A 105,445-nucleotide genomic window follows, 5' to 3' on the forward strand; every position below is an offset into this window, starting at 1 on the left:
CAAATTTGCTTGGTGACAATAGCGTTTTGGACCCACCTGATCCCATGCCGAACTCAGTAGTGAAACGAAACAGCGCCGATGATAGTGTAGCATTTGCTATGTGAAAGTAGGACATTACCAGGCTTTAAATTCAGTCGAAGGACTTTAACCTTAATAATTAAAATAAGAAAATTGAAAAGAATTTTCTTGGTGACAATAGCGTTTTGGACCCACCTGATCCCATGCCGAACTCAGTAGTGAAACGAAACAGCGCCGATGATAGTGTAGCATTTGCTATGTGAAAGTAGGACATTACCAGGATTTAATTAAGAGAAACCCGTTACATTAATGTGACGGGTTTTTTGCTTTCTGAAATTTTGTAAATAGTCCATGCCGAACTCAGTGGCGAAATAAAATAGTTCTAAGGCGAGCCCCGCAGAAGGACGCCCAGACACAAAGATAGTGTAGCATTTGCTATGTGCCTCTCCACCGCTGTGGCACTACGACATTCCCAGGATTTAATTAAGAGAAACCCGTTACAGCAATGTGACGGTTTTTTTGCTTTTTGGAATTTTGTAAATAGTCCATGCCGAACTCAGTGGCGAAATAAAATAGTTCTAAGGCGAGCCCCGCAGAAGGACGCTCCGACACAAAGATAGTGTAGCATTTGCTATGTGGCTCTCCACCGCTGTGGCACTACGACATTACCAGGATTTAATTAAGAAAAACCCGTTACAGTAATGTGACGGGTTTTTTGCTTTTTTAAATTAAGAAAAACATCCCCCTTTAAATTCAACAACAAAACTAGTTGCGTCTATTCGCGCGTGCTAAAATCCAATTTTTATGAATGATGATATAGAGGTCTAGTTTGCCTACAGCTGATTACCAAAAGGTGCTTGATGAAATAGCACATGAAGTACGCCCTTTATTATCACAAGGAAAAGTAGCTGATTATATACCGGCCCTTGCAGAGGTCGATCCTGAGCAATTTTCTATCGCTATTTATACAACTGATGGTAAAACTGTATGTGCGGGGGATTGCTCTCAACGTTTTACCATTCAGTCTGTTTCAAAAGTTATGACACTTACTATGGCACTGCAACGTTATGGTGATGAACTTTGGCATCGAGTTGGAAAGGAGCCTTCAGGTACTGCCTTTAATTCGCTTACACAGCTTGAGTTTGAAAAAGGGATTCCTCGTAACCCTTTCATAAATGCAGGCGCAATTGTAACGTGTGATGCGTTATACAGCCGCTTATCTGCACCAATGCACTCTATGCTCGAGACCTTTAGGTTGTTAGCTGGTAATAGAGGAATAGTGATTGATAAAAAAGTCGCTAATTCTGAGTATGAATTTAGGCATCGTAATGCGGCTATGGCACATTTAATGAAGTCGTTTGGTAATTTCGAAAATGAAGTCGATGATGTTTTATGGTCTTACTTTAACTTTTGTTCTATTGAGCTCAACTGTATTGAATTAGCCAAAGCTTATAATTTTTTAGCAAATAAAGGTGTTGATAATCGATCGTGCGATCGTGTTTTAAGTAGCCGTCAAAATAAGCAGCTTAATTCGCTATTATTTACCAGTGGCTTATACGATGCTGCGGGGGATTTTGGTTACAGAGTGGGTATGCCAGGTAAGTCGGGAGTATCAGGGACTATTTTAGCCGTGTTACCAAATAAGTTTACGGTAGCTGTTTATTCTCCGGGACTTAATTCGTTTGGTAATTCGGTTGCAGGAATTGCGGCGCTGGAACTGCTATCTAAAAAGCTCGATATTTCTATTTTTTAGGAAGCTGATAGGGAGCAATGATTGCTCCCACCGTTATTATTGTTCCCAATAAACCTGTTCTAAGCAGTCTTCGCGTTCTGGTAAACCGCGAGATAAACGAGGAGAGTGCTGAACTAATACTTCATAACTAGCTCGGTTAGCATATTTACTAATTTGCGATAGTGACGAGTAAGTAATAGCTTGTTGCTGATGCTTAGCTGAGTTTGCCACGTTAAGTTTATGATAAACATTCGCTGATAAGTCATGTAGCACAGCCGCTAAAGCACAATCGCCTGCACCATTGGTGTTTTTGATTGAGTCAGGTCCACCCATAAATGGGGCTGTATGACTATATGCTCTGATAGGCTCATCACACTCGGTTTTACGCATAGCACGTGAAAATTCGTATCGATTAAAATCAGGTATTGCTCCTGGTAATAACGGATACTCGGTTTCACGCTTTAAGCTTTCGTCTACGTAGCCGGCCATAAATAAGCCTTTTTCGCCAGCGGTGCAAATTACCAAATCTACCCAATCAAGTGCTTTATCAGCAGCTAGAAGAGGGTCTTCAAAACCTGTAATAGCTAACCCTTCTTCTTCGTTCATAGCAAGAATATCAACATGCTTTTCAACAAAGTTTGCCCACCAGGTCGGGTCTTGTTCAATTAAGAATTTAGTTCCGAGTGTAAGAACAACTGGCACACCTGCATCATTAGCGTATTTTACCGCTTGCATAGTCGCTTCAGTCATCGTTTCACTACCTTGCGTACGCATGAGGTAGGCACTGATCACTAATGCTGATGAATTTTCAATAAGGTTTTTATCGATAGATTCAGGGCGTAGGTGATTCATTAGGCCCGCACTTATTGCAAAAGTACGCTCACCGGTTTCATCAATTAATGTAAAACAACGACCAATAGGCCCATCTACTGGCTGAAGATAGTTTAAATCTACACGGCTTGAGGTATTACATAAAAAGCGGTAAGCATAGCTACCTATTTTTATATTTTCGCTCATTACGCCTAATAAAACTGAGCGATCATCTGCAAGTACAGAGTAGTTGTGCATAGTGTTACCAATGGTCCCACCGGCAAACTCAAAATCAACCATATCGTTTAATTTTAAACGATCGTATAAGGCGTTCGTTATGTCGCTATCAATAACTTGTGACATACCTCTACGTAGTTGAAATTCGTCAAGGAAAGCTTGATCAACTTTTGCCTCTATATCAACAACGATCTGATCGATACCCGTAATATAACTACGTTGTAATCGCTCTGTTGCGTTAAGTTGATTGGTAAGTGGATCTTTGGCTTCCACTGGAAAATAATGTTTATGCCTGCGGCGTCCAGGAAATTTCATTTGCTACCCGTGTTGTGAGCTAAATAAAAAAAGCGTGAGATTATAGCGTAAATCCACACTAGTGAGCCATTACAAACAGGTAAATATCGTTTTATTTTTGCAATAAAGTAATGAATGACGCACTTTAGAGTGCTAACTAGGTATAATTACAGCATAAAAAGTTATTTAAGTAGAAAGAATGAACGAGCCATTTAATGATTCCTACTGGATGGAGCAAGCGCTTTTGTATGCAAAGCAAGCAGAGTTGCTTGATGAAATTCCGGTTGGAGCAATTGTAGTAAAAGATAACCAGCTAATTTCAGTGGGGTACAACCGCTCAATAACGGATAACGACCCATCAGCCCATGCGGAAATGATTGCAGTGCGAGAAGCTGGAAAAGTACTTAATAATTACCGCTTAATTGATTGCACACTATATGTAACGTTAGAGCCTTGCTCTATGTGTGCAGGACTGTTGGTGCATAGCAGAATAAAGCGTTTAGTATTTGGTGCCCTCGATGCTAAAACAGGGTCTGCAGGTTCAATTATGAACTTATTACAAGAGCCGAGGTTAAATCATCAAGTAGAGGTATGCGGTGGTGTTTTAGCACAACAGTGTGGTGATACTATTTCGAATTTTTTTAAGCGTAGAAGAGCGCAAATTAAAGCAGCTAAGAAAGCTGCTCGTGATGAACAAATAAATAAACCTAGCTAAAGTTAACTAGCGATTGGCTCTATTTCTGTTTCAGCCATTTGCTGCATAGCAAACATTCGGCGGCGCCAGATGATTTTTTTGTGCAGTTTTCTTAGCATAACACGACGACGTGTGGCTGTTGAATAAATCACATTGCGTTTTAATTTTTGTGTGCGTCTACGTTTTAGCATGTTTTCTCCTAATGCAAGAGTGAGAAAGGCGCAGGGTATATCTTATAAAATAATAATATACAAGTAATACACATTAGTGATCATTTGATGACAAGTAAACAGATATTTAATTTACTTAAATTTTGCTTACTTGCTTGCTCAAAAAACTGATACCTATACAAATCTTAGTTATTGTTTTCACTCGGTTGTTCGGGCTCAATTATAGGCTGTTGTTTTCCTGTTTGCGCTTCATCTTTGTTACTTTTTTCGTCACTTTCTTCATTTAGCTTTGGCTCGGTATCAGTGCTCTGCTCTGTGATTGGTTCTGATTCTGGTTCAGGTTCTACAGCAATAGCATTATTCTCATCTAGCCAAACAAGTGCATCGTAATAGCGACGAATATTATCAACATATTTAACCGCTACATCGCCACGCGCATAACCATAGCGAGTTTTACGGTAATAGCGCTTTTTAATTAACAGCGGTAAGCGTTTTTTTACATCAGCCCATTTATCAGGGCTTGCGCCTTGCTGCTCGGTAATTATACGCGCGTCGTTAACGTGCCCCCAACCTACATTGTAAGCCGCTAGTGCAAGCCATGTTCTATCAGGTTGAGGAATTCTATCAGGAATACGCTTAATCAGTTTACTTAAATACTTACCACCACCGCGAATATTTTGCTCTGGCTCTAAGCGGTTGGTAACACCTACTTGTTTTGCTGTACTGCGGGTTAGCATCATAATACCGCGAACGCCTGTTGGCGATTTAGCGCGAGGATTCCACATAGATTCTTGATAGCTAAGTGCCGCTAATAAACGCCAATCAAGGCTACCAGCATATTGTTCAAACCATGGTTGGTATGTTGGTAAGGTTTCTTTGATAGCTTCGATATAAGCAAGGGTATTTACATAGTTAAATTGGCGCACGTGGCCAAAGTATTTTTCTTCAAGTACGTAGAGCTGATTACTCTGTTTTATATCGCCAAAAAATGGCACTAATAAGGAGTATAAAGAATCATCTTTTGATTTATTAAGTATCCATGCAATCGGGTCGTTATGACTAACAGAAAAACCGATACTTAAATTTGGATGATAACGTCGAAACAGCGATAGGGTATGTGTATCAGCGAGTGTGTAATCTATTTCGCCATCAATAACTGCTTGAAGTAGCTCTTCTTCATCAAACTCTTCGCTTTCTATCCAAGTAAGATCTGGATTGTTTTTTTTCATTTTTTGCAGAGTAAGCGAATGACTACTTTTAGCGATAACAGTAAAGTTGCCATCTAAGTCGGCAAACTCTCGAGGGCGAACACGTCCTTGCTTATAAACTAACTTTTGGCTGATTGTTCTGTAAGTTGGTCCATAACGGTATTGCTCTGCACGGGTTTTATTATAGGTAAGTCCTGAGGCAATTAAATCTAAATCGCCGCTTTCCAGGCGTTCAAACATATCGGATAAGTTAAAAAATGGCACTATTTCAAGCTCTACACCTAGATATTCAGCAAATGCTTGAGATAGCTCATATTCAAAGCCTTGTTCACCTTGAACGGCTTGATAATAATTACTAGCACTTGCAAGTGTACCCACACGTATTTTGTTTTGTTCTTTTATTTGGGCAAGTTGGGTTGGCTGCTCTTGCATATCACATGCACATAACAGCATAACTAAAGTAATGATTATTATTAGTTTTTCTTTGAACATTGAGTGCCCCTTAAGCTCGCCAGCCACCGTTATAGCAAAACTAAGCCATCGCGTCACTTTACCTTTTATTTTATTAACCAAAAGAGGCTATAAATAAAGCTAAAAAGTTAATTTTATGAAAAGCGTAATTTTGAGTTAAATCTGAATGCTAATTGGACTATAATGCGTGCCTAAAATATCGTTCAATCCCTAACCCCGGATGAAATTACCTATGTTGATCCTTCGTGGTGCACCAGCACTTTCAGAGTTCAGAGTTAATAAAATTTTAGCGCGTTGCCAACAATCGCAACTTCCAGTCACTAACGTATACGCCGAGTATGCTCACTTTGCCGATTTAACATCGCCGTTGAGTAGCTCTGAGCAAACCAAGCTTGAAAAGCTATTAACTTACGGTCCAACTATTGCTGAGCATACCCCAGCTGGCAAACTTGTACTTGTTACACCTCGACCAGGTACCATTTCACCTTGGGCATCTAAAGCTACCGACATCGCCCACAACTGTGGTTTAAAGCAGGTTCACCGTGTTGAACGCGGTATTGCTTATTATGTTGAAGGTGATTTAAACGCAGAACAACTTGCACAAGTAACTGCGTTATTGCACGACCGCATGACTGAAGCCACACACAATGAACTTGAAGATGCGGCTCAGCTGTTTCGCAGTGATGCCCCACGCCAAATGTCGTCTGTCGATATTTTAGGTGGTGGACGCGAAGCACTAGCAACAGCCAATGTTGAGCAAGGCTTTGCGCTTGCTGATGACGAAATAGACTACTTAGTAGAAAATTTTACAAAGTTAGGACGTAACCCTAACGACATCGAATTGTTTATGTTTGCACAAGCGAACTCAGAGCATTGTCGCCATAAAATATTTAATGCTGACTGGACAATCGATGGTAAAGAGCAGCCAAAATCGCTGTTTAAAATGATTAAAAATACGTTTGAGCTAAATCCTGAAAATGTATTGTCGGCGTATAAAGATAACGCGGCAGTAATGAAAGGCTCAAAAGCGGGTCGCTTCTTCCCAAATGCGCAAGGTGAATATGCGTATCATCAAGAAGACATTGAAATACTAATGAAAGTTGAAACTCATAACCACCCAACAGCTATTGCGCCATTCTCAGGTGCTGCTACAGGTTCTGGTGGTGAGATTCGCGATGAAGGCGCAACTGGTCGTGGCTCTAAGCCAAAAGCAGGCTTAGTTGGCTTTACTGTATCAAATTTACGTATTCCAGGTTACGAGCAACCGTGGGAAAGCGATTTTGGTAAGCCGGGTCGTATTGTAAACGCACTTGATATAATGACAGAAGGTCCACTAGGTGGCGCTGCATTTAATAATGAGTTTGGTCGTCCTAACTTGTTAGGCTATTTCCGTACTTACGAAGAAAAAGTAACAAGCCATAATGGTGAAGAAGTGCGTGGTTACCATAAACCAATTATGCTTGCCGGTGGTTTAGGCAATATTCGCTCTGATCATGTTCAAAAAGGCGATATTCCTGTTGGCGCTAAGTTAATTGCGCTAGGCGGACCTGCAATGAACATTGGTTTAGGCGGTGGTGCTGCATCAAGTATGGCCTCTGGTCAGTCAAACGAAGATTTAGACTTTGCTTCAGTACAGCGCGAAAACCCAGAAATGGAACGTCGTTGCCAAGAAGTTATCGATAAATGTTGGCAGCTTGGTGACGAAAACCCAATTGCATTCATCCATGATGTAGGTGCCGGTGGTTTATCTAACGCGTTTCCTGAGCTTGTTAATGATGGCGGACGTGGTGGTAAGTTTCAATTACGTAGCATCCCTAACGATGAGCCAGGCATGGCACCACACGAAATTTGGTGTAATGAATCACAAGAGCGTTATGTACTCGCTGTTGGCGTAGAGGACTTTGACCGCTTTGAAGCAATTTGTAAGCGCGAACGTGCCCAGTACGCTGTTATTGGTGAAGCAACCGCTGAACCTCACTTAACAGTGTCAGACAGCCACTTTGAAAATAACCCTGTTGATTTGCCGCTGGACGTATTATTAGGTAAAGCACCTAAAATGCACCGCGATGTAACGTCAAAGCAAGTTGTTGGCAAAGCGCTTGATATCACATCAATAAATGCAGCAGATGCAGCGCAGCGCTTAATGCGTTTACCAACCATTGCAGAAAAAACATTCTTAATAACAATCGGCGATCGCTCAGTTACGGGTTTAGTAGCGCGCGACCAAATGGTTGGTCCTTGGCAAGTACCTGTTGCTAACTGTGCTGTAACTGCGGCAACGTATGATACTTACCACGGTGAAGCTATGTCACTCGGTGAGCGTACTCCGGCTGCATTACTTAATTACGGTGCATCTGCTCGTTTAGCTGTGGCAGAGTCGTTAACTAATATTGCCTGTGCAAATATTGGTAGCCTTGAAAACATTAAGTTATCGGCAAACTGGATGGCAGCAGCGGGTCACCCAGGTGAAGATGCTGGTTTATATGAAGCTGTTAAAGCCGTAGGCGAAGAGCTTTGCCCTGCGCTTGGTTTAACGATTCCAGTGGGTAAAGATTCTATGTCGATGAAAACGACATGGAAAGATGAAGGTGACTCACAAGAGAAGTCAGTAACATCGCCGCTTTCACTGGTTATAACTGCGTTTGGTCGTGTTGACGACGTACGTAAAACAGTAACTCCACAACTGCGCACAGATAAAGGCGATACATCGCTTATATTAGTTGATTTAGGTGCGGGTAAAAACCGCATGGGCGCATCAAGCCTTGCACAAGTTTATAAGCAATTAGGTGATGTAACCCCTGATGTTGATAGCCCTGAGTTATTAAAAGGCTTCTATAACGCAATGCAAGCACTTGTGGCTGATAGTAAGTTACTTGCTTATCATGACCGCTCAGACGGTGGTTTATTTACCACAGTAGCTGAAATGGCGTTTACGGGTCATACCGGTGTAACTGTTGATTTAGCAGCTTTAACAGGTTCTGACATTGAAGCGCTTTATAACGAAGAGCTAGGTGCGGTAATTCAAGTTGCAAATGCTGATTTAGATGCAGTAAATGCGGTGTTTGAACAACATGGTATAGCAGCCATTAGTCACAATATTGGCACGCTTAACAGTGACGATACGATTATATTTAACCGTGGCGAAAATACGGTACTTAATCATACGCGTACTGAGCTTCGTACTATTTGGGCTGAAACAACGTATCAAATGCAAGCACGCCGTGATAACCCTGAGTGTGCTAAGCAAGAGTTTGATGCTAAATTTGATGCAAAAGATCCAGGCTTAAACGTAAAACTTAACTTTGATTTAAACGAAGATATAGCTGCACCATACATTGCAACTGGTGCTAAACCGCAAATGGCTATTTTACGTGAGCAGGGTGTTAACTCTCATTTAGAAATGGCGGCAGCGTTTAATCGCGCAGGTTTTGCAGCCGTTGATGTACACATGAGCGACATTTTAGAAGGTCGTTTAACACTAGAGCAATTTAAAGGTTTAGTGGCCTGTGGTGGTTTCTCATACGGTGACGTACTTGGTGCAGGTGAAGGTTGGGCTAAGTCTATTTTGTTTAACGACATGGCACGCGATCAGTTCCAAAACTTTTTCCACCGTGAAGATACTTTCAGCTTAGGTGTATGTAACGGTTGCCAAATGTTATCAACGTTAAAAGAGTTGATCCCTGGTACTGAACATTGGCCGCGCTTTGTAACTAATAAATCAGAGCGTTTTGAAGCACGCTTTAGTTTAGTAGAGATACAAGAGAATCCGTCTGTATTCTTTAATGGAATGGCTGGATCGCGTATGCCTATAGCGGTTTCTCATGGTGAAGGTCATGCTGAGTTTGCAAACGATGCAGCCACTAAAGCGGCGCTTAATAGCGGCACTGTAGCGGTTAAGTTTGTAGATAACTACGGTAACCCTACAACGCAGTACCCAGCTAACCCTAATGGTTCTCCAGAAGGTATTACCGGTATTACGTCAACTGATGGTCGTGCCACTGTAATGATGCCGCATCCAGAACGTGTATTCAGAAGCGTTGCCAACTCTTGGCACCCAGATGAGTGGCTCGAGGATAGCCCGTGGATGCGTATGTTCCGTAACGCACGTAAAAACGTAGGTTAATTATATTTACGTTTATACAAGTTAGATTCATAATCTTACTGTAAAATTAAAAAGGCTGCATTGTGCAGCCTTTTTTGATTAGTATAGTTTTAGCTAAAAGCTAAAAGCTAAAAGCTAAAAGCACAAAGCATTTAAGGATAGTATGTTTAAGCGAATTGGTTTAATTGTTGGCGTTTTATTGCTAAGTACCTTGCTGCTTAGTTATGTATTTCGTTTACCTTTATTACAGTGGGTTATAGCGCCTGAGCTCGAAAAAGCGGGTGTCACATTAAACTGCCTTGATTTTTCAATTACGTCTAGCTTAAATATTCATGCTGACAGAGTGTGTTTAAATTATCAAAATCAACAATTACAACTTACTGGTATTACTGCAAATACAAAGCGTGTAGATATTGAAAATGCAGTGCTAACAGTTAATCCACTCCCTAAAAGTGATAATGCTAATCAGCTTGCTAAAAATCTCGATTTAGCACTTCCCTTAAATCGCCCATTAATCAATATTAAACAGCTTGTAGTAAAAAGTGATGAGCTCAATAAGCCACTTAAAATAAGCATATTAGAACCCGAACTAAATAAATTTAATGTCTCAGGTGATATAAACGCAAGTGCAATTTTGACTGCTAATAAAGTAAGGGGTCAGTTTGAAATTAATGACACTTTTTTAAAGCACGTTATAAACACTAAAAATACATTAATAGCAGATTTTAACTTTAATACTCAGCAAGCATTTAGCTTTGATGGTATAGAACTTGAGTTAAATGGCGATATTAGCTCCCAGTTTGCTAACACGTATGAGCAGTGCAAAGTTAACGTATTAACTACGGGGAAGTTGGCGACGCGTTTTAATTTAAATAGCCAAGCGTTAATATTTAATACCGATTTGCTTAATAACAAAATTAATTTAACACCAAGCTGTACTGAGTTAATTCCACCAAGTGAATATGCAGGCTTTATTAGCAAACAAGTGCCTTTAAATTGGCAACTAAAACTCCCTCAATCAATTAGCTTAGAGGCTAGTGAGTTGAGTGTACCTGTAATTAATTTGGTAAGCGTGGGCGATAAGCAATTTGATATTTTAATAACAGATACAACACTAAATATTAAATCTCCATTTGAAGACTTACAGACAACTTTATCAGCTCAAATAAATACACCTGATATAAATAATATTAACGTTAATGCTCAGTTATCTGATGCTGCAATTAAAGGCGATTACGCCGTTATGCTTGAAAATTTACCTGAGTTTGCACCTGCAACAGCGAATGGGCTTAGCCTTAGTGGTCACTTTGATATAAGTGAGTTTATAGACTTAAAACCAGTTGGGCTTATAAATGCTAAATTAACGCTTAATAGTGTAGATGCGTTTGATATAAGAGCAGTGCAATACCAAGGTGATTTAACAGCAAAAATGGATAAACAGTTAAACGCAGAGGTCGCGTTAACTCAGCAGTTAAAAAGCGCAGAATATAAAGAATTTAAAGTCACAGATATAAGTAACACATTAACAGCAAATGCTAATTTAGGCGTAGGTGAGTTATTTGCTGATCTAACAGCAAAAACCAATATAAAGGTTGTTAATAGCCCCGACATAAAACTTAATAATATAAAAGTAGAGTCTACGGGCTTGCAAAGCCGTGCACTAAAAGCCACGCATCACGCATTTATAAACAATGTTGAGTTAGTGATAAATCATCATATGTCGTCGCAAGCTCATCCATTTGAAGTGGTTATTCCTGAACAAAGTGTGCTGCCGTTAAATGCGTTTATTAGTCAATTTGAGCCACTTGCACAGTTAACAGAGGGCGAACTTAATGGCTATATTAGTGGCGATGTAAACTTACAACGTGCATCGTTCAATATGGGGATTAGTCATACAAGTGCACTGTATAACGATTACCTTGCGAGTGATTTAAGCAGCATATTTAGCGGGGAATATAATTCAGGTAAGCTTAATGTAAAACCAACTACCTTTAATTTAAATGAATTTAGAGCCGGTGCCGTAGTTAAAACTCTTAAAGGTCAATGGCAAGTTAATAACAATACCGCGCTTATAAATGATGTAAAAGGAAGTGTGTTTGGTGGCGAGTTTTCATTAGATAGCTACACAGTAGGGAAGCCAAACCAAGTTGCTAATGTTAAGTTTGAAAATATTGATGCAAGCAAACTTGTTACACTCGACGATAAGTCGGGCATTGTATTAACGGGACGCTTGGCGGGGTCTTTACCGGTTCACTTTGATAGTGGAAAAATTGAGATAATTGACGGAAGCTTATTTAGCCAAGGAACAGGTAATTTAAAAATTACCAATAATGCCGCTTTTGATTCAGTAATGCAGCAACAGCAAGAGTTACAACCTGTGTTAGGGTTATTAACTAATTTAGATATTCAAAAACTTAATAGCAGTGTGGCACTAAAAAATGATGGTTGGTTAAAACTAGGGGTTAATTTGCAAGGCTATAATAAAGCAGAGCAGCAGCAGGTTAACTTTAATTATAACCACGAAGAAAACGTATTTACACTTTTACGCGCACTACGTTTAAGTGACGAAATTACACAAAAAGTTGAGCAACAATACTCACAAAAAGGAAACTAATAATGAGACAGCCGTTATTGATAAAAGTACTGCTCGCACTGAGTGCTATTAGTGCACTCAGTGCTTGCACGCATCGTGTTGAGGTGTCTGCTAAAGAGCCCATTACTATTAATTTAAATGTGAAGGTCGATCACGAAATTCGCGTAAAAGTAGATAAAGAACTCGACAATTTATTTAGTGACGACAGTGAGTTATTTTAAGGAGCTAGAACATGAATACGAAGAAAAAATTAAACATTATTACGTTAGTTAGTGCAGTATGTATGTCGTTCTCTGCGTGGGCTATTAGCCTTGATGACGCTAAAAACCAAGGTCTAGTAGGTGAAGATAGCTCTGGTTATTTAGGGCTTGTTGTACAAAACGCAGAAGCAAAAGCCGTTGTTGATGACATAAATGCAAAGCGTAAAGCGCAGTACTTAAAGCTCGCTAAAAAGAATAACTTGTCGCTTTCACAAGTAGAAGCACTTGCTGCCGCTAAAACAATTGAAAAAACCCAAAGTGGTCATTACGTTGAAGTAAATGGTAACTGGGTTAAAAAATAAGCTTAAGTTGTTGCCTTGTTTTGTAAAAAGTTTTGCACAAAGTTTTTTACAAACCAAAATAAAACCGAGCATTTAAGCGCTCGGTTTTTTACAGCCTGCAAGTAACTGCTGCCAAAAATCAATCCCCTTACGTCTTGCTAGGTTTATATTATGCTCAGGAATAGATTCAGGCTCGTTATAACTATCAAGTGCTTCGCTCATGCTTGCTTCGCGGATTAAATGCAAAGTAGGAAAGGGCGCTCTATTTGTGTAGTTTGCGGCATCGGTTTCATCACTGTCGGCAAATACGTAGTCAGGATGAAAATTAGCGATTTGATACTTACCTTCAAAGCCTTGCGCGACTAAAAGTGCATTAGCTAAATCGACCAAGTCTAAAAAGTCTTCAAAGTCACTAAAGCCATTGTCAAACATGATAAGGGTTGTTTCGCGCTTTGGTTCACGGTCAAGCTCAACACATTGCTCAAGCATATCCATTACAGCATCATCCATACTTGCTGCTGGGCTTACTATGTAATGAATACAGTTATTTTCTACTTCTTTTCGAGCAAATGGGCAAAAGTTATATTTAACAATAACAGATGACACCCATTCACGGGTTTGGCTTATAGCTATGTTGGTCACGGTTTTGGCTCTAAATATTGATTAATAATGTTAAGTGTTTTTTGTATAGCACCTTGGTTTTTAGCTACGCATTGCGCAGCTTTAATACCTAAGGTTTGGCACGCTTTTGTGTTTTGGCTAAGCGTTATAAGCTGCTTTGCGAGTTCGTCGTTACTATCAACCACTAGAGCACCTTTGAGCTTTATTAGCTCGGGATAAACATAATCAAAATTATATGTGTGTGGGCCTGTTATTACACCTACCGAAAACGCAGCGGATTCTAGTGGGTTATGCCCACCTCTGCGAATTAAGCTGCCGCCAATAAAGCTCACATTTGCAGCACCATATAAACACTGTAACTCACCAAGCGTATCAGCAAGGAGTACTTGCTCATTATTATAGTTATTTTGGCTACGGCGGCTAAAGCTAAGTGGGCTTTGCGTTAAAAGCTCTGCTACTTTATCAAATTGCTCTGGATGGCGCGGGGCAATTATAAGTAATGCATTAGGTTGCTTTTTTAGTAACTCTTGGTGAGCTGCCAATACTAATTCATGTTCTACAGGATGTGTTGAGCCTGCCACCCATACAAAGCGTTCGTCATTGATGTGTTCAGTACTGCTATTTTTATTAATACTGTAAAGCTGTTTAAGGTTGAGTACTTTGGCTAATTGCTCGTCACTTGGTGTTATATCAAATTTTATAGAGCCTGTTACATGGCTTTTTGAAGTTTCGAGACCAAGCTCTATAAAACGCTCTGCATCTGCCTTGTTATGACTCGCAAGTACTGTAATTGAGCGCATAATAATATGCGTTAACTTAGCGACCTTTTGATAGCCTTGCTGCGACTTTTCAGAGAGTCTTGCATTGATGACAAGTACCGGTATATTTTTTTTGTGACTTATCGCCATTAAATTTGGCCATAGCTCGGTTTCTAAAATACATAATGCTTGTGGCTTTATACGCTTTAAAAATCGAGCCGTTGCAAACGGGAAATCGATTGGTAAATAGCTACACGCTACAGTATTTTTAAACTGGCTAAGTATTTGCTCTCTGCCTGTTGGAGTATTACAGGTTATAAGTATATTTAAATTTGGATGCACTTTTTGCAAAGCTTTAATAAGTGGCGTTGCGGCAAGTACCTCACCAACAGAAGCACAATGAAAAACTAAAGGTTTAGTTTTAACCGTAAATAAAGACTTACTGACAAACCCAAAGCGCTCTTTAAAGTGTGCACGATAGCCTTGGTTTTTTTTACCTCGTAAAATATAGAGATAAAATACAATCAGTGGGCTAATAATAATTAATGCGAATGAGTAAAAAATGCGTGCCATACTGATCTTTCTTAAAGGGAAGTGGCGTTAGTTTACCGTGAAATAGCCGTTTTCTAAACAGACTCGTTATAAAATATGGTCTGGGTTCAGTTATAACCCGATAAAATACACACAATTAAATAAAATTATGGAATAATGAATTTAATTTTTCCTGCCATTTCAGTTCCAAGAGGAATTTTTTCATGTCAATTATCGATTCAGTGGCAACTAGCTACGTTGAAACATTAAACCGTCATCAGGCATTATTTGAAACGATGGAGGCTTATCATCAAGAATCTATGCAATTGTTAGAAGCATGCCATAGTGCATTACAAGCTGGTGGCAAGATTGTTTGGTTTGGTAACGGTGGTAGTGCAGCAGATGCACAGCATTTAGCAGCAGAATTTGTAGTGCGTTATAAATTAGAACGTGGTCCGCTTGCTTCAATGGCATTGACCACCGACACCTCAATTTTAACAGCGCACAGCAACGACTATCACTTTGATACGGTGTTTGAGCGCCAAGTTCAAGCGTTATGTAAGCCAGAAGATTTAGTAATTGGTTTAACTACATCAGGTACTAGTAACAATATTAATTTAGCATTAGAGGCTGCAAATAAACTAGGCGCTTTTACAGTGGCATTAACTGGGCGTGATGGCGGTAAAGTAAAAGATATTGCTAAGTTACCTATTATTATAAAAAATGACGAAACAGCACGTATTCAAGAAGCTCACATGTTTATAGGTCACTGGTTATGTGAAGCCATGGATATGGTTGTTGCGGAGCAGCAGTAATGGATTTATCGTTATTAAAAAACTTATCAGCGGCACGAATATTAGTTGTTGGCGATGTAATGCTAGACCGCTATTGGTATGGTGATACAGGTCGCATTTCGCCAGAAGCACCAGTACCGGTTGTTAAAGTGAGTAAATTTGAAGACAAAGCGGGCGGCGCAGCTAACGTTGCAAAAAATATAGCGCGGTTAGATGCAAAAGTTGGCTTATTGGGTTTAATTGGTGAGGACGAAAGCGGGCAGATTTTAGAGACCATCCTAAAAGGTGAAAAAATAAGCTCACAATTAGTGAGTGTATGTGATTTACCGACTATTTCAAAAATGCGTGTTATTAGCCGCCACCAACAATTGGTTCGACTTGATTTAGAAGAAATGTTTACTGAGCAACATAGCCAGCTTTTATTAAACCGCTTAGAGCTTGTACTTGATGAATACGACTTTATTGTGTTCTCTGATTACAGCAAAGGATCTTTAAGCTTAATTAAAGAGATGATAAGCCTTGCTAAGGGCGCCGGAAAAACGGTTTTAATTGACCCTAAATCGCCAGACTTACACTTATACGAAGGTGCTGATTACATTACACCTAACTTACATGAGTTTAAGTTAGCGGGTGGTCAAACCGATTCAGAAGAGGCTTTAGCTGCAAGTGCGCGTGATTTAATTAGCAAAAATGGCATTAAAGCTATGTTGCTTACGCGTTCTGAGCAAGGTATGTCGCTTATTAGTGCAGATGAAAAATTTGATTTTGCAGCGCAAGAGCTTGAAGTAAGCGATGTAACCGGGGCCGGTGATACGGTTATAGCTACACTCGCGGTTATGCTTGGCGCGGGCATGGAACCTAAAGATGCTGTCGAAATTGCTAATTTAGCCGCAGGTATCGTTGTGAGTAAGTTTGGGGCTGCAACTGTCTCGCCAGAAGAGCTAAGCCGCAAGCTTGGTCAGTATTTACATACTACGGGTGAGCATTACCAAACACCATTTGATGATGTACTTCAGCATATTGAATTTGCAAAACAAAACGGCGAAACCATTGTATTCACTAATGGCTGTTTTGATATTTTGCATGCTGGGCATGTACGTTATTTAGCGCAAGCTAAAGCACGAGGCGATAGACTCGTTGTTGGATTAAATAATGATGAATCTATTACGCGTTTAAAAGGAGCAGAACGCCCTATTAACCCGCTAGATGAGCGTGCGATGGTACTTAGCGCACTTTCATCAGTTGATTGGGTTATTCCGTTTGGTAGCTTAGATGAAAACGACACTCCCGCTAAATTAATTGAGCAAATAAGTCCTGATATTTTAGTTAAAGGTGGCGACTACACCGTAGAGCAAATAGCGGGTGCTGAGCACGTACTTCGTCATGGCGGAAAAGTTGAAGTGCTTGAATTTTTAGATGGGTGCTCAACATCAAAAGTAATTAGTAAAATTAAACAGTAATACCAATTTTTTTTAAAACATGATCATTCTAGCGTATTAAATAACTCACTAACTACGTTAAAAACTATTTATATAGAACAACTATGTATCATAATTTTAGCCTTGTTATTGAGCTGTTTTCTTATCGCTATAATAGAACACTAATTTAATGCAATTGGTATAATTACTGATTTAAGTTACTAAAAATACAAAAAAGGGATGAAAACAGTGTTTTCATCCCTTTTTATTTTTAATAAAGTAACTTACTAAAAATTTAATTCATACTTAGCAAATGCTGATGTATCGTTTTCAGCACCGTCGTTGTTAGATGCAAAAGCACCTAAAGTGACTCGCCCTCCCATAGAAAGCATTCTGTAACGCATTTCTAGTTGCTTAGAGTTAAACCCTGTTTTAGTAATTGTATTTCCTAAGTCAGGATTATTAGGATAAAGGTCACGGTTATCGCTGTTGTAATCAACACTGCGTAATTTTACCTGCCAATCGTCTCCATTAGATAACTGACCTAACAGGGTTAAAACAACTGACTGTGCATCGTTATCATAAGTAGAGCCAATAGTGCGACCGTGGTAACGGTAACCCGATTTATAGGTACTATGTTCGTAATAGCAGTTTTCAGAAATTGAGTCAGCTTGACATGAAACACCTGTATCTATGTACTCTACATTTATTAATAAGTTTTGATCATATACACGTTGTGTTGTCTGTACGCCATACAAATAGGCTCTATCGGCTGGCTTAAACTGTGAACTGGCATCTTCTCCAATCGTACTGGCATATACTGCATAAGGTTGGTTGAAAAGTGTATCTGACCAGCGAATATCTATGCCAGCTAATTGATTACCTATTTTTGACTCTAATTGGCTATCACAACTAACATTGCCATCAATACATGCTGTTTGCCCAGTTATGACATCAATAAAATCACCTGCAGAGCCTGGTTGGCCGTCTCCTGCCCATTGTGCAGACCAGCTAACAGCAATTTCTAATTGTTGTATTGGGCGTATATTTAATCTACTGCTCCAAAGTAAAGCATCAGGAATTACACGTGTAGACTCAAGTTTAGCCATTTGTGCGGTAAAGCCCCATTGACCAATCCAGCTTAACCATGGTGTTTCAAAAGCAGTACTTTTTTCTCTGGTTACACTTAGTGCAGGTAAAGGTTTCGCATTACCAGACATAATTAAGCTGTTATCAACACCAGGTCCCCAAAATTGCTCAACAGCACCCGCTCTAAAAATCCAGTTACCTAAACGGTAAGCTAAGTAACTATCGTCAAGCGAGGTATCGTTACAATCGGTTAAAGCTTGCTCATCGGTAACTATATCGTCAGTCGTTTTTCCATCAACTAAACATTTTTTACCGTCTTTTCTGTAATTTATAGCTACTTTAGCTGCAAAGTTATCGCCTAAATAAGCGTAAGCTGCTGAAAGCTCTGTTTCTTGTGTATTTGTTGCACCAAAGCTTGTTGCTATGATCGGATCTGTGGCTGCAAAAGCAGATAATTGAAGACTATGCGAGCTGCTATTTTCTGATTTATATCGATGCTTAACGCGAAGTAAAGCATCTTGCAAGCTTGGAGATAATTGCTCAAGCGGCATGCTTTGCACATCACTTATAAAACTTTTCCACATAAGCGGATAGGTAGTTACAGGAGCTAAAATAACACCGGCATCAGCTAATTGTTGAATATCAGCTCTAAGACCGTAATCATCGGGTTTTACCCATGGTTCAGCATTAACTGACGCGCTCATAGCGCAAAAAAGAGTAGAAAGTAGAAAAATTCTGTTTCGCAAAGTTCAGATCCTTGTGATTTAGATTGCGGCTAAGTTTATCAACCTAAGCTTGTTATTGCAGTAAATAATCAAATTTATAGAGCTAATTTAATATATTAAAATGTAACCTAGCTATCGTAATAAGTATCTGATTGGTATACTGGAGTTCAAATAGGAAATTGAGAATGTAATGAGCAACAAACGACTTTTATTTATTCCCGTATCATCACCAGAAGGCATTGGTGAATATATGCGCTCGTTGTTGTTGGCTCAAAGTTTAAAGGCAGAACTTACTGATTCTCTCGATATTCACTTCATACTAAACAAGCATACAAGCTACGCAAAAAAGTGTCCTTTTGAAGCCACATTGCTTGAACACTCAGCGACTAAAGAGCTTGATTCTGTTTGCGACTTTATAGAGCAATTTAAACCTGACGTCGTTGTTTTTGATTGTGCAGGACGTGCAGGGCATATGAAAGCGGCTAAAAAAGTAGGCGCTAAAGTTATATTTATTTCTCAGCATGCAAAAAAACGCGCTAAGGGATTGAAGCTAAACAGGATTAATTTAATTGATACACATTGGGTTGTACAGCCTGATTATTGTATTGAGCCACTTACATGGGCTGAAAGTGCGAAGTTAGACATGTTTCCCTTGGCACCCCCTCGTAATGTAGGCCCTTTTGTTGCATTTGCTTCTTGTGAGCAAAAACGTGATGTTTTAAATCGCTACAACTTAGTATCTGATGGCTATTTTATTGTTAATGCGGGTTCTGGCGGGCATATATTAAATAATCTTAATTGTGCTGAGGTTTACTTTAAAGCCGCGCTTAAAATTACTAAGCATACTGGGTTAAAAGCAGTTGTTGTGTTTGGTGCAAATTATAATAAAGCAATTCCTAAAAGTGATGAGGTTACTTGTTTATCAAGCCTGCAAGGAACCGAATTTTTGGCATTAATGAGCCAAGCTAAAGTCGCATTACTTAGTGGTGGAGATACTTTATTGCAAGCAATTGCAGTTCAAACCCCTGTTGTGGCATGTGCTATCTCAAAAGATCAAAATACACGTTTGGATCATTGCGTTAATGCAGGTGTTGTAATAAAAGCAAATCTTGATATTGATGAAATTACAACGAAAATAGCTCAAGTTATTACCGAGCCTTTTTATAGTGAATTTATTGGTAAATATAAGCAACTCGATAGCACACATAGCTTCGACGTGATCACTACTGGCATAAAAAATATGCTTGTAGGAGATCGCTTATGAATATAGTGATTGTAATTGATTCACTAGTAGGTGGTGGTGCTGAAAAAGTAATGCTTACTTTGGCTGAAAAAATGGCGAAACTACAGCACAATGTCACTATATTATCTCTTGCGAGCAACGCTGAGTATGACATTCCTGATATAGTTAAAGTTGATAGCCTTTTTCCTGATAGAGCATCTAAAGTAGATAGATTCTGGCAGCGAAAAAATAGTATTTTGCGATTAGAAGCGTGGTTTGAAAAAAAACAAAGCGAGATTGGCAATATTGACCTAGTGCTTTCTAACCTTGATAGAAGTAATAACTTGCTCGCGCTTAGTAATATCAAAAATGTTCACTTTGTTATTCATAACTCCGTCAATGCAGAACTTGCCCGTCAAAAAAAGTTAGGTCCATTTTCATATTTATACCTTAAAAAAAGTAAGCAAAACTTAAATGGTAAATCACTTATTTGCGTATCAAAGGGTGTTGAAAAAGAAATAACACAAGGGGATTTAATTAACCCAAGTGCAATCGCGACTATTTATAACCCGTTCGATTTTGAAAAAATAAGACAGCAAGCAAATGAGAAAAATAACGACATCCCAAATGAGCCTTACTTAATTCATGTAGGAAGGCTCGCCAAACAAAAACGCCACGATATATTATTTGCAGCATTTGCAAAACTTGATAAAAAATACAAGTTAGTCCTTTTATGTAATAAACCTGCAAAAGCGTTAAAGCTTGCACAGCAATATGGCATAGATAAACAGTTAGTAGTGCCTGGATTTCAACAAAACCCGTACAACTGGATTCAGCATGCCAAAGCTTTAGTTTTGAGCTCTGATTTTGAAGGGCTGCCAACGGTATTAATTGAGGCTTTAGCGGTGGGTACTCCGGTAGTTAGCACTAATTGTACATTTGGACCAAGCGAGATATTAACAGGCGAGCTGAGTAAATATTTAGTACCCGCTGGACAAAGTGAGGCATTAGCCAATTCTGTTAAGTTGGTATTAACTGACAAACCTAATCTAGAAAATGCTGAAATTCTAAAACAAGTACAGGCAGAGCAGGTCGCTCTTCAGTATTTAGCCTTGGCTAACTAAGTTAATTTATATTAGGTTAACTGATATTAGCGAGCGCTTTGAGGTAGTTGCTATGCAGAGTTTGAAAGTCACTCACTTGCCAATTAAATGCATCATTTCGACCTTGTTCTTTTAAAAATGAGCGCTCAAGGCGTGCCATATTACTTTGTTGCCACTGTGGGTTAGGCGCTCTTATTTCACCTCTGTCAAAGTCGATAATATACACATCACCAATATCATTAAATAAAATGTTATTAATGTTTAAATCAGCGTGGTAAACGCCTTTTGAATGAAATAGCGCGATTGTTTTAGCAATGCGCTCTAACTCATCTTCAGTCAATGGGCGTGCAATTAATATATCGAGTACACTTTTAGCGCCTTTAACAGCCTCGGTAATAATATCACCACGATAAATTAACCCGCTGCGGGTTACTTTAGCTGCAATAGGGGTGGGTACGTTTAAACCAAGCTCTATAAGCTTACTCATTAAGCTAAACTCTTTATACACACGGGTTTTTTCAAGCCCTGGGTATAAATATTGATCGCTTAGCAATTTACCCACTAAACCACCGCGCCAATAATGCCTAAGTACGGCTGTTAATTTGTCTTGTTTAAAAAACCATGCTGTTGCTCTGCCTTTTTTAGCACCCACAATTTTATTTTGTTGTTGCCAATAATTTGCATCAAACCAATCGAGGGTAATTTGGCTTGTGTATTTAGGGTGGCTTAATAGCGTGTGATTGCCTTGCACGTGTTGTTTAAACATAGCTCTGTGTAATTGCTAAATAATGTGTCTATATTAGCGCGTTTTAAAGCTGAGGATAAGTGCTTGCAATAGCGTGATTATAATTTAAGATCGGCTTTTGTATTTAATACCTAAGGGAATGTGTGACTCAAGCTCCTAATTATTCATCTATTTGTATATTAAGACTCTCAGCCATTGGTGACGTATGTCATGGTGTGAGTGCAGTACAAGCTATTCAAAAGGCACACCCGAATGCAAAAATCACCTGGGTAATTGGCAAAATAGAAGCCATGTTACTTGCTGACTTACCGGGTGTTGAGCTGGTGGTATTTGATAAAAAGCAAGGCAAAGCAGCGCTTAAAAGCTTAAAGCAACGCTTCAACAACCAAAAGTTTGATGTGCTTCTTAATATGCAAGTTGCATTAAGGGCTGGGTTTGTAGCGCGTTGTATTCCTGCAAAAGTAAAAATAGGGTTCGATTGGGCTCGTTCAAAAGAATTACATAGCTTATTTATTAATAAACGAATAGACCCACAAGCTCAGGCGCACGTTCTTGAAGGCTTTAAAGGTTTTGCAAAAGCCATTGGTGTTTCTGATTATAAACCGAGTTGGAACATGCCATATACCGAGCAAGACCAAGCGGTTGCAGATGAGTTATTAACATCAGAATACCTAACTAATAAACTATTAGTAATATCGCCCGCAGCTAGTAAAGCGCAGCGTAATTGGCTCGCTGATCGTTATGCCACATTGGCTGATTATGCAAGCGAGCAAGGCTTTAAGGTGGTATTGACGGGTGGCCCAACAGAGCTTGAAATTAACCTAGCAAATAGCATTATTGAGCACAGCAACACGCCTATTTTAAATTTAGTAGGTAAAACAAAACTCAAAGAGTTGTTGTGCGTGTTAAAGCGTGGCAGCTTAGTGCTTGCGCCCGACACGGGTCCTGCGCATATGGCAGTAACAGTTGGTACGCCGGTTATTGGTTTATATGCACATTCAAACCCAGCACGCACAGGTCCTTACTTATACCAAGACTACGTGGTAGAGGTTTATCATCAAAACTTGTTTAAGCAAACAGGTAAAACGGCTGAGCAAGTCTCGTGGGGGACACGCGTAAAAGGCGATGATCTAATGAGCCAAATTACAGTTGATGATGTAAAAGCGATGTTTGACCATGTTGTACAAAAAGAGTCTTTGTAATGAATAAGCAACAAAAAAATAAAGCGCTTTTTTTAGACCGAGATGGCGTGGTAAATGTTGATCATGGTTATGTGTATCAAAGCGATAAATTTGAATTTATTGACGGTGTTTTTAGCACTTGTAAAACATTTTATGATGCAGGCTATAAAATCATAATCGTCACTAATCAATCTGGAATCGGACGAGGTTATTACACCGAAGCTGATTTTTTAGCACTGACCGAGTGGATGAAAGACCAGTACAGTGCCCACAGCATTGCAGTTACCGATGTGTATTTTTGCCCGCATCACCCTAAAAAAGCGCGCCCTGAATATTTGAAAGAGTGCAGTTGCAGAAAGCCTGCGCCAGGTATGTTATTACAAGGCATACAAGAGCATAATATCGACCCTGCTTGCAGTATTATGGTGGGCGATAAACTCAGTGATATGCAGGCTGCGAAAAAAGCGGGCATCACTACACGCGTTTTAGTGCGTTCAGGGCAAAGCTTTGACGAAAGCGCTAAGCAAGAAGCTGATTTAATTATCGATTCTATAAGTAGTTTACCTGCACTTTTAAACACATAAATAAACAGCCTGTAAACTGGCAGGAATTCCTTCCAACTTAGGGTGTTTGCGACGAACTGCAAACCGTGCATTTTACCCATTAAACTTTTACAATACCCCGCATAATAAACAGCCGTGAAAGTGCGGTTGTTTACCCGTTCAAATAGATGGAGAACCTAGATGAGAGCATCTGCTTTTTTTAGCCAGTTACAACAGCAAATTGAAGACGTAAAAACCGAAGGTTTGTATAAAAACGAACGTATTATTAAGTCCCAGCAGCAAGCTCAAATCGAAGTTGCATCAGGTAAAGTAATCAACTTTTGTGCTAATAACTACTTAGGTTTAGCTAATAGCCCAGAGTTAATTGAAGCGGCGCAAAATGGTTTAAATAATCATGGTTTTGGTGTGGCTTCAGTACGTTTTATTTGTGGCACGCAAGATATCCATAAAACACTAGAGCAAAAAATCAGTGCGTTTTTAGAAACAGAAGATACTATTTTATATTCTTCATGTTTTGACGCAAATACAGGTTTGTTCGAAACTATTTTAGGCGCAGAAGACGCTATTATTTCTGATTCATTAAATCATGCATCAATTATTGACGGTGTACGTTTATGTAAAGCTAAACGTTTTCGTTATGCAAATAACGACATGGCTGATCTTGAGAAGCAACTTATTGCAGCAGACGAAGCCGGTGCTAAAACTAAACTAATTGCTACCGATGGCGTGTTTTCTATGGACGGCGTTATTTGTAATTTAGAAGCTGTGTGCGACTTAGCCGATAAATATGATGCGCTTGTAATGGTAGATGACTCTCACGCAGTTGGCTTTGTTGGCGAAAACGGTAAGGGTACACCTGAGTACTGTAATGTATTAGACCGTGTAGATATTATCACCGGTACATTAGGTAAGGCGCTGGGCGGTGCTTCAGGTGGTTATACATCAGGTAAAAAAGAAATTGTTGAATGGTTACGTCAGCGTTCACGCCCATACTTGTTCTCAAACTCATTAGCGCCTTCAATTGTTACTGCATCAATTAAAGTACTTGAAATGCTTGAAAATGGCGGCGAGCTTCGCGCTAAACTTTGGTCAAATGCTAAATATTTCCGTGAGCAAATGGAAGCTGCTGGTTTTACGTGTGCAGGTAAAGATCATGCAATTATCCCCGTAATGCTAGGAGATGCCAAAGTAGCCTCGTTAATGGCTGATAAATTACTTGCTGAAGGCATTTACGTAACCGGTTTTTCATTCCCTGTAGTACCAAAAGGGCAAGCGCGTATTCGTACACAAATTTCAGCGGCACATAGTATTGAGCAACTCGATACAGCTATCGATGCATTTACCCGTATTGGTAAAGAAATGGGCGTTATTTAATTTTATTTTAAACCGAAGCCTCGCTTCGGTTTTTTAATTGAGTGTGGATTATGAAAGCATTATCAAAATTAAAAGCAGAACCGGGCATTTGGATGACAGATGCACCAAAGCCAGAAGTAGGTCATAACGACTTACTGATTAAAATTCGCAAAACAGCTATTTGTGGTACCGACGTACATATTTACAAGTGGGACGAATGGGCAAGTAAAACCATTCCAACGCCTATGGTTGTTGGCCATGAATATGTTGGTGAAGTCGTTGATATGGGCCAAGAAGTTCGTGGCTTTCAGGTTGGCGACCGCGTATCTGGCGAAGGGCATATTACGTGTGGGCATTGTCGAAATTGTCGTGCAGGGCGTGTACATTTATGCCGTAATACAACGGGTGTAGGTGTAAACCGTGAAGGTGCGTTTGCCGAATATTTAGTTATTCCTGCATTTAACGCATTTAAAATTCCAGATAATATTTCTGACGAACTCGCTTCTATTTTCGACCCATTTGGTAACGCAGTTCATACCGCACTATCGTTTGACTTAGTTGGCGAAGATGTACTTATCACCGGTGCAGGCCCAATTGGTATTATGGCAGCAGCTGTTGCAAAACATGTTGGTGCTCGCCACGTTGTAATTACCGACGTAAACGAATACCGCCTAGATTTAGCACGTAAAATGGGGGCTTCACGCGCTGTAAACGTTGCCAATGAAAAGCTTGAAGATGTAATGAAAGAGCTAGGTATGACAGAGGGTTTTGATATTGGCCTTGAAATGTCAGGTGTGCCAAGCGCGTTTAATTCAATGCTTAATAATATGAACCACGGCGGTAAAATTGCCATGCTGGGTATTCCACCATCTGATATGGCAGTTGACTGGAACCAAGTTATTTTTAAAGGTTTAGTGATTAAAGGTATTTACGGTCGCGAAATGTTCGAAACGTGGTACAAAATGGCAAGTTTGATTCAATCTGGCCTAGATTTAAACCCAATCATTACACATCAATATTCTGTGGATGACTTCCAAGCTGGCTTTGATATGATGATTTCAGGTCAGTCAGGTAAAGTAATTTTAAACTGGGATTAGTTCCTCACTAAATTACAAGAAGGGCGGCTTTAGCCGCCTTTTTTATACTATTAATTAAAGAGATTTCAATGGCATTTAAACATATTTCTATAGCGCAAACGTTAGAGCTTTTAGATAAAGAAGACGTGGTAATTGCAGATATTCGCGATCCTAATTCGTATCAAGCCGGTCGCATTCCAGGCTCAGAAGCACTTTCTAACGGTAATATCGCACAATTTATGATGGAAAAAGAATTCGATCAGCCAATTATTATTGTCTGCTACCACGGTATGAGCTCACAAGGCGCAGCTAGCTACTTAGTTGAGCAAGGTTTTGAAGACGTTTACAGTATGGATGGCGGCTTTACAGCTTGGGAAGCTGCTTACAGCGAGAAAGTAGAGCGATGATAGAGCTTGGCAGTTTAAATAACCCGCGCGCCGCACAGGGCTTTATAGATTATTTAAAAAGCCAAGGTTTACAAGGACAATTAAGCTCCTCAGATGGTAGCAATGTCATTATTAGTGTTGCGCCTGAGCATTTTCATCAAATACAACCTTTATGGGCCGAATTTACACAAAACCCTAACCATGAACGCTATCAACAAGCTTCATGGGATGTAGGTAGCACACAATCGCCGCTTAAATACCAAGGGCAATCACTTAATCTAATGACGCGATTTAAAGCGCTTAGCTGGTTAAATCAAAGCGTAAGTATTGTAAGCGTTATAATTTATTTTGCTTTTTTACTAGGTGGTTTTGAGACCATTTACACCATGATGCAGTTTAAACCTACGCAGCCTTTAAGTTGGTTAACGCCCGCCCTCGTACATTTTAGCGCAATGCATATAGTGTTTAATTTAATTTGGTGGATGTCGCTTGGTGACAATATCGAAAAACAATGCGGGAAACTAAGCTTAATAGGCTTGTTTTTAGTGACTGCACTTATTAGTAATTGGGCACAATACCTAATGGTTGGTCCTAACTTTGGCGGTTTGAGTGGCGTAGTATATGGATTACTTGGTTTTTGTTGGATTCATAGCTTTTTAAATCCGAACAAACCTGCGCTTGTAAGTACGGCTATTGTTGGCTTTATGTTGATTTGGTTAGTGCTTGGATTTGCTGATGTATTGTTTGTAGGTATGGCTAATTGGGCGCACTTAGGTGGGTTAGTTAGCGGTATGGCTTTTGCCTATACCGCCAAAGTATTTAACGCAAAACGTTAAATACTAATGATATAAATATTTAGTGAACAAGACTTCACGGATGATCTCTTGTCCTGTTTCTTCTTTTAGCAGGCTTTTTAGTTTTTCGGCGCACTTTGCACGTATTTCTTCACGGCCAGTAAGTGATTTTATTTTCTCTTCTGGCTCTTTAGATAAAATCTCTACTAGGGCATCACGAAGTAATGGCGTGTGGTGTTCAACCACTGCAATATCAGAAGTATCAGTAAGCATTAAATCAATAGTTACACGCACATAGCCCATTTTTTTACTTGATGCGCCAATGTAGTTGGTGATTATATCTGGCTCAAAACCAAAATAACCAACTGTGGATTCAGCACGAGCTGTAAAGCTTATAACGCTTACAAAGAACGTAAAAAGACCTGCGTATACTATTTTTTTCATATTTAAAGCGTTTCTTAAAACTTGTTACAAATAGTTTATACTTAATAGTAGGTAATAAACAGCGCCAAGCAATTATTTATGGTTATAAAACATCACTTTTTCAAAAGCTTTGGCAATGGTATCATCTCGTTGTTTTTTATTTTGTAGAGCTATTGTGATTACTTATCCTCTGTCTATATCTGCTAATTGGCAGTCCACTTCTTATATAAGTGACTTATCTCCTCTAGAGCAAGAGTGGCTTTTTGAACAAAATTCATTAACGGCTAAATTAAAAAGCAACTCAAAAACGTTTAATGTAAAGGTATTAAGTGAGCAGTTATTTACTTTAAGCCCAGAGCAAAACTTACTACTAAACAGCACAGCTAAAACAGCTATTAATCGAGAAGTTCTCTTATTATGCGATAACAAACCTGTGGTGTACGCACAAAGCTGGCTTCCTAAAAATGATTCTATTAATCCTTTGCACAATATGGGCGAGCGCCCTTTAGGTGATGTGATTTTTCAAGACCCAGCATTAAAACGAACGGATATAGAAATTGCTTATTTTGATGACACGCACCCTATTCAGCAATTAGTTACAAAATTGAACTTACCCGAGAAAAACTTACTAGGGCGTCGAAGTGTATTCTCACTCAAAGAGTATAAGTTTTTAGTGTGTGAAGTGTTTTTACCTGGAGCATATTTATACTCATGAAATTAGCCGCTTTAAAGCCAAAACATATCCCTTATTATATACAGTTAATGCGTATAGATAAGCCCATTGGTACCTTGTTATTACTTTGGCCAACATACTGGGCTTTATGGCTTGCTAATAGTGGGATGCCGAGCTTACTCAACTTTATTATATTTACGCTGGGCGTTGTTGTTATGCGTAGTGCAGGGTGTGTAATTAATGATTTTGCAGATAGAAAAATAGACGGCTCGGTAAAACGCACAGCTCAACGGCCGCTAGCTTCAGGGCAAGTGAGTAGTGGTGAAGCACTTAGTCTATTTTTACTACTCATAGTTATTGCGTTCATTTTAGTATTAATGCTTAGCGTTAATACTATTTTGCTTTCTTTTGGAGCTTTGGCTTTAGCCTTTTGTTACCCCTTTATGAAGCGCTATACACAATTACCCCAAGTTGTTTTAGGGGCTGCATTTGGTTGGGCAATTCCTATGGCATATATGGCTTCAATTAATGCACTACCACAGCAGGCATGGTTATTATTTATAGCGAATATTTGTTGGACAGTGGCTTACGATACCATGTATGCGATGGTTGATAGGGACGACGATTTAAAAATAGGGGTAAAATCAACCGCTATTTTATTTGGTAAATACGACCGCCATATTATCTTTTTACTTAATGCTGTATTTATAGCGTTGGTTGCTTTTATTGGTATAAGCAATCATTTAAGTGTCGCGTTTGGCGTTGGTTTAAGTATTGCTGCGGGCCTATTGGCATACCAACAAACGCTTATTCATAAACGTGAAAGAGATGCCTGTTTTAAAGCGTTTTTAAATAATCATTACGTGGGTTTGGCTATTTTTATAGGGTTATTACTTTCATACCCAATAGCATTTTAAAAGCCTCAATAAAGGCCGTTAAAATGCTCTATTTGGAGTTACCGGGGCGGATCAATAATGCCGCTAATAGAGGCGTTTTTTCTAAACCAGCCTGCAATAGAATAGCGATCGTCAACGGCGGGAAGTACTTCGTGGGCAAAGCGTTCGCTTTCAAACATTACTAATGTGCCAGCAGTTGGTTTAATTGTTATTTCTATCTCTTTACTTTTAGGTTTATAAATAACAAGTTCGCCACCTTGCTTAGGCGTATTTAAATAAAGTACCGTTGTAAATACTCGATTAGAGCGACCTTTAAATGCATCTAAGTGCTTTTTGTAAAAATCACCCTGTGTATATTTTGCATAATGGCATTCGTAATCAAATAACCCCATAAAAAAATTGCGATTTAACGTGGTCTTTATACTTTGCATTATTGCTTGATAGGTAAGCTGTGCTTGAGAGCTGCCGTCAAACCAATAGGTTTTATCAGTACGTACGGTTTTATCTATTTGTAAGTCATTTAATCGACCAATACCAGCAAGGCTAAAGTGAGGGTTTATACGGTGGCAGTCTGCAACTAAATCGTTAACTAAATCGGCAATAAGCGCGTTATGAATTACGGTATATCCTTGGCGTTCTATATCATCTAAATAGACATCAGGACCAAAAAGTGTGTTCATTCACATAAGCTGTTTAAAAAAGGTGCGACAGTGTAGCCGAAAAGCTGTTAAAAGCTACTGTTTATTGCGCCGCACTTTTGAAACATCAGATTAGCTAAATGTAGTACCCGCTTTTTTTATAAGTGATAGTAAATGCTCTACATGTTCGGTAATCGACGTTTGTTGACTTGTTTGTACAACGAGTTGTTCGTGGTTTAAATCTTTATTTGTTTTAAGTTGTACTAATTCAGAATTCTCTGCGATTGCATTAGCGTGTTCAATGCTTGCAATAGCAAAATGATCTGATTTAACTACACCTGCCATCACTTGCTCAATACTGCCCACTTTAATACTTGATGATTTATTTAAAGAATTAATCGCTTCATTAAGCATAGTTTGTACTTGTTTAGACTCAGAGAAACAGCCAAACATCGGGTAGCTATCAAGGTTTTGTTTACTTATATCGTTTTTATGGGCAAGAGGGTGGTTTTTTGAAACAAATAATACAAGCTGATCTGGTAAGTGAATGTCACTACCAATACTGTTAATAGCTTGAGAGTATACGCTTATGTCTATTTCACCCTGTTGGAGTTTGCGTGTTAGCTCTTGCTGATCTTGTAGCTGCATCTCAATTTTTATATGAGGGTATTGAGCCAAAAACTGCCCACAAGAAATAGGGACTATGCTGCTTGCCTTATTGGTATACCCAATTACGAGTTTTTCATTAGCATTACCGTTTACTGATTGGAAAATCCGCTTTTTTGTTAGCTCAAGTTCCGATAGGGTTGTTTTAGCATATTCTAGAAAAAGTTCGCCTTCTGGCGTTAATTTAACTGAGCGTGTTGAGCGTTTAACTAATTCATATCCCATTTCATCTTCAAGTGTTTGAATGCTGCGCGTTAGCGCTGAAGTACTAATTTGGGTTTGTTCAGCAGCTTGTCTAAAATGACGTAATACACCAAGTGCTACAAATTGCTCTAATTGTTCAAATCTCACTTTATAGTCCCTTTTTATAAGTAAGTCGCAGATACCAAGGGCATCAAATACATTAATTTTTTATTCTAAAGTTTAGTAAAATTCTATATTGAAATACGTTTGTAAGTTCATACGTGTTTCCAGCAGGATACCCCCCTTTTAGTATTAATTAAAGAGTAAAGCGACCAAATAGTATTACTTTTTAAATTCATAACTAGTTGTTTATTGTATTTCATCTATATTTTTGCAATGGGTTATCTAAGCAAAGTTATTTATTGTCAGTGAGTTAGTTACGATATTTGGATTTAATTGTTCTAATTAATAAAAAAGTACGCCCCAAAAAGGGGCATTCATACAACATGATTATGACAAATAATAGAGTGTTTTATTTACAACACTCTATTTTACAAAATTTCTATTTATTCGGCTGCTTAATGGTTTATTTTCAATGCTTTGCAGTTCTATCTCGATTGCATCACAGGAAATATGTATTTCAAATAAAGACGTTAATAACGATAAACTTAAGCAGGCTAAGCTAATACCAAATAAAATAATTCCTGTGGCATTAAACTCAATAAATAATGCAAACATTGATAGAGTACAAAGTAGAAACGAGGCTACCCCGTACACCTGCATTGTTCGAATTAGCTTAATACGTTTGCGTAAGTTAGTGATTTGAGCCACTACAACAGGCCTAATAGATTCACCCTCACGCGCATTTAGCTCCCTAATTAATTGCGCTAAAACTAAAAATCGGTTTGTATAGGCGAGTAATAGCAGCGATATGGCCGGAAAAAGTAAGCCCGGAGTTGTTAGTGTCATGTTGATTCCTTAAAAGTGCAGCATGTTAGTATGCTAATAATTTAGCGTAGGATATTGTTAACACAAAATAAATGAGGTGAGTATTGCAAAATATTAATAATAACAACACAACAGATAGCTCTTTTCAGTGGATCACAATTTATAAAGCCGAAAACACCCTTGAAGCTAATATTATTAAAGGTTTAATACAAACTGGTGGTATTGAATGTAAAATAAAAGGCGAGATGCTCCAAGGCGCATTAGGAGAAATTCCATTTGATCAGGCGCAAGTTAGTGTGCAGGTTTATGCGATAAAAGAGCGCCATGCGCGCCAAATATTGGTAAACTATCAACAAGTAAAACAATCCGCTCCAGATTGGGTGTGCCCTAACTGTAATGAGCATAATGGATCAACATTTGATTTTTGTTGGTCGTGTGAGACGTTAAAGAATGACTAAAGCAAATAATTTTCAGCGTATTAGAGAGCTTAACTATTTACAAAAGGCTGTTTTAGCAAGTGCTTTAATAGAGCGAATGCTGCCAAATTACGGTTTATTTAGCGAAGCAACAGGATTTGGTGACGAAACCTTATTACGTAGTTCGCTTAATGTTTGTTGGGAAAAAATATTACTGCCTAAAAGTAAAATAGATCTCGAAAAACAAGTTGAAAAAATAGAACCAAATGTTCCTGAACTTGCTGATTTTGATATGTTTGGTACTTACCCTGCTATTGATGCTGCAACGTCTTTACTTAGCTTAATGCACGGTTTAATGGCGCAAGATGAGCAAGAGTTTATTAGTGTCAGTAAAATATCTCAAGCAACAGTGGCTCGATTTATTGAATATCAAATGACGGTTGAAGGTGAGGTTGCAGATAACACAGCTGTTAGAGAACACCCACTAATGCAATACGAAATTGAAGTATTAGGTGAGCTAATTGATTTTGTAGAAAATATGGGGCGTATCACCTCTGATAGCGTAAAAGCACTTAAAAAGTTTGCCCTAGAAGATGGCCAAACAAATATTGGCCTCACGTTATAAAAGTAGCAAAGTAGAATTTTAAAGGCAGGAGAAGTACAGTGCGAATTTTAGGCATTGAGTCGTCATGTGATGAAACAGGTATTGCAATATACGATGAGGAAAAAGGCTTGTTAGCTCATCAATTATACAGCCAAGTAAAAGTACATGCTGATTACGGCGGTGTAGTGCCAGAACTTGCATCGCGCGATCATGTTCGTAAAACATTACCACTTATAGATGCAGCTTTTGCACAAGCAGGTTGTGGCCCTGAAGATTTAGACGGTATTGCTTATACTGCAGGCCCAGGTCTAGTTGGTGCATTATTGGTAGGTACGTCTATTGGTCGCTCATTAGCATACGGCTGGAATATACCTGCGGTAGCAGTACATCACATGGAAGGGCATTTACTTGCTCCAATGCTTGAAGAGAATATTCCTGAGTTTCCGTTTATTGCATTGCTTGTATCGGGCGGTCATACCATGATGGTTAAAGTAGCCGGTATTGGTCAATACGAAGTATTAGGTGAGTCAGTTGATGATGCCGCAGGCGAGGCCTTTGACAAAACAGCTAAGTTACTTGGTCTTGATTACCCCGGTGGTCCGCGCTTAGCTAAAATGGCCGAACAAGGGGTCGCTAAGCGTTTTGTATTTCCTCGCCCTATGACCGACAAGCCAGGTCTTGATTTTAGTTTTAGTGGTTTAAAAACAGCGGCATCAATCACGATTCGTGAAAATGACGACGACGATCAAACCAAAGCTGATATAGCGCATGCATTTCAAACGGCGGTTATTGATACGCTCGTTATTAAGTGTAAGCGTGCGCTTAAACAAACAGGTATTAAGCGCCTAGTAATCGCTGGCGGCGTAAGTGCAAATACGCAACTACGTTTACAGCTTGAACGTGTAATGAAAGGTATGAAAGGCGAAGTGTTTTATCCGCGTACTGAATTTTGTACCGACAATGGTGCAATGATTGCTTATGCCGGGATGCAACGTTTAAAAGCAGGGCAATTTGCCACGCTTGATATGAAAACAAAACCTCGCTGGCCAATAGATAGCCTTGAGCCGATTTAACAGCTCATCTTTTAGATATTTTTGTTTTCATCAGTGGGTGCTTTTTTTGCGCCCACTTTTGGTTCGTCTCCACTAAATAATCTAATAACATTGGTGCGGTGACGAAATATAATTAACAGTGTGATAAAAGCAACAGGCAGAGTATAAAGTGGCTTTATCAGCCATGTATATAGAGGTGCTAAGGAGACTGCTACAAGCGCTGCCAGCGATGAATAGCGTGTTATTGCCACAATAACTAACCAAGTACACACAAGTAAACCAGCCAATGATAAGCCAATAGGTAATAATGAGCCAAATGCCGTTGCTACGGCTTTACCGCCTTTGAAGCTAAAAAACAGTGGGTACATATGACCTAAACAAGCAGCTACTGCAACTAAACCAAGCTCTAAAGGTTCAACTTCTAAAAAATAAGCCCCCCATACAGGAATAGTGCCTTTTAAAATATCAAATACTAAAACCAGGCAAGCCGGGAATGCTCCGCCTAATCTATAAACATTTGTAGCTCCTGGGTTGTTAGAACCACTATTACGAGGGTCTGGAAGTTTGAACAACCGCGACACTAAAATAGCCGACGAAATCGACCCAAGTAAATAAGCTAAAACAAACATTATAGTGGCTAACACGCGCTTCCTTATTTTTTAATTGCTATACCAATTGATAGTGCTTTTAGGCTATTATTGGCAGCAAAATTTATCGTAAAAATTATTAACAGGCTATTTAATAGCTAGTTTAGTTATTTTGCTATTGTAGAAGTTATTTTTACATATTTAAACACTGGCTAAACCATATACAGTATTAATTTTATTGATGCTTAGTATCGTTGCTTAGTAGTTTGTTGTTATTTGGAGTATCAATGGATAAGGTTTTTATATCTCAATTGCACGTCGACACTATTATTGGAGTGTACGACTTTGAAAAAGAAAGTAAACAGAGCCTTTATTTTGATATTGAAATGCTAAGCGATATTAAGCCTGCAGCTGAAAATGATGATATTAATTTAGCACTCGATTATTCAAAAGTAAGTGAGCGAGTTATTGAGCACTGCACTTTAAAACCTGTAGAGTTGCTAGAAACTTTAGTTGAACAATTAGCGCATATTATTTTAAGCGAGTTTAATACTCCACAAGTTACTATAAGAGTAAGTAAACCAGCGGCAGTAGCACAAGCGCAAACTGTAGGTGTTGAAATTACACGTGTTAAGGCAACAGGCTAAATGGCTCAAATTTATATCAGCCTAGGGTCAAATATAAATAAAGCGCATTATATACAATGTGCATTAATTGCACTTAAGCAGCACTTTGAGCATATTGTGCACTCGTCTGTTTTTGAAAGTGAAGCAGTAGGGTTTGCTGGCAATAATTTTTATAATTCAGTCGTTGGCGCTACAACTGATATGTCGCTTGTTGATGTATGCGCCTTATTAAAACAAATAGAGCTTGATAATGGACGCACAGCGAACGATAAAAAATTTAGTCCACGAACGCTCGATTTAGATTTACTATTTTATGATGATGTAATTTGCGCTTCTCCAGCCCAATTACCACGAGATGAAATAACTAAAAACGCATTTGTATTACAACCTCTTAGCGAGGTGGCCCCAAATTTCTATCATCCTGTAGCTAAACAAACGATTGCGCAGTTATGGAATGAATATAATAACCCTCAACAAAAGCTATGGAAGGTGGAGTTTTCTAACCCATGAGTATCATCGAAATAATTATTTTAGCCCTCATACAGGGATTTACTGAGTTTTTACCTATATCTAGTTCTGCGCACTTAATTCTCCCATCACAAATTTTAGGCTGGGAAGATCAAGGGCTTGCGTTTGACGTGGCAGTACATGTTGGTACTTTAATTGCCGTTGTTATTTATTTTCGCAAAGAGGTCGTCGACATACTCAGTGCGTGGTTTAAATCCTTTGGTGCACAAGGGACTACTGATGATAGTAAGCTAGGTTGGTGGATAATTTTAGGCACTGTGCCTGCCGCTATTTTAGGCTTACTTTTAAAAGACTTTATAGAGTTGTACCTACGAAGTGCTTGGGTAATTGCTACTACCACAATTGTGTTTGGTTTATTGCTTTGGTACGCGGATGCAAAAGGTAAGCAAATTAAAACGATTTATCAGCTTAATTGGAAAACAGCACTTATTATTGGTTTTGCACAAGCTGTTGCAATGATCCCGGGAACTTCTCGCTCAGGTATCACGATGACTGCTGGTTTAATGCTTGGAATGAATAAGCAAAGCGCAGCGCGTTTTTCGTTTTTACTGGCAATTCCAATTATTTCTATGATGGGGCTTTATTACACTGCAGAGCTTGCTCTGGGTGACCATGTGGTTGATTGGAATACATTATTACTAGGTGTAGTGCTATCGTTCTTATCGGCTTATGCATGTATATTTATGTTTTTAAAAGTAATAGAGCGAATGGGTATGCTGCCATTTGTGATATATCGTTTATTGCTCGGTATAGGTTTGATTGTATTTTTAATGATGTAGCAAATAATGACTAATAAAAAAGCCTTCTAATTAAGAAGGCTTTTTTATTATCAGGTGGTCATTTTGGCACGAGTGAAATGCTTACTCGCAATGGTAACTAAGCACGAATTTTGGCATTATAGCGCCATTAAACTTTGCATAGCTGTAAAGTGAGCATACGATTTAAGGAAAGTATATGCATATACATATTTTGGGCATTTGTGGCACGTTTATGGGCGGTATTGCAGCCATTGCTAAATCGTTGGGTCATAAAGTTACAGGGTCTGATCAAAACGTTTACCCACCCATGAGTACGCAACTTGAAGAGCTTGGCATTGAACTGACTCAAGGCTACGAAGTATCTCAGTTAGAGCCAAAGCCCGATATGGTCGTTATTGGTAATGCAATGAGCCGTGGTAACCCGTGTGTTGAATATGTGCTTGATAAAGGCCTGCCTTATACATCTGGCCCTGAGTGGCTCAAGCATAATTTATTACAAAATTCTTGGGTACTTGCTGTCGCCGGTACGCATGGTAAAACAACCACAGCAAGTATGCTTGCGTGGGTGCTAGAGTACGCAGGTTTAAAACCAGGGTTTTTAATTGGCGGCATAGTGCAAAATTTTGGTGTATCGGCAAAAGTGGGTGAAACGCCATTTTTTGTTATTGAAGCCGATGAATACGACACTGCTTTTTTTGATAAGCGCAGTAAGTTTGTGCATTACCTTCCGCGTACACTTATCTTAAATAATCTTGAATTCGATCACGCTGATATTTTTGAAGATTTAAACGCAATAAAAAAACAATTTCATCACTTAATGCGTACATTACCTCAAAGCGGCAAGGTAATTTGGCCAAAGCAAGATGTCGCGCTTAATGATGTAATAGCACAAGGGCTTTGGAGCGAAAGCGAAACGCTAGGCGATGATTGGAGCTATGAATTAATAAAAGCCGATGGAAGTGAGTTTAATGTATTACTTAATGGCGAAAAGCAGGGCTCTGTTTGCTGGCAAGCAATAGGCGAGCATAACGTTAAAAATGCGATTATGACCATCGCAGCAGCGCGCCATGTAGGTATAGCTGTTGATCATAGTATTGATGCTTTAGGTGAGTTTATTAGCCCTAAAAGGCGTATGGAGCTAAAGGCTGATATAAATAATATCAAAGTGTATGACGACTTTGCCCATCACCCAACAGCAATTAAAACTACGCTTGCAGGACTGCGCGCAAAAGTAGGCGATGAAAAAATTATCGCTATTTTAGAGCCGCGCTCAAACACCATGAAAATGGGCGTACACCAATATACATTATTAGATTCATTACGTGATGCTGACAACGTACTACTTTTTGAGCCAGAGAATCTAAATTGGTCGCTAAAAGAGCAAGCAGATAAAGCAGGCATGCAGTGCTTTAGCAGCACACAAACAATTATTGATACGGTGCTTGAAAATATTGAGCCTAATCAACATATTTTAATTATGAGCAATGGCGGCTTTAATGGCCTCCATCAACATCTTGTTGATGGTTTAGCTGATAAATACAGCGGAGAATAGTGTGCAATTTAAAGATAGAATTACGCTCGCTTTTAGTGGTGCATCGGGTGCGCCTTATGGGCTTAGGTTACTTGAAGTATTACTAGAGCAGCAATTTCAGGTCTACGTTCTCATTTCAAGCGCAGCACGCGTGGTGCTTGATACAGAATCAAATATTAAACTCTCTGGTAATGAAGATAAGGCCACAGAGCAGTTAAGTACGCTGTTTAATGCCAAACCTGAACAGCTAAAAGTATACGGTAAAGATAACTGGTTTAGCCCTGTGGCTTCGGGCTCTGCTGCTCCAAAAAAAATGGTAGTATGCCCATGTAGTGCCGGGTCGGTTTCTGCAATTGCAGTAGGGGCGTCTGATAATTTATTAGAGCGCGCCGCTGATGTGGTAATTAAAGAACGCGGGCAGCTAATTTTAGTACCGCGCGAAACACCATTTAACGAAATTCATTTAGAAAACATGCTTAAGTTATCTCGTTTAGGGGTAACAATTATGCCAGCCGCACCTGGTTTTTATCATAAGCCACAAAGTATTGAAGACTTAGTTGATTTTATGGTGGCGAGAATTTTAGATCATTTAAATATTGAACATAACCTAACAAAACGTTGGGGTTATGGTGAGGGTAAGTAATGAATAAGCAAAATATTGCTTTAAATATAGAAGGCCTTACCAAGGTTTATAAAAATGGTGTTGAGGCTATCAAAGGCGTTGATTTACAAGTTGAAGAGGGCGATTTTTTCGCTTTGCTTGGTCCAAACGGAGCTGGTAAATCAACCACTATTGGTGTTATTTCGTCACTTGTTAATAAAACAAAAGGCAAAGTAGAAGTATTTGGCTGTGATATTGATACTGATTTAGAGGCTGCAAAGGCGCATTTAGGCTTAGTGCCACAAGAGTTTAATTTTAGCCAGTTTGAAACGCTTAGCCAAATACTGGTTAACCAAGCCGGTTATTATGGTGTGCCACGTGGCGAAGCCCACAAACGTGCTGATAAGTATTTAGCGCAGCTAGGTTTATTAGAGAAAAAAGACAAGCAAGCACGTACGCTTTCAGGCGGAATGAAACGTCGATTAATGATTGCACGCGCCCTTATGCACGAGCCAAAACTACTTATACTTGATGAACCAACAGCGGGTGTAGACATAGAGCTTCGTCGTTCAATGTGGGATTTTTTACGCCAAATAAATGAGCAAGGCGTTACTATTATTTTAACCACACACTACCTTGAAGAAGCTGAGTTACTGTGTAAAAACATAGCGATTATTGATTCTGGTCGAATTGTTGAAAACACGACCATTAAAGCGCTGCTTGCAAAACTTGATAAAGAAACCTTTATTTTAGATTTAAAAATGCCTGCAAACCCTGTCACGCTTGAAGGCTATAAGTTTACGATGACGGACGATCATACTGTTGAAGTTGAAGTCGCTAAATCACAGGGCTTAAATGCGGTATTTAGCGCATTAACAACCCAAGGTAATACAGTATTAAGTATGCGAAATAAAGCAAACAGACTAGAAGAGTTATTTGTAGGATTACTAGAGCAAGGGCGGGGCGAATAAATGTTTAAATATGGCGTAGCCTTAAAGAGTTTATGGATTAAAGAGTGTATTCGTTTTTTACGTATTTGGGTGCAAACCTTAGTGCCGCCAGCAATTACGATGAGCTTATATTTTGTTATTTTTGGTAACTTAATTGGTTCACGTATTGGTGACATGGGCGGCTTTAGTTATATGGAGTTTATTGTACCTGGCCTTATAATGATGTCGGTTATTACTAACTCCTATTCCAACGTAGCCTCTAGTTTTTACTCAACAAAATTTCAAAAAAGTATTGAAGAGCTTTTAGTTGCACCTGTGCCTAATTACATCATTGTACTGGGTTATATGGGCGGCGGTATGACGCGCGGTATTATGGTGGGTTTTATCGTTACCTGTGTATCGTTATTATTTGTTGATATTCAAATTCATAATATTTTTGTAATTATGGCGACGGTAATCTTAACCTCAGCTGTGTTTGCTTTAGGTGGTTTAATTAATGCAATTTACGCAAATAGCTTTGACGATATAAGCATTATTCCCACCTTTATACTAACGCCATTAACTTACTTAGGCGGTGTATTTTATTCAATTACGCTATTGCCAGAATTTTGGCAAAACGTATCGCAAATAAACCCTATTATTTACATGGTAAATGCATTTCGCTATGGCTTTTTAGGTGTGTCGGATGTTGATTTAAGTGTGGCGCTAGGTGTTATTTTGGTGTTTATTACGGTGTTATTTACTTTAGCGCTAACTTTAATTAAAAAAGGTGTGGGGCTAAGACATTAATGAGTGATGCAAATTCACGTAGTATTGTATCTAATCAAGCGGGTATTCACGAAAAGCTTGATGAAATAGTAATTAAGCATTTAGATGCCGAGTTTAAAAAACCAATTGCAGCGCATACTCAAGCTGCATTTGACGAGGTTAATGCTAAAGTACAAGCCTTTAGTGGTCCGCTTATTTTAGACTCGTGCTGTGGAGTGGGTGAAAGCTCAGCTAATTTAGCTAAGCGCCACCCTGATGCACTTATAATTGGTATTGATAAATCGTCGCACCGATTAGATAAGCATGATGTTGAATATAAGCAAACCGACAGTGGTCAGTACATCTTAGTGCAAGCAGATTTAAATGACTTTTGGCGTTTAGCGGTAGCCGCCAATTGGCAACCTACGCACCATTATTTGTTGTATCCAAACCCGTGGCCTAAATCTAAGCATATTCGTAGGCGCTGGCATGGCGCAGCTATTTTTCCATTTATCGTTAAGTTAGGTGGTCAATTAGAAGTGCGCAGCAATTGGGATATTTACGTTAAGGAGTTTGCTCGGGCGCTTGATTTAACAGGCAACCCTTGCGATGTAACACTTTATGAGTCAGACGATGCAATTACGCCTTTTGAGCGTAAATACTGGGCCAGTGGCCAGCAAAGCCACCGACTCGTTATAAACTTACCTAGGGCGTGTTGACCTTTCGTGATTGATTTTGCAGCAGCATGTTTGGTTTTTAGGCAAGGCGGAGCCTATGTAGTGTGGTTATTCCCCATAAATAGGCGATAACGCAGCATAAAGACCAAACATGTGCTGCCCTTTGGGTTCTTTCTAGGGACGATTAACTCTTTGTTGCTCAGTTTTTACTTAGCCCACTAGGTTACAAACCTCGCGCCGCGATTTAATCGCCCCTAGATTGAACAAATTTCAATCCACAAAGTTCAACACGCCCTGGTTAAAGTAAGTTAAAGTGCTAATTCTTCTGTAACCGTATTAACATGTGGCACTGGCTGGGCAAAATAGTTGCCTTGCATTAGTGTCACATTCGCCTTTTTAAGTGCGGTTACTATGGTTGCATTTTCTACCGACTCTGCCATTAGTTGCAAACCAAGTTGATTTGCAAAACTGGCTATGTGCTCAATAAACAAGTAGATATCTTTGTCATTCACTATTTGCTTTATTAGTGCGCCATCTAATTTAATACCATCTACTTCAAGCTTAAGTACGTTTGATATATTTGAATAACCACTACCAAAGTCATCAATAATAACCTTAACACCTTTCGTTTTAACCATTCCAATAAACGCTTTTACTTCAGAAAAGTTGGCAATAGCTTGGGTTTCTAAAAGCTCTAATGTGATATTACCAGGATGCGGATAACGCTTAAGTTCGTCCGCAATATACTCACTTAAATTAGGGTCGAGCATATCTTGTGCTGTTATATTTAAGCTCCAGCAAATATCGGTTTTTCTAAAGCGACTAACACATTGTGAAAATATAGTACGGGTAAGTATTCCGTCCATTCTTGAGCGGGTAACAACATTTAAAAATGCATCAGGTTTTAATACTTCCCCTTGCGCTGTTACCATTCGAGCTAAACATTCGTATTGAACGACCTTATTGGTATTTGTATCAATAATGGGTTGAAAGTAAGGCACTATACGATTGTTATCAAACGCTTCACGTACTTCTTTAGCCATTTCTACATTATATTGATATTGCGTTTTTACATCGTGTAGCGCTTTTGAGTAGTTAACTACACTATGCCTGCCTTGTTTAGCTTGCAGCGCTGCTATATGAGCGTTTTCAAGTAGTAGCGATTTATTACCACTGGCAATACCTGCACATAGGGTTATGTAGACAAAAGGGTCAGTTAACACTGGGGTATTAAAGTTATATGTTTTTACAAAGTCGGTAAATTCGTCATTACTCATTTCTTTAGGCGCGAGTAATACTATTTTATTGGTTGCTAGTCTATATATATGGCAGTGCGGAGAGCTCCTAAGTTTAAAGTGAATAAGTAAGTTTTTCATTACCTTGTCACCCACTTCCGTGCCGTAAAAACTGTTTATATCTTCTATTTCATTAACCCAAATAACAGCTAATTGCATGTGATGTGCATTACTTTTTTTAATAAAGTACTCAAGTGCAATATGATTTGAAAAACCAGTACTTGAGTCAGTTGCTAAAGACCGTTTTAGTAAATAAATATATATGGCGGAAACGAGTATAGCGATAAAAAAGAAGAAGCTAGCCATTGCAGCAGCTTTTGATACGCTTTCTTTAAGTTTCTCGTTTAAATCATAAATAGTTATATCGGCACCCGTTAAATAGGTATTGCCGTTAATTGGGTCAACGTAAGGAATAAAAATTGTTTTAAAGTGGCCCCACTGATCGCTCGATATTTCAAATACTGGCTCTGTTGAATAAAAAGCACTTATATTGGTATCGGTGGCTTCAGGGTAGAGATCTAAAAATTGAGTTACCTTGCCATTATCCTGATCGTCTTGCGTGTAGCTTGATGAGCTAAAAAGCACCTTACCGTCTTTTAAAATCATTGAATAGACATAAGCAATATCAAGTGCTTGAGCAAACTCAGAGAGCTGCTTACTTTTATCTTGATAGTAAGAAAAACTTATATTATCTCCCTGATTAACCGCACTTAAATAATCGTCACCTAAAATATGTTTAACGCTGGTGGCGGCATTAAGTAAGCGATTATCAACTGACTGCATTATTTCAGCACGCGTGGTTTGGTAAGTATAGTAAACGTAGGTTAGCAAGCTTATTAAAAACAAGCTAAAGCCTGCCACTATCCAACTAACCTTGACTCTTCCTTCTGGCATATGTGTCCCTTTTTTGTTATCCAATTTATTATACCCAAAATAAGTAAATGCCCAATAAATAATTAGGTTTGATAGGGTTTTAATTTAGGCCTGTTTATTTTTGCGGATTATAATTTGTTCAAACTAGGGGGTATTTAATCACTGCGCGAGACTTGTAACCTAGTGGGCTTGGTGACTGCTCCTGCGTTACTCAACAGACTTACATCCATATGAGAATAAGTAAAAACCGAGCAGCAAAGAGTAAATAGACCCTAAATTATCATTTTTTGCCATCGCTTTGATTGCTTTTATAGGTTTAAACGAGACATTTTAGTTATATTGCAGTAAAGTTAGCGCAATTTTTAAAGAAACACGATTGCTCCAAATGTCCTAATAAGTAGGCGTTTTTGATGGGTAAGCGCGTGTTTTAGCTACACACACACTAGGTATTAAGATGGATCAAAAGCGTTGTGCCGTCGCCTCTAAAGAAAGCCTTAAGCGTATATTTACTGTACCTGAAGCGCCAGACTCAACTTTAAGCAAAATCGAGCTTGAAATTTCGAGTAATTTAGCAGGTTTTCTAAACGAAAATATAGCGGCAATTGAAAAACCATTACATGAAATAGAAAAAGATTTTCAATCGGCAGTGATCCCAGAAGATCCAACGTTTGTCTCTGCTTATGCCCAAGACATAATGGAGCAACTTGTTGCACATTCTGTGCATACAGCTGCGCCTAGTTTTATTGGTCATATGACCTCTGCCTTGCCGCACTTTTTATTACCGCTGTCAAAATTGATGGTAGGGCTAAATCAAAATCTAGTAAAAATAGAAACATCTAAAGCGTTTACGCCTCTTGAGCGTCAAGTGCTTGGGATGATGCATCATTTAGCTTATGGACAAGAAGACTCATTTTATTCTAAATGGATGCACAGTGCTAAAACCTCATTAGGTGCATTTTGCTCTGGTGGTACGGTTGCTAATATTACTGCGCTTTGGATTGCGCGAAACCGCTTATTAAAACCTGATGGCGATTTTAGAGGTATCGGCGCACAAGGCTTAATTGCCGGTATGCTGCATTACGGTTATAAAGGTTTAGCGGTATTAATATCAGAACGCGGGCATTACTCGTTAGGTAAATCGGTTGATTTACTCGGCATTGGTCGCGATAACTTAATTGGTATTAAAACCTGCGAAAATAATAAAGTCGATGTAAAAGCGATGCGCGAAAAAGCACGTGAGCTTGAGGCGCAAGGTATTAAAGTTATGGCGATTATTGGGGTCGCGGGTACAACCGAAACCGGTAATATTGACCCACTTGATGAAATGGCCGACTTAGCACAAGACATTAACTGCCATTTTCATGTAGATGCTGCATGGGGGGGAGCGACCCTTTTATCGAGTACGCACCGTCCTTTACTCAAAGGGATTGAGCGAGCAGATTCAATTACCATCGATGCACATAAACAAATGTATGTACCAATGGGAGCGGGTTTGGTTTTATTTAAAGACCCCGCTGCTACAGATGCAATAGAGCATCACGCTGAGTATATATTACGTAAAGGCTCAAAAGACTTAGGTAGCCACACGCTTGAAGGCAGCCGGCCAGGTATGGCAATGTTAGTACACGCTTGCTTACGTGTTATTGGTCGCAAAGGTTACGAAATGCTGATTGATCGAAGCATCAAAAAAGCACATTACTTTGCTGATTTAATTAAGGCTGATGAAGACTTTGAGCTTATTTCTGAGCCTGAGTTGTGCTTATTAACGTATCGTTATGTACCTAAGCAAATTAAACAAGCAATAGCCGATGCTGATTCAGCAACTCGGTTAGATATTTTTGCCTCTCTGAACCGTTTTACTGCCAGTATGCAAAAACGTCAGCGAGAGTCCGGTCGCTCATTTGTATCACGTACGCGCTTAACGCCTTCTAAATACGACAATCAACCTACAGTTGTATTTAGAGTGGTACTTGCAAACCCGCTTACCTCAGGTGCTATTTTAAAAGAGATATTAGCTGAGCAAAAAGAGTTGGCTGCAACTGATCCGGTATTCAAAAAATACTTAAGAAAGTATATGTAGTCTAAATACAAAAAAGGGTCCATAAGGACCCTTTTTAATATCAAAGAATAGTTAATGTAAAATACGTGCTCTAATTGTACCCTCAACAGCACTTAGTTCTTTAAGTGCTACTTCAGATTGATCTGTATCAACATCAATAACTACATAACCAATAGATGCGTCTGTTTGTAAGTATTGCGCAGCAATATTAATACCGTGCTGTGCAAACGCTTGGTTAATTTGCGTTAATACACCAGGGCGGTTGTGGTGTACGTGTAATAAACGGCTACGATTAGCAAGCTCAGGCAGCGATACTTCAGGGAAGTTAACCGCAGTAATAGTTGAGCCATTATCTGAATATTTAGCCAATTTACCCGCTACTTCAATACCAATGTTTTCTTGTGCTTCTTGTGTAGAGCCACCAATGTGCGGCGTTAAAATAACATTGTCGAATTGACGCAGTGGCGATACAAATTCTTCATCGTTAGATTTTGGCTCAGTAGGGAACACATCGATTGCTGCACCACTTAGTTTTTTCTCTGTAAGCGCTTCTGCAAGAGCATCAATATCAACAACAGTTCCGCGTGAGGCATTGATCAAAATAGACCCCTGCTTCATAACTGCAAGTTCTGCTGTACCAATAAGGTTTTTAGTTTGCGGTGTTTCAGGTACATGTAAGCTAATAATATCAGAGCGTTGTAACAGCTGAGTTAGGTTATGAACTTGTGTTGCATTACCCAGTGATAACTTATCTTCGATATCGTAAAACTCCACGTTCATACCGATATTTTCAGCCATAATACCTAGCTGAGTACCAATGTGACCGTAGCCAATAATACCTAATGTTTTACCACGTGCTTCAAACGAACCATTTGCAGTTTTTAACCAGCCACCACGATGAGCCGCTGCATTACGCTCTGGAATACCACGTAATAAAAGTAGTATTTCGCCAAGTACAAGTTCAGCAACCGAACGAGTATTAGAAAATGGAGCGTTAAATACAGCAATACCACGTTCGCGTGCTGCATCTAAATCAACTTGGTTTGTACCAATACAAAAACAACCAATAGCAACTAGCTTTTCAGCTGAGTCTAATACGGCTTGGTTAATATGAGTACGAGAACGAAGTCCTACAAAGTGAACATCTTTAATGCGCTCTTTAAGCTCGTCCTCAGGTAAGGATGTTTTAACGTAGTCGATATTGCTGTAACCGTTACGTTTTAGCGTTTCAACAGCGCTTTGGTGAACACCTTCAAGCAAGAGAATTTTAATTTTGTCTTTTGCTAACGATACCTTACTCATAACCTCATCCTATTTTATTTGTAGCCCATTTTTGGTACCGATAATCACTTTATCAGCACCTCGCATCGCAAACAGGCCGTTGGTAACTACGCCAACAATTGAATTTATTTGTGTTTCAAGTTGTTTGGCATTGGTAACTTTTAAGTTAAATACATCTAATATAACGTTACCATTATCGGTAACTACGCCTTGGCGATAAACAGGGTCACCACCAAGTTTTAATAATTCTCGTGCAACGTAGCTGCGCGCCATTGGAATAACTTCTACCGGAAGCGGGAAATCGCCCAATGTATCTACCAGCTTTGTGTCATCAACAATACACACAAACTGTTTTGCAACTGCTGCTACTATTTTTTCACGTGTTAGCGCTGCGCCGCCGCCTTTAATCATTTCGTTTTGAGCGTTTATTTCGTCAGCGCCGTCAACGTATACATCTAAAGCATCAACGTTATTAAGTTCAAACACTTCAATACCTAACGCTTCCAAACGTGCAGTTGACGCTTCTGAGCTTGATACAGCGCCTACAATAGTGTCCTTTACTGAGCCAAGGGCATCAATAAAGTGATTAACAGTAGAGCCTGTACCGACACCTACAATGGTGTTTTCTTTTACAAACTCGAGTGCTGCCCAGGCAGCTGCTTTTTTTAATTCGTCTTGTGTCATTGCTATGTGCTCATGTATGTCAGAAATATGCGGTTAGTAACCAAAATTAAATGTTACCAACAGTATGTTTTATCTGGGGTGATAATGGTTTTAAGTGGTACGTCCCACGACTCGATTGGTAGAACATCAACTTTTTGGCATTCATGTGCAAGGCCAATTAGTTGCGGTTTTTGCCAATTTTGTTCATGTAAACGCGCCAATGTCCGGTCGTAAAACCCACCTCCCATTCCTAGGCGATTACCTTGTTTATCAAATGCAACTAACGGCATAAGGAGGTAATCAAGCGCTGGTAATGGGCATATTTGAGAGCAATTCAGCTTAGGCTCCAAGATACCATAGCGATTTGCCCTCATGGGTGAGTTTTTCTCATAGCGCTGAAATAGTAAATTAGCGCCATTAAATGGGTGTATTATAGGTAGATAAACAACATGGTTTAAGTTCCATAACTCTTTAATTAACAATGAAGTGTCTAGTTCTCCGTCGTTACTTAAATAAATGGCAATATGCTTGGAATTCGTTGTTTTTTCGCTTTTTAAGTGTTGAATAAAATTCATTTTTAGCGATTGCGCAGCAATTATTTGCTGATTATTTGACAAGTTTTTACGGGTGTTACGAATTTCAGATCTTATTTGTGCGCGTTTATTGCTCATTAAACTAATTAGCCATTCTTAAAAAGAGAATAAATCGGGAAAAATTAAAAAAACAGCCAGTACGACTAGCAAAATGGTGGCAGTTGCAATCAATGAATATAAAAGTAAGTTACTGCGTTTTTTAGGAGGCGCTAAATCCTCATCTAGCATTAGGTCGTCATTTTGCCATTCGTCTACACTTTCGTCTGGTGTTTTTAATTGAGCTTCAGGAAGGCGTTGCTCTAGCTCTTCTAGTTTTTCTTCAAGACGTATTAAGCTGCTAGTGATGTAATCTAGAGCATCAAAAATACGTTCATCACGTTGGTTGTTACTTGCAGCTGCGGGGGAGCTATTTTGAATGGTGTTTGAAACAGCTTGCAGCTTACTTTTAATACCTAAGCTTGCTAATAACTTACTCTGTTTTAACGCTTTGTCTTTATCGCTTGGCGCAAACAGCGGCTTACCTTTAAAAAAAAGAGCTACTTTTTCATCTGACGTTTTTAATTTTGCAGCTAAATTTGCGCACGCTGTTTTTATGTCAACGTTATCGGCAAGTCCTGCAAATATAACGCGAAAGTTATCGGCCATTTAACTATCCCTAAAGCTTTTATAATGAAATGAGTATATACCTAAAGTACAAAAGAATTCGAGGTCGATTTTATAGTTATTTTGTAGACGCACTACAAACAATGCAACTGATAAGTTTTAGATACAAAAACGGCCCTATTAAGGGCCGTTTTTAATTTACTTTAACACTTTTAACTTAAAGGCCAGCGGCTGCACGAAGTGCATCAGCTTTATCTGTACGTTCCCAAGGGAATTCGTCACGACCAAAGTGGCCGTAAGCCGCTGTAGGAAGGTAGATAGGGCGCTCTAAATCAAGCATTTGAATTAAGCCGTAAGGGCGCAAGTCAAAGTGTTCACGAATAAGCTCGATTAAACGGCTTTCTTCTAACTTACTTGTACCAAACGTTTCAACGCTGATAGAGGTAGGCTCTGCAACACCGATTGCGTAAGACACTTGTAATTCACACTTATCAGCAAGGCCAGCAGCTACTACATTTTTAGCTACGTAACGTGCAGCGTATGCAGCTGAACGGTCAACTTTTGATGGATCTTTACCAGAAAAAGCACCACCACCATGACGCGCCATACCACCGTATGTATCAACAATGATTTTACGACCTGTTAAACCACAATCACCCATAGGTCCGCCAATTACAAAACGACCCGTTGGGTTAATGAAAAATTTAGTCGCGCTTGTAACAAGCTCTGCAGGAAGCACTGGCTTGATGATAGTTTCCATCACGGCTTCTACTAAATCTTTTTGTGAAATGTCTTCGCTGTGCTGAGTAGATAGTACAACTGCATCAATACCTACTGGCTTGCCGTTTTCGTATGCAAAAGTAACTTGAGATTTTGCATCTGGACGTAACCAGTTAAGCTCGCCACTTTTACGAACCTCAGCTTGGCGCTGTACTAAACGGTGTGAGTAAGTAATTGGCGCAGGCATTAGCACTTCTGTTTCGTTACATGCGTAACCAAACATAAGACCTTGGTCGCCAGCACCTTGTTCTTCTGGGCTAGTGCGGTCAACACCTTGGTTAATGTCAGGAGACTGTTTACCAATAGTGTTTAAAATTGCACATGAATCTGCATCGAAACCCATGTCTGAATGCGTGTAGCCAATTTCACGTACTGTTTTACGTGTAATTTCTTCAATGTCAACCCATGCGCTAGTAGTGATTTCACCACCAACCATAACCATACCTGTTTTTACGTAAGTTTCGCACGCAACACGGGCATGAGAGTCTTGCTCTAGGATAGCATCAAGTACCGCATCAGAGATTTGATCGGCGATTTTATCCGGATGACCTTCAGAAACTGATTCAGAAGTAAATAAATGTTTTGCCATTGTATTTCTGCTCACAAATATTGCGCTTCACAAACGTCGGTATTAGCGCTAAAAAATTAAGGGGCGTATTTTATCGAAAACAAAACACCTTGCATAGTGTTTTTACGCCTAGACGTCTAAATAAAATTACTAATAACTTTTTGGTCTTAAAAAATATTCATAATGCCTCACTTTTATAGGGTTTTTAATTGCACACAGCCCCCACAATAAGTAAGAATGGTCGCTATAAGCAAACCCAAGTTACTTGGGTGCATAAACAAACACATAAATACCCGCGCAAATACACATAAAGGTAGGAGAATTCATGCCATCTCGCAAAGAACTTGCAAATGCTATTCGCGTCTTGTCAATGGACGCAGTACAAAAGGCCAAATCTGGTCACCCTGGAGCCCCTATGGGCATGGCCGATATCGCTGAAGTATTATGGCGCGATTATCTAAAGCATAACCCAACTAATCCAGAGTGGGCTGACCGTGACAGATTTATTCTTTCAAACGGCCACGGTTCAATGCTTATCTATTCTCTATTGCATCTAAGTGGTTACGACTTACCATTGGACGAAATTAAAAACTTCCGTCAAATGCATTCTAAAACACCAGGTCACCCTGAATATGGCTATGCACCGGGAATCGAAACTACTACGGGTCCATTAGGTCAAGGGATCACAAATGCCGTAGGTATGGCAATTGCTGAAAAAGCGCTAGCTGCACAGTTTAACCGTGAAGGTCACGATATTGTTGATCACTTTACCTATGCATTTATGGGCGATGGCTGCCTTATGGAAGGTATTTCTCATGAAGCAGGTTCACTTGCTGGCACATTAGGTCTGGGTAAACTTGTTGCATTTTGGGATGACAACGGCATTTCAATCGATGGTGAAGTAGAAGGTTGGTTTACAGATGACACACCAGCTCGCTTTAAAGCATATGGTTGGCATGTAATTAGTGGTGTTGATGGCCACGACAGCGATGCTATAAGTGCTGCAATTGCAGAAGCTAAAAGTGTTACCGATAAACCATCACTAATTTGTTGTAAAACAATTATTGGTTACGGCTCACCTAATAAATCTGGTAGCCACGATTGTCACGGTGCACCACTAGGTGATGACGAAATTAAAGCGTCTCGCGAATTTTTAGGTTGGACTGGCGATGCGTTCGAAATTCCTGATGATATTTACGCACAATGGGATAGCAAAGAAAAAGGTCAGCAGCTTGAATCAAGCTGGGACGAAAAGTTTGCAGCATATGCAAAAGCATACCCAGAGCTTGCAGCTGAATATAAGCGTCGTATTAATAACGAACTGCCTGGCGATTGGGCTGAAAAATCTCAAGCGTACATTGAGCAATTACAAGCAAACCCAGCAAACCCAGCGTCTCGTAAAGCATCACAAAATGCATTAAACGCATTTGGTCCGTTATTACCAGAATTTATGGGTGGCTCAGCCGATTTAGCAGGCTCAAACTTAACAATTTGGGATGGCTCTAAAGGTTTAACACACGACGATGCAAGCGGTAACTACATTTACTACGGTGTACGTGAGTTTGGTATGTCGGCAATTATGAATGGTATTGCTCTTCATAAAGGCTTTATTCCTTACGGTGCTACGTTCTTAATGTTTGTTGAATATGCAAAAAATGCCGTACGTATGGCTGCATTAATGAAGCAACCAAGCATTTTTGTATACACGCACGATTCAATCGGCCTTGGTGAAGATGGTCCAACTCACCAACCAGTAGAGCAAATTGCAAGCATGCGTTTAACGCCTAACTTATACAACTGGCGCCCATGTGACCAAGTTGAGTCGGCAATTGCATGGCAACAAGCTATTGAGCGTAAAGACGGTCCTACATCGTTAATCTTTACTCGCCAAGGTCTTGAGCAACAAGCGCGTGACGCACAGCAATTAAGCGATGTTAAAAAGGGTGGTTACATTCTTAGCTGTGACGGCAATCCTGAGATTATTTTCATTGCGACGGGCTCTGAAGTGCAACTAGCACAAGATTCAGCAACTGAGCTACGCAGCCAAGGTAAAAAGGTACGTGTTGTATCTATGCCATGTACTGATGCCTTTGAAGATCAAAGCGCAGAGTACAAAGAAAGCGTATTACCGGCATCTGTTACACGCCGCGTAGCAGTAGAAGCAGGTATTGCTGATTACTGGTACAAGTACGTAGGTCTAAATGGCGCAGTAGTAGGTATGACTACCTTTGGCGAGTCAGCACCTGCTGGTGAGTTGTTTGAGCACTTTGGCTTTACAGTGGCAAACATTGTAAGTAAAGCAAACGAGCTTTTTTAATCGCTTGCTTTAAAGATTAAAAGCCCCCCTTGTGTAAAACAGGGCGGGCTTTTTTGTTTGTAGGTCGTGCTTTAGCGCGTTAAAGGTAAATAAAAATTATGATGCCATAAATGACGACCTACAATGGAGCCAAAAAGGTGCAATTCAACAATATAATACTGCGTTAAAAACTTTTGCTCTAAAAATTCATTTACGGTATCATTTTGGGCACAGACTCATTTACAAGGAAGCAATATGTCTTGGTCTAAACTCAATAAAACTATCAATGCTCATTCTGTTATCCCACTTGACGCGCTTAGCTGTCGAGATTTTGGTGTGATGCTACCCGTTAATTTTCCATTTAATAAAGTTAAATTTACTTGCCAAGCTCTCGCTATGCTATCGCAGCTCAATGACTATGATTTAAAAATGGTATGCGCCGATATTATTCAAATATGCGCGAACCCTAATGCTACAACCTCAATTAAGCATAGCCGTAACCCGCTGCGACGTTTATGGCGGACAAAATACCCATTTCGTAATTATCATTTTTTAATTGAATACTCACTTAAAAATAATTTTATCAATTTGGAAGATATACTTTTCGATAGGCAATTGCAGGGAGCTAAAGATAATTTTGCTGCAGAGCGTACGATGCTTTATGAAGTTCAAAGGCTTAGTAATCACACCTATGATAAAGCAATAAGCAAAGAAGAAATAAAAGAAATACAAGGAGCATGGAAACCTGATCCTATTCCGGTTACGCGAGTCAATACACAGCATGCAGCAGTCAATGGTATGCAAAATGAGCTTACCAAAGCTACATGGTTAATGGGCACCCACCTTGATAGAGCTTATGAGGGAGACGGCATAAAAGCTTATACGTTATTTCATAACCCCACAGATCGAGCAAAGCTCGACTTAGTGGAGTGCGTATTTGATAAACGCTTAGGTACAAAATCCCATAACGCCCAGCATTTAGCGGCCGTGCTGTCACAAAATAATCAGCAAGGGAAGCAGGTGAAATGGTTAGCACACAGTCAAGGCGCGATAATTTTTTGCGCGGCACTGGAGCATTATCGTATTCACTATGGTAAGCCACTTACAGGCCAGCAACTCGCTGTTCATGGCTCAGGTTCAAATGTCGAGCGTTTAAAACGCATTGCCCATAGTACCGGGTTAAAAGTTGTTGCGGTGCGTAATAATCCCTATGACTTAGTGCCTAACCTAGCTGGCCGCAATGACTTATCGTCAAGCAGTCTTGTCCGTTCGATGAAATTTAAAGGCTTAGTTACAGGTGATGATGCTGCAGCAAGCCCACACACTTTCCCATTTTTAGGCCTAGTCACCTATGCTGACCAACTGCAGATGCTAGGCTATACCGATAAGGCCGATGTAGTAAGAAAGTTTATTAAAACTCTACCACCTACGGATGCGCGATTATGATCAAATTAGCCAAAGCTTTTTACCGTGGTTTTGAAGGAGGCCCTAATTTTGAAAATTACATCCACCATCGTCTTATTCTAGAAGACAAGCTATTAACACTCGATGTGCCAGATAGTAACGTCGCAGCTGTACCGTATACCATCGATATCTCATTCCCGCATAATTCAACAAGCTGGTTTAATCAACATAAGAAAAACTATTTACACCATGAATACGTACATATGCTCACTGAAAACTGGATGTATTTGCCACCAGTAAGTTATTTACCAAGCAGTGAGTATGGCATGCTTAGTTGCCAACTAAGAATTAAGCAAACCAATACAATCAATGTTCTTGATACTATGCAATTAAAACGCTTTGTGATTGATGAGTATGATAATTATCATTGGGGGTCAGATGGTTATAACACTAAGCTTCAAAATGATACCAAGCTAGAGTCGAATAAAAGAGCAAACCCATGGCAAGGTGAGGCACTTAAAAAGGAGATTTTAGGACGCGTTGAATCTTATGGTTATCCGCCACTGCCTGCGGCTAAAGAGATAATTATTAATGATCGCCAATGGGTGTTTTATCAAATAAAAAAAAGTAATAAGCGTTCTCGCCAAGATTTTTATTGCTTACCACTAAGTGAGCATGCATTTTTAGAGGTTGAATTTAATCACCGTGTTGATCTTTCCCATAAGCATAAAAAATGGGCTAATCATGCACTTGAATCACAACAGCGAATTATGGAGTCAATAAAGCTCACTGAGTTACCCTCGGACCATGATAATTTAATAACAGATAACTCGCAGGGTTTTTAACTTTCTCAAAGCCCGCCTTTAATAAAAGAGTTACTTTTAAAAGCCTGAAATATGCGCACCTACAAGTAGTTGTTCTCAATGTTAAGGAGCGTTATTTGTAGACGCAGAGCTTGCTCGCGTGAGAAGCGTAGCTTCTAATTATTTAATATATACCCTAAAGCTAATATTCAATAAAAATAAGTTGTAGTTTGCCGTGATGATATGTTGACTTAATGTTTTTCGCTCCACTTCCTTGCAAGCTCATTATGTATCAGGCAATGTGACTGCAATTAAATATAAAAATTAGCAGGAGCTAAAAATGCCAAAGTTCGATAACGTAAGTGTAGTAAAAAAAGCCAATATATATTTTGACGGAAAAGTGTCGAGCCGTACCGTTATTTTAGGTGATGGCGAAGCGAAAACGTTAGGCTTTATGCAACCTGGTGAGTTTGTTTTTGATACAAACCAAAAAGAATGCATGGAGCTTTTAGCTGGCCAATGGGATATTTTATTACCAGGGGCAAGTGAGTGGAAAACATTTAACGCAGGTGAATCGTTTAATGTTGATGCAAATGTAAGCTTTAAAGTAAAAGTATCTGATTTTGCTGACTACTGTTGTTCGTACACAGATTAATCAATACAGCTAGACGTCTGAAAGCCCATGCACTATGGGCTTTGCATAAACTTTGCACAATGCATGATTTAAATCACCAAAAACCGCAAATAAACCTCAAATATCTCTCTTTTTTCCTTGTGTTAATCTAAATAGCCCCCAATACTATTTATGAGGTAACAAATAAAAGGATACCCTATGAAAATTAATCTTTCTGGTCACCATGTTGAAGTTACTGACTCTATTAGAGAGCACATCAACGAAAAATTTTCAAAAATCGAGAGCCACTTTCCATCGCTTATTGCACTCGATATTATTTTGTCTAAAGAGCATCATAAAATCCAAGCTGAAATTAGCACTAATTACGAAGGCACGCGCATATCGGTAAAAGGGGAAAACGAAGTTATGTACCCAGCCATTGCAAGCGCAGCTAAAAAACTCGATGCGGCACTAAAACATCGAAAAGGGCAGATAAAAGCAAACTTACACGAAAAGCCTGTTAGCACTACACCTGAAATCGCACACGAGATCATCCAAGAGATGGATCTTAAATAAAATTTAGTTCCAAAGTATTGTAAAAAAGAGCCGTATGGCTCTTTTTTATTGCCTGTAATTTAGGTAAGTTATGCGTTCTTGCAGTTTATTAATTGAAAAAATTAATAAAAAGAACACACAACACACATATTTTGAGAAATTAATGCACACAACAAAAGCAGTATGGAAGTCTCGACTAGGTGCGCTTGGGCCTGGAATACTCATGGCAACAGCCGCTATTGGCGGTTCTCACCTAGTTGCCTCTACGCAAGCTGGGGCAATATTTGGCTGGCAATTATTTTGGCTTATCCTTGTTGTTAATGTTTTAAAGTACCCGTTTTTTCGCTTTGGTATGGAATACACACTCGCCACTAAAAATAGTCTAGTGGAAGGGTATAAAAGCAAAGGCCCATTTTATTTTTACAGTTTTATTGGCTTAAACATTGTTGCCGCCGTAGTTAATACCGCCGGCGTGCTACTGCTTACCGCAAGTTTACTGCATTACGCACTGCCTGCAGTGATAGAGGTAACACTGCTATGTTGGATATTATTAGGAGTGTGCTTAGCCATATTATTGTTAGGCCACTTTAAAGCGCTCGACAGTGTGGCCAAAGGCATAATGGGGTTATTAACGCTGGCTACTGTTATTGCGTTAGTTATCGCGTTTAGTAATGGCCCAATGGCGCCTGCTGACTATGTTGGCCCATCACCTTACGAGCTGGCTATGCTGAGCTTTATGGTCGCGTTAATGGGTTGGATGCCAGCCCCTATCGAAATATCTGCATTAAGTTCTTTATGGCTAAAAGAAAAACAAGCGCAGCAAACAGTTTCTAAAAGCCAAGGCTTGTTCGATTTTAACGTAGGTTACTGGCTTACAGCTGGCTTAGCCTTGGTATTTTTTAGCTTAGGTGTATTAGTGCAGTACGGACAAACCAGTAGTATAGAACTTGGTGGTGTCGCGTTTGCCAAACAGCTTATTGATATGTACGCATTAACAATAGGCGAATGGGCAAGGCCGCTTGTATCAGCAATCGCTTTTTTATGTATGTTTGGCACTACACTTACTGTACTTGATGGCTACGCCCGCACGCTTAACGAGTCTCATAAACTACTTGGCTTTGGGCAATCAAAACACAGCTTAAATATTTGGTTAATACTACAAGCACTTGCCGGTATGGCCGTTATTTTATTTTTTAAATCAGCCCTTGGCCCCATGCTTACGTTTGCCATGACGCTTTCATTTGTCACAACGCCTGTATTTGCATGGCTCAACTTTAGCCTTGTGCGATCAGAGCCAGCTATAAAGCACAGCGTGCTATTACGCAGCTTAACGTGGTTAGGGCTAGTGTATTTAGTAGGCTTTGCTGTTGCGTTTGTAGTTTGGAAACTAGCAGCCTAAATAGAGCCACTTACTTTAGGGTTTTAATTAAAGCCCTAAAGCCTAAAATTTAATGAGGTATAAATGGATATTAGAATAGGTGAGCTTTCAAACCCAAATGTTATAAAGTTACTACAAGCGCATCATAACGATATGTTAAAACACTCACCCGTTGAGAGCGTACATGCACTTGATGTGAGCAAACTCACTCAGCCCGATATAACTTTTTATAGCTTATGGATTGATAATAATTTAGCGGGTGTTGGCGCTTTAAAAACGCTAAATACAACGCATGGCGAAATTAAATCAATGCGCACATCAAGCAGCTATTTACGCCAAGGCATAGCGGCTAAGTTACTCACCCATATTATTGAGCAATCCACTTTGCGAGGTTACAAAAAGTTAAGTTTAGAGACCGGCACGGCAAAGGCATTTTTACCCGCACAAAAGCTTTACACTCAATTTGGTTTTAAAGAGTGCGAACCCTTTGGTGATTATGAGGTAGATCCGTACAGCTTGTTTATGAGTAAAGGGCTTTGAAAGTGAGTAGGGGATGTTATGGAATATAAGGTTGAATATACAGCTCCAGCACTGGATGAATTTACTAATTTACGCGCACAAGCAAAGTGGCAAAACCCTGACGATAAAACATTAAAAGCAAGCATTGAAAACTCACTTTTTTGGGTTGCCGTATACGATACTGATAAGTTAATAGGCACTGGTAGAATAATCGGTGATGGCGCAATGTATTTTTATATTCAAGATGTAATTGTTGCGCCAAGTTATCAAAAACAAGGCATAGGTCATTTAGTTATGACCCACATTGAAAACTACCTAAAAAACACCTGCTCTAATGGCGCTACTATAGGTTTATTAAGTGCTCACGGTAAAGAAAGCTTTTATACACAATATGGTTATTTAAAACGTGATGGCGATGGTTTAGGGCTTGGAATGTGTAAGTTTATTTAGTTAATATTATGGATTAAAGGAACTGATTTTTTATATGGTTATTGACCTTACTAAGCCCTTAAGATTACCAAAGGCATTTACTGATAGATTAAGAACATTAGACGAGCTATGCCGTAAATATGACTACTTGGAAAGTATGTTTAAATACAGTTGTGTCCTCGAGTTAGTAAAAGATATTGATAAACACTGCTCGGAAAGAAAAGTTGTCGGTATTCATTATACAAGGGCTATTCCTGAGCAAATAAGAGAAAGAGGACTCCTTGTCAGGGATGGAGGTGAGATTAGGAACACCTTCTTAACGGAACATCGTCATCGGTTTTCTTTAAATGAAATTGACTTCATTAAGAGCTGTTGGAGCGATTTTTTCACTGAAGAATATTGCCCAGCTAGAGATAAACGAATATTTTTTAATTTTACTGAAGTAGCACTAGGCAATAGTAGTTCGAAATTTTTAATCGGTTTATATGGCGGTGAGCAGATTATGATGTGTTTTGATTTCGACGATTCTATTGGTATGAAGTTGTCGGAAATTGGTAAACCTCTTCTCATTCGCTGTGCTTTAAATCCATCAAAAGTGAAAACTTTTACGGAGTACCCATGGGGTAAAATTTTAGTTTCATCTTATCACAACCTTATAAACCCTGAAGCTTGTATTTTTGATCAGGATGGTTATCAATCTATCGCAGTCACAAAAGACGATATTGTAAATATTAAAGTGCTTCCTGAGTAATAACGAAGTTGTACTCAGGAGGTGATTTAAAACGCGGCGAGTCGAGTTATTTCTAGTCAATTCATCATTTTGTCGGATGGCGTGGCTTCGCCACTTATTCGACCTACGTCAAAAGGTAGGTTGGTTAAGCCGAAGGCGCCACCCAACAGAGTTTCAGATAAACGCCTTGAGGGTCCGCTTCTGGAGCTAAACTGTCGTTAATTCGCATCTAACTCAGCTCTTTTATCGCTCCACTGACCCAATCTAAACTAAGCGCATACATGCGGTTGTTCATTAGCTTTTTTATAAAGCCAATTGATTAATAGTACAGCCAATGCTCAACGAGTTATGAGCTAAGCCAATCTAGCCTAATTGTTACTCATTTGAGTAAACAACAATTTCATCAGAATTTGGTAATTTATAAAATCCAACATTTTTTGATTGCTTACTCATGAAATCAATAGCATATTTCATCTCTGCAATTGTTCTTACTGTAGAAAATTTATCTTTAAAACATGCTGAGAATTCGTATGTGAAAGAAGTTGACTGCTCATAACCTCCCAGCTCTAAAAGGTTATATTCAGTAAAGGGATCTGGTCCTAAAATTTGATGAGAGGTAATAAAAGGCACCCCAGAGTCTTGTGATTTCCAATCATTCAAACATTTAGCTTCAACATTGCTTGCTAATAAATAAATGCTTTCATTTTTTTTAGAGTCACTTATAAAGATAGTAATAAAAACCATATTTATTATAAGTGATGCAAACAAAACTAATTTTAATCTATTTCTATTATTCACTTTAACTCAGCTCTTTTATCGCTCTACTTATCCCATCTAAACTCAGTGCATACATGCGATTGTTCATTAGCTCTTTTATAAAGCCAATTGATTGATAGTAAGGCCAGTGTTCAACAGGTTGTGGGTTGAGCCAGGCGACTTTATCAAAGTGGTTTGTGACACGTGATAACCAGGCACTGCCGGGCTTTTCATTGTAGTGTTCTACCGAGCCGCCTGCATAAGCTATTTCGTAAGGGCCCATAGTGGCATCGCCAACAAATATTACTTTGTAGTCGCTGGTAAATTTATTAATCAGCGTCATGGTGTCGATTACGTTTGAGTGGCGGCGTGCGTTGTCTTGCCAAACGTGCTCGTATAAACAGTTATGAAAGTAGTAAAACTCTAGGTGTTTAAACTCGCTGTGGGCGGCGCTAAATAGCTCTTCGCAGGTGTGGATGTAGTCATCCATTGAGCCGCCAATATCAAACAGCATGAGTACTTTTACTGCATTGTGGCGCTCGGGCGCCATTTTTACATCAAGCATGCCGCCTTGTTTTGCAGTAGCGCGAATAGTCTCGTTTAAATCAAGCGTGTCGCTTGCGCCTGTGCGGGCAAACTTACGTAACTTTTTAAGGGCGAGTTTAACTGTTCGCGAACTAATTTCTCTGTCTGTGTCGAGGTTTTTGTATTCTCGTTTATCCCACACTTTTACCGCTTGGCGATTACGGTTGCCGTCTTGCCCTATGCGCACGCCTTCTGGGTTATAGCCGTATGCCCCAAAAGGTGATGTGCCGCCAGTACCCACCCATTTATTGCCGCCAGCGTGGCGTTTTTGTTGCTCTTCTAAACGTTCTTTCAGGGTTTTCATTAGCTCGTCTAGCCCACCCATCGCTTTTAGTTGGGCTTTTTCTTCATCGCTTAGGTGCTTTTCAAACTCTTTACGCAACCAATCTTCAGGTAGGTTGTGTTGCTGCTTTAAGCTCTCGAGCAGGTCTAAGTCGGCAATACCGCTAAAGTAGTCGCTAAAGGCTTTGTCAAATCTGTCAAAATGAGTTTCGTCTTTTACCATTATGGTACGGGCTAGATGGTAAAAGGCGTCTACATCGGCAAATATAACGCCTTTTTTTAAGGCATTTATTAAATCGAGTAGTTCTCGAAGACTTACAGGTAGGCGGTATTCACGCAGTTTGAAGAAGAACGCAATCAACATCTTAGCGACGGCTCATAAACGCAAGTTTTTCGATTAGGCTTATATCTTGCTCATTTTTAAGTAATGCGCCAAACATTGGCATTAAACCGCCTTTTTTAGCTTTGTCGTGCAGTGTTTTAGCGTCTATGTCTTCAGCCATTAAAAGCTTTAACCAGTCGAGTAATTCGCTGGTGGAAGGTTTCTTTTTAAGGCCGTTGGCTTCGCGCAGGTTAAAAAATACCTCGAGTGCTTGGCGTACTAAATCCTGTTTAACGTTAGGGTAGTGCACGTCAATAATTTGCTGCATTTCGTCGCTGCTAGGAAAATCAATATAATGAAAAAAGCAGCGGCGTAAAAATGCGTCCGGTAATTCTTTTTCGTTGTTTGAAGTGATGATCACAATAGGGCGCTCTTTAGCTACAATGCGCTCGTTAGTTTCGTAAACATGAAACTCCATTTTATCGAGCTCAAGTAGTAAGTCGTTTGGGAACTCTATGTCGGCTTTGTCTATTTCATCAATTAAAAGCACTGGGCGTTTGCCGTTAAGCTCTGCATATGTAAATGCCTGCCAAAGCTTACCTTTAACGATGTAGTTACTAATGTTGTGTACGCGCTCGTCACCTAGTTGGCTGTCGCGCAGGCGCGAAACCGCGTCGTACTCGTATAAGCCTTGCTGCGCTTTAGTGGTCGATTTTATATGCCACTGAATAAGTGTGGTATCTAAACTTTTAGCTAACTCCTCAGCCAGCATGGTTTTACCTGTACCTGGTTCGCCTTTAATTAAAAGTGGTTTTTCGAGCATAATGGCAGCATTTACAGCTTGTTTAAGCGCGCTACTCGCTATGTAATTGTCAGTTGAATTAAATTGCACGGTGTACCCTTGTCTGGTCTGAGGAGTAAGTTATTTTGTTATAATGCCATAGTTAAGCAGCAGGTCCAATATAAGCAAAACGCGGTATAGTATTACCGTCTTTTTCTATTGTTTCGTTAAACATGCTTAATGGGCGCGCCCATATACCAAATTCACCATAAAGTGCTTGGTAAATCACAAGTTGTTCCTCAGTTTCGCTATGGGTGGCAACGTGAATAACTTTATATTGCGGGCCTTTGTAGTGTTGGTATATGCCTGGTTTTAGGGAAAGTGGTTTTATTGCTGTAGTCATGTTTTGATCTCTTGTATAATTTGGCTTTGCACTTTTAATGTTAACTAATTTGCCAATACTATGAACTATATTTCTTTAGATGATTACAAAAAGGCGTGGGTTTTTCGCCACAAAGATTTACCTGTATCTGATGAAGACGCAGCAAAAATAAAGCCTATGAGCGACGAGCGCGCAGCCGTACTTTGGACAACCATGGTGAGCCGTGAGTTTGATCACCCCGATTTTTTTGAAGACACCGATTGGTGTGGCCAAGAAAAAAGCTTTAGCCAAGAAGTAGATTGGCAAGATGCGTGGGAAAATGGTGATGCGCTACCACCAGAAGCAATCTTAACGTTTTTAGATTGGGAAGCTAACACCACGGTTTATTTTTGTATGGCGCGCGATAATATTATCGAAACGACGTTTGATGTATTTAAACGCAATTGGCAAAACTTTATGTTTTTAGCTGATGGCAGTTTATTGATTGGTAAAAAGCGTAATACGGTTGTGCAATTTTTAGAATCAGGTAAAGCAAAATTAGGTGAAAAGCCAAGCGCCTAAAATAGTGCGCTGCGCTTAAAAAATTTTCAATACTGTGTTATAAAACATTTACCTGAATATTTTTGAGTACAGCTTTTGGTCGCTAAAAATCAGTCACTTGGTGCTCAGCAGCAAGTTGAAATTTGGCAAACTGATGCACAAAAAGTGTTGTATGCACAATTGTGTAATGCGTTTTATCAGCGTGAGGTTCAGCGATTAGTTGCAGAGCCTAATGCCGATAAACTGCGCCGCCAGTTAAAAAGCCTACCTTATTATATTGAGCGAGCTGCAACGTTAGTTGCCAATGGTGACACGCCTTTTACGCTTGATGCACAAAATGGTACGTGGCTCGAAAAGCAAAAACCGACCCCACCCGATGTGAATGTTCAAGCTAATGAACTTTTTTACCAAACCTATGCCAAAGTGGGGCTTATTGTGCCCGTTATATTGCATGGCTACGATCAGGTGCGTCTTAGAATAGACAGTATCGATCAGTTAGGTGAAAATAAGCTGCATTGTAACGAGCTTGGTTGGTTTGATTTTTTAGGAAATGAACTAGAGCAGCAAAATGCTCAGCTAATAAAGCCAAGTAAGGTGAGTTTAACCGCTGCATGTTGCGGGCATCAGTGGCAGTTTTCGAAGCGTTGTATGCCACGGGTTTTATCACTACGCGAAATGCTTTTAGCGGGTAGTATTAATTGGCGTAATTTAAAGCGCCCCTTAGCGTATTAAAGTTAAGGTATTTGGAATTTAAAATAAGGAGTGTTAAATGCGTATTTTTCAAGTTGGCTTACTGTGCTTAGCACTGTTTGTACAATACAGGTTATGGTTTGGTCATAATGGTTTACAAGACTACACACGACTAAAAAGTGCTGTAACGTCGCATCATCAAACCAACGAAAAACTCATTAAACGTAATAAAGTACTTAAAGCAGATATTGAAGACTTAAAGCTTGGCCAAGAAGGCATTGAAGAGCGTGCACGCAACGAATTGGGAATGATTAAACCGGACGAAACATTTATTCGTGTTTTACCGGGCAAACAATATGACAAATAAACAGACTATTGCAGCAATTGTACCTGCTGCGGGTGTTGGCAGTAGAATGCAGCACAATGCGCCTAAGCAATATATACAATTAGCCGGTAAAACCATTTTAGAACACACCTTCGCTAAACTTTCTCAATTACCTCAATTACGCACTATTGTTGTTGCCCTTAGCGACAGCGACCCCTATTTTGACGAACTCCCACTGCTTGATAATCGCATTGTGCGAGCCAGTGGCGGGAAAGAGCGTGCAGATTCAGTGCTCAATAGCTTGCTTTTTTTAGCGCCTAACCCACCAACATGGGTATTGGTGCATGATGCTGCTCGTCCATTAGTTAATATTAGTGATATAGAGCGTCTGATTGACGAATGCATAAACGCTGATGAAGGCGGTATTTTAGCTAGTAAAGTAAAAGACACTATAAAACGTGGTCACACTCATGCCCTACAAACTGTGCCACGAGACGATTTATGGCAAGCCCTTACCCCGCAATTTTTTAAATATGACGAGCTTAAAAATGCACTGCAAAATGCATTAGCAAGCGGGGCTACTATTACCGATGAAGCCAGTGCAATTGAGTGGGCGGGTAAACCGGTTAAGCTTGTAGCAGGTCGTAGCGATAATATTAAAATAACCACGCCAGAGGATTTAGACCTGGCTGGGTTTTTATTACATAAACAAAAAAACGAGAGTGGATTATGATACGAATTGGCCATGGTTTTGACGTACATAAATTTGGCGGCGAAGGCCCGCTAACTATTTGTGGTGAAAAAATTGATTACCCACAGGGCTTTTTAGCGCACTCAGATGGTGATGTTGCTATTCATGCATTATGCGATGCTATTTTAGGCTCACTTGCAATGGGTGATATTGGTAAGCACTTTCCAGATACGGCAAGCGAGTATGAAAATATCGATAGCCGTATTTTACTTCGCCATGTGGTGGGCTTAGCTAAAGAGCAAGGTTATGTACTTGGTAATGGCGATGTGACTATTGTTGCACAGGCGCCAAAAATGTTGCCACATATTCAAGCTATGCGCGCTAATTTAGCCAGCGATTTAAATTGCGACCTTAGCCAAATTAACGTTAAAGCCACTACTACCGAAAAGCTAGGCTTTGAAGGGCGCAAAGAAGGTATTTCTAGCCATGCAGTGGTTATTATGAGTAAAGAGCTTGCGAGTACAAAAAACGCATGAGCGATTTAAATTATTTATACGGTGCACCGCTTTCTAAAGCTGATTTTAAAACCACAGCTGAAGACTTTATGGTTGATGAAGACCTAGGTATAGAATTTACCGGCAGTGGCGAACACGTGTGTTTGCAGGTTGTTAAAAAAGGCGAAAATACGCAATACATTGCAAAGCTAATTGCACAGCGTGCGGGTGTTTCACCGCGAGACGTAAGTTACGCCGGCATGAAAGATCGCCACGGGGTGTGCTCACAGTGGTTTAGTGTAAAAGTACCAATTAAAAAGCCTATCGATTTTAGTGATTTAAATAGTGAGAGTATTTTTATTGTGTCGCAACAGCGCCACGACCGTAAGTTACGTACGGGCTGCCACAAAGGTAATAAATTTACTATTACGCTTCGTAACGTAACCAAGCCTCTTGATATTTTATGCCGTATTAACGCAGTACGCGCAGGCGTGCCTAATTACTTTGGCGAACAGCGCTTTGGGCATGGCGGTCATAACTTAGTTATGGCTGAAAAAATGTTTGCCGGTGAGCGTATTCGCGATAAAAAGTTGCGCGGTATTATTATTTCAGCAGCACGGTCGCATGTATTTAATCAGTTAGTGAGCTTACGTGTAAAAGAACATGGTTTAGCTAAAACAATGCACCGTGAAGTATTTATGCTCAGCGGCAGTAATGCATTTTTTGAAGATGCAATTAATGACGAAAACATAGAGCGATTAGCCACTGGTGATATTATGATGTCGGCACCTATGGTGGGTAAAAGTGAAAAAGGCTTAACCGAACAAGAAAAAATATGGCTTGAACCTTTCCAAACATGGTGTGATGGTTTAGGTGAGTTAGGCCTTAAAAATGAGCGCCGAATGCTGCGCTTAATTCCACAAAACTTAACCGTTGAAACACTTGATGAAACCACACTAAAACTAAGCTTTGGTTTGCCAAAAGGGTGTTTTGCAACTGCATTATTACGTGAGCTGGTGGATTACACTGATGCTAGCCCTCGAGAGCGCAAAGAAAAGGATAATGGCATAAATGAAGATACTGTTAAGTAACGATGATGGCGTAAATGCCAAAGGCATTGCGGTTTTATATCAGGCGCTTATACAAATTGCAGATGTAACCCTTGTTGCACCTGATCGCAACTGTAGTGGCGCAAGTAATTCTTTAACACTTATGAATCCGCTGCGAGCGACTACACTCGAAAATGGTTTTATGTCAGTTAATGGCACACCGACTGATTGTGTACATTTAGGTGTAAATCAGTTAGCTGATGAAAAGCCAGATCTAGTTGTTGCAGGTATTAACCATGGTGCCAATTTAGGCGATGACACGCTTTATTCCGGTACTGTTGCCGCTGCGACTGAAGGTCGCCATTTAGGTCTGCCTGCAATTGCGGTATCGCTTTGCTCACATAATGGCGATCATTTTGAAACAGCCGCTGCTGTTACCGTAAATATTATTAAAGGCTTGGCTTCGCACCCGCTGCCAAAAGATCAAATAATAAATATTAATGTGCCAGATATTCCATTAAGTGAATTAAAAGGGGTGCAAGTAACACGCCTAGGCGCTCGCCATAAAGCCGAAACCATGACTAAGCAAACCGATCCTTGGGGTCGTGATATTTATTGGTATGGATCGCTAGGGACTGAAAGCGATGCAGGAGAGGGGACCGATTTTCACGCTATTAATAATGGCTATGCCTCAGTTACGCCATTAAGTGTTGATATGACAGCAAAAGATAGCTTAAAAGCAGTAGGAGAGTGGTTAGCCGATTTGGAGATTAATCGTGCTCGCTAATTATACCCGCAGTGCAAAAGCGCTGTCTGACTTACTAAAGCGTGAAGGTGTTGAAGATACCCAAGTACTCAGTGCTATAGCTGATATTCCGCGCCATATTTTTATAGATGATGTGCTAAAACACAAAGCCTATGAAAATACAGCGCTACCTATTGGACAAGGGCAAACAATTTCTCAGCCTTATATAGTAGCGCGCATGACAGAGCTACTTCGTTTAGCTGGTGTGCGCGATAAAGTATTGGAGATTGGCACTGGCTCTGGCTATCAAACTGCAGTATTGGCCAAAACGTTTACGAAGGTTTACTCGGTAGAGCGTATTAAAACACTTCAGTGGCAGGCAAAAAGACGTTTGCAACAACTCGATTTATATAATGTAACCATGAGGCATGGTGATGGTTGGCAAGGCTGGCAATCACAAGCGCCGTTTGATGGTATTATAGTGACTGCTGCGGCCTCTAAAGTTCCGCAAGATTTACTTGCTCAGTTGGCCGATGGTGGCGTGTTATTAGCGCCCATTGGTGAGAGCGTTCAAAAATTAGTAATGGTTATCCGCAAAGGCGATAATTATAAAGAGCATGTTATTGCTCCCGTTAGATTTGTGCCGTTAGTACCTGGCGATATTGAATAGGAATTCATTTTGAAGTTGTTTACCAAGTTATACGATATGGCCCTAGTGTGGGCAAAACACCGTCATGCGGAACGTTACTTAGCTGCGATGAGCTTTGCAGAATCAGTTTTTTTCCCGATACCACCCGATGTAATGCTTGCACCTATGTCACTTGCACAACCTAATAAAGCATGGCGATTTGCAAGCTTTGCTACGATAGCATCGGTTATTGGTGGGGTGGTTGGTTACTTGCTTGGCTTTTGGCTATTTGAACCCGTTGTAGAGCCATTGATTGCACAAATGCACTGGCAAGAAAAGTTTGATATAGCGCTAAACTGGTTTAAAGATTACGGTGTTTGGGTGGTGTTTTTAGCTGGTTTTTCGCCAATACCATACAAGGTATTTACGATTGGCGCAGGTGTTTTACAAATGGCATTTTTGCCATTTTTAATAACATCAGCTATTGGACGCGGTGCGCGATTCTTTTTAGTTTCAGCCTTAATGAAGTGGGGTGGAGCTCAAATGGAGCGAAAATTACGTCAGTATATTGAAATACTTGGTTGGGGATTAGTGGTATTAATTGCGCTAGCTTACTTTTTATTACGTTAAGCGTTAAAAATATCAATTTTCTAATTTAGGGGAAAAATACAATGAATAAACAGTGTTTACTGTATGTAGCTATATTTATTAGTATTTTTCTCTTTGGTTGCTCTTCTCGCCATGTTCCTGCACCTGTTAGTAGCTTAAATAATAATGTTAATGATTTAGGTCATACTATTAACATTAATGGGACTAGCTATAAAGTACAAAAAGGAGATACGCTTTATTCTATTGCCTTTAGTGCTGGGCAAGACTTTAGATTACTTGCAAAAAACAATTCAATTCCATCACCTTACACAATCTTCCCTGGGCAAAACATCTCCCTGATCCCTAAGCCCGAAAAAACAAAAAGGGATGAAAATTATACGAATTCGAGTAAAAAGTCTATAAAAAAATCACAAAAAAATAACAAAGTTTTAAAGAAAGAACTTGATCCTCCAAAACAACGAGAGTATGTTCAGAAACAAGCCAGTAACAAAATTAGTAATACTAAACGTTTGTCGAGCAGTAAGGTTAAGTGGTTTTGGCCTGCAAAGGGTAAAATTACTAAACGCTTCTCTAATAAGGAAAACGGTTATAAAGGTTTACAGATTACTAATAGCAAAGGGGCTTCAGTCTTAGCTGCGGCACAAGGAACTGTGGTGTACGCGGGTAACGCCCTTCGAGGTTATGGTAGTTTAATCATATTGAAACATAATGATGATTACCTAAGTGCTTATGCACATAACTCGAAATTACTTGTTAAAGAAAAGCAGAAAGTTAAGGCAGGACAAAAAATAGCAGAAATTGGTAATTCAGAATCCCCGGTCACCGCGCTTCGCTTTGAAATTCGCTACCGAGGGCAAGCTGTCAATCCTGCTAAATACCTACCCTAATTTTCAGGTATTGATAATTGCTCGGGAGAAGGCTCATGGCTAGCGCAGCAAAACTTGACAAACACACTACGACTGACGAAAAATTCGATGACATCGATGTTGATGAAAGCACAGCTCTACTAGATAAAGTAGAAGACGATGAAATCTTTGCTAAAGAAGAAGTAACTAAAAATCTTGACGCAACTCAACTTTATTTAGGCGAAATTGGTTTTTCTCCTTTGCTTAGCGCTGAAGAAGAAGTGTTTTTTTCTCGCAAATCACTTCGAGGCTGTGAAGCCTCACGTAAACGTATGATTGAAAGTAACTTACGTTTGGTTGTTAAAATAGCACGTCGTTACAATAATCGCGGCCTTGCTTTACTTGATTTAATTGAAGAAGGTAATTTAGGCTTAATTCGCGCAGTTGAAAAATTTGACCCTGAGCGTGGATTTAGATTCTCTACTTACGCTACATGGTGGATACGTCAAACAATTGAACGTGCCATTATGAACCAAACGCGTACCATTCGCTTACCTATCCATGTAGTTAAAGAGCTTAATGTTTACCTGCGTACAGCGCGTGAGTTAACTCAAAAACTTGACCATGAGCCAACAGCTGACGAAATTGCAGCTTGCCTAGACAGACCCGTTGAAGACGTTACTAAAATGCTACGTTTAAACGAAAGAATTGCATCAGTAGACATGCCTATTGGTGGCGAAAACGACAGTGTACTACTTGATATCATCCCAGATGAAAAAAGTGCTGGCCCTGAAGGCGAAGTACAAAATAACGATATTAATAAACATATTGTAGACTGGTTAGGAGAATTAAACCCTAAACAACGTGAAGTATTGGCACGTCGATTTGGATTGCTTGGCTATGAGCCATCTACACTTGAAGATGTAGGTCGTGAGATAGGCTTAACACGTGAGCGTGTAAGACAAATTCAGGTAGAGGCATTACGTCGTTTAAAAGACATTTTGCAACAAGAAGGTTTAAGTACAGATAGCTTGTTTAATCAGTTTTCGTAACTAGTTAAATAGTATAAGAGACTATGTGTGTTAAAAAGCCGAAGAATTTATTCTTCGGCTTTTTTTATGCTTGTAAATCAGATGATATAAATTACAACAATGCTTTTAGTTTATATAACAAATCGTGCGCTTGGCGTGGTGATAAATTATCAGGGTCAATTGCACTTAACTGCTCTTCAACTTCAGAAGGTGTACTTTGTGCAATTTCGTTATTAAAAGTAAAGGCTTGTTGCTCTGTATTTGGTGCAGTAACGCTTTGATGATTTTCAAGTAACTTAAGTTTTTGCTTTGCTTGTGCAATCACAGCTTTTGGCACACCTGCAAGAGCGGCTACTTGTAAACCAAAGCTTTTGCTTGCTGCACCGTCGAGAACTGTATGCATAAATGCAATCGTGTCGTTATGTTCTATTGCATCAAGGTGCACGTTTACAAGGCCTGTGGTTTGCTCAGCAAGTTCTGTTAATTCAAAGTAGTGCGTAGCAAACAATGTTTTAGCAGATATTTTTGATGCTAAATGATCGGCTGTTGCATACGCAAGCGAAAGCCCATCGTAGGTACTTGTACCGCGACCAATCTCATCCATTAATACTAAAGACTGCGCAGTCGCATTATTTAAAATCGTTGCTGTTTCGGTCATTTCTACCATGAAGGTTGAACGCCCTGATGCTAAATCATCGCTTGCACCAATACGTGTAAATATACGGTCGATATTACCAATTTTAGCGCTGTCAGCGGGCACATAACTGCCAATATGCGCCATGAGAACAATAAGTGCTGTTTGGCGCATATAAGTTGATTTACCGCCCATGTTTGGACCGGTAATAATTAGCATTTTACGCTGAGAATTTAACTCTACAGGGTTGGCAATAAACGGTTCTTTCATTACTTGCTCAACAACAGGGTGACGACCTTGTTTAATGCTTATATTGTCGTTATCGCACAATTGTGGTTTTGCATAATTGAGTGCAAATGCACGCTCAGCTAAATTGTTTAAAACGTCCAGATCAGCCAGTGCTGCAGCCATCATTTGTAATTGCTCAATATGCGGAGCAATAAATCTAAATAGCTCTTCATATAATTGCTTTTCAAGCGCGAGAGCTTTTGATTGGCTACCGAGTACTTTATCCTCGTGTTCCTTAAGCTCTGGAATAATGTAACGTTCGTTATTTTTAAGCGTTTGGCGACGAATGTAGTCGGCTGGAACCAAGTGCGCATTAGCTCTACTTACTTCAATAAAAAAGCCGTGTACTCGGTTATAGCCAATTTTTAATGTACTAATGCCTGTACGTTCACGCTCGCGTTGTTCAAGCTGCTCAAGTACATCGGTTGCACCTTTACTTAAGTTACGCCATTCATCAAGCTCACTGTTGTAACCAGGGGCAATAACGCCACCGTCACGAATTAGTACCGGTGGGTTATCGATAACTGCACGTTCTAATAATTCTTGTAAATCAGGGAGTTCAGGCGAGTGCTTGATAATACCTGCTATACGAGGATCGTTAGCGTCAGCTAACAAAGTATGCAGTGGTGCAAGTGCTTGTAGAGCACTGCGCAGGCGAGTTAAATCGCGTGGGCGAGCTGTGCATAAAGCTAGGCGTGCAATAACACGCTCTACATCACCAATCTCTTTTAATGATTCGTGTAATTCACCGCAAAGTTGTACGTCTAAAATTCCACTAATTGCATTTAAACGTGAGTTTAGCTCGTCTTTATTACGAATGGGTGTATGAATACGACGCTTAAGTAAGCGAGATCCCATTGGCGTTGCTGTTTTATCAAGTACTTGAGCAAGTGTATTTTCAAACCCGCCCGATAGATTAACGGTAAGCTCTAAATTTTTACGTGTTGCGGCATCTAAAATAACAGCGTGTTCGTTATGCTCAAGTGTAATTGCACGAATATGCGGCAGTGAGATACGTTGTGTATCTTTTACGTATTGCATTAAACAACCTGCAGCAACAAGCGCGCTGTGGGCTTTATCTACCCCAAAACCCACTAAATCCTTAGTACCAAATTGATCGCATAATAAGTGCTGAGCCGTATCTAAATCGAACTCCCATTCTGGGCGACGGCGGGCACCTTTTATATGTTCAATTAAATGAATGTTCTCAAAGCTTTCACTATACAGAAGTTCTGCTGGTGATAAGCGTTGAATAGTTGAGCTAAAGGCTTCGTCGGTATTTACTTCGACAATATTAAAACGACCAGAGTTAATGTCTAAATAAGCAATACCGTATAAGCCTTTTTTACTTTGCCAAACACTGGTCAGTAGATTGTCTTGTCGCTCTTGTAAAAGCGCTTCATCAGAAATTGTACCGGGTGTAACTATACGCACTACTTTTCGATCAACGGGGCCTTTACTGGTTGCGGGGTCACCCACTTGTTCACAAATAGCAACTGACTCGCCCATTTGTACTAAGCGAGCTAAGTAGTTTTCTACCGCATGATAAGGTACGCCCGCCATAGGGATAGGATCACCGCCAGCTTTACCACGATGAGTTTGCGAAATATCGAGTAATTGAGCGGCGCGTTTAGCGTCATCAAAAAAAAGTTCGTAAAAATCGCCCATACGATAAAACAATAAAATATCGCGATGCTCTGATTTTATTTTTAGATACTGCTGCATCATAGGGGTTTGTTGTTTTATAGTGTGTGGTGCATAAAGATCAAACGACATGTATTTACCCAAAGGCTGAATATGGAATTACATCAAGAGATTAAAACACTTGCTGCGCAATTAGGCGCTATTTTAACGGATAAATGCTTATGGATCACTACTGCTGAGTCATGTACTGGTGGCGGAGTGAGTTATGCGCTTACCGATACACCTGGAAGTTCAGCTTATATCGACCGTGCATTTGTCACTTATAGTAACCAAGCAAAGCAAGATTTGCTCAATGTTAGTGCTAGTACATTAAATCAATACGGTGCTGTGAGCGAGCAAACAGTCCATGAAATGGCAGTAGGTGCTATTAAAGCAACAAACGCTAATATATCTATAGCTGTATCGGGCATTGCAGGGCCTGGCGGGGCAACAGAAGGTAAACCTGTTGGACTTGTATGGTTTGGCATACAAATTAATGACAAAGTACTGACCTTTAAACAAATATTTACTGGTGATAGGGCTCAAGTAAGACTGCAAGCTATTGTATTTGCATTAAAAAGTGTAATAGATGAGATAAAATGAAAAAATTAGCTTGATACTGTGATTTCATACAGTATACTTGTTCGCATTAGCTGGATTGGAGAACAAAATGAACGATAACAAACAAAAAGCGTTAGACGCAGCACTATCACAAATTGAACGTCAATTTGGTAAAGGCTCAATTATGAAATTGGGTGATAACAAAGCGTTAAACATTGAATCTGTATCTACAGGTTCACTAGGTATTGATATTGCCTTAGGCATAGGTGGCTTACCTATGGGACGTATTGTTGAAGTGTATGGTCCTGAGTCATCTGGTAAAACAACGCTTACTTTACAAGTTATCGCAGAAGCTCAAAAAGAAGGTAAAACATGTGCCTTTATTGATGCTGAGCATGCTCTTGATCCTGTATATGCACAAAAACTAGGTGTAAATATTGATGACCTTTTCGTATCTCAACCTGATACAGGTGAGCAAGCACTAGAAATTTGTGACATGTTAGTACGTTCAAGCGCAGTAGATGTTGTTATTATTGACTCGGTTGCTGCACTTACACCAAAAGCTGAGATTGAAGGCGACATGGGCGACTCGCACATGGGCTTACAAGCACGTTTAATGTCACAGGCATTACGTAAGCTTACTGGTAATATTAAACGCTCTAACACATTATGTATTTTCATTAACCAAATCCGTATGAAAATTGGTGTTATGTTTGGTAACCCAGAAACAACAACGGGTGGTAATGCACTTAAGTTTTACGCATCGGTACGTATTGATATTCGTCGTATTGGTTCTGTGAAAGAAGGTGATGAAGTTGTTGGTAACGAAACCCGCGTTAAAATTGTTAAAAACAAAGTAGCGCCGCCATTTAAACAAGCTGAATTTATCATCATGTATGGCGAAGGTATTTCTAAGCAAGGCGAGTTAATTGATTTAGGTGTTAAGCATAAAATTGTTGAAAAAGCAGGTGCTTGGTACAGTTACAGTGGCAACAAGGTTGGCCAAGGTAAATCTAACTCAATTAAGTTTTTGAAAGAAAACCCAGAAATTGCAGATGAGATTGAAGGTAAGTTACGCGAAATGCTTTTACTAAAAGCAACTATTGAACCTGAAGACGGTGAAGATAAGTTAGGCGACGATCCAGACCTTTAAACTGCACCCAAATGAGTTTTTAAGCTTGATTTGACCCGAGCTTTGAAAAGCGCTAATCAGTAATGATTAGCGCTTTTTTGTTATTAAAAACTTACATCAGGTTAGATAAAATAAAAACGACACATTAAAAATGTGTCGTTTTTTAATTCAATAGAAAAAAATCTAGAGTCTTTAATTAATCAAATATATTTATAATTGCCAGTTTACAGATAGGGCGTAGTTACGAGGTGCACCGTAGTAACCTTGTGCCCAGTACAGGCTGTGCAAATATTTTTCACCGGTGGTGTTATTTACGTTGAAAGTGACTCCTACGTTATCTGTAATTTCGTAAGTGGCCATTAAATCAAGTAACCCGTATGCATCTTGGTGAGTAGTGACGCTTGCAATACCATTTGCACCTTCGACTTGAACTCGGCTAGTTGAATCCTGCCAGCGATAGTTTGCACCAAATGATAAACCATCAACTAAAGGTACTTGGTAGGTTGCGGACACTTTAAGTTGATTTTCAGGTGTGTAATCTTTAACTAAATCATCACCATCAATAGTTAGGTTACTAAAACTTACACTTGCGCTTAAATCATCAGTTATTCGACCACTTAGTTCAACTTCAAAGCCGTTGCTGTTAATACCATCTGCTGCATAATAACGCGTATCACTAGGTAGTGAGTCGGGTAAAGCTATGGCAAGCCCTTCCTGCTTTGCATCGAAGTAAGCAAAAGTTACGAAAATTTGGTCATCAAGTAACTGTGCTTTTATACCAACTTCACTACTTTTACCTATTACGGGAGCTAATTGGTTGGCATTAATATCAAGCTCTTTTTGCGGTACAAATGTTTCTGTGTAGCTTGCATAAGCTGATAGAGACTCGTTAAAGTCGTACACCGTGCCAATATAAGGAATAACTTCAGAGTCGCTTCTTGTTTGTTCAACACCGTAAGCACTCCCTTTTGTTTTCCAATCGGTATAACGCACACCAGCGAGCACACTTAAAGGCTCACTTAATTTAATGCGAGTAGATATGTAAGCTGATTTTTGCTCGTTAGTAATATCACTACCATCTAAGCCATCAGCAAGTGTTGCCTCTGGTACTACACCATCCCACGTTTTAAGTGATGGCATATCTGGAAAACCATTGCCTGTAGTGTAATCGTAAAGAGACTGCTCGTTGTAATCCATTTTAGCTTGGCTAACACCAAATGATAGGTCGTGCTCTTGGCCAAATAAATCAAACTTACCACTGGCATATAAATCAAATAAGTCATGCTTATCTTCGTAATCATAACGGCTAGCATAACCTGTTAAACCAAGTTCAGTATCTTTATCAGGGGTGCCGTATACGTAGAACAACTCTGAGTCTTGTTCGTTTTCGATGTGAGCATAACGTGCTCTAGCTACCCATGTTGCCGATAAGTTTTGTTCAAGTGTTACATATACTTGCTCAGCACTGTTATCCCAGTAAGACCAGTCAGCAGCGGTGCTGGTTGATTCGTCGTAATCGGTTGCTGTTCCGTCTGTATAATAAAGAGGTAGTGCACCCCATAGCGGGCTATCTGCGTCTTTTTGTTGGTTAACGTAGTTAACGCTTAATAATGTGTTGTCTGTTAATTTGCCTTCGTAGGCTAAGTAAACAATGGTTTTATCTGTTTCGTAGCGATCTAAATATGAGTCAGCTTTTTGCTTTGTAAATACAGCGCGTACAGCGTGGTCTTCATTTATTGGCGTAGATACATCTAAATCTAAACGTTTTTTATTCCATGAGCCATAAGATGCTGATGCATTTGCCTGTGTTGTATAAGTTGGCTTTTTTAAAACCATGTTTACAGTTGCAGAAGGATTACCAGCGCCAGTCATTAAACCATTAGCACCGCGAACTATCTCTACACGGTCATAAATTGATGTATCAAGACTACCTTGAATAGAGCCTGAGCTTTGTGGGATCCCTAAGCCATCAACTTGAAAGTTCGTAATTTCAAAACCACGGGCCTTAAAGTAAGTACGATCTGTTTCTATTTGCTCTACTGTTACGCCTGGCGTGCTTTCAAGTACTGAGTTTATGTCGTCTAGTGAAAAGTCGTCCATTAGTGCGCGTGAAACTACCGAGATTGATTGTGGTGTTTCTTTAATTGTTAAACCTAGTTTGGTAGCCGATTGCGCTTCTTCAGTAATGTAGTTTTTATGATGCTGACCATATACCGCAATTTTTTCGAGAGGTTCAGATTTTACATTTGCCTCATCAGCAAGTGCATAACCAGATAAAATTAAAGAAGTAGCAAAGCTTAGTTTAGATAAACGCAAAACTTGAGGGGACGACATAAGTTTTTCCAGTTAGTTCAAAAGAAGTACGTAACTTAATCTAAATGATATCGATTTGCAATTGTGTTTAATGTTTTTATCAATAATAATTCTATTTTTTTGGATTTTAGCGCCACATATAAAGATTTTGGGTACGAATTGATGAATTATATAGAACTCAATCTCGCTTATAAAAAAAGCGGCCTAGGCCGCTTTTTAAAGTAGTTAGCTTTTTAGCTATTAAAAAGAGTATTTAACAGAAAACTGTAAGCGGTCTAAATCGCCATCAACGCCGCTTTCAGTTTCACGCTCAGCATGCTTTAGCTCAGCACCAAAAGTTAGACGTTTAACCGGTGAGTATAGAATGTTAGCGCTATAGCTTTGGCTTGATTCAGTCGGATCACCAGAAATAGCTAATAAATCAGTGTTGTTATCAGCACTGAAGAATGAATATAAGAACGTTGAACGCCATTGGCTTGTCCACTTGTGCTGGTAAGCAACAAAACCAGAAGTCGAATCAATTGCATCTAGTTCATCGCCATTAAGTACTGCACCGTGAGCAACGTTTAAGCCTACGTAACGGCCTAAGCCTTTACCTTGAGTAAGCATAAATTTAAGGTTGTCTTCACCAAGGTTTATTTTACCTGATGCACTAATACCAAAAGAAGTTTCATCTGCATCAACACTGCCTACTTTATAAGTAAGTTGGCGAGCAAGCGCTGCAACCACAATGTTACCCCAATCGGCTTTGTGTGTGTAACGAGCTGTAAAGTCAGGCAATGATGCATCATCAGTTACTACCATACCGCTAGTAGTAGAAATTGTACTTTCTGGGTTTTCTAATGAAAACGACCATGCGCCAGTGGTGTATTTAATTTGCGATTGACGCACGAACACAGTACCCTCAGCAGGGCCTACAAAATCAAGCGTTTCAGCAAGCGCCCCCACGTTTTGGAAGTTAGACCATGTTTGACCAAATAACCAACCATCGTAAGTCACAAAGGCATGGCGAATACGCGGGGCGTAAGAATTTGAAACTCGCTCATTACCGCCAGCAGCCGAGGCCAAAAAGTCAATTTCAATTTTAGTATTAACGGTTTTACCGTTATCCATAACAGTGGCTGTGCCAAAGTTAAAACGTGACTCACGAGCATGCATATCAAATACAGCATCTGAGCTGTTGTCATCGCCAACTGTTAACGTACTTGGTACGTAAAAGTCACGACCTACGTTTGAGCCTGCAGGCGCACCCGCTGAATAATCACTCCACATAGAGTCGAGTTTAATGTATCCACCGTAAGTAAATTCCGTATCACCAATTTTTGCGGCAGTCGCTGCATAAGCAGTGCTTGATAGTGCACATAATACAGCGCTTGCTGCTAATGTTTTTAATGGGGTAAATTTCATTGTGGTGTCCTTTATAGGCTACTTGTTGTTTGTTGCTTTTTTTTTCATGTAAGGTTGTATTACTTGCTACTAGTATTACTTACGAATAAAAAAGGGTGTTAGTTTGGCTTCTCAATACACATATTGTTTTCATTCGTTAAATAAAGCTTTAGCAAGTAATACCGCAAATATCTTTATTAAAGTGCACAAACACTTTTGAATATGTGCAATATTTACTCAATTACCTATTGGTCTATAAGACTAAGGTTTTAGAGTTGATTAGTTTGCATTTACTTACATTTAACGCGTTGTATTATTTATGTAAAAAAATTGAAAGCAGGTGGATTATAAACTACAAATGAGCAAATTGGAGTAGAGTACAACTAAGGTCTAATACTTAATAAAGTACTGCTGAGTAATCCTTGATAAAAGCTTAAGGCAAGTAATTTAAATGGAGACGAAGATGTCACAAAGTATCTATCCAGTTCCTGCGCATATTAAAGATGCGACTCTCATTGATAAAAATAAATATAATACGCTTTATAAGCAATCTATTGATGACCCAGAAAGTTTTTGGCGTGAGCATGGCAAACGCCTCGATTGGTCTACTCCTTACACTAAAGTTAAAAACACCTCTTTTGATAAAGGCCACATCAGTATTAAATGGTATGAAGATGGCTATTTAAATGCGTCTTACAACTGTATTGACCGCCACTTAAAAACGAAAGCAGACAAAATTGCGCTTATTTGGGAAGGTGATGATCCTTCTCAAAGTGAGAACATTACTTATCAAAAACTTCATGACGAAGTGGCTAAATTTGCCAATGGTTTAAAAAAACTGGGTGTACAAAAAGGTGACCGCGTAGCTATTTATATGCCAATGACCCCACAAGCGGTGTATGCAATGCAAGCTTGTGCACGTATCGGTGCTATTCATTCTGTTGTATTTGGTGGTTTTTCACCATCGGCTATTGCTGATCGTATTAGAGATTCTGGCGCTAAGGTTGTTATAACTTCTGATGAGGGACGCAGAGCAGGAAATTGTGTTCCATTAAAAGCAAATGTAGATGAAGCGGTAGCGCAAGAAACTGTAACCACAATTGAACACGTTATTGTGCACCAATTAACAGGCGGTGAAGTTGATTGGAATGACCATGATATTTGGTGGCACGATTTAGTTGCTGACTTACTAGCAAAGTGTGAGCCAGAGCCTATGAACGCTGAAGATCCTTTGTTTATATTGTATACATCAGGTTCTACTGGTCAGCCTAAAGGTGTTGTACATACTACAGGTGGCTACTTAGTTTACTCATCAATGACACATGAATACGTATTTGATTTAAAAGAAGATGATGTGTATTGGTGTAGTGCCGATGTAGGTTGGATCACAGGCCACAGTTACATTGCGTACGGGCCATTAGTAAACGGTTGTACTCAGGTTTTATTTGAAGGTGTCCCCACTTATCCAACTGCAGGGCGTATGGGCGAAGTAGTTGATAAACACGGCGTTACTATTTTATATACCGCCCCTACAGCAATTAGAGCACTAATGGCTAAAGGTGATGAGCCTACAGCTTCGTCACATCGCGATAGTTTACGTATTTTAGGTTCAGTAGGTGAGCCAATAAATCCAGAAGCGTGGACATGGTATTACGAGAGTATTGGTAAATCTAATTGCCCGATTGTTGATACATGGTGGCAAACAGAAACCGGTGGCATTATGATCACACCACTTCCGGGCGCTACTGATACAAAACCAGGTTCTGCAACACATCCATTTTTTGGTATTGCCCCTGCATTATTTGATGCTGAAGGTAATACACTCGAAGGTGCCGTAGATGGTAATTTAGTTATTTTAGATAGTTGGCCATCGCAAGCTCGAACTGTTTATGGCGACCATGAACGTTTTGAACAAACTTATTTTAGCGCCTACCCAGGAGTTTACTTTACAGGCGATGGTTGTCGTCGTGATGAAGATGGTTATTACTGGATCACAGGTCGTGTGGACGATGTACTTAATGTGTCTGGGCACCGCCTTGGTACTGCCGAAATTGAAAGTGCGTTAGTTGCGCATGAAGCGGTAGCAGAAGCTGCTGTTGTAGGTTACCCGCATGATATTAAAGGCCAAGGTATTTATGTTTACATTACGCCTAACGAAGGTATAACAGTAAGCGATGAATTAACTAAAGAGGTACGTAATTGGGTTCGTAAAGAGCTCAGCCCAATTGCATCTCCAGATATGATTCAATGGTCACCGGGTTTGCCAAAAACACGTTCAGGCAAGATTATGCGTCGTATTTTACGTAAAATCGCTGCAAATGAGCACCAACAACTCGGTGATACGTCAACGCTTGCCGATCCTTCAGTTGTCGATGAACTAATCGAGAACAGATTAAATCGTTAAATGTGCGTTAAAAACTTGATTACAAGTTGATTCTAAACGTAGTATATCGGCTGTCAGTAAAGGTTTTAAACCTAACTGGCAGCCGAATTTATTAGGAGTGAACCATGAGTCAGTTTTTAATAGCGGACGATCATCCGTTATTTCGTGAAGCACTAAAGGGCGCACTGAGCGCAAAATTTGAGGGTTTAGAGGTTTTTGAATCATCCGATTTTGACAGCACACTGCAAGTGTTAAGCGAGCAAGAGGATCTTGATATATTACTGCTAGACCTTCACATGCCAGGTAATGGTGATTTATATGGTCTTATTCGTATTCGAGAAGAATACCCAAGCTTACCTATTGCCGTTGTTTCGGGTAGTGAAGACGTGAATATCGTTTCTAAAGTAATGGGTTACGGCGCTATGGGTTTTATTCCTAAATCATCATCGTCTGATGATATTGCCAGTGCAATTAACCAAATACTTGAAGGCGATACATGGCTACCAAAAGAGCTAAAAAACAAAGTAGCTGAAATTGAAGGTGAAGATAGAGAAATAGCAGCGCAAGTTGCCTCATTAACGCCTCAACAATACCGAGTGCTGCAATATCTGCACGAAGGTTTACTTAATAAGCAAATTGCTTATGAACTACACATATCAGAAGCGACAGTAAAAGCACACATTACAGCCATATTTAGAAAACTCGGTGTGTACAATCGTACCCAAGCCGTTTTAATTGCCGCTAAATTAAAGCTCGAACCAATAGAGCAGGCATAATTTACATTTAAAAAGTTATTAGCTTATTTATGATAAAAAAATGCCAGCAACAATGCTGGCATTTTTTATATGTAGAATAATTAAGCAGTTGGATTAATGCTAAGAAAACACCACGGTTTTATTACCATTAATAAATAGCTTATGCTCTGAGGCAAGTTGAAGTGCTTTACAAAACACTGTTTTTTCAACATCTTTGCCCATTTTAGCCATCATTTCGGCGGTATTAGCATGTGTAACGCTGGTTACATCTTGCAAAATAATAGGCCCTTCATCAAGCTCATTATTAACAAAGTGAGCGGTAGCACCAATAATTTTTACGCCGCGCTCAAATGCTTGATGATAAGGTTTCGCACCTATAAATGCAGGCAAAAATGAGTGATGAATATTAATTATTTTACCTTCAAATCGACCCACAAATTCTGGACTTAAAATACGCATGTATTTAGCAAGACCAATAATGTCAGGATTGTAACTGGCAATTAAATCGCCTACCTTTTTATCATGCTCGCTACGGGTTAATCCTTCGTGCGATACAACATGAAATGGCACACCAAACCCTTTAGCTAGCGGCTCTAAATCAGCATAGTTCGCAATTACAGCGAGTACTTCAATATTAAGAGTTTGTTCAAATTGCTTTAACAGCATACCACCTAAACAATGAGCTTCTTTAGTTGCCAATAAAACTACTTTAGTTTTTGCGCCGCAATGTAGCGCAAGTTTAGCGCCTTCTGGCAACAGTGCGCGTAGTTGATCTAAAAAGTCACTTTGTGGCTCGCCTGTAAGCTCTGTACGCATAAAAAATCGCTGCGCGTCTTTATCTACAAATTCGTTGTTACGCGTAATGTTTAAATTATTTTTATGGCAAAGCCCTGTAATTTTAGCTATTAAGCCTACATCATCAGCACATTGGGTGGTTAGTATATAGCTCATTGTCCTCATTCTTACCCTGTAATTAATCCTTTCATTATTTGTGTTTTGGCACATAAAGCAAGGGCTTTGTGAACTAATCCAATATTAATCATGTTGTTGAATGCAAAAGAGGTAATAAAGTTAAAAAGTATTGAATAGAGGTTAAAAAAATGCCACCTAAGTTAACAAGGTGGCATTAATAAAAATTATCTAGGTTTGAGGTTAATTAACCCTTGGGCTCGGGAGATAAGTTTTCTTCTTGTCTTAAATACCCGGCAGCTTCTTCATCATCTTTCGTTATCGCTTGCTGAGTAGGTATAGCGCGCGTTTGTTGGTTTAGTTGATGTATTTGTGACGCATTACCTAAATCACGCTCACTGGTAATTGAAGCGATAGATTCGCGGTCTTTTAAGAACGCAATAACGTCTTTTTTGATTGCTTGTAATTGCCCTTCGTCTTTATGCATTTCCATAATATGGCGAGGGTGCTCTAAGTTTTTCATACCTGTTGCAGCAAATGTAGTAGAGATAACACGAGAAACAATAATCCAAGGCGTTATACTACTGCGTACTAGAGTGTTTTCTGAGCGAGTGCTGTCGTGAATACCTGTACCCGTCGAAATTTTAGACTCAGTAAATGTACCTTCACATTTAAAGTACACAAGTAATGACTCAAATTGCATTTCGGCAAAAAATAGGTGTGCACTATTAGTAAGTAATTGAGCAAATGCTTTTATAAGTATACCTATTAGTAAAAAGTGAAAACTTGTCATAAGTAGTTCACTAAATTGAATAATGTTCTGGTTATTAAATGCTTGTTCAATGGTGTTTATGTTTGCCGCATCAACATAATGGTAAATATTAATAAGCGAGTACGCTAAAAATACAGTAAACGTTAGCGCCACTATATACAGTAAGTTACCGCTCACCAAAGCAAGTAATCTCGCGAGTGTAAAGTTTTTACCTAAATCCATAGGGTGTAATTTAGGTTGAATCTCTTGGATCATTTCACCTTTAAAGCCACCTTTACCTTCTATTTGTTCTTGAAGCTTAGGGTCTAATTCTCTGTAAACTCTGTTAGGTACTTCTTTATAACGACGATTAGCCATTACTAGGTTATCGAGGTTTATGAAAATCTCGTCTGGATGAACAGACTCTTGCCAGTTTTCACGTAGTTCAGAAACCTCAGCAGAAGGGGTAACTGAATTTAAACGTGCCTTTATCATTACAAAAACAAGTGCACAGCTAAGAGTTGCTAATACAATAATTGCTACTAAATAAAGCCCTGCATGTAGGCTAGGTAATTGCACAAGCCAGCTATCTATTTCTTGTTTACTAATGTGCTGCTCTTTCATCAACCATGACATAGAAAGACCAATAGCGATGGGTAAAATAAAAGATAAAGAAATAATTTTAGCAAGCGCACCAGTACCAAGTGCTTCAATATTCTTTTCTGCATTTCGAGAGATAGGTTTACCTGTAGAGCGCCAAGAAAAAAGCACGTAAAACATTAATATTGCACTATAAACAGGAAATGCTAATTCCCCAGCTTCACCGGTAAAGCCCGACAAAGATACAAATGCAACAAGGGCATAAGCAATAAGGGCGACAAAGGTGCTTACCCATGAGCCAAATAAGCGCTGAGCAACATTACGAATAGGATAAGGTAAAAATAAAAGCTTAGGGATTAAGCTGTGTAACAAGCGAGATAAAAAGCCATTAGGCTCTTTAAACGTACTGTTTTTACGACCAACCAGCATTTCTTCAAGAGAATTAGCTGTATAGGCCACTTCCTTTTTTTCCTCTTGGGCGGTCGATGTTTGCGATTTACTAAAGTTATAAGCTAAAGATGTAGGGTGGTTTCTGCCAACAAAATACTTGAGGGTTGCGTATATACCCGATGATAATGAGCGAATGCCAAGCGCTAATATTAACATGCCAAATATCATTAAAATCCAACCTGCGGTTGTATCTTCTTTCACAGAGCCCGCAGCAATAACAAGTAAACTAATACCAGCTATAGACTCAATGAGTCCTCTTAATGCTGTAACTTTACCTTCAAGTTTGAAGGGGTTTTTTAGTCCAAGATCAATCGATCCATAATCAAAAGCCATTGAATTCTCCATTTAAACAGCACCCCACTTGCGGGGGACAAAGTGTAATTAATCTGAACTTAGGATAATAAATCTATCTAAAGTAGTTACTTTTAGCGCTGAGTGCATCAAGTTTAATCGTAATAGACTCGCTGCTGGCGCGTAAGTTCGACCTACTTTTACAAAAACCTAAATAGAATTATTAATATATATTAAGTATTTATAATTGTTGTTGGTTTTTTATTATATATCAATAGTCTTGTTCAGTTTAAGGTTATTTTAAAGTGATACATTTTAAAGCTCGATGCATGCTTAAATATAACTGGAGGGTTAATGAAGCTAATTTATGTAGACGATAATTTACCAGGGATCACGCGTAAACTTAAACATAAAAGTTGGCTTTACTTTGATCCAATCGGTAAGCAAATAAAAGAGCAAAATGTGATTGATCGTTTGAATGGATTGGCATTTCCGCCTGCCTATAAAAACGCCTGGTTTTGCCCAGAAGAAAACGGACATATTTTAGCGACAGGGTTTGATAGTAAGGGGCGAAAGCAATACCGCTACCATCCTGAATTTAGGGCGCAACAAGAGGCTAAAAAATACCAAGCATGTGGAGTGTTCGGTAATAAACTCCCTTTGTTAAGAGCGCGTTTAGAAACAGACTTACAAGGCGATGAGCTTAATATTGAACGCACTTTAGCGGCAGTTGTAAGACTTATGGATTTAGGTGCGTTGAGGGTAGGTAACGAGCGTAACGTAAAGCAAAATAAAAGTTTTGGCGCTACAACACTACGCACACGCCATGCAAAACTCACGGGTAAAAATATCCAGCTAAAGTACCGTGCTAAATCAGGCAAGGAGCGTGAAGTAAACATAACCGATAGAGTGCTTAGCCATGTAATAAAAGACTTACAAGATTTACCCGGCCAGCATTTATTTCAGTATATAAATGAAGGTGAGCGCACAAATGTTACATCAAGTGAAATAAATCAATACATTCAGCAAATAATGGGTGAGGAATTTAGTGCAAAACACTTTAGAACTTGGCGAGCAAGCGTTATTGCATTCAAACAATTAGCTAAAACTAAAGGGGCGCTTAGTTTAAAAAGCATGCTTGATAGCGTATCTGAGCAACTTGGTAATACTCCCGCTATAGCACGCAAATCTTATGTGCATCCCGATTTAATTACGCTGTGTAAAGAAGATGAAGATACTCAAACTGCGTGGAGAGAGTCCCTTTCATTACCACGAAAAACAAAGTACTTGAGTCGTTATGAACGTGGTTTTTTAGCTTTTTTAAAAGATTAATTGCCATAGCAACTTTACACACTTGAGCATATTAATTACATATTCTCTAGTTTAATTTATTAACGTTTAGAATAAGGTTTTTTAAAAAGTCATTAAATTTCAATTGTTTATTTTAAAACTTTAATTTGGCATTACCGTTGCACCTCCAGAGTACTACTTAGTGGTAAGTACAAAAGCATTTATCAACGATATTTAGCGAGGAGGTACACAGTGAAGGGGTCATTTTCAAATCAGGCGCATACTAAAGCAAAGGGTTTTACTTTAAAAACTGCATTGTTTATTGGCATGAGCGGCTTATGCTCAGCACCAACACTCGCTGCCAATGAGCTTGAAAGTGTGGTACTCGCTAACTCTTCACTAACTACTTACAACTCACAAAAGTACATACAAGCTGATGACACCTACTACTTTGACCAATATTCAGCGCAGTTAATTGAACGTACAGAAAAAGCCATTAATTGGTATCAAGAAATAGTTAACAAAGGTGGTTTTACACACTTATATAACGATGAATTGCTTGAACTAGGCAGTAATAATAAAAAGGTGAGCTTACTTGCACAGCGTTTATATCAAGAGCGTGACTTAAAAATTAACGTGTGCGACGAAGCTATATGCACGTTTGATAAAGATATAGAGCAAGCTGTTAAGCAATTTCAAAGCCGCCATGGTTTAAAAGTTGATGGCCGAGTGGGTAAGCGTACTTTTGCATCGCTTAATGTGCCCGCACAGCAAAAACTCGATAAATTAAAACTTAACTTTTATAGAATAACTAATTTTGCAGGCGCAAGTGATGAGCAATATGTGTATGTAAATATTCCTGAATACAGCTTACGATTTGTAAAAGCTGGCGATGTAAAATTAAAAAATAACGTAATTGTAGGTAAACCGAGTTGGGAAACACCTGCATTTAGCGACGAAATAGAAAAGTTTGTAGTTAATCCTGAATGGCGTATACCCACCTCAATTGCCACCAAAGAAATTGCTCCAAAGGTAGCCGAGGATCCTGACTACCTTGTAAAAAATAATATTGAAATTAGAAAAAACAGCTACCTAGACTCACAAACTGTTAATCCAAGCAACATTGATTGGGATTCTATTAAGCCGTACCAATTTGATCACTTTTTAGTAAAACGTGCTGGTGAAGAAAACCCCCTAGGGGAAGTTAAGTATTTATTCCCCAATGCCGAAGCAATTTATGTTCACGATACACCAGCAAAACACCGTTTTAGCCAAGCAAACCGAGCCTTATCGCATGGCTGTATAAGAATAGAAAAGCCTTTTTCGTTAGCGCGTGAAATTATTAAGCACGAAGGAGAAGCGCAAACACTCAATAATATGGACAGCGCACTTGCTCAAAACAGTACTCAGACGTTTTATTTAGATGAGCCTCTTCCTATTCATTTAGTTTATTGGACTGCATGGGTTGACGAAAATAAGCTGGTTAACTTTAGAGATGACATATATCAACGCGATAAAAAAGCACTATTAAAAAATGATGAACAGTCGGTGATTGCCGCGTTGTTAAAAAATAAATAATGAGAGGGTTTATGCAATTTATTCATTATATTTCTATCGCCATATTCACAATTATATTTAGCAATAGTGTATTTGCTGCAGCGCCTACAAAGCCTGCACATCAGGTAGTTGATATAAAAAACAAAGCCAACTTTGAAAATGCAGAATTTAGCCTAAAAATTAACGACATAGTTATGCCATATTCGGTGTTTTCAGTATTTGTAATGCCCAAAGAGCAAGTTGAGTTTGAAGTGCTTTTTGCGCAATCAAAAAACGCTTACACGCTAATTAACACTCAAGGGAAATCTAAGCTTACAGACACCAACCGCTGGCAATGGCAAGCACCCAAAGAGCCCGGTTTAACAACGGTAATTATTGAGTCGCCCGATAAAAAACAGCGTATGAAAATCAACGTATTTGTAAAAGTACCGGCAGACAATGTTGAAGGAGGAAAGCTCAAGTATTACCACATTGGGCACTATCCTAAACCTTCACAGATTAAAGACGCTTCACACTACATAGTGCCCGATGGCTTTGTTAAGGTAACGCCTGAAAATGAAAACGTAAAAATATCACCTCACTTTTCACTAAAAGAATTTGTTAGTAAGCAGCGAAGTAAGTACCCAAAGTATTTATTTTTACAAAATAAGTTGTTACTTAAACTAGAAAAAATACGCAAAGAACTGATTTTAGAAGGTATACCGGTTAGTAATATGGTGGTTATGAGCGGTTATAGAACTCCGTACTACAACAAATCAATTGGCAATGTAAAACTTAGCCGACATGTATTTGGTGATGCTGCCGATATTTTTATAGATAACGATGGCAACTACCGTATGGATGATATAAATAATGACGGTAAGCATTCAATTGGTGACGCTAAAGCGATGGCCGATATAGTGGAGTCGTTAGCTAGACGTGAATCATTTAAAGGTTTACTAGGTGGTTTAGGTATTTATGGGCCTAAGTCGCACAGAGGCGCATTTATACATGTTGATACGCGTGGCTTTAAAGCGCGATGGGTGAGTGAGTAATGGCAACGGCTACCTCATTTAGCATAAAGCTAAACTAGCTAAGTCTAATTGTACAAAAGATTAGCTAAGCCAAGGTAGCTTGGTTTTTATAAGTCCTTTGTTTTATAACCATTTTATACCTTTACTGAGCTAGTCTTTTTTGCTTTAAACTGAGGCGCTTATATGAGCTATAAACATGGTGTGTATCAGCCGCTTTCCAATAATTAATTATTTTAATTTTGTACGAAAAGCTTTAAATATAAAGGCTGCATAAGCAGCCTTTATATTATGCTATTGCAGCATAAACGTTTCGTATTCTAAATCTTCAAATTGTTTAGAAAGCCAAAATAACCCAACAACAGAGGTAACAATAGTTGAGAGAGCAAAGCCGTAACCATAAAATTGCGGCCCAAAAGCGATCGATAGCAAAGTTAAAACAACGTTTATTACCAAAAATAGCCCCGCTAAAAATAGGACGGTTGAGCGTTTATCTAAATAAAACAAAATATTTAAAATAGACAAAAATATAACTTGTACACCCACACCAACTACATCAATAAATAAAAGCGTTTTATAGTTTGGATCAATGCCAATAAAGGTAAGTATTTGCTCGCCCCATAATAATAAGCAGGCAACGGTAATACCTTGAATTTTAAATATATCGTATAAACCGGCACGTGCAGTTTGGATCATATTGTCTTTTAAATAGTAAATCTCTTCTAACGATGAACCCTCTCGAATAGCTGTGTAAAAACGGTCGTATTCTTCTACAAAGTCGGTTTCCATTTTTACTAAAAATACTGCCATACCGGGAATAATAGACAAATAGGCTAAAAATATAGGTAAGTCGTAAATTGGGCTGGCTCGTAACGTGCCAATAATCTGAATTGATGTGCTTGGTGAATACCAAAAAATGATTTTATCAGCCCACACACCAATGTTATAAAACAGACCACAAAAGAATAGGCTGTAATACACTTTTTTATTGCTTAAAAAGTCAAAGCTTATAAGTTTTTCACCTGGGTAGCGGCGAATAATCATAAACAAAAAGCTAAAAAAGAGCAGAGCTTCGCCTGCAAAAAACGCAAAAAATAAGCCGTCTAACTGCCAGTCTCTTAATAAATATGCAAGCAATACCATAAAGGCGTAACCACTTAGCATAGTTATTAAAATTAACCGGTATTCTTTCATACCCGATAGAAAAATAGCGCCAAGCCACTGATTACATAAGCTTACAAAGGCACCTAAAATTATAATCTTAGTAACAACAGGTATAGGGAGCATAGGCCATACAGCCAAGCCTACCAATAGCGCGGCTATTGTTGTTATAAGTTGCGCACCAAGTAAATTAGGCAGTACCTTTGCCTCTTCTTTTTGAAAAAATAAATCGGCAATAAATCGAGTTAGTAATAACTGCAAACCACCCGTTAAAATAAGTGAGGCGGCCATCATGTAGGTAACAAGCGTTAAAAATTGAATAATAAGTACTTTAGGTAATACAATTCCTAAACTTAAAATACCAATAAGCATTAACGCTACAATAGAGAGCAGCCAAGGCCCTGAGCCTATTAAACCTGCGTAGCCGTATGCTTCAAAAACTGAGAGCAGGGTATTTTTTTTGAGAATTTTCCGTATCTCAAAACCTATTCCAGCCATGCTATTGTGTCCTTATAAAGTTTATCGTAACGGGCAAACATGTGGCTCTCGTCATAAAATTTTTGTACGCGGTCTAAACCACTTTTTTGATACTCAAGCCAAGCTTGCTCATTTGTTAGCATGTTTGATATTTGCTTTGCTGTTTCGCTCGGAGAAGCAATTGGGACAACTTCACCGGCTTTACCTAACGCTCTATCTTCATCGGTTCCGCCTTCGATTATTTCGCGGCACGAGCCAACATCACTAGCAAGTACAGGCACACCAGCCGCCATTGCCTCTAAAAGCACTAAAGGCTGCGCTTCAGAAATCGAGGTTAAAGCTACAATTCCGAGCTGAGGCAAAATTTTAGTAATATCTTGCATACCTAAAAACTTAACACTGCTTTGTAAATCAAGGCTGCCTACCAGTAGCTCACACTCTTTGTAGTATTGTGGATCTTCTTCGAAAGGGCCGATGATCCAGCCTTCGACCTCTGGTAATATCGATTGCGCTTCTTTAATCGCACGTATAAAGGTTTTAATATCTTTTATAGGCACTACACGTCCAATTAACCCAACAACCGGTGGTATCTGTTTTGGACGCTGATCAAGCGCTTCAATAAAGCGCACTGTTTTAATGCCATTAGGTACAACAAATGCTTTTTCTGGCGCTGCACCATCTTTTATTTGGCGCTGCCTGTTACCGTCGTATAGCGAAATGATCTTATCTGCTTCTTGGTATGTTGTTCGGCCAATTTGCTCAAAAAAGCTGATCCACATACGGCGAATAAAGCCCATCTCGGTATTTAAGTTTTTACCTAGGCTTTGTTCTGACTCTTTGATCCAACTGGCTTGAATAAGATCTATTTTTCTCTCTTTGGTGTAAATACCATGCTCGGTCAACAAAAAGGGAGTATTACTTATTACACTGGCGCCAGATCCTAAAATACCCGCATACCCGGTAGATATTGAGTGAATAAGTTTAACTTTAGGAAGCCCTCGTGCAATTTCGGCTATTTTAAATAGCGGTTTATATAAATTGCGATATGACCAAAAAAAGTCAATAAAAGAGGATTCATCACAAAAAGTTGAATAATAATTAGTGAGTACTTGCCATGACGATTCACTATATAAAAAGTCGGCTTCGTTAATACCGTCTTTTTTAGCTAAAGTTTCAAATGCAAACTTTAATAATTCAGTCGGGATTGGCTCGTTACAATCTCTAAAATATTTTTGTAGTTGCTGCCAAAAATCAAAGAGTTCTTTTTTATATTTAATCCCGTGCTTAGCTTTTATTTCAGAGGTATCATTTTGTACTAAGTAATGAACATGCAGCTTGGTAACGTTTTCAGGCAAGGTATATTGAATCTCGCCATAATGCTCTGGCGCTCCACCTATAAAAACAAGCTCAAAGTTATAATGAGGTAACCCTTCAATTATTTGATGGACCCAGCTAGATACGCCACCACGCACATAAGGGTAAGTACCTTCTAAAAGCAGTAAAATGTCTGCATTTTTGTTACTCATGCCAATACTCCTGTAAATGACGTAATTCACTGCCCTTAGGTTGTTCTGGGAGTTCTTTTAAGTAGCGTTTACAGTCGTCAAACTTGTTCATACAAAAGGCAACTTCGGCTTTATAAGGGAGAACATGACGCCTTGCCATGCCCGACTCAGTTGCTTTGAGTAGGTACTCATGGGCTATTTCGTATTTGTTTAAGGCTAAAGATATACGCCCTAAAAATATAAAAGTTGCAGGTGTTTTTACGTGCTCAATACTTTGCTGTGCAAGTGCTTCGGCTTTTTCTAAAACGTATTTACGAAGCGCACCTTGTGCTAAACCTAAGTAGCTAAGTTCCCAATAAAGTTCGGCTAGTTGTTTTTGTAAATTACTTAACTTTGGCTGCTTAGTCGTAATGGCTATTTCTTGCTGGTACAAACTGATTTTTTCGTTGAGTTTGGTTTCTTTACCATCAAGGGTTGAGTAGGCGAGTAGGCGAATATCATCTTCTAAATCTTTAAGTGCTAGCTTTAAAATAGGAATAGCTTGTGAGTCACTCATGTGACGAGCCGCCATTACGGCACTTAGACGTTTATTTGGTTCACTAGCATGCTTCAAAATTGCTTTAAGTCCGCCCATAGAATAGGTCGGGTTTGCTGATATTGCTCTGGCTTCAAAAGGAAGCTCAGGTATTTTATGCTCTTCAATTTCTATGTCATCGTTTTTGAGTGGTTTACACAGAGCAAACGTAAGCGCTACTACAACGCCTATAATTCCAAGTACTGGCAATGTAAACAACAATAAAAACATGAGTAGTAAAGAGCTATAAGGAGTCGTTTTGTATTTTTTAGGTATCAGGAAATAGCTAACAAAAGCAAAAAGAATGCTAGCAATAGCATGCAATAGTATAGCTAAAAACCAATCAGGTGTTTCCAGTACTTCTATTAGTGCAAAGTACTGACAAATACACCCTAAAATAGCCGCTACAATAATTATAATCATGAAAGTGAAACCAATCTCTTTATGTCATCTGAGCTTATTGGTAGTGCGAGTTGTTGCTCAATAACAATATCAAGCTCAGCTAAAGTGCTACCAGTGCGCTCTTTACACCAAGTGTTCATTCGGGCAATAAAGCCTGCTTTTTCAAGTTCATCAGCTAATGGCATTAATAACAGTAATATCTGATTTTTATCATCATATAAATAAATGTCTAAACCACGACGGGCTTCACTTAAATAACTCATAAGTTGAGTCGATTTATCAGTAATATTGTTGGCTTTTATTTTTAGTAGCTGCGATGGAATGTTGTATCGTTTTGCTTCTTTATTTGCGCGCTTAACTTGGCGAATAAAGTATGGGGACTCTTCATACGTCATTACTGGGTTTGTTATTTCATGACGAAGTAAATCGCCTATATGCCCAGCCATTACAGCAAGTAATGTTAGAGTTGTATTTTTAAGCGCAAAAAATTGTATTCTTTCAACCAAAATAGCGCCGTAAATAGTATTGTTTACGTCGATAAGTGGGATTGCCATATGGTATTTACTTATACCCGATGATGCTTTTTCGTCTTTTACCGATACTAATTCTTTTTCTTCGATCATCGCTAATATAAGAGGATCGTTTTTAGCTATTGGACTCATTTTACCTATAGAGGCAAGTGGTGGCTCTAAAACACTGTCGTTTTCAACTTTATATAACCCCGCTCTTTCTAGCGAACCGTACTCAACAAACAAGTCGATTATTTTTTGCGCTGCGCTATCAAGTCTTCTTTCTTTTAATAGCCCGATAGAGGTTCTTACTGCTTGTAGCGATTCACGTAAACTTAACGTATGGCCAGCTAGCATTTGCTCAATTCTATCGTGAGATGAATTAATTAAATGATACTGACGAGTAAATGTTTCAAGGCGATCGGTTACGTACTCAAGCTGAATACTTTGCTGCTGATTAGTACGCTCCCACACATCTCTAAATTCGCCAGTGATCATAATTACAATGATGTAGCCAATCATAGCGTTAATATTGAAGTCGCTTTGCGGTGATAAAATATTTGCTTGAAGTAAAAAAAGTTGGCCAACAAGCAAACATAAAATACTAATAAAGCCTTTTGAAAAGCCATAGCGTAAAGAAACTAAAAGTGGGCCAAGTACAGGCCACGAAAACCCTCCCTCAGTCCAAAATGGGTCCTGTGCGTTAAATAATACAGGCAGCCCTAAAGCAAGCGCGGTAAATATAAATACCTCAGCCCATATTTGTAGCTCAGGAACGTCTCTTGGTCTAAGGAAATGTGTTTTCACTCACTAACCTCTATATAAGAAATTAAATCGGCAATCACATCTTGTGCTGTTGCTGCAATGCTATCGCGGCCCCAGCCACTTTTAGCAATAGTACCTGTCCAAACTGGTGTGGTTTGTCCATTTACAGTGAGTGATAATGTAAGTGCAACAACAGGTTCGCCATCAAGCCCTGCTTTATAACGCCACTCTTCAATGCTGCCTGTTAGTACATAGTCAGCTTGTTGAGTGCTTAACCATTGCATAGCATTGTCTAAACGGTATTGATCATCCAGCGGTGGAAGCTCTTTGCTGTTTACGCGAGGTGCACGTATTAGAGTTGGTAATTTATTTTGTTGCCAAATGCTGGCTAAAATATCTTCAGCACGCTCACCGGCAAGCGGTGTTTGAGCATGATTAACAAGCGGCATTAGTGCCACTGTTTTTGAAGGGCTAAGCTCTATATCATCAGCAACTCTGCTGGTGGTACATGCTGATAATAGTAATACCAAACACGGTATAATTAAACGAAACATACTCTCTCCTAACATTAAAAATGTACGTAATAACCTAATTGTAATTGTGTATCTGAGTTACCCACTTTATTACTACTTTGGTAACCCAGCTGTAATTTAAATAAATCATCGCCCAGTACAGACCAACCTGCGCCACTTGAAACTGATACATCTACTGTATCGTTAAGTGTTTGATAGCCAGTACTTATATCAAATAACCACGAAGGGCTTGCGCCTAAATAAGGAGGTTCTAATGAACCAGTTGAAGCAAATGAGGTCCCTAGTGCAAAACGTCTAAATGGTTGAAGGTCAACTCTTAGCGGTCTTCTGCTTGAATCTGTATTTATTAATGCATTAACACGTTCAAAGTCTTGCCATTGCGCACTAAAATAAGCGTTCCAAATTGGGCGGTCTTTTAAAATGCTGTATTGGTAACGAGCATTATATTCTTGGCCGTTTATTAGTGAGCTGCCATCGCTTCTTCGAGAAAAAGACATCGCTGCTGCTGATAGCTGTACGTTTTGTCTACCATCAATATTGTAATTAACATAGGCCGTGGCTTTATCTAGCTGAGCATAGCTAAGTAGTGCTTCTGATTGGCGGTTTTCAACATTATATTCAAGCTTTAAACCTACCTGTGTTCGTGAATCCCATTGATAACGAGAGTCTATGCTAAGACCTTGGCGGCTAACTAAGCTGCCTTGGTGCGAATCTATTTTTGCATCAAAATACCAACGACCAAATGTCATTTTATCTTCTATCGCAAACAGTAATCCGTTGTTATCAAGGTTTTGCTGATTACTTAAACTTAATTTCCATTGCCCATTAGCATAAGGAAAATAAACGTTTACATCGTACTGGCTACTGTTTAAACCAGCCTCTGGCGATAGGTTTATTTCAAGCGCTCTAAAATAGGATGCGCGTGCATTTCTAAGTAAACTCAATTGCGATTCATTTGCCTCGCCAGTGAGTTCTTCGTACCAACGTTGCATGGTGGCATAGGGTTGTTTTAAATAGAGTAGGGCGTTTAGCTCATCTAGTTTGCTTAGTGAACCTTCAGCTATAAGCTGTTTCGCTTTATTAAATTCGCCGTTGGTCATATAAAGTTGTAGTTTTTGCCATGGCTCTAATTTTTGTGCAGCTCGGCGTGCTAACCACCAGTTTGTTTGGGGCTCACCAATAGTGTCGGGGGCAAGTTCTTCCATTGTGTTTAATTGCATTAAATGAGGAACAGCCATCGCGCCCGCCCAGCGAAACATTAAGCCTCTGTATGCATATTTATCTTTAGGTAAGTGTTGCAGTAAATAGTGATTAAGTTCAGCAGCATTTGCATAATATCCAAGTTGTTTCATTACATCGGCTAAGTTAACCAGTGTTGTTAAGTCACTTGGATCTGCAATGGCCAATTTACGCAAATAAAAGTAGGCACTGTTATATGACTTTTCGTGAATAGATAGGCTAGCTAAGAGCTGCGTCCACGCATAGGAAGTGTCGCTTTGAGAATAGCGCGTTAAAATGCGGCCAATCATTACAGTGTCATGCATTTGCAGCGCTAACCAACCTTGTGCAAGCACAACATCAGAGTCATATTCGCTTAATTTAGCAGCGCGGTTTAAAGTTGTATAAGCTGAATTTAAATCACTTTGGTTTTGATACCAATTAGAAAGAATTAACCAAGCAGGATAGAGAGCTTTATTATATCGTTGTTTATCAAGTTCAGCATGAATACGTGCAACTGATTTAGCATCATTTACTTGTGTGCTTAATAATGCAATTTGAATCAATTGACGGTCAGTTTGCGACTCACTTTTCCATAAATAATCAAGAAGCTCCTGAGGCCTACCTTCAAAGCGCAATTGTTGGTAGTGCAGCATGTCGCCTACGCTTAAAGGGCTTATTTGTTGTAACTGCTCTAATGCATATAGCTCATGAGCTTTGTCTTGGACTCGCATTGCCATGTCTACATTGGCACTCCAAAACTCATCGTCAGAACTTTCATGTTTGTTTTTTAGTACTTGCAGAGCTGTAGAAAAGTCATCTTCTAGCCAAAATGCGCGGGCAATCCAAAGTAAATCTTCTTCATTTTTAGGCCCTTTATATGTAGGCCACAAAGCTCTTAATGCTTTTAAATTACCAGTATCGTGAAGTACTTTTGCTTTCCAATATTGTGATAACGCACTTTTACCATTTATTTGCTCAAAGCGTTCAATATTATTTAACTCTTGCTTTGTGTTACCAATAAATTCGTTAGCTTGCATCCAATTAGCAAAGCCATTTCCTTTTAGATTTCTATTTTGGGCTTTATATTCGTATATATCATTAGCATCTTGGTATAAATATAAAGCGGTGGCATCGTTAATACTATCGGTAAGCATCGCAGGGGTTACGGCTTTGTTAGACATTAGCCATTTAAACTCTCGGAGTGCCTCTTTAGGCTTGTTTTGCCAGCGCTTTATCTTCCAATTTAATAAATGTAGCTCTTTGTCATCTGGGCTTTGTAGTAATAGCTTTGCAAGTAATTGCTCAGCCCCTTTTGCATTTCCATTTGCTAAACGCAGGTGCATTGCTTGTGTTAAGTACTCGCTGTTATTTGGATAGGTCTTTAATAAGCTTTCAATAGCTTGAGCTGCATCTTCTGTGTTGCCAGCCAAGTTTGCTAAATAAAGGGTGCGTTTAACATCGGCTTTGTCACCGTAGGTGCTCCACCATGCATAAGCTTGAATCGGATTATTTGCGCCAAGTGCAGTTTCAATCGCTTTAGCTGCAATGTCAGCATTTATATTTGTTTTATAAATAGCGAATGCTTTGTCAGGTTCCCCTGCGCTTAACCAGTAATCGGCTGCAAGGAGTGGCTGTTTATTTTTTTGATAATACTGAGCAACTTTTGCGTTTAACCCAACGGCTTTTGCAATTGTCAGTATTTGTTCGTTCCAATTTTTATGAGCTCCTATTTTTAATGATAGCTCTTCAAAGCGGTCGTCAACTTTAGCACCACTTGCTAGCCATAATGAGTAAAGCAACTTTATTTCAAGTGTTGCTTTGCGCTCGCCTCTAGGTAGCTTTTCAAGCTCGTTAGTGGCTTGTGAATACTCACTAAGCCCTATATGTAGCTCAACCAATTTAGCGCGAAGCTTTTCGTTGTCGGGCTCTGTATTGAGCGCTGCATTAAGGTAAGATTTCTCAAAGGTATAATCTTGTGAAAGTGCATCATCTTCAAAAAATAAGGTATGGGGAAATAACGCATAAAGTGCAAAACAACTTACAGCTAGTATCGCTAATATTGTTTTTATAGAAATTAACTGAGGGCGCTTTTTAGTATTCATTATAGAGCAGATCCGTTGCAGTTAAGGTAACCATAAAAGTCACCTGTAGGTATTTTAAAATGTGTTATTTTACCCCGATTAATACCTTTGAAGCGCTCACCCAAATTAGATACAAATTCGCAAGAACGTGCATTAATTAAATCAAGTGAAGCGGGCACCCATGCTTTAAAACTAACCGGTCCGTTAACTTGCCAGTTATCAATAACAACATTTGCAGATGCTAAATAAGGTTTTTCACTATTTTGGCTATGATCAAAGCTAAGGCGAGCTATGTTATTTATAATATGTATGTAGTCACCTTTTTCAGTTACACCAGATACTCCTTCACTTTGAGCTATGTTTGGCACATCAAAATCGCTAGGTATGCGCAGAGTACGAATGTACTTTGAGCTAAATAACCATTCATTATTACTGTTTTTAGCAAGTGCAGAAAAGTAAAAATCTTTTGCTACTTTTGCATAGTGGCTTAAATGCACCGGTGTATTTGGCCTTGCTAAAACATAATCAATGTTGTGTTTAAGAGCGTCTAAGCCCGCAAGAACTTCACCTGAATAAAAGTGATAATAAATAGTGTAAGGTTTTAACCTATATGGCTTTTCTGTTATTTCGAATGTTTCGGTTAAGCGTCTAAAGCCGTAATAAGGGCCATGCCATAAGTTTGTGTAAACATTTTCATTTAATATGGGGGCGTAAATTTGATACAGCAAATCTCTTTCAGGGCGACCGATAGGGGAGATGTGAGAAAGGCTTGGGTTATCAGCATTTACATCAGTATTACCGCCATTGACATTTAACACGCCAGCTTCACGAGCAAGTTCAAGTGCTTTTGGGCCAGGTGTTGCGTCCCCTGACCATAGCATCATTACTGTTTTTTTATTTTTAGGTGTGAGTTTTTCATCAATGTACTTTATCGAGTCGGTAATTTCTTTTTTAAGGCTAATTGTGTTGTAGCCAGGCACGTCTAGATGAAAACCGTAATCTGTGTCGTCTTCATCTATTTTTTTTCGCCCAGATAGTGCTGTCCAAAAATAGGGATGACTATAAGTGTGTGAAGCAACTTCTACGTAAGGCAGGTTAAAAATACTACGCGCAATGCCTTCGAGTTTGGCACTTTGTTTAGAATGAATACCGCCTTCTTCAATATCAGCTTGGATCACTGATGACGTTAACGGTAGTTTGTAGTGTTTAATTATTTCATCTCGAATTACTTCTGCTGAATAAGGCTTACCTGCGTAGTGGGCAATACTTGTAAATCCATCTCCATCGATATGCAAAGTAAGCATTCGCCTGCCGCTTTCGGTGGTTGTATCTGGCACTAATATAGGTGGTAACCCCATTGCTTGAGTAAGCAATGTACGCGGATCAATAACCCATTTGCTGCCTTCCATCGGAAATGTGTCAATTAACCAAGGAGCGGCCACGACTGCACCATATTTAGTTTTAGCCGCTTGTAAAATACTTATATTATTAGCAGACTTTATTGTTATTAGAGGAGCCGCATCAGTTGCTAATTTAAGTAAGTATGGTTTAACAATAGGGGGAGGTGTTGTTGACTCCCCTTTGAGCCAAGGTGCAAAGCTATCTTGTTTATATGGACCTTCAGGTAATGTGTTTAACGACTCAATACCTAAGCTTAATAATAATTTAGTTGATTGTGGTAACTCGCCTAAAATGAGTTCTGGTACAACACCTAAATTAGCTTCAAGCCAATTGTTTAGTGTTGGTGTGTAAAACGTATCGCTTGTGGTCCACGAGATAATACCTGCATGCAAGCTAGGATCAACCAAAGGTAAGTCGCGCTTTGCCATATCTATGTAGTCAGGTATATATCCCAAATACTCAATCATGGTCGCTAGTTTTAAATGTACGGTAGTGTAAATGAGTGGCTTTACGTTACTGTTGTACGGAATGAGGATGCGTCTTGGTACTGGTGATATAGTTGATGTACCCCATGTTTGTAAGTGTCCATCAGTTACCCAGGGAATAAAACCTGCCTGTTTTATTTTTTGCGCCATAGCAAGACGGTTGTCAGGCTGTGCATAATCAATAACTTGTACTTTAAAACCAAGCTTTTGTGCCGTTTTTAATTGTGCACTTAGCCAAGCTTGATCGTTCTCGGTGGTTAATTTGTAGCTATTATTGATTGGGTTGTAATGGCTATATAAACCTTCAGCCACTAAATCACTGGCTAAACCAGTAAGTCTAGGTAGTAACTCAAAGCCTCGGTTGAGGATAAGGTGTTTATTAAACGTGTCAGACAGACTTTTTATAATTGCGACTAAGCCATTTTGTTGATCTGATTTACTATGCTTGTCATCTAAAAGCTGATAGCTGTCTAGGGTATCTAAAAACAAGCCACTGAAGCCCCGTGCTTTTAAGGTAGCTGCGTTATTTTGCACACGTTGTTGCCAATGCTTAGATGTTAAATCGGCAATGTGACTATTCCAGTTAGGGTTAACTGCGAGTGAAGACTCACTTTCAATAAACGACTCACCCACACTTAAATAAGCGTAAACAGCAATGTTTCGTTTTTTAAACCAATTGAGTTCGTGCTCAGTCACAAGGTCAGGCTGAACTACAACGCGAGAATAAAAGGTCATTTCGGCTAATGGCATCGGCGCTGAGTAGTAAAAAGCGATACTATTATTTACAGGCGTTGCGAATGCGTGAGCCGACACTAAAAGTGCAAGGTATAAAATATACTTCATTAATAATTCATTTTTATTTGATTATAACTGTGACTCAAAGTGATGTGTTCCAATTTTTATCTAGTTGTTTGGTATTAGGAATATAGGACTATTATATGTTAATGGAAGTTTGATATCTATATATTCATTATTTATATGAACCTAAAACCAATATTAACATGGCTAATGACTTAACTCATTACATACGAAGCAATTGGGCCGCTCAATACGCTATCAAATTAATTTTAGATCAATACAGCCGTTAGAATTTTGAATATAACAAAAAGGGTGGTAAATAATATATTGATTAATACAAAGGTCGCAGTGTTTTTAGTGTTCAAATACCTCCCTTGTGACTATAATATCAGCACGCAGAGCATGGTATGAGTATACTCCCACCAAATTTTTTATTTACTATGTTTTAAACCCAATAAAACATAGTAAACAGTCGTAATATAACTTTGGCAATTGTCGTTATATATGCATTTATACACCCCGGAGAGAAAATGAGTAATTTAAGCTTGAAAAACAAATTGCTGTTACTAGCTATTTTACCGCTAATGCTACTTTTGATCAGCTTAATGCTGAGTTCTTATTATTTAGAGAATAAAAATCAGCAACAAAATTTTGAAGCATTTCAAACTAAGTTAATAAGTGACAAGCAAACGTTACTAAGTACCGAAATTGAAATTGCTAGCAAAATTGTTCGCTATCAATTAGCAAATGGCTCTGAGCAAGATGCTAAAAACGCTTTAAGAGGCTTAACATTTGGTCAAGGTGGTTACTTTTTTATATACGACACCAATGGCATTAGTGTTTTTCATGCATTACTAGGTGATGCTATTGAAGGGCAAAACAAAATAGGGATGACTGACCCTAACGGTAAAAAAATAATAGTGGGCTTATTAGAGCAAGCTAGAAAAGGCGGTGGCGCTTTTAACTATCATTTTCAAAAACCAAATACCACAGGCTTAGTTGAAAAGATGGGCTATGCAGCAATGATACCAGGCACAAACTGGATGATTGGTACTGGCGCATATATGGATGATATAGACGCAGAGCTACTTAAATACCAAACAGCAATGCAAGAGCACATGAATGATAAGGTAATGACCTTATTATTAATTGCTTTATTTTGGGTTGTTTTAACAATTATATGTGCGTTAGTTGCCGCAAATACAATGGTAAAACCAATACAGCGCATGGCGCAAAGCCTTGACGATATTGCAAAAGGCGAGGGCGATTTAACCAAGCGTCTAGACATTGATACTAACGATGAAATAGGTCAACTTGGCGAAGCATTTAATATGTTTGTAAGTAAGCTACATGGCATTATTGCTAATGTGGTTGATGTAACACACGATGTAAAAACAGCTTCTGGTGACATTAATACACAAACACGATTAATTGAAGACAAGTTACTTAATCACAATCATGAAACAGATCTTGTTGCGACGGCTATTACCGAAATGTCGGCTACTTCTCATGAGGTGGCTCAAAATACAAACCAAGTGGCAGAGTCAACTCAAGCGGCAACGCAAGAAGTTGCTAAAGCTCAAGAGTGTGTTGATATTTCACTCTGTGAGGTTTCAAACTTAATGGGCGAAATTAACCTAGCTGCTGAACAGGTTGATTCACTCAGTGATCAATCTAAAAAGATTAATAGCGTACTAAGTGTAATTGGTGGAATTGCTGAGCAAACAAACTTACTTGCACTCAATGCTGCAATAGAAGCTGCGCGCGCAGGTGAGCAAGGCAGAGGGTTTGCAGTTGTTGCTGATGAAGTAAGAAGCCTAGCAAGTCGTACTCAAGTTAGCACATTAGAGATTAGTGAAATGTTGAGTGAGCTACACAATTTAGTATCAGATGCAGTTGCTGCAATGCAAGCAAGCCAAAGTAGTTGTAATCGCTCTGTTGAGTCGTCTCGTGCTATTTCAGAAAGTTTAGGCGCGGTAACAAGCTCAGTTAGATCAATTAACGATATGAGTACGCAAATTGCGACAGCGGCGCTGGAGCAAAGTAGTGTTACAGAAGAAATAAACCGTAATGTATTTGCTATTCAAGAAATAGTTAATGAGCTAACTATTTCAAGTAAAACGACCTCTTCGGTAGGTCAGCATTTAGCTGGGCGTGGTGAAAGCTTAGGACACTTAGTTGGCCAGTTTAAGATTTAACAAAGCTCAAAGCCCTACACTAAAAGCCGCTAATAGCGGCTTTATTTTTGTAGGCGATTTTTTATAAAAATTATTGAATTTTTTGTATGCGTTAAGGTCTATCAGCATGCAAATATACTTATATAGTGGAATAACTATGCAAAACATGCCATCAATTAAACGTTGTACTCGAGAAGAGTTAGCGCCAGAGCAAGATTTGGGGCGTTTAGTCTCTTTTTTACGTTCGAGATTAGCCATTCATGTTGATGCCAAGTTACTTCCTATGGACTTAACTTCTGCGCAATATATAGTGGTTGTACTACTTGCGAGAGAGTCGGTTAATACGCTTGCAGGACTTTGCGAATATATGGTTTATGATCGTGGCGCTATGAGCCGCTTACTAAACCGACTTGAAGAAAAAGGACTCATTATTAAAACGCAATGTGAGCTTGATAAGCGCTCAACTATTTTGTGTTTAAGTGAAAAAGGTAAAGCTCTTTGTCCTGAAATTATGCCTGTAGTGAACGAAGTCTATGCGCAAGCATTAAATGGTTTTTCAGAGCCAGAAAAAAACCAAATAATCGACTTACTATTCAAAGCTATAAATAATCTTGATTCACTGCCAGACTCCCCCAAAAAGTAGATTATCAATAAAATAGCGATACTGTTTCAATAGAAAGTTAGCCTGCTAATTAGTTGATCTGATTGTGCGCAGAATCTAACTTTGATAATATAGTTGCCTAGGCAATTAAAGTTATCATCTTGTTAGGTTTGTTATGATTGAAAATAATTTGTTAGTACAATTACAGCAGCAATATCCAGAACATACCTTTATGCAACATCACTTAAGTGTTGTCCATAAGGGACGTTTTGCTAACGCGATTGTGTATCGATATAAAGATAATGAATTTGATTTAATCGTTAAAGATTTTAGCCAAAGCCCGTGGTTTATCCGCAAAACATTTGCACGTATGTCGGTAAATCAAGAGTATAAAGGGTTGAGCCGTTTAGCAGAGCTTGACGCAGTTGCTAACCGCTTTTGTAGATTGTCGCCGATAGCGGTTGCTTATAACTATATTGAAGGCACGCCACTGCGCGCTTTAATTCATGAAGACAAAACACTACCTGTTAACTTTTTTAGTGAGCTTGAGCGTCAAGTAGCAAAAATGCATCGCAAAGGCATCGTGCATTTAGACTTGCGTAATATGGGTAATATTTTATGCGGCGCAGACGGTAAACCTTACTTTATTGATTTTCAGTCCACTATTAGCTTTTCTCGTTTTCCACGTTGGTTGCAACGCTTTATGCGAGGATCTGATATGTCAGGCGTATATAAAGCATGGAATAAATTGGGTGAGCAGCCTCTGCCACAAAAAAAGCAAGACTATTTAGAGCGCTTTAATCACGTGCGTAAACGCTGGATTTTTAAAGGTTACCCAATACAGCGAGGCTATGCGTGGGGCGCTGCACTTATTACTCAATTTGTAGATTCTGACTTAGTACGAAATATTACTGATAGACTTTAATTTAAAGCATAAAGCGTAATTTAAAAACACCTAATTCATTGTGTGATTTTGCCCATATTAGCCTAGCTAATATGGGATTTTTTTTATTATAAGTAATCCCTTTAGTTTGCTTACTTGTTGTTTAATCCCTCAAAAATAATTCCTTTTACTGTTTTTTTAATTTTTTAAAATAAATATTAGTACTGCATTTAGTTTGCCCATACAATGCGCAAAAATAGCTTGCGCATGCTTAATAAGTTCACGTTTTTTCTGCAATTTTTTATTGTTCAAGTAGACTATAAATAATGTGCGCTTTTAAATTTTAAGGTTTTAAGATGATTGAGTATCCGGTAGACCAACTTCCACAGCTCATAAATGATTTATTGCAATGCGATACAACAGAACGCAAAAATAAATTATTAGCAGATGCGCAGTTAACGCTTTCAACAGAGCACCTGTCATTACTTTTTGAGGCGATACCAAAAGAGCAACGACTTGAAATTTGGCAGTTGCTTGATGAAGACACGCAACACGAAATTTTTGTTAATTTAAGTGAAGATAGTTGTTTGTGGTTGCTACAAACGCTAGAAGACACTGAGGCTTTTAAACTTCTTGATGAAGTTAATGTAGAAGAGCTACTGGAACTTGAAGAAGTTATACCAGAGCGATTTGTTGAGTATGCAAAAAAGCAACTCGATGAAGCGCAAACCAAACAATATGATTTAGCGCAGCAATACCCGCCAGAGCAATTAGGTCACTGGTTAGGTTTTGACTTTTTAAAAGTATCGGAGAAGCTAACAGCCGGTGGTGCTAAAAAATTGCTACATAAAGGTTTACCGCAATACAGTGAAGTTATTTATTTAGTAAGCCGCAAGGGTAGTTTAATAGGTGAGGTTGCGGTAAATGATTTAATAAAAGCCAGCGACACCGATAATTTAATGACATTGGCAAATCATGACTTTTCATTGCTCCATGCTGACGATGATTTATATGAAGCGGCAGAGGTGGTGATCCACAGTGAAAAAATGGCACTGCCAGTGGTTAATGCTGATAACAAATTACTTGGGCGATTAACCATTGCCTCTGCTTATGAATTACGACAAGAAGTTGCTGATGAAGCAGCCGCTAAAGCCGGTGGTTTACGTGAAGACGAAGACCTGTTCGCAAGTGTGCGAAAAAGTGCTAAAAACCGTGGCATTTGGTTAGGTATTAATTTAGCTACTGCCTTTTTAGCGTCGTGGTTTATCGGTTTATTTGGCGCAACGATAGAACAAGTTGTAGCACTAGCTGTATTAATGCCAGTGGTCGCTTCTATGGGGGGAATTGCAGGTAGTCAAACATTAACCGTTATTGTGCGAGGTTTAGCGCTTGGACAAGTTACAGATTCAAACCGTAATGCGTTGCTTAAAAAAGAGCTGCGTGTTGGCGCTGTAAATGGCTTGGTATGGGCGTTTGTAATAGGCCTACTAACCTTTTTATGGTTTAACGACTTAATGCTTAGTATTACGATTACGGTAGCCATATTATTGAATTTAGTGGCCGCGTCACTAGCAGGTGTTGTTATTCCGTCTATTTTAGACAAAATGAAAATTGATCCTGCGTTATCTGGTTCGGTAATTTTAACTACCGTTACCGATATTGTTGGGTTTGTTACCTTTTTAGGTTTAGGCAGTTTATTGCTTTTATAAGCCTTATACCAATTCGCTTAATTGAGTGAATTGGTATTACTAACAGGAAAATACAATGACCTTTGAAGTCATGATTTGGTGTGCAATTGCTTTGTGTATTTCACAATCGGCAATATTTTCGGGCTTAAACTTAGCGTTTTTTTCACTAAGTAGGTTTCAGCTCGAAATGGAAAGTGCAAAAGGGAACGAGGCGGCCATAAAAGTAATGGCCCTTCGAAACGACTCTAACTTTTTATTGTCGACTATTTTGTGGGGTAACGTAGGTATTAACGTACTACTTACACTACTTTCTGATTCGGTATTAATGGGCGCAAGTTCGTTTTTATTCTCAACTATCGCAATTACTATTATTGGTGAAATAACACCGCAGGCTTATTTTTCGCGTAATGCGTTAAAAATGGCAAGCCTACTTTCGCCGTTAATTAAGTTTTATCAGATTCTGTTTTATATAGTTGCTAAGCCAACGGCTTTAATACTCGATGCATGGTTAGGTAAAGAGGGGATTACGTACTTTGCTGAAAGTGAGCTCAGGGGTATTATTCGCAAACACATAGAGGCTGAAGAAGCTGATGTTCAACACGTTGAGGGAATAGGCGCGCTTAACTTTTTTAGCTTAGATGAAATAAGCGTAACCAAAGAGGGTGAGGTAATTGATCCAGACTCTATTATTGCTTTGCCTACTAAGCTTGATTTGCCTATTTTCCCAGACCTTACATTAACAACTGATAATGAGTTTTTACGCAAACTACATAAGTCAGGTTATAACTGGGTGATCATTACCAATGAAGACGGTTGGCCTTTATTAGTGGTAGATGCTGACGGCTTTTTAAGATCAGCGTTATTTGAGCCAGATACTTTTGACCCTTATCATTATTGTCACAGGCCTATTATTGTTGCAGATGAAGCGATGCGTCTGAGTGAAGTGATTTTAAAAATACGGGCTAATCATTCTTTAGATAAATCGTTTGATGGGGCCATTGATCACGATGTGGTATTAGTGTGGAGCGACGTGAAACGCATTATTACCGGCGCTGATATATTTGGTCGGTTGCTCAAAGGTATGAGTGCACCAAAACTCGAACTGCATGAAAATACAGAGAATAAAAAGCCGCTATAAAGCTGTCTCTTGATCACAAGTCTGACTCAAGAGATTTTGCTAAATCGTAGCCTTCCAGGATGGCTTGTAACTTAAGCCATCCTTGCCATAACACTTTCACAGATGCACGCCCTGTGCGCTTGG

Annotated in this window: 96 protein-coding genes and 2 rRNA genes; 64 read left to right on the forward strand and 34 right to left on the reverse strand. The window is 39.2% G+C overall.

The features are described from left to right. The first annotated feature begins 8 nt into the window (after positions 1–8). The 3 genes from rrf (H5115_RS10730) (at position 9) to glsB (ending at position 1,771) form a co-directional block, all read left to right on the forward strand. A 5S ribosomal RNA gene (gene rrf, locus H5115_RS10730) occupies positions 9–123 on the forward strand. A 62-nt stretch (positions 124–185) separates the two neighbouring features. Then, positions 186–300: ribosomal RNA gene (rrf, locus tag H5115_RS10735) — 5S ribosomal RNA — on the forward strand. Positions 301–847: 547 nt separating this feature from the next. Continuing rightward, a complete protein-coding gene (glsB, locus tag H5115_RS10740; RefSeq protein WP_182755210.1) occupies positions 848–1,771 on the forward strand; it encodes a glutaminase B in 924 nt (307 codons plus the stop codon). A gap of 36 nt (positions 1,772–1,807) precedes the next feature. Here glsB and H5115_RS10745 read toward each other — a convergent pair whose 3' ends face one another. Next, positions 1,808–3,112 carry an inosine/guanosine kinase gene (locus H5115_RS10745; RefSeq protein ID WP_033021433.1) on the reverse strand — a complete coding sequence of 435 codons (1,305 nt, stop codon included), beginning with the start codon at positions 3,110–3,112 and terminating at the stop codon, positions 1,808–1,810. A gap of 178 nt (positions 3,113–3,290) precedes the next feature. On the opposite strand from H5115_RS10745, the gene tadA reads away from it, so the two are divergent. After that, entirely contained in the window at positions 3,291–3,806 is a 516-nt protein-coding gene (gene tadA, locus H5115_RS10750; protein WP_002961078.1) for a tRNA adenosine(34) deaminase TadA, read from the forward strand. 2 nt (positions 3,807–3,808) lie between these two features. Here the strand turns inward: tadA and H5115_RS10755 are convergent, their stop codons facing one another. Continuing rightward, entirely contained in the window at positions 3,809–3,976 is a 168-nt protein-coding gene (locus H5115_RS10755) for a hypothetical protein (protein ID WP_002961076.1), read from the reverse strand. 164 nt (positions 3,977–4,140) lie between these two features. After that, entirely contained in the window at positions 4,141–5,655 is a 1,515-nt protein-coding gene (gene mltF / locus H5115_RS10760) for a membrane-bound lytic murein transglycosylase MltF (RefSeq protein ID WP_182755212.1), read from the reverse strand. 211 nt (positions 5,656–5,866) lie between these two features. On the opposite strand from mltF, the gene purL reads away from it, so the two are divergent. The 4 genes from purL to H5115_RS10780 all read left to right on the forward strand — a co-directional run bounded on the left by purL (position 5,867) and on the right by H5115_RS10780 (position 12,891). Next, positions 5,867–9,757, forward strand: coding sequence for a phosphoribosylformylglycinamidine synthase (gene purL, locus H5115_RS10765; RefSeq protein WP_182755214.1), 3,891 nt, complete (start codon positions 5,867–5,869; stop codon positions 9,755–9,757). 142 nt (positions 9,758–9,899) lie between these two features. After that, on the forward strand, positions 9,900–12,350 hold the full coding sequence (locus tag H5115_RS10770; protein WP_182755216.1) for a YdbH domain-containing protein: 2,451 nt from the start codon (positions 9,900–9,902) through the stop codon (positions 12,348–12,350). Positions 12,351–12,352: 2 nt separating this feature from the next. After that, positions 12,353–12,550 (forward strand): YnbE family lipoprotein, encoded by a 198-nt coding sequence (locus tag H5115_RS10775; protein ID WP_182682148.1) that lies wholly within the window; start codon positions 12,353–12,355, stop codon positions 12,548–12,550. Between the two features lie 11 nt (positions 12,551–12,561). Next, positions 12,562–12,891 (forward strand): YdbL family protein, encoded by a 330-nt coding sequence (locus H5115_RS10780; RefSeq protein WP_002961068.1) that lies wholly within the window; start codon positions 12,562–12,564, stop codon positions 12,889–12,891. A gap of 72 nt (positions 12,892–12,963) precedes the next feature. On the opposite strand, the gene H5115_RS10785 is transcribed toward H5115_RS10780, so the two are convergent. Together H5115_RS10785 and waaA are read right to left on the reverse strand one after the other, a co-directional pair. Then, positions 12,964–13,512, reverse strand: coding sequence for a DUF1415 domain-containing protein (locus H5115_RS10785; RefSeq protein WP_182755218.1), 549 nt, complete (start codon positions 13,510–13,512; stop codon positions 12,964–12,966). Next, positions 13,509–14,822 (reverse strand): lipid IV(A) 3-deoxy-D-manno-octulosonic acid transferase, encoded by a 1,314-nt coding sequence (gene waaA / locus H5115_RS10790; RefSeq protein WP_182755220.1) that lies wholly within the window; start codon positions 14,820–14,822, stop codon positions 13,509–13,511. Before waaA ends, H5115_RS10785 begins: the two co-directional genes overlap by 4 nt. Before the next feature lie 182 nt (positions 14,823–15,004). Between waaA and H5115_RS10795 the strand changes: the two genes are divergently transcribed. Next, the gene (locus tag H5115_RS10795) at positions 15,005–15,595 is read left to right on the forward strand and encodes an SIS domain-containing protein (RefSeq protein WP_002961065.1); all 591 of its coding nucleotides are present in this window, start codon (positions 15,005–15,007) and stop codon (positions 15,593–15,595) included. After that, a complete protein-coding gene (hldE, locus tag H5115_RS10800) occupies positions 15,595–17,034 on the forward strand; it encodes a bifunctional D-glycero-beta-D-manno-heptose-7-phosphate kinase/D-glycero-beta-D-manno-heptose 1-phosphate adenylyltransferase HldE (RefSeq protein WP_182712284.1) in 1,440 nt (479 codons plus the stop codon). The genes H5115_RS10795 and hldE overlap by 1 nt, the downstream gene beginning before the upstream one ends. Positions 17,035–17,279: 245 nt before the next feature. On the opposite strand, the gene H5115_RS10805 is transcribed toward hldE, so the two are convergent. Then, positions 17,280–18,785, reverse strand: coding sequence for a capsule assembly Wzi family protein (locus tag H5115_RS10805; protein WP_182755327.1), 1,506 nt, complete (start codon positions 18,783–18,785; stop codon positions 17,280–17,282). Positions 18,786–18,996: 211 nt separating this feature from the next. Here H5115_RS10805 and H5115_RS10810 point away from each other — a divergent pair, with 211 nt between their 5' ends. Both H5115_RS10810 and H5115_RS10815 read left to right on the forward strand, forming a co-directional pair. Further along, positions 18,997–20,070, forward strand: coding sequence for a glycosyltransferase (locus tag H5115_RS10810; protein WP_182720496.1), 1,074 nt, complete (start codon positions 18,997–18,999; stop codon positions 20,068–20,070). Further along, positions 20,067–21,152, forward strand: coding sequence for a glycosyltransferase (locus H5115_RS10815; protein WP_182755222.1), 1,086 nt, complete (start codon positions 20,067–20,069; stop codon positions 21,150–21,152). The genes H5115_RS10810 and H5115_RS10815 overlap by 4 nt, the downstream gene beginning before the upstream one ends. A 16-nt stretch (positions 21,153–21,168) precedes the next feature. Here H5115_RS10815 and H5115_RS10820 read toward each other — a convergent pair whose 3' ends face one another. Further along, positions 21,169–21,897 carry a 3-deoxy-D-manno-octulosonic acid kinase gene (locus tag H5115_RS10820; RefSeq protein ID WP_182755224.1) on the reverse strand — a complete coding sequence of 243 codons (729 nt, stop codon included), beginning with the start codon at positions 21,895–21,897 and terminating at the stop codon, positions 21,169–21,171. A 122-nt stretch (positions 21,898–22,019) separates the two neighbouring features. Between H5115_RS10820 and H5115_RS10825 the strand changes: the two genes are divergently transcribed. The 6 genes from H5115_RS10825 (at position 22,020) to glpG (ending at position 27,271) form a co-directional block, all read left to right on the forward strand. Next, the gene (locus tag H5115_RS10825) at positions 22,020–23,078 is read left to right on the forward strand and encodes a glycosyltransferase family 9 protein (protein ID WP_182755226.1); all 1,059 of its coding nucleotides are present in this window, start codon (positions 22,020–22,022) and stop codon (positions 23,076–23,078) included. After that, positions 23,078–23,641 carry a D-glycero-beta-D-manno-heptose 1,7-bisphosphate 7-phosphatase gene (gene gmhB, locus H5115_RS10830; RefSeq protein ID WP_182755228.1) on the forward strand — a complete coding sequence of 188 codons (564 nt, stop codon included), beginning with the start codon at positions 23,078–23,080 and terminating at the stop codon, positions 23,639–23,641. The genes H5115_RS10825 and gmhB overlap by 1 nt, the downstream gene beginning before the upstream one ends. A gap of 159 nt (positions 23,642–23,800) precedes the next feature. After that, positions 23,801–24,994, forward strand: coding sequence for a glycine C-acetyltransferase (locus H5115_RS10835; RefSeq protein WP_002961055.1), 1,194 nt, complete (start codon positions 23,801–23,803; stop codon positions 24,992–24,994). A gap of 50 nt (positions 24,995–25,044) precedes the next feature. Next, the gene (gene tdh / locus H5115_RS10840; RefSeq protein ID WP_024595694.1) at positions 25,045–26,070 is read left to right on the forward strand and encodes an L-threonine 3-dehydrogenase; all 1,026 of its coding nucleotides are present in this window, start codon (positions 25,045–25,047) and stop codon (positions 26,068–26,070) included. Positions 26,071–26,138: 68 nt separating this feature from the next. Then, positions 26,139–26,456: a thiosulfate sulfurtransferase GlpE gene (gene glpE, locus H5115_RS10845; RefSeq protein ID WP_010554397.1), complete on the forward strand. Its 318-nt coding sequence runs from the start codon at positions 26,139–26,141 to the stop codon at positions 26,454–26,456. Further along, the gene (glpG, locus tag H5115_RS10850; protein ID WP_182755230.1) at positions 26,453–27,271 is read left to right on the forward strand and encodes a rhomboid family intramembrane serine protease GlpG; all 819 of its coding nucleotides are present in this window, start codon (positions 26,453–26,455) and stop codon (positions 27,269–27,271) included. The genes glpE and glpG overlap by 4 nt, the downstream gene beginning before the upstream one ends. 3 nt (positions 27,272–27,274) lie before the next feature. Here the strand turns inward: glpG and H5115_RS10855 are convergent, their stop codons facing one another. After that, entirely contained in the window at positions 27,275–27,673 is a 399-nt protein-coding gene (locus tag H5115_RS10855; RefSeq protein ID WP_002961049.1) for a flagellar basal body-associated protein FliL, read from the reverse strand. Positions 27,674–27,827: 154 nt separating this feature from the next. On the opposite strand from H5115_RS10855, the gene H5115_RS10860 reads away from it, so the two are divergent. Continuing rightward, on the forward strand, positions 27,828–28,367 hold the full coding sequence (locus H5115_RS10860) for a chorismate lyase (protein ID WP_002961048.1): 540 nt from the start codon (positions 27,828–27,830) through the stop codon (positions 28,365–28,367). Continuing rightward, positions 28,364–29,242: a 4-hydroxybenzoate octaprenyltransferase gene (gene ubiA, locus H5115_RS10865; protein ID WP_138489550.1), complete on the forward strand. Its 879-nt coding sequence runs from the start codon at positions 28,364–28,366 to the stop codon at positions 29,240–29,242. The genes H5115_RS10860 and ubiA overlap by 4 nt, the downstream gene beginning before the upstream one ends. A gap of 38 nt (positions 29,243–29,280) precedes the next feature. Here ubiA and H5115_RS10870 read toward each other — a convergent pair whose 3' ends face one another. The 3 genes from H5115_RS10870 to H5115_RS10880 form a co-directional block, all read right to left on the reverse strand. Continuing rightward, positions 29,281–29,901: a 2OG-Fe(II) oxygenase gene (locus H5115_RS10870; protein WP_182755232.1), complete on the reverse strand. Its 621-nt coding sequence runs from the start codon at positions 29,899–29,901 to the stop codon at positions 29,281–29,283. 90 nt (positions 29,902–29,991) lie between these two features. Beyond that, a complete protein-coding gene (locus H5115_RS10875; protein ID WP_182755234.1) occupies positions 29,992–30,876 on the reverse strand; it encodes a LysR family transcriptional regulator in 885 nt (294 codons plus the stop codon). A 378-nt stretch (positions 30,877–31,254) separates the two neighbouring features. After that, positions 31,255–31,677, reverse strand: a complete 423-nt coding sequence (locus H5115_RS10880) for a DUF2721 domain-containing protein (protein WP_002961042.1) — start codon at positions 31,675–31,677, stop codon at positions 31,255–31,257. Positions 31,678–31,760: 83 nt separating this feature from the next. On the opposite strand from H5115_RS10880, the gene H5115_RS10885 reads away from it, so the two are divergent. From H5115_RS10885 to tsaD, 3 genes are read left to right on the forward strand one after another with little or no spacing between them, the layout of a single operon-like run. Beyond that, positions 31,761–32,114, forward strand: a complete 354-nt coding sequence (locus H5115_RS10885; RefSeq protein WP_165744225.1) for a DUF2007 domain-containing protein — start codon at positions 31,761–31,763, stop codon at positions 32,112–32,114. Further along, positions 32,107–32,697: a YjaG family protein gene (locus H5115_RS10890; RefSeq protein ID WP_182755236.1), complete on the forward strand. Its 591-nt coding sequence runs from the start codon at positions 32,107–32,109 to the stop codon at positions 32,695–32,697. Before H5115_RS10885 ends, H5115_RS10890 begins: the two co-directional genes overlap by 8 nt. 38 nt (positions 32,698–32,735) lie before the next feature. Next, the gene (gene tsaD / locus H5115_RS10895; protein WP_182755238.1) at positions 32,736–33,749 is read left to right on the forward strand and encodes a tRNA (adenosine(37)-N6)-threonylcarbamoyltransferase complex transferase subunit TsaD; all 1,014 of its coding nucleotides are present in this window, start codon (positions 32,736–32,738) and stop codon (positions 33,747–33,749) included. A gap of 11 nt (positions 33,750–33,760) precedes the next feature. Here tsaD and plsY read toward each other — a convergent pair whose 3' ends face one another. Then, the gene (gene plsY / locus H5115_RS10900) at positions 33,761–34,372 is read right to left on the reverse strand and encodes a glycerol-3-phosphate 1-O-acyltransferase PlsY (protein ID WP_182755240.1); all 612 of its coding nucleotides are present in this window, start codon (positions 34,370–34,372) and stop codon (positions 33,761–33,763) included. Positions 34,373–34,602: 230 nt separating this feature from the next. Between plsY and folB the strand changes: the two genes are divergently transcribed. The 8 genes from folB to H5115_RS10940 all read left to right on the forward strand — a co-directional run bounded on the left by folB (position 34,603) and on the right by H5115_RS10940 (position 40,775). Beyond that, positions 34,603–34,962: a dihydroneopterin aldolase gene (gene folB / locus H5115_RS10905; protein WP_149594123.1), complete on the forward strand. Its 360-nt coding sequence runs from the start codon at positions 34,603–34,605 to the stop codon at positions 34,960–34,962. After that, positions 34,963–35,451, forward strand: coding sequence for a 2-amino-4-hydroxy-6-hydroxymethyldihydropteridine diphosphokinase (gene folK, locus H5115_RS10910; protein ID WP_182755242.1), 489 nt, complete (start codon positions 34,963–34,965; stop codon positions 35,449–35,451). Further along, positions 35,448–36,248 (forward strand): undecaprenyl-diphosphate phosphatase, encoded by an 801-nt coding sequence (locus tag H5115_RS10915; protein WP_182755244.1) that lies wholly within the window; start codon positions 35,448–35,450, stop codon positions 36,246–36,248. The genes folK and H5115_RS10915 overlap by 4 nt, the downstream gene beginning before the upstream one ends. Positions 36,249–36,423: 175 nt before the next feature. Beyond that, entirely contained in the window at positions 36,424–37,779 is a 1,356-nt protein-coding gene (mpl, locus tag H5115_RS10920) for a UDP-N-acetylmuramate:L-alanyl-gamma-D-glutamyl-meso-diaminopimelate ligase (protein ID WP_182755246.1), read from the forward strand. Between the two features lies 1 nt (position 37,780). Then, positions 37,781–38,401, forward strand: coding sequence for a flavin prenyltransferase UbiX (locus H5115_RS10925; protein ID WP_002961027.1), 621 nt, complete (start codon positions 37,781–37,783; stop codon positions 38,399–38,401). Next, on the forward strand, positions 38,401–39,330 hold the full coding sequence (locus H5115_RS10930; RefSeq protein WP_024595485.1) for an ABC transporter ATP-binding protein: 930 nt from the start codon (positions 38,401–38,403) through the stop codon (positions 39,328–39,330). Before H5115_RS10925 ends, H5115_RS10930 begins: the two co-directional genes overlap by 1 nt. Then, positions 39,331–40,098: an ABC transporter permease gene (locus tag H5115_RS10935; protein WP_002961025.1), complete on the forward strand. Its 768-nt coding sequence runs from the start codon at positions 39,331–39,333 to the stop codon at positions 40,096–40,098. Beyond that, the gene (locus H5115_RS10940; RefSeq protein ID WP_182755248.1) at positions 40,098–40,775 is read left to right on the forward strand and encodes a tRNA (guanosine(46)-N(7))-methyltransferase TrmB; all 678 of its coding nucleotides are present in this window, start codon (positions 40,098–40,100) and stop codon (positions 40,773–40,775) included. Before H5115_RS10935 ends, H5115_RS10940 begins: the two co-directional genes overlap by 1 nt. Before the next feature lie 266 nt (positions 40,776–41,041). Here the strand turns inward: H5115_RS10940 and H5115_RS10945 are convergent, their stop codons facing one another. Then, positions 41,042–42,922: a GGDEF domain-containing protein gene (locus H5115_RS10945; protein WP_182755249.1), complete on the reverse strand. Its 1,881-nt coding sequence runs from the start codon at positions 42,920–42,922 to the stop codon at positions 41,042–41,044. Positions 42,923–43,355: 433 nt separating this feature from the next. On the opposite strand from H5115_RS10945, the gene panP reads away from it, so the two are divergent. Further along, entirely contained in the window at positions 43,356–44,981 is a 1,626-nt protein-coding gene (gene panP, locus H5115_RS10950; RefSeq protein ID WP_182755251.1) for a pyridoxal-dependent aspartate 1-decarboxylase PanP, read from the forward strand. A gap of 51 nt (positions 44,982–45,032) precedes the next feature. Here the strand turns inward: panP and serA are convergent, their stop codons facing one another. The 5 genes from serA to metK form a co-directional block, all read right to left on the reverse strand. Then, positions 45,033–46,262, reverse strand: a complete 1,230-nt coding sequence (gene serA / locus H5115_RS10955) for a phosphoglycerate dehydrogenase (RefSeq protein ID WP_024595232.1) — start codon at positions 46,260–46,262, stop codon at positions 45,033–45,035. Positions 46,263–46,271: 9 nt separating this feature from the next. Next, a complete protein-coding gene (gene rpiA / locus H5115_RS10960; protein WP_182755253.1) occupies positions 46,272–46,925 on the reverse strand; it encodes a ribose-5-phosphate isomerase RpiA in 654 nt (217 codons plus the stop codon). A gap of 53 nt (positions 46,926–46,978) precedes the next feature. Then, on the reverse strand, positions 46,979–47,575 hold the full coding sequence (locus tag H5115_RS10965) for a 5-formyltetrahydrofolate cyclo-ligase (RefSeq protein WP_182755255.1): 597 nt from the start codon (positions 47,573–47,575) through the stop codon (positions 46,979–46,981). A gap of 18 nt (positions 47,576–47,593) precedes the next feature. Then, a complete protein-coding gene (locus tag H5115_RS10970; protein ID WP_182755257.1) occupies positions 47,594–48,142 on the reverse strand; it encodes a hypothetical protein in 549 nt (182 codons plus the stop codon). A 175-nt stretch (positions 48,143–48,317) separates the two neighbouring features. After that, complete coding sequence (metK, locus tag H5115_RS10975) at positions 48,318–49,469, reverse strand: methionine adenosyltransferase (protein ID WP_182755259.1); 1,152 nt, start codon at positions 49,467–49,469, stop codon at positions 48,318–48,320. A 304-nt stretch (positions 49,470–49,773) separates the two neighbouring features. Here metK and tkt point away from each other — a divergent pair, with 304 nt between their 5' ends. The 9 genes from tkt (at position 49,774) to H5115_RS11020 (ending at position 58,196) form a co-directional block, all read left to right on the forward strand. After that, positions 49,774–51,765 (forward strand): transketolase, encoded by a 1,992-nt coding sequence (tkt, locus tag H5115_RS10980; RefSeq protein ID WP_138489545.1) that lies wholly within the window; start codon positions 49,774–49,776, stop codon positions 51,763–51,765. A gap of 234 nt (positions 51,766–51,999) precedes the next feature. Next, positions 52,000–53,190 carry a hypothetical protein gene (locus H5115_RS10985; RefSeq protein WP_182755261.1) on the forward strand — a complete coding sequence of 397 codons (1,191 nt, stop codon included), beginning with the start codon at positions 52,000–52,002 and terminating at the stop codon, positions 53,188–53,190. Further along, on the forward strand, positions 53,187–53,993 hold the full coding sequence (locus H5115_RS10990) for a hypothetical protein (RefSeq protein ID WP_182755263.1): 807 nt from the start codon (positions 53,187–53,189) through the stop codon (positions 53,991–53,993). Before H5115_RS10985 ends, H5115_RS10990 begins: the two co-directional genes overlap by 4 nt. A gap of 298 nt (positions 53,994–54,291) precedes the next feature. Further along, entirely contained in the window at positions 54,292–54,606 is a 315-nt protein-coding gene (locus tag H5115_RS10995) for a pyrimidine/purine nucleoside phosphorylase (RefSeq protein WP_182755265.1), read from the forward strand. Between the two features lie 177 nt (positions 54,607–54,783). Beyond that, positions 54,784–55,140, forward strand: coding sequence for a ribosome hibernation-promoting factor, HPF/YfiA family (gene hpf / locus H5115_RS11000; RefSeq protein WP_007376058.1), 357 nt, complete (start codon positions 54,784–54,786; stop codon positions 55,138–55,140). Positions 55,141–55,342: 202 nt separating this feature from the next. Continuing rightward, a complete protein-coding gene (locus H5115_RS11005) occupies positions 55,343–56,518 on the forward strand; it encodes an NRAMP family divalent metal transporter (protein ID WP_182755329.1) in 1,176 nt (391 codons plus the stop codon). Between the two features lie 63 nt (positions 56,519–56,581). After that, positions 56,582–57,037, forward strand: a complete 456-nt coding sequence (locus H5115_RS11010; RefSeq protein WP_182755266.1) for a GNAT family N-acetyltransferase — start codon at positions 56,582–56,584, stop codon at positions 57,035–57,037. An 18-nt stretch (positions 57,038–57,055) separates the two neighbouring features. Further along, positions 57,056–57,466 (forward strand): GNAT family N-acetyltransferase, encoded by a 411-nt coding sequence (locus tag H5115_RS11015; RefSeq protein WP_182682165.1) that lies wholly within the window; start codon positions 57,056–57,058, stop codon positions 57,464–57,466. A 34-nt stretch (positions 57,467–57,500) separates the two neighbouring features. Then, complete coding sequence (locus H5115_RS11020) at positions 57,501–58,196, forward strand: hypothetical protein (RefSeq protein WP_182755267.1); 696 nt, start codon at positions 57,501–57,503, stop codon at positions 58,194–58,196. Between the two features lie 354 nt (positions 58,197–58,550). Here H5115_RS11020 and H5115_RS11025 read toward each other — a convergent pair whose 3' ends face one another. Genes H5115_RS11025 through H5115_RS11040 form a run of 4 tightly spaced genes read right to left on the reverse strand, consistent with a single transcriptional unit; the run spans position 58,551 to position 61,304 of the window. Continuing rightward, positions 58,551–58,973, reverse strand: coding sequence for a hypothetical protein (locus H5115_RS11025; RefSeq protein ID WP_182755268.1), 423 nt, complete (start codon positions 58,971–58,973; stop codon positions 58,551–58,553). Between the two features lies 1 nt (position 58,974). Then, on the reverse strand, positions 58,975–60,162 hold the full coding sequence (locus H5115_RS11030) for a VWA domain-containing protein (RefSeq protein ID WP_182755269.1): 1,188 nt from the start codon (positions 60,160–60,162) through the stop codon (positions 58,975–58,977). A gap of 1 nt (position 60,163) precedes the next feature. Further along, positions 60,164–61,012, reverse strand: coding sequence for a MoxR family ATPase (locus H5115_RS11035; RefSeq protein ID WP_024610526.1), 849 nt, complete (start codon positions 61,010–61,012; stop codon positions 60,164–60,166). A 52-nt stretch (positions 61,013–61,064) separates the two neighbouring features. Then, positions 61,065–61,304, reverse strand: coding sequence for a DUF1653 domain-containing protein (locus tag H5115_RS11040; protein ID WP_182755271.1), 240 nt, complete (start codon positions 61,302–61,304; stop codon positions 61,065–61,067). Positions 61,305–61,364: 60 nt separating this feature from the next. Here H5115_RS11040 and H5115_RS11045 point away from each other — a divergent pair, with 60 nt between their 5' ends. The 11 genes from H5115_RS11045 (at position 61,365) to rpoS (ending at position 68,951) form a co-directional block, all read left to right on the forward strand. Next, a complete protein-coding gene (locus H5115_RS11045) occupies positions 61,365–61,844 on the forward strand; it encodes a DUF2947 domain-containing protein (protein ID WP_002958965.1) in 480 nt (159 codons plus the stop codon). Between the two features lie 75 nt (positions 61,845–61,919). Then, entirely contained in the window at positions 61,920–62,555 is a 636-nt protein-coding gene (locus H5115_RS11050) for a hypothetical protein (protein WP_182755273.1), read from the forward strand. A 37-nt stretch (positions 62,556–62,592) separates the two neighbouring features. Next, a complete protein-coding gene (ftsB, locus tag H5115_RS11055) occupies positions 62,593–62,880 on the forward strand; it encodes a cell division protein FtsB (RefSeq protein ID WP_182755275.1) in 288 nt (95 codons plus the stop codon). Then, positions 62,870–63,571, forward strand: a complete 702-nt coding sequence (gene ispD, locus H5115_RS11060) for a 2-C-methyl-D-erythritol 4-phosphate cytidylyltransferase (protein WP_182755277.1) — start codon at positions 62,870–62,872, stop codon at positions 63,569–63,571. Before ftsB ends, ispD begins: the two co-directional genes overlap by 11 nt. Then, on the forward strand, positions 63,568–64,065 hold the full coding sequence (gene ispF / locus H5115_RS11065; RefSeq protein WP_024604077.1) for a 2-C-methyl-D-erythritol 2,4-cyclodiphosphate synthase: 498 nt from the start codon (positions 63,568–63,570) through the stop codon (positions 64,063–64,065). Before ispD ends, ispF begins: the two co-directional genes overlap by 4 nt. Beyond that, positions 64,062–65,114: a tRNA pseudouridine(13) synthase TruD gene (gene truD / locus H5115_RS11070; protein ID WP_182755279.1), complete on the forward strand. Its 1,053-nt coding sequence runs from the start codon at positions 64,062–64,064 to the stop codon at positions 65,112–65,114. The genes ispF and truD overlap by 4 nt, the downstream gene beginning before the upstream one ends. Beyond that, on the forward strand, positions 65,095–65,859 hold the full coding sequence (gene surE / locus H5115_RS11075) for a 5'/3'-nucleotidase SurE (protein WP_182755281.1): 765 nt from the start codon (positions 65,095–65,097) through the stop codon (positions 65,857–65,859). The genes truD and surE overlap by 20 nt, the downstream gene beginning before the upstream one ends. Beyond that, positions 65,849–66,487 carry a protein-L-isoaspartate(D-aspartate) O-methyltransferase gene (locus tag H5115_RS11080; RefSeq protein ID WP_182755283.1) on the forward strand — a complete coding sequence of 213 codons (639 nt, stop codon included), beginning with the start codon at positions 65,849–65,851 and terminating at the stop codon, positions 66,485–66,487. Before surE ends, H5115_RS11080 begins: the two co-directional genes overlap by 11 nt. Before the next feature lie 9 nt (positions 66,488–66,496). Then, entirely contained in the window at positions 66,497–67,075 is a 579-nt protein-coding gene (locus tag H5115_RS11085) for a YqaA family protein (protein WP_182755285.1), read from the forward strand. 41 nt (positions 67,076–67,116) lie between these two features. Next, complete coding sequence (locus H5115_RS11090; protein ID WP_182755287.1) at positions 67,117–67,941, forward strand: peptidoglycan DD-metalloendopeptidase family protein; 825 nt, start codon at positions 67,117–67,119, stop codon at positions 67,939–67,941. Positions 67,942–67,976: 35 nt separating this feature from the next. Further along, complete coding sequence (rpoS, locus tag H5115_RS11095; protein ID WP_182755289.1) at positions 67,977–68,951, forward strand: RNA polymerase sigma factor RpoS; 975 nt, start codon at positions 67,977–67,979, stop codon at positions 68,949–68,951. A 91-nt stretch (positions 68,952–69,042) separates the two neighbouring features. On the opposite strand, the gene mutS is transcribed toward rpoS, so the two are convergent. Beyond that, positions 69,043–71,628, reverse strand: a complete 2,586-nt coding sequence (gene mutS, locus H5115_RS11100; RefSeq protein ID WP_182755291.1) for a DNA mismatch repair protein MutS — start codon at positions 71,626–71,628, stop codon at positions 69,043–69,045. A 21-nt stretch (positions 71,629–71,649) separates the two neighbouring features. Here mutS and H5115_RS11105 point away from each other — a divergent pair, with 21 nt between their 5' ends. Both H5115_RS11105 and recA read left to right on the forward strand, forming a co-directional pair. Then, a complete protein-coding gene (locus H5115_RS11105) occupies positions 71,650–72,138 on the forward strand; it encodes a CinA family protein (protein WP_002958953.1) in 489 nt (162 codons plus the stop codon). A gap of 67 nt (positions 72,139–72,205) precedes the next feature. Beyond that, positions 72,206–73,249 (forward strand): recombinase RecA, encoded by a 1,044-nt coding sequence (recA, locus tag H5115_RS11110; RefSeq protein ID WP_002958952.1) that lies wholly within the window; start codon positions 72,206–72,208, stop codon positions 73,247–73,249. Between the two features lie 189 nt (positions 73,250–73,438). Here the strand turns inward: recA and H5115_RS11115 are convergent, their stop codons facing one another. Further along, positions 73,439–75,562: a TonB-dependent siderophore receptor gene (locus H5115_RS11115; RefSeq protein WP_182755293.1), complete on the reverse strand. Its 2,124-nt coding sequence runs from the start codon at positions 75,560–75,562 to the stop codon at positions 73,439–73,441. Between the two features lie 219 nt (positions 75,563–75,781). Next, positions 75,782–76,948 carry a DcaP family trimeric outer membrane transporter gene (locus H5115_RS11120; protein ID WP_024600614.1) on the reverse strand — a complete coding sequence of 389 codons (1,167 nt, stop codon included), beginning with the start codon at positions 76,946–76,948 and terminating at the stop codon, positions 75,782–75,784. A gap of 442 nt (positions 76,949–77,390) precedes the next feature. Between H5115_RS11120 and acs the strand changes: the two genes are divergently transcribed. Continuing rightward, positions 77,391–79,331, forward strand: coding sequence for an acetate--CoA ligase (gene acs, locus H5115_RS11125; protein WP_182755295.1), 1,941 nt, complete (start codon positions 77,391–77,393; stop codon positions 79,329–79,331). A 104-nt stretch (positions 79,332–79,435) separates the two neighbouring features. After that, positions 79,436–80,086, forward strand: a complete 651-nt coding sequence (locus H5115_RS11130) for a response regulator transcription factor (RefSeq protein WP_002958948.1) — start codon at positions 79,436–79,438, stop codon at positions 80,084–80,086. Positions 80,087–80,185: 99 nt separating this feature from the next. On the opposite strand, the gene purU is transcribed toward H5115_RS11130, so the two are convergent. Together purU and H5115_RS11140 are read right to left on the reverse strand one after the other, a co-directional pair. After that, complete coding sequence (gene purU, locus H5115_RS11135; RefSeq protein WP_182682175.1) at positions 80,186–81,016, reverse strand: formyltetrahydrofolate deformylase; 831 nt, start codon at positions 81,014–81,016, stop codon at positions 80,186–80,188. Positions 81,017–81,221: 205 nt separating this feature from the next. Further along, complete coding sequence (locus tag H5115_RS11140) at positions 81,222–83,108, reverse strand: hypothetical protein (protein ID WP_182755297.1); 1,887 nt, start codon at positions 83,106–83,108, stop codon at positions 81,222–81,224. Between the two features lie 312 nt (positions 83,109–83,420). Here H5115_RS11140 and H5115_RS11145 point away from each other — a divergent pair, with 312 nt between their 5' ends. The 3 genes from H5115_RS11145 (at position 83,421) to H5115_RS11155 (ending at position 86,947) form a co-directional block, all read left to right on the forward strand. Beyond that, positions 83,421–84,398, forward strand: a complete 978-nt coding sequence (locus H5115_RS11145) for a DNA topoisomerase IB (protein WP_182755299.1) — start codon at positions 83,421–83,423, stop codon at positions 84,396–84,398. Positions 84,399–84,608: 210 nt separating this feature from the next. Beyond that, a complete protein-coding gene (locus H5115_RS11150) occupies positions 84,609–85,934 on the forward strand; it encodes a murein L,D-transpeptidase (protein ID WP_182755300.1) in 1,326 nt (441 codons plus the stop codon). A gap of 11 nt (positions 85,935–85,945) precedes the next feature. Further along, a complete protein-coding gene (locus tag H5115_RS11155; protein ID WP_182755303.1) occupies positions 85,946–86,947 on the forward strand; it encodes a D-Ala-D-Ala carboxypeptidase family metallohydrolase in 1,002 nt (333 codons plus the stop codon). A gap of 270 nt (positions 86,948–87,217) precedes the next feature. Here H5115_RS11155 and pelG read toward each other — a convergent pair whose 3' ends face one another. The 7 genes from pelG to H5115_RS11190 are packed head-to-tail and all read right to left on the reverse strand — an operon-like array spanning position 87,218 to position 98,880. Further along, complete coding sequence (gene pelG / locus H5115_RS11160; RefSeq protein WP_182755305.1) at positions 87,218–88,582, reverse strand: exopolysaccharide Pel transporter PelG; 1,365 nt, start codon at positions 88,580–88,582, stop codon at positions 87,218–87,220. Then, positions 88,570–90,087, reverse strand: a complete 1,518-nt coding sequence (pelF, locus tag H5115_RS11165) for a GT4 family glycosyltransferase PelF (RefSeq protein ID WP_182755307.1) — start codon at positions 90,085–90,087, stop codon at positions 88,570–88,572. Before pelF ends, pelG begins: the two co-directional genes overlap by 13 nt. Continuing rightward, complete coding sequence (locus tag H5115_RS11170; protein ID WP_033020714.1) at positions 90,080–91,063, reverse strand: HEAT repeat domain-containing protein; 984 nt, start codon at positions 91,061–91,063, stop codon at positions 90,080–90,082. The genes pelF and H5115_RS11170 overlap by 8 nt, the downstream gene beginning before the upstream one ends. After that, positions 91,060–92,358, reverse strand: a complete 1,299-nt coding sequence (locus tag H5115_RS11175; RefSeq protein WP_182670804.1) for a PelD GGDEF domain-containing protein — start codon at positions 92,356–92,358, stop codon at positions 91,060–91,062. The genes H5115_RS11170 and H5115_RS11175 overlap by 4 nt, the downstream gene beginning before the upstream one ends. Further along, positions 92,355–92,870, reverse strand: a complete 516-nt coding sequence (locus H5115_RS11180; protein WP_002958938.1) for a hypothetical protein — start codon at positions 92,868–92,870, stop codon at positions 92,355–92,357. Before H5115_RS11180 ends, H5115_RS11175 begins: the two co-directional genes overlap by 4 nt. Positions 92,871–92,884: 14 nt before the next feature. Further along, on the reverse strand, positions 92,885–96,172 hold the full coding sequence (locus tag H5115_RS11185; protein WP_182755309.1) for a tetratricopeptide repeat protein: 3,288 nt from the start codon (positions 96,170–96,172) through the stop codon (positions 92,885–92,887). Next, positions 96,172–98,880 carry an endo alpha-1,4 polygalactosaminidase gene (locus tag H5115_RS11190; RefSeq protein ID WP_182755311.1) on the reverse strand — a complete coding sequence of 903 codons (2,709 nt, stop codon included), beginning with the start codon at positions 98,878–98,880 and terminating at the stop codon, positions 96,172–96,174. Before H5115_RS11190 ends, H5115_RS11185 begins: the two co-directional genes overlap by 1 nt. A gap of 485 nt (positions 98,881–99,365) precedes the next feature. Between H5115_RS11190 and H5115_RS11195 the strand changes: the two genes are divergently transcribed. The 5 genes from H5115_RS11195 to H5115_RS11215 all read left to right on the forward strand — a co-directional run bounded on the left by H5115_RS11195 (position 99,366) and on the right by H5115_RS11215 (position 105,322). After that, entirely contained in the window at positions 99,366–101,033 is a 1,668-nt protein-coding gene (locus H5115_RS11195; protein ID WP_182755314.1) for a methyl-accepting chemotaxis protein, read from the forward strand. A gap of 136 nt (positions 101,034–101,169) precedes the next feature. Further along, positions 101,170–101,655, forward strand: coding sequence for a MarR family winged helix-turn-helix transcriptional regulator (locus tag H5115_RS11200; protein WP_182755316.1), 486 nt, complete (start codon positions 101,170–101,172; stop codon positions 101,653–101,655). Positions 101,656–101,788: 133 nt separating this feature from the next. Continuing rightward, positions 101,789–102,538 (forward strand): RIO1 family regulatory kinase/ATPase, encoded by a 750-nt coding sequence (locus tag H5115_RS11205; RefSeq protein WP_039486764.1) that lies wholly within the window; start codon positions 101,789–101,791, stop codon positions 102,536–102,538. A 314-nt stretch (positions 102,539–102,852) separates the two neighbouring features. Continuing rightward, positions 102,853–104,205, forward strand: coding sequence for a magnesium transporter (locus H5115_RS11210; protein WP_101164203.1), 1,353 nt, complete (start codon positions 102,853–102,855; stop codon positions 104,203–104,205). Positions 104,206–104,260: 55 nt separating this feature from the next. Next, positions 104,261–105,322: a DUF21 domain-containing protein gene (locus H5115_RS11215; protein ID WP_182755324.1), complete on the forward strand. Its 1,062-nt coding sequence runs from the start codon at positions 104,261–104,263 to the stop codon at positions 105,320–105,322. Positions 105,323–105,445: the final 123 nt, after the last annotated feature.

Origin of the sequence: Pseudoalteromonas sp. SR44-2, assembly GCF_014163745.1 — a bacterium.
Lineage (GTDB): Bacteria > Pseudomonadota > Gammaproteobacteria > Enterobacterales > Alteromonadaceae > Pseudoalteromonas > Pseudoalteromonas distincta.

What these genes read in the sequence shown, in the direction of transcription:
- waaA (WP_182755220.1), bottom strand. Translation starts at nt 14,822, where the DNA reads ATGGCACGCATTTTTTACTCATTCGCATTAATTATTATTAGCCCACTG.
- H5115_RS11180 (WP_002958938.1), bottom strand. Translation starts at nt 92,870, where the DNA reads ATGTTTCGTTTAATTATACCGTGTTTGGTATTACTATTATCAGCATGT.
- panP (WP_182755251.1), top strand. Translation starts at nt 43,356, where the DNA reads ATGGATCAAAAGCGTTGTGCCGTCGCCTCTAAAGAAAGCCTTAAGCGT.
- H5115_RS11130 (WP_002958948.1), top strand. Translation starts at nt 79,436, where the DNA reads ATGAGTCAGTTTTTAATAGCGGACGATCATCCGTTATTTCGTGAAGCA.
- H5115_RS10780 (WP_002961068.1), top strand. Translation starts at nt 12,562, where the DNA reads ATGAATACGAAGAAAAAATTAAACATTATTACGTTAGTTAGTGCAGTA.
- H5115_RS11115 (WP_182755293.1), bottom strand. Translation starts at nt 75,562, where the DNA reads ATGTCGTCCCCTCAAGTTTTGCGTTTATCTAAACTAAGCTTTGCTACT.
- H5115_RS10755 (WP_002961076.1), bottom strand. Translation starts at nt 3,976, where the DNA reads ATGCTAAAACGTAGACGCACACAAAAATTAAAACGCAATGTGATTTAT.
- H5115_RS10940 (WP_182755248.1), top strand. Translation starts at nt 40,098, where the DNA reads ATGAGTGATGCAAATTCACGTAGTATTGTATCTAATCAAGCGGGTATT.
- surE (WP_182755281.1), top strand. Translation starts at nt 65,095, where the DNA reads ATGAAGATACTGTTAAGTAACGATGATGGCGTAAATGCCAAAGGCATT.
- H5115_RS10970 (WP_182755257.1), bottom strand. Translation starts at nt 48,142, where the DNA reads ATGGCCGATAACTTTCGCGTTATATTTGCAGGACTTGCCGATAACGTT.
- acs (WP_182755295.1), top strand. Translation starts at nt 77,391, where the DNA reads ATGTCACAAAGTATCTATCCAGTTCCTGCGCATATTAAAGATGCGACT.
- purU (WP_182682175.1), bottom strand. Translation starts at nt 81,016, where the DNA reads ATGAGCTATATACTAACCACCCAATGTGCTGATGATGTAGGCTTAATA.
- H5115_RS11090 (WP_182755287.1), top strand. Translation starts at nt 67,117, where the DNA reads ATGAATAAACAGTGTTTACTGTATGTAGCTATATTTATTAGTATTTTT.
- H5115_RS10855 (WP_002961049.1), bottom strand. Translation starts at nt 27,673, where the DNA reads ATGAAAAAAATAGTATACGCAGGTCTTTTTACGTTCTTTGTAAGCGTT.
- H5115_RS10810 (WP_182720496.1), top strand. Translation starts at nt 18,997, where the DNA reads ATGAGCAACAAACGACTTTTATTTATTCCCGTATCATCACCAGAAGGC.
- H5115_RS11185 (WP_182755309.1), bottom strand. Translation starts at nt 96,172, where the DNA reads ATGAATACTAAAAAGCGCCCTCAGTTAATTTCTATAAAAACAATATTA.
- tadA (WP_002961078.1), top strand. Translation starts at nt 3,291, where the DNA reads ATGAACGAGCCATTTAATGATTCCTACTGGATGGAGCAAGCGCTTTTG.
- H5115_RS11005 (WP_182755329.1), top strand. Translation starts at nt 55,343, where the DNA reads ATGGCAACAGCCGCTATTGGCGGTTCTCACCTAGTTGCCTCTACGCAA.
- H5115_RS11155 (WP_182755303.1), top strand. Translation starts at nt 85,946, where the DNA reads ATGCAATTTATTCATTATATTTCTATCGCCATATTCACAATTATATTT.
- H5115_RS11140 (WP_182755297.1), bottom strand. Translation starts at nt 83,108, where the DNA reads ATGGCTTTTGATTATGGATCGATTGATCTTGGACTAAAAAACCCCTTC.
- H5115_RS10935 (WP_002961025.1), top strand. Translation starts at nt 39,331, where the DNA reads ATGTTTAAATATGGCGTAGCCTTAAAGAGTTTATGGATTAAAGAGTGT.
- H5115_RS11190 (WP_182755311.1), bottom strand. Translation starts at nt 98,880, where the DNA reads ATGAAGTATATTTTATACCTTGCACTTTTAGTGTCGGCTCACGCATTC.
- H5115_RS10965 (WP_182755255.1), bottom strand. Translation starts at nt 47,575, where the DNA reads ATGAGCAATAAACGCGCACAAATAAGATCTGAAATTCGTAACACCCGT.
- H5115_RS10890 (WP_182755236.1), top strand. Translation starts at nt 32,107, where the DNA reads ATGACTAAAGCAAATAATTTTCAGCGTATTAGAGAGCTTAACTATTTA.
- gmhB (WP_182755228.1), top strand. Translation starts at nt 23,078, where the DNA reads ATGAATAAGCAACAAAAAAATAAAGCGCTTTTTTTAGACCGAGATGGC.
- purL (WP_182755214.1), top strand. Translation starts at nt 5,867, where the DNA reads ATGTTGATCCTTCGTGGTGCACCAGCACTTTCAGAGTTCAGAGTTAAT.
- ftsB (WP_182755275.1), top strand. Translation starts at nt 62,593, where the DNA reads ATGCGTATTTTTCAAGTTGGCTTACTGTGCTTAGCACTGTTTGTACAA.
- H5115_RS11015 (WP_182682165.1), top strand. Translation starts at nt 57,056, where the DNA reads ATGGAATATAAGGTTGAATATACAGCTCCAGCACTGGATGAATTTACT.
- H5115_RS11210 (WP_101164203.1), top strand. Translation starts at nt 102,853, where the DNA reads ATGATTGAGTATCCGGTAGACCAACTTCCACAGCTCATAAATGATTTA.
- glpE (WP_010554397.1), top strand. Translation starts at nt 26,139, where the DNA reads ATGGCATTTAAACATATTTCTATAGCGCAAACGTTAGAGCTTTTAGAT.
- H5115_RS10805 (WP_182755327.1), bottom strand. Translation starts at nt 18,785, where the DNA reads ATGAGCGCGTCAGTTAATGCTGAACCATGGGTAAAACCCGATGATTAC.
- H5115_RS11215 (WP_182755324.1), top strand. Translation starts at nt 104,261, where the DNA reads ATGACCTTTGAAGTCATGATTTGGTGTGCAATTGCTTTGTGTATTTCA.
- H5115_RS11105 (WP_002958953.1), top strand. Translation starts at nt 71,650, where the DNA reads ATGGAATTACATCAAGAGATTAAAACACTTGCTGCGCAATTAGGCGCT.
- mutS (WP_182755291.1), bottom strand. Translation starts at nt 71,628, where the DNA reads ATGTCGTTTGATCTTTATGCACCACACACTATAAAACAACAAACCCCT.
- H5115_RS10815 (WP_182755222.1), top strand. Translation starts at nt 20,067, where the DNA reads ATGAATATAGTGATTGTAATTGATTCACTAGTAGGTGGTGGTGCTGAA.
- H5115_RS11120 (WP_024600614.1), bottom strand. Translation starts at nt 76,948, where the DNA reads ATGAAATTTACCCCATTAAAAACATTAGCAGCAAGCGCTGTATTATGT.
- H5115_RS10835 (WP_002961055.1), top strand. Translation starts at nt 23,801, where the DNA reads ATGAGAGCATCTGCTTTTTTTAGCCAGTTACAACAGCAAATTGAAGAC.
- mltF (WP_182755212.1), bottom strand. Translation starts at nt 5,655, where the DNA reads ATGTTCAAAGAAAAACTAATAATAATCATTACTTTAGTTATGCTGTTA.
- H5115_RS11030 (WP_182755269.1), bottom strand. Translation starts at nt 60,162, where the DNA reads ATGTTGATTGCGTTCTTCTTCAAACTGCGTGAATACCGCCTACCTGTA.
- H5115_RS10995 (WP_182755265.1), top strand. Translation starts at nt 54,292, where the DNA reads ATGCCAAAGTTCGATAACGTAAGTGTAGTAAAAAAAGCCAATATATAT.
- H5115_RS10770 (WP_182755216.1), top strand. Translation starts at nt 9,900, where the DNA reads ATGTTTAAGCGAATTGGTTTAATTGTTGGCGTTTTATTGCTAAGTACC.
- truD (WP_182755279.1), top strand. Translation starts at nt 64,062, where the DNA reads ATGAGCGATTTAAATTATTTATACGGTGCACCGCTTTCTAAAGCTGAT.
- H5115_RS10795 (WP_002961065.1), top strand. Translation starts at nt 15,005, where the DNA reads ATGTCAATTATCGATTCAGTGGCAACTAGCTACGTTGAAACATTAAAC.
- recA (WP_002958952.1), top strand. Translation starts at nt 72,206, where the DNA reads ATGAACGATAACAAACAAAAAGCGTTAGACGCAGCACTATCACAAATT.
- H5115_RS10990 (WP_182755263.1), top strand. Translation starts at nt 53,187, where the DNA reads ATGATCAAATTAGCCAAAGCTTTTTACCGTGGTTTTGAAGGAGGCCCT.
- H5115_RS11020 (WP_182755267.1), top strand. Translation starts at nt 57,501, where the DNA reads ATGGTTATTGACCTTACTAAGCCCTTAAGATTACCAAAGGCATTTACT.
- H5115_RS11010 (WP_182755266.1), top strand. Translation starts at nt 56,582, where the DNA reads ATGGATATTAGAATAGGTGAGCTTTCAAACCCAAATGTTATAAAGTTA.
- ispD (WP_182755277.1), top strand. Translation starts at nt 62,870, where the DNA reads ATGACAAATAAACAGACTATTGCAGCAATTGTACCTGCTGCGGGTGTT.
- H5115_RS10915 (WP_182755244.1), top strand. Translation starts at nt 35,448, where the DNA reads ATGAGTATCATCGAAATAATTATTTTAGCCCTCATACAGGGATTTACT.
- H5115_RS11045 (WP_002958965.1), top strand. Translation starts at nt 61,365, where the DNA reads ATGAACTATATTTCTTTAGATGATTACAAAAAGGCGTGGGTTTTTCGC.
- rpoS (WP_182755289.1), top strand. Translation starts at nt 67,977, where the DNA reads ATGGCTAGCGCAGCAAAACTTGACAAACACACTACGACTGACGAAAAA.
- glpG (WP_182755230.1), top strand. Translation starts at nt 26,453, where the DNA reads ATGATAGAGCTTGGCAGTTTAAATAACCCGCGCGCCGCACAGGGCTTT.
- H5115_RS10880 (WP_002961042.1), bottom strand. Translation starts at nt 31,677, where the DNA reads ATGACACTAACAACTCCGGGCTTACTTTTTCCGGCCATATCGCTGCTA.
- ispF (WP_024604077.1), top strand. Translation starts at nt 63,568, where the DNA reads ATGATACGAATTGGCCATGGTTTTGACGTACATAAATTTGGCGGCGAA.
- H5115_RS11145 (WP_182755299.1), top strand. Translation starts at nt 83,421, where the DNA reads ATGAAGCTAATTTATGTAGACGATAATTTACCAGGGATCACGCGTAAA.
- hpf (WP_007376058.1), top strand. Translation starts at nt 54,784, where the DNA reads ATGAAAATTAATCTTTCTGGTCACCATGTTGAAGTTACTGACTCTATT.
- H5115_RS10775 (WP_182682148.1), top strand. Translation starts at nt 12,353, where the DNA reads ATGAGACAGCCGTTATTGATAAAAGTACTGCTCGCACTGAGTGCTATT.
- pelG (WP_182755305.1), bottom strand. Translation starts at nt 88,582, where the DNA reads ATGGCTGGAATAGGTTTTGAGATACGGAAAATTCTCAAAAAAAATACC.
- H5115_RS10985 (WP_182755261.1), top strand. Translation starts at nt 52,000, where the DNA reads ATGTCTTGGTCTAAACTCAATAAAACTATCAATGCTCATTCTGTTATC.
- hldE (WP_182712284.1), top strand. Translation starts at nt 15,595, where the DNA reads ATGGATTTATCGTTATTAAAAAACTTATCAGCGGCACGAATATTAGTT.
- H5115_RS11040 (WP_182755271.1), bottom strand. Translation starts at nt 61,304, where the DNA reads ATGACTACAGCAATAAAACCACTTTCCCTAAAACCAGGCATATACCAA.
- folK (WP_182755242.1), top strand. Translation starts at nt 34,963, where the DNA reads ATGGCTCAAATTTATATCAGCCTAGGGTCAAATATAAATAAAGCGCAT.
- rpiA (WP_182755253.1), bottom strand. Translation starts at nt 46,925, where the DNA reads ATGACACAAGACGAATTAAAAAAAGCAGCTGCCTGGGCAGCACTCGAG.
- H5115_RS10945 (WP_182755249.1), bottom strand. Translation starts at nt 42,922, where the DNA reads ATGCCAGAAGGAAGAGTCAAGGTTAGTTGGATAGTGGCAGGCTTTAGC.
- H5115_RS10930 (WP_024595485.1), top strand. Translation starts at nt 38,401, where the DNA reads ATGAATAAGCAAAATATTGCTTTAAATATAGAAGGCCTTACCAAGGTT.
- H5115_RS11200 (WP_182755316.1), top strand. Translation starts at nt 101,170, where the DNA reads ATGCAAAACATGCCATCAATTAAACGTTGTACTCGAGAAGAGTTAGCG.
- folB (WP_149594123.1), top strand. Translation starts at nt 34,603, where the DNA reads ATGGATAAGGTTTTTATATCTCAATTGCACGTCGACACTATTATTGGA.
- ubiA (WP_138489550.1), top strand. Translation starts at nt 28,364, where the DNA reads ATGAAATTAGCCGCTTTAAAGCCAAAACATATCCCTTATTATATACAG.
- metK (WP_182755259.1), bottom strand. Translation starts at nt 49,469, where the DNA reads ATGGCAAAACATTTATTTACTTCTGAATCAGTTTCTGAAGGTCATCCG.
- H5115_RS10745 (WP_033021433.1), bottom strand. Translation starts at nt 3,112, where the DNA reads ATGAAATTTCCTGGACGCCGCAGGCATAAACATTATTTTCCAGTGGAA.
- H5115_RS11170 (WP_033020714.1), bottom strand. Translation starts at nt 91,063, where the DNA reads ATGATTATAATTATTGTAGCGGCTATTTTAGGGTGTATTTGTCAGTAC.
- mpl (WP_182755246.1), top strand. Translation starts at nt 36,424, where the DNA reads ATGCATATACATATTTTGGGCATTTGTGGCACGTTTATGGGCGGTATT.
- H5115_RS11195 (WP_182755314.1), top strand. Translation starts at nt 99,366, where the DNA reads ATGAGTAATTTAAGCTTGAAAAACAAATTGCTGTTACTAGCTATTTTA.
- pelF (WP_182755307.1), bottom strand. Translation starts at nt 90,087, where the DNA reads ATGAGTAACAAAAATGCAGACATTTTACTGCTTTTAGAAGGTACTTAC.
- serA (WP_024595232.1), bottom strand. Translation starts at nt 46,262, where the DNA reads ATGAGTAAGGTATCGTTAGCAAAAGACAAAATTAAAATTCTCTTGCTT.
- H5115_RS10870 (WP_182755232.1), bottom strand. Translation starts at nt 29,901, where the DNA reads ATGAACACACTTTTTGGTCCTGATGTCTATTTAGATGATATAGAACGC.
- H5115_RS10820 (WP_182755224.1), bottom strand. Translation starts at nt 21,897, where the DNA reads ATGTTTAAACAACACGTGCAAGGCAATCACACGCTATTAAGCCACCCT.
- H5115_RS11205 (WP_039486764.1), top strand. Translation starts at nt 101,789, where the DNA reads ATGATTGAAAATAATTTGTTAGTACAATTACAGCAGCAATATCCAGAA.
- tdh (WP_024595694.1), top strand. Translation starts at nt 25,045, where the DNA reads ATGAAAGCATTATCAAAATTAAAAGCAGAACCGGGCATTTGGATGACA.
- tkt (WP_138489545.1), top strand. Translation starts at nt 49,774, where the DNA reads ATGCCATCTCGCAAAGAACTTGCAAATGCTATTCGCGTCTTGTCAATG.